This is a genomic window from Caulobacter sp. GW821-FHT10C03 (genome assembly GCF_059415485.1).
This window is the reverse complement of record NZ_JBWKNI010000002.1, coordinates 108641-198596: the sequence shown is the minus strand read 5'-3', so window position 1 is coordinate 198596 and position 89956 is coordinate 108641. Positions and strand designations below refer to the sequence as shown.

Here is an 89956-nt window from a genome sequence, read left to right as displayed (position 1 = left end):
TCGCACGCCATCGTGCGATTTTCGCGCCCGGGATGACACGTCAGACGATCGAGGCGGCTTCCTCGAAGTCGAGGCGCGGGCTGCGCGGGAACAGGTTCTCGTCGGTGCCGTAGCCGATCGAGGCGATGAAATTGCTCTTGATGTTGGTGCCTTCGAAGAAGGCCGCGTCCACGCCGGCGTTGTCGAAGCCCGACATAGCCCCGACGTCCAGGCCGAGCGCCCGGGCCGCGAGGATGAAATAGCCGCCCTGCAGCGAGCTGTTGCGGAACGCGCCCCATTCCTTGGCCACGGGGTCGCCGAACCAGTTCTTGGCGCCCGGCGCGTGCGGGAACAGCTTGTCGAGGGTTTCGGGGAAATCGAGATCGTAGCCGACGATGACGGTGACCGGGGCCTGGCGGATCTTCGGGCCGTTCGAGCCCGACGACAGGGCGGCCAGCTTTTCCTTGGCTTCCGGGCTGGTCACGAAGACGAAACGGGCCGGGGTCGAGTTGGCGGCGGTCGGGCCGAACTTCACCAGGTCGTACAGCTCACGCAGCACCGCTTCGGGCACGGGGTCGGACTTCCAGCCGTTGCGCGTGCGCGCCTCGGTGAACAGTTGGGCCAGGGCGGCGGTGTCGAGCTTGGACATCAGCAATCCTTATAGGGAGCCATAATAGCAACTTATAGAGTTACAGTATGGGGTTCCCAGCGGATCACGGCAAGGCCGGCGATGCGCGCCGGGACCGAAAATCAGAGCGTCTGCTCGACCCGGGTCACTTCCGGCACATAGTGCTTGAGCATGTTCTCGACGCCCGACTTCAGCGTCGCCGAGGACGACGGGCAGCCCGAGCAGGCGCCGCGCATGTGCAGCCACACGACGCCCGTGGCCGGCTCGAACTTGCTGAACACGATGTCGCCGCCGTCCTGGGCCACGGCCGGGCGGATGCGGGTGTCGAGCAGTTCCTTGATCTCGGAGACGATCTGGGCCGCCTCCTCGTCATAGACGCCGTCGTCGTCGTGGCCGCTCTCGACCTGGTCCAGCAGCAGCGGGCGGCCGCTGGTGAAGTGGTCCATGATGGCCGCCAGGATCGGCGCCTTCAGGTGCGGCCACTGGGCGTCCTCGCCTTTGGTGACGGTCAGAAAGTCCGGACCGAAGAACACCCGCGTCACGTCGCCCAGCCGGAACAGGGCGTCGGCCAGCGGCGAGGCCTCGCCTTCCTCCGGCGTGCGGAACTCCCGAGCGCCCTCGCCCAGCACTTCGCGGCCAGGCAGGAACTTCAGGACCTCGGGGTTGGGCGTGGTTTCGGTCTGGATGAACATGGGCGAGATGTGGCGCTTGAATGAGTGAAGAACAAGGGGGCGCGGCGCCGCGCCCCCTCCGAAGGGTCTGCGATCAGGCCCCCCAGAAGCCGACCAGCTTCTTGACCTCGGCCACCGTCGGGGCGGCGACCTCGCGGGCCTTTTCGGCGCCGGCGGCCAAGATGCGGTCGAGCTCGCCCTTGTCGGACAGCAGGCCGCGCATCTTCTCGCCCACCGGAGCCAGCTTCTCGACCGCCAGTTCGGCCAGGGCCGGCTTGAAGGCGCCGAAGCCCTTGCCGGCGTAGTCGGCCAGCACCTCGGCCTTCGAGCGGCCCGACAGGGCCGCGAAGATGCCGACCAGGTTGTCGGCCTCGGCGCGGGTCGCCAGCTCTTCCAGGGTCTCGGGAAGCGGCTCGGGGTCGGTGCGGGCCTTCTTGATCTTGCCGGCGATGGCGTCGGCGTCGTCGGTCAGGTTGATGCGGCTGTAGTCCGACGGATCGGACTTGCTCATCTTGGCCGAGCCGTCGCGCAGGCTCATGACCCGCGCGCCCGGACCCTGGATCAGCGGATCGGGCTGCGGGAAGAAGCCCGGGGCCTTGAAGTCGTGGTTGAACTTCTGGGCGATGTCGCGGGTCAGCTCCAGGTGCTGCTTCTGGTCCTCGCCGACCGGCACGTGGGTGGCCTTGTAGATCAGGATGTCGGCGGCCTGCAGCACCGGATAGGTGTAGAGGCCCACGCTCGAGCGCTCCTTGTGCTTGCCGCTCTTCTCCTTGAACTGGGTCATGCGGTCGAGCCAGCCCAGGCGCGCGACGCACTGGAAGATCCAGGACAGTTCGGCGTGCTCGGGCACGGCCGACTGCGGGAAGATGGTGGCCTTGGCCGGGTCGAGGCCGGCGGCCAGATAGGCCGCGGCGATCTCGCGGGTCTGGTCGGCCAGGGCTTCCGGCTCCTGCCAGACGGTGATGGCGTGCAGGTCGGCGACGAAGATGAAGGTGTCGATCTCGTGCTGCAGGCGGGCGAACTTCACCAGCGCGCCGAGATAGTTGCCCAGGTGCAGGGCGCCCGAGGGTTGGACGCCGGACAGCACGCGGGACGGACCCGTATATGCGACGGGAGCTTGATCGGTCATGGCTTCAGCCTTGGATGTCGGAAACGGGCGATATGGCGAGGCGCGCGGAGGCGCCGGCCGCATCCGGGGACGCGGCGATCAGGTTCAGGACAAGCCACGCCATCGCGGCGCGTTGGAACCGATGCAAGCCATGCGTGCTCGTTACCGGGCCTGAGGCCTCGGATCAAGCCTTGCCCCGCCGCAGGACCGCCTTCAGCTCGCTGGGCTTGACGCCGCCGAACAGGAACAGCAGCGGCGGATAGAGCGCCGCGCCGGCCAGGCAGGTCAGGGCCAGGGCGAACTCCTTGGCGCCAATGGCGTGGCCGGTCAGGCCGATGCCGCGCAGCGGCGCCTCGATCAGGTGGCGCCAGTGCGAGGCGGCGGCCAGCAGCAGGGCCATGCCCAGGCTGGCGGCCAGGATCCGCGCCAGGCGCGACCAGGTGTCGAGCGAGGGATTGTAGTCCTTCTTGCGCCACAGGCCGAAAGCCATCTGGCCGACATTGAGCCACGAGGCCACGGCGGTGGCGGCGGCGATGCCCTTCACCCCCATCAGCTGGAACAGCAGGAGGCCCAGGCCAATGTTGACCGCCACCGAGATCAGGGCGAAGCGCATCGGGCTCTTGGTGTCGCCGCGCGCGAAGAAGGCCCGCGAATAGAGCTGCTGCAGCACGAAGGCCGGGGTGCCCAGGCCGTAGAAGAACAGGGCCGCCGCCGTCTGGCTGGCGTCGAAGGCGGTGAACTCGCCGCGCGTGTAGAGGCCGTCCGACAGGAAGCCCGGCATGGCCGCCAGGGCCGCGGCGGCCGGCAGGGTCAGGGCCATGGCCAGAGCCACCGCCTGGTCCATCGCCCCTTGGGCGTCCTCGCGGTCGCCCGAGTGCACGGCGCGCGACAGGCGCGGCAGCAGGGCGACGCCGATGGCCACGCCCACCAGACCCAGCGGCAGCTGGTACAGGCGGTCGGCGGTGGCCAGCCAGGTGCGGCCGCCGGGGACGTGGCTGGCCAGGGCCCCGGAGATGAAGATGTTGACCTGGGTGGCGCTGGCCGCCAGGGCGCCGGGGATGGCCTTGCCGATCAGCTCACGCACTTCCGGCGTCAGGCGCGGCAGCCGCCAGTGGACCTTGGCCCCCGACTTGTTGACGCCCCAGGTCAGCAGGGCGGCCTGGGCCACGCCCGCCACCACGACGCCGACCGAGCCCCAGGTCGCCGCCGAGACCGCCGTGGTCTGGGGCAGGATGAAGGCCAGGGTGAAGATGTTCAGCAGGATCGGCGCGCCGGCCGACAGGATGAAGCGGTCGCGGGCGTTCAGCACCCCCGACAGGTGGGCCACGATCGCCATGCACGGCAGGTAGGGCATGGTGATCTGGGTCAGCAGCACCGCCAGCTTGTACTTGTCGGTGCCCCAGCCGAAGCCCGGGCTGATCAGCATCATCAGCCACGGCATCGCCAGCTGGCAGATGACGGTGATGATGATGGTCGAGGCCGCCAGGGTGGCCATGGCGTCGGCGGCCAGGATGTCGGCCTTCTCCTCGCCGTCGCGCTGCAGCGACTTGGCGTAGGCCGGCACGAAGGCGGCCGCGAAGGCGCCCTCGGCGAAGAACCGGCGGAAAAGGTTCGGGAAGGCCAGGGCGGCGTTGTAGGCGTCGGCGGCCGGGGTGGCGCTGGCGCCCATCCGGTACGACACGGCCAGGTCCCGCGCGAAACCCATGAACCGGCTGACCAGGGTCAGGCCGGAATAGATCGCCGACGACCTGAACAGTCCTCCGCCCTTCTTGGCGGCGGGAGCAGGCGTCGGTTCGGGCGCGGCGGCGGGAGTGTCGGTCACGTCCGGCTTCTGGGCGCTCGGAGAACAGGCGTCAAGCTACGGCGCGGAGGCTGCATCGAGGTTTCACCGGAACTGCATTCCAGATCCTTCTCCCCTTGCGGGAGAAGGTGGCGGCGAAGCCGACGGATGAGGGGTCGAAAGGCCTCTCCGAAAGTTCTGAGAGACCCCTCACCCGACCTCCTTCGGAGGCCACCCTCTCCCGCAAGGGGAGAGGGATCGTTGATTAGCGCGCCACGCTGGCCCGGGCCCGCTTCAGGCCCGGACGGGTGCTGGGCGCGCCGGCTTCGTTCTGTTCCAGGGCCGCCAGCAGGTCGGCCTTGAGGGTCGAGATCTTGCGGCTGTCGCCCAGCTTCCCGCCCTCGGCGGTCTGGACGTAGAAGGCGTCGACCGCCCGCTCGCCATAGCCGTCGATATGGGCCGACTGGATGGACAGGCCGTTGTCGGCCAGGGTGCGGGCCAGGGCCTGCAGCAGACCAGGCCGGTCGCGGCCCGAGGCCTCGACGACGGTGGCCTCGTTGGAGGCCTCGTTGTCGACCACCACGGTCGGGGCGATGGCGAAGGCGGCGGTGCGAGCCAGTTCCGCGCCGCGCCGGCTCTCGACGCTGACGCCCTCGCCGCGCCCGGCGGCTTCCAGGGCGTCGGCCAGACGGCGCAGGGCGCGCGGGTTCTCGCAGCCGAGCGGCGCGCCGGTGACGTCCTGCACGTAGAACACGTCGAGCGCCTGACCCTGGCGGGAGGTGAAGACCCGCGCCCCGACGACGTTGCCGCCCAGGGACGAGATGGCCAGGGCGAGGTCGGCGAACAGGCCGCGACGGTCCTTGGCGGCGATGACGATCTCGGCGGCGTTCGAGCCCGAGGCCACCCGGCCCTCGGCGGCGGCCCCGCCCTGGATGGCGGCGCGGCGGGCGAGCGCGGCGTGGTCGAGCAGGTCCTGCGAACCGAAGGCCCCGAAATAGGCGTCCTCCATGGCCGCGGCCCAGCCCTTGGCGGCCGGATCGGCGGCGACCAGGGTCTCGCGCGCCCCGGCGGCGGCGGCTTCCTGGTGGCGCTGAACGTGGATGGCCGCGTCGCTGCCGCGCCCGCCGCGGAAGACGGCCTCGGTAGCGTTGTAGAGCTCGCGCAGCAGCTGGCCCTTCCAGCCGTTCCACACCCCCGGCCCCACGGCCCGGATGTCGGCGACGGTGATGACCAGCAGCAGGCGCAGGCGCTCGGGGTTTTCGACGATGCGGGCGAAGGCCGCCACCGTGCCGGGATCCGACACGTCGCGCTTCTGGGCGAAGTCGCTCATCACGAGATGGTTCTCGACCAGCCAGGCGACCAGCTCGACCTTGCTGCGCTCGACGCCCAGGCGCTCGCAGGCGCTGCGGGCCGATCGGGCCCCGGCCTTCTCCTGACCGCCGACCCCGCCCTTGCCGGTGTCGTGCAGCAGCATGGCCAGGAACAGGGCCTCGCGGTCCTCGATCAGCGGCATGATCGACACGGCCAGCGGATGGTCTTCCGACAGGCGGCCGGCGGCCATGTCGCCGATCAGGCCGACGGCCCGCAGGGTGTGCTCGTCCACCGTGTACGAGTGGTACATGTTGAACTGCATCTGGGCCACGACCCGGCCGAACTCCGGGATGAAGCGGCCCAGCACGCCGGCGTCGTTCATCAGGGTCAGGGTGCGGTAGCTGCGCTTGCCCCGCGCCAGAAGGTCGAGGAAGGCCTGGGTGGCGTGCGGATCGCGGCGCACCTTCGAGGTGATGAGGCCCAGATTGCGGGTCACCGCCGTGAAGGCGTCGGGATGCAGATCCAGGTCTCGCTCGTCGGCGATCTTGAACAGGCGGATCAGGTTGACCGGATCGCGCTCGAAGACCTCCGGCCCCTCGATATTCAGCCGGCCGCCGTCCTCGTAGAAGCCCGGCGCGTCCAGGGCCTTGCGCTTGGGCTTGCCGCCCGGGAGGAAGCGCGAGATGCCCTTGGGCTCGTTCTTGAAGTGCTCGGCCTCCAGCTTGGCCGAGAAGGCGCGGGTCAGGGCCCCGACCTCCTTGGCGATCAGGAAGTAGCGGCGCATGAAGCGCTCGACCGCCGGGGCGTCGCCCCGGTCGCCATAGCCCATGCGGCGGGCGATCTCGGGCTGCAGGTCGAAGGTCAGCCGCTCTTCGGGGCGGCCGGTCGTGAAGTGCAGGTGGGCGCGCACCGCATGCAGGAAATCGAAGGCGCGGATGAAGGCCTTGGTCTCGCGGCTGGAGAACAGCTCCAGCTTGAAGACGTCCTCGGGCTTGTCGACCGGATGCAGGTACTCGGCGATCCACACCAGGGTGTGCAGGTCGCGAAGACCGCCCTTCCCTTCCTTGACGTTGGGCTCGACCATGTAGCGGCTGGCGCCGGCGCGGGCCTGGCGGTCGTCGCGCTCCTTGAGCTTGGCGGCAACGAACTGCTGGCCGGTGCCCTTCATGACCTCGTCGCGGAAGCGCCTCTTGAGGTCGGCCGCCAGGCGCTCGTCGCCGGTCAGCCGCCGCGCCTCGAGGATCGAGGTGCGGATCGTGAAGTCCTCCTTCGACAGGCGGACGCATTCCTCGATGGTGCGCGAGGCGTGGCCGACCTTGAAGCCCAGATCCCACAGCGCATAGAGCATGTACTCGATCACGCTCTCGACGTGCGGCGTCTGCTTGTAGGGCCGCAGGAACAGGAGATCGATGTCCGAGAACGGCGCCAGGGTGGCGCGGCCGTAGCCGCCCACGGCCAGCAGGGCCAGGCGCTCGCCCTCGGTGGGGTTGCGGGCCCGGAACACGTGCACCGTCGTGAAGTCGTAGAGGGCGGTGATCACCTCGTCGGTGACGCCGCTGAGCAGGCGGGCGGTCTCGACCCCGCTGGCGCCGTTCTCCAGCCGCTCCTTGGCGATCATCCGGCCGCGGAACAGGGCCTGCTTGAGGATCTCGATGGCCCGGGCGCGCTGGGCGGCCTCGTCGCCGATGGCGTCCAGCGCGGCGGCCGACAGGCGCGCGCGCAGGGCGTGGCCGTCGACGACATGTTCCAGGGGCGTGGGGCGAAGGCGACGGGGCATGGCGGTTATATGGTTACCCCAACGAGACGGCCAAAGCAGCCGCCGTGAGCGGCCGCCGCCATGCTCCTATGATTGATCTCAAGCCTTGAGCAGACCCTTAAGACGATAAAGCGCCTCCAGGGCCTCGCGCGGGCTCATGCCGTCGACATCGAGGTCCTTGAGGGCCGCATCGACGACACTGGGCGCCGAAACCGCAGGCGCCGCCATGACGGGGGCCGAGGCAGCGAACAGCGGCAGGTCGTCGAGCTTGGCCGGTGATTCGGTCTTGCTCTCCAGGCGGTCGAGCACCTCCTTGGCGCGGGCGACCACCTGCGGCGGCACCCCGGCCAGCTTGGCCACCTGCACGCCGTAGGAGCGGTCGGCGGGACCGTCGGCCGCCTCGTGCAGGAAGACCAGGTCGCCGTTCCACTCCTTGGCCCGGAGGCTGAGGTTGGAGACGTACGCCATCCGCTCCTCCAGCGTCGCCAGCTCGTGATAGTGCGTGGCGAACAGGGCGCGGCAGCGGTTGGTGTCGTGCAGCGACTCCGCGCAAGCCCAGGCGATGGCCAGGCCGTCATAGGTGGCGGTGCCCCGGCCGATCTCGTCGAGGATGACGAGGCTGCGCGGGGTGGCCTGGGTCAGGATGGCAGCGGTCTCGACCATCTCCATCATGAAGGTCGAGCGGCCCCGGGCCAGGTCGTCGCCCGCGCCGACGCGGCTGAACAGGCGGTCGACCACGCCCAGCCGGAAGCTCTTGGCCGGCACGTAGCAGCCCGACTGCGCCAGGATCGCCAAGAGGGCGTTCTGGCGCAGGAAGGTCGACTTACCGGCCATGTTCGGGCCGGTGACGATCGACAGGCGGGCGGCGACCTCGCCGGCGGCGTCCAGCCGGCAGTCGTTGGGGGTGTAGGGGTCGCCGGCGCGGCGCACGGCGGCCTCGACCACCGGGTGGCGGGCGGCCTTGGCCTCGAAGGCCAGCGACTTGTCGACCACCGGGCGCACGGCCCCGGCGTCCTCGGCCCATTCGGCCAGGGCGGCGGCGACGTCGAGGCGGGCCAGGGCCTCGGCGGCGGCCTGGATCGGCGCGGCCAGAGCGGCGGCCTCGGCGCGCCAGTCCTCGAAGGCGGCGACCTCCATGGCCAGGGCACGCTCGGCGGCCTGGGCGATGCGGGCGTCGAGATCGGCCAGCTCCACCGTGGTGAAGCGGACTTGGTTCGCGAGGGTCTGGCGGTGGATGAAGGTGGCGTTCAGCGGCGGCTGGAACAGCGGGTCGGCCTTGCCCGCCGTGGCCTCGACGAAATAGCCGAGCACGCCGTTGTGGCGGATCTTCAGCGGGACGCCCGCCTCTTGAATGAGGCGTTGCTCGAGCGCGGCCACGACCCGGCGGCTGTCGTCGCGCAGGGAGCGGGCCTGGTCGAGCTCCGGACGCACGCCCGGGGCCACGAAGCCGCCGTCGCGGGCCAGGGCCGGCAGGTCGGGGCCAAGGCCGGCTTCGAGGGTGCTCAGGAGCTGCGAAATCCCCTGGTGCAGAGACGGCGTCAGGGCCGAGAGCGCGCCCTCCAGCTCGACCGGCGGCGGCGACAGCGGGTCGCCCGAACCGCCGACCATGCCGGCCAGCTTCTCGCCGGTCTTCAGGCCGTCGCGCAGGCAGGCCAGGTCGCGCGGACCCCCGCGCCCCAGCGCCAGGCGGGCCAGGCCCCGGGCCATGTCGCCCGCGCCCTTCAGCTGCTCGCGCAGACGCTCACGAAGGCTGCGGTGATCGACGAACCACTCGACGGCGTCCAGGCGCTGGTCGATGGCGGCCGGATCGAGCAGCGGCCGGGCCAGGCGCGCGGCCAGCATGCGCGCGCCGCCGGCGCTGACCGTGCGGTCGATGACCGCCAGCAGCGAGCCGTTGCGGTCGCCGCCCTGGGTGCGGTCGATCTCCAGGCTGGAGCGGGTGGCCGGGTCGATCGACATGACGTCGGCCTCGGCCGCGCGGCGCGGCGCCCGCAGGGCCGGCAGCTTGCCGGCCTGGGTCATCTCCAGGTGGGCGGCGATCAGGCCCAGGGCCCCCACCTCGGCCGGCGACAGGCCGCCGAAGCCGTCCAGGGTGTCGACGCCGTAGAGGCGCTTGACCCGGGTCTCCGAGGCCTGAGGCTCCGACAGGGCCGAGGGCATGGGCTGGATCAGCCCGCCGCAGATCTTCAGGGTCTGGGCCAGGTGGTCGTCGGCCAGCAGGCGGTCGGCGACCAGGGTCTCGGACGGCGACAGCGCCGCCAGCAGCGGGCCGACCCCGTCCTTGCCGGTCGAGAAGCACTCGACCTCGCCGGTGGAAAGCTCGACGGACGCCACGGCGGCCTGGCCGGCGCGGATGGCCACGGCCGCCAGACGGTTGGCGCCCCGGGCGTCCAGCAGGCCGTCCTCGGTCAGGGTGCCCGGCGTGACCACCCGGACGATGTCGCGGCGGACCACCGACTTGGAGCCGCGCTTCTTGGCCTCGGCCGGGTCTTCCATCTGCTCGCAGACGGCGACCTTGAAGCCCATGCGGATCAACTTGGACACATAGGCCTCGGCCGCGTGGTGCGGCACGCCGGCCATCGGGATCGGCTGGCCGTTGTGGTTGCCCCGGAAGGTCTGCGAGATGCCCAGCGCCGCCGCCGCGCGGATCGCGTCGTCGAAAAACAGCTCGTAGAAATCGCCCATCCGGAAGAACAGCAGCGCGTCGGGCTGCCGGGTCTTCATGTCGAAGAACTGCTGCATCACCGGCGTGGCGCCGGTGGCGTCGAAGGTCTGAGTGGGCGGAGAAACCGGGGCGTTCATCCGACCGGAAACTACAGAGCGTCGCGGTTTTCGTTAAGGGGTGCGACGGGGGTTTTTCGGCCCAGGACGAACTTTCGGCAGGGCCTTGTCGGCCGCCTTTAACGCGGAAAGTTCGCGATCGACTTCCGCACGCCGCGAGATTTTTCGCCGCTCATCGAACAGCCTGTACTGGGCCTTAGCGCCAGCTTCGGCCTGATCGTGTCGGACACGACCGCCGTGATCCAGCACAAGGCGGTTCAGGTTCGCCAATTGCTGGTCCAGCAAGCCAGCGGCCTGCTCCATCGTCACCAGACGGCCGATCTCCAACTGGTCCTCGAAGATGCCGAGCAGAATGTCGGTGAGACGGTTCAATTCCTTGAGTTCCGCTGGGGCGAGATAGTTCTTGGCGATCAGGGCGTCAGCCTGCCGGATCTCGTCCCTTGGCCAGGACTGCAGTCCCATGTTCGGCACGGCGGCGTCGGCGCGCTCTTCCAGCACCTCGGACGGCGTGCGATTGACCACCGCGTAGAACAGCTTGGCCTGTGTGCGGCGATAGAACGTCGTCGCAGTCTGCGAGCTCGGCTCATAGTCCTGGCACATCGCGCAGATGCGCCTGAGCTCGGCGTAGAGATTGGCCTCCGAGGCTCGAATGTCGCGAACGATCTCGCGCAGTTCACGAACGCGATCGTTCTCTTCAGGATTCTTCAGACGGGCGGCGTCGATGACGAAGCCCTTGGTGGCGAAACAGACCAGGACGCCCGTGGCCCATTTCCGAAACAAGGTTGCTTGAACGGAACTGACTCGGTAGCCAACCGAGATCACCATATCGAGGCTGTAGAGGGTGCCGGGACGCCCCGCGCCAATTACTTGCATTTTTTGCAAGTTATTCGCTTCTGCCAGTTCGCCTTCGTCGAGGATGTTGGTGACGTGACGATAGATGACGGAAGGGTCCCGCCCAAACAGCTGCGCCATCTGGGCCTGGGTCATCCAGAGAGCGTCGCCGTCATGGCGCAGTTCGACGCTGACGCCGCTTTCGGTCGCGTAGATCAGGAAGCGATGACCGTTGTCATCTTCGATCAGATGAACCGGCGTTGCTTGATCCTGCTCCAAGTTCGTCGCCCTCGGTGAATAAGAACATTGATAGAACAAAAATGCCACGACCGATAGCCATCCCCTGTGGGATCCCCCGCAATAAGTGCGATTGCCCGAGCCAGTCCCCCTCCCTAAGCTTCAGCCGAACGCGGGGGCGGCATGAGCGGCGACGGGAATAGCGGGACGAGCACCTACAGGCCCGACTGGCTGCGCAAGCCGACGGCCGATCAGATGGCCGAGTACTATCCGGAGCAGGCGCAGAAGGACGAGGTCGGCGGTTCGGCCGTCATCCGCTGCAAGGTCGGGATCGCGGGACGGCTGAACAACTGCGAAGCCATCAAGGAAACACCCGAGGGCTATGGCTTCGGCCAGGCGGCGGTGCGCCTGTCGGCCGAGTTCCTGATGACCTCGCCGCCGCCCGAACTGATCGACCAGAAGGAGGTGACCATCCCGGTCACCTTCAGTGTTCCGCCGCCCTCGCCGCTGTTCGAGCCGCCCGCCGCCCTGGTGCAGGCCGGGGCCAGGATCACCCGGGCGGTGGACGACGCCGGCCGTTTCGCCCGCTCGGACGCCGGCACGGCGACGATCCTGGCCGCCGCGATCCTGATCGGCGGGCTCTTCGGCCTGATCCACGCCTTGAAGGCCGATCGCCGGACCGATCTCTAGGCCCGTTCAGACACGAAAAGGCCCGCCACGAGGGCGGGCCTGTCCCGAAACCATATCAGGGCCGTGCGGCCTCAGCTCCCCGTCACTTCTTCCCAGAAGCGCTTGGCCTTGCCGACGAAGTTGGCCGACTTGGGGTTCTGCTTGTCGTCGCACAGGCCGGCCAGCTCCTTGAGGAGCTCCTTCTGCCGGGCCGACAGGTGGGTCGGGGTTTCGACGAACAGCTCGACCACAAGGTCGCCGCGCTGGCGGTTGCGCAGCGACGGCATGCCCTTGCCCTTAAGGCGCACGGTCTTGCCGGTCTGGGCGCCTTCGGGAACCTTGACGCTGACGCGGCAGGTGCCGTCGCAGGTCTCGCCGCCCTTCAGGCACGGGGCCTCGATCTCGCCGCCGAGGGCCGCGACCGTCATCGGCACCGGCACGGTGCAGAGGAGGTCGAGACCGTCGCGCTCGAAGAGCTCGTGCGGGGTCACCGACAGGAAGAGGTAGAGGTCGCCGCGCGGGCCGCCGCGCACGCCGGCGTCGCCCTCGCCCGCCAGGCGGATGCGGGCGCCGTCGTCGACGCCGGCCGGGATGCGCACCGACAGGATGCGTTCCTTGCGGACCTGGCCGTGGCCATGGCAGCCGGCGCAGGGGTCGAGCACCAGGCGGCCCGAGCCGCCGCAGCGGGGGCAGGCGCGCTCGACCGAGAAGAACCCTTGGGTGGCGCGCACGCGGCCGCCGCCGCCGCACGAGCCGCAGACGGTGGGGCTGGTGCCGGGCTTGGCGCCCGAGCCGTCGCAGACCTCGCAGGTCATGGCCGCGGGGACGGTGATCTCGACCTCGGCGCCGGCATAGGCCTGCTCGAGGCTGATCTCCAGATCGTAGCGCAGGTCCTGGCCCCGTTGCGGGCCATTGGACTGGCGACGGCCGCCGCCGAACATCTCGCCGAAGACATCCCCGAACACGTCGCCGAAGATGTCGCTGGCGTCGAAGCCCTGGCCGCCGCCGGGGCCGCCCTGCGGGCCGTTGACGCCGGCGTGGCCGAAGCGGTCGTAGGCGGCGCGCTTCTGCGGATCGGAGAGAACCGAATAGGCCTCGTTGATCTCCTTGAACCGCCCGCTGGCGTCCTCGCAACCGCCGTTGCGGTCCGGGTGGTGCTGCATCGCCAGCTTGCGGAAGGCGGACTTCAGGCCCGCGTCGTCGCAGGTCCGGTTCACGCCGAGGATTTCGTAATAGTCGCGCATCGGCCTTACATCTCGCCGCGGAAAACGGCTCGACCGCTCCGCGTCAGGTTAACGCTGTTCCAGGCTTTCGCCGCGTCACGGCTCGGGATTTCTGCCAGGCCGCCTGGATCAGGCTCCAGGCGATGACGACGACCAGAACGAGCCAGAACGAATAGCCAAGCAGATATTGAATGGGATGGATCTGATAGGCGGGAAGCGGGTCGGGCAGAAGCCCGGCCTTCTGGGCGATGGCGATCTTTTCCGGCGTCAGGACGTAGTAGGCCTTGTCGTCCCCGGCCACGCCCAAGACGTAGCCGTCGTCCTTCAGATAGAGGCCGCCGCCCAGCCAGTAGGTGGTGATCTTGTTGCCCAGATAGAGGCGCTCGCCGCTCGGCCCGGGAAGCGAGACCGGCGCGATCCGCTGGACCTCTTCCCGCTTGCCGAAGCGCGCGGCGCTCGCCGCCGTCGGCACGAGCAGCATCAGTCCCAGCAGCAGGACGACGAGACGCTTCATGATATCCCCCAACCATAAGATTAGGGAAATCTACCGACGCAACCCTGCGATTGCAACGACGGGACGCGCTATGCGCCCCTGGGGAGCGCGGCGATGGAAGAGCTTTCGACATCGGCCTGATCGCTACTGACACCCGGATGAGGTGGGGGACGGGGAACCCCGGCGCAAGACGTTCGCGCCCGGGTTCCCCGCAACCCTTGGTCACGCGGCCGGCTTGTCGTTGCCGTCGACTTCCTCGAACTCGGCGTCGACCACGCCGTCGTCCGCGGCGGCTTGCGCGCCGTCAGCGCCCTCGCCGTCCTGCTGCGAGGCGTACATGGCTTCGCCCAGCTTCATCGAGGCCTGGATCAGCGCCTGGGTCTTGGCCTGGATGGCCTCGACGTCTTCGCTTTCCAGAGCGGCCTTCAGCTCGGTGATGCCGGTCTCGATGGCGGCCTTCTCGGGCGCGCCGACCTTGTCGCCGTGATCGGCCAGGGCCTTCTCGGTCGAGTGCAGGATCGCCTCGCCCTGGTTCTTGGCCTCGACCAGCTTCTTCTTCTGCTCGTCGGCGGCCTTGTTGGCCTCGGCTTCCTTGACCATGCGCTCGATGTCCGCGTCCGACAGGCCGCCGTTGGCCTGGATGCGGATCGAGTGCTCCTTGTTGGTCGCCTTGTCCTTGGCGTGGACCTGGACGATGCCGTTGGCGTCGATGTCGAACGTGACCTCGATCTGCGGCACGCCGCGCGGCGCCGGCGGGATGCCCACCAGGTCGAACTGGCCGAGGATCTTGTTGTCCACGGCCATCGGGCGTTCGCCCTGGAACACGCGGATGGTCACGGCCGACTGGTTGTCGTCGGCGGTCGAGAAGGTCTGCGAGCGCTTGGTCGGGATGGTGGTGTTGCGCTCGATCAGCGGGGTGAACACGCCGCCCAGGGTCTCGATGCCCAGCGTCAGCGGGGTCACGTCGAGCAGCAGCACGTCCTTGACGTCGCCTTGCAGCACGCCGGCCTGAACGGCCGCGCCCAGCGCCACGACTTCATCGGGGTTCACGCCCTTGTGGGGTTCGCGGCCGAAGAAGTCCTGTACCGCCTGTTGGACCTTGGGCATGCGGCTCATGCCGCCGACCAGGATCACTTCGTCGATGTCGCTCTTCTTCAGGCCGGCGTCCTTGAGGGCCTGTTCGCACGGACCGATGGTGCGGGCGATCAGGTCGTCGACCAGGGCTTCCAGCTTGGCGCGCGACAGCTTGATGTTCAGGTGCAGCGGGCCCGAGGCGTTCATGCTGATGAACGGCAGGTTGACCTCGTACTGAGCCGTCGAGGACAGCTCCTTCTTGGCCTTTTCCGCCTCTTCGCGCAGGCGCTGGAGAGCCAGCTTGTCCTTGCGCAGGTCGACGCCCTGCTCCTTCTTGAACTCGTCGGCCAGGTAGTCGACGATCCGAAGGTCGAAGTCCTCGCCGCCCAGGAAGGTGTCGCCGTTGGTCGACTTCACCTCGAACACGCCGTCGCCGATCTCCAGGATCGAGACGTCGAAGGTGCCGCCGCCGAGGTCATAGACGGCGATCTTCTTGCCGTCGTTCTTGTCCAGGCCGTAGGCCAGGGCAGCCGCGGTCGGCTCGTTGATGATGCGCAGCACTTCCAGGCCGGCGATCTTGCCGGCGTCCTTGGTGGCTTGGCGCTGGGCGTCGTTGAAGTAGGCCGGAACGGTGATGACGGCCTTGGAGACCGGCTCGCCGAGGTGGGCTTCGGCGGCTTCCTTCATCTTCTGCAGGATGAAGGCCGAGACTTCCTGGGGCGAGTAGTCCTTGCCGTGGGCCTTGACCCAGGCGTCGCCGGTCGGACCCTTGACGATCTCGTAGGGCACCATGCCCTTGTCCTTCTCGACCACCGGGTCGTTCGCGTTGCGGCCAATCAGGCGCTTGATCGCGAACAGGGTGTTGGTCGGGTTGGTCACGGCCTGGCGCTTGGCGGGCTGGCCGACCAGGCGCTCGCCGTCCTCAAGGAAGCCGACCACCGACGGGGTGGTGCGAGCGCCTTCGGCGTTCTCGATCACCTTCGGGTTCTTGCCGTCCATGATGGCCACGCACGAATTCGTGGTGCCAAGGTCGATACCGATAATCTTGCTCATGTGTGGTGCCTGCAGCTCCTCGAATGGCGGACGGCGGTGACAAGGGCCTCATGAAAGCGCCCCGGTTTTTCTCGGTCCGTCCCCGTTGGTCGCGTTGATCCAAAATCCTGCCGCCCGCGAACGGGCGAAAGGAGAGGGTTCAATCGAAGTTGACGAGCCCGTCAACCCCGCTTCGATGCCCGATATGGGGGATACGCAGCGACCCGCAAGCCCATTCCCGCAGGGAAAGAAGGGGAATCTGCAAGACAGAAGGCCGCAGCGTCGGGCTGTCGACGCTGCGGCGATGCTTTGAAAGGCCCGTTCAGCCGGCCTTGGCGACCCAGGCGGTGATCGCCGGCAGGCGCTCGGACCGCACCTTGGCCCGATATTCGATGGCCGCGATCGCCTTGTCGGCCTCCTTGCGCGAGCCTTCGGCCAGGTTCGCCGCCGCCCAAACCTTCAGCCTGGCGGCCGTCTCCGGCTTGCCCGAGGCGGTGGCGAGGCTGGGGATGAAGCGGGTGCGGGCGCCGTTGTCGACCTTGTCGTTGACCGCGTCCTTGTGGGCGGCGGCGAAGTCGAAGGCCAGATCCGGATGGTGGCCGGCCACGCCCGAGATCATGCTCGAGGCGTTGGTCTCGCCGGGCTCGGCGGTCAGGGCCAGGTCGAGCGCCTTGCGGGCCAGGGCCTCGTCGCGGGCCGAGGCCAGCAGGCTGTAGAGCTGGGCGCGGACCAGCGGAGTCTTCTCGGCCGCCGCCCGGGCGTGGATCGCGTCCCAGGTCGCCGCGTCGGCGTTGACCGCCACGACGCCGAGGATCGCCTTGCGCAGCGGACCGGGGATCGCCGACGGATCGGTCTTGTCGGCGGCGAAGCGCCGCTGCGCCTCGGCGACCACCGCCGGGTCGCCCAGTTCGCCCAGGGTGGCGATCAGGTCGCCGCGCAGGATGGCGACGGGATCCGGCTCGCCGGCCTTGGGCGTCCAGCCCACGCGATCCAGCATCGGCGCCAGGCGCGCGACGGCCAGCTTGCGGAAGGCGGCGCGCTCGGGCTGGCCCTGGTAGTAGCCGTCGATGGCCGACAGCACGCCGGCCACCTTGGACAGCACCTGCGGATCGGCGTCGGCCGGCGCAGCGGCGATCAGGTCCAGGGCGTCGGCCGCGCCCTGCTGGCCCGCCGTGCCCATGGCCCAGGCGTCGGACAGCAGGCCCAGCTGGTCGATGGCCGGCAGCTTGCCGAAATCGGCCGCCAGCGCCTGGAAGCGGGCCGGGGCGTAGAGGGTGCGGTAGTAGCCGCTCTGGCCGGCGTTGACGACGACCGGGCCGCAGCCCTCGACCGTCAGGCTGGCCTTGCCGCCCTCGACCACGGTCTTGGCGACGACCGAGCCGTCCAGCGCCTTGGCGTTGACCGGCACGCGCCAGGCCAGGGGCTTCTTGTTCGGGAAGTCCTTGCTGTACTCGCCCTGGGTCAGGGTCAGCACCTGCTTGCCGGCCTGGCAGGCGCCGCCCTCGACGCGGATCAGCGGCACGCCCGGCTGCAGGGTGAAGTCGTGGGCGATGGCGGTGATCGGCTTGCCGGCCGAGGCCTCGACCGCCTTCCACAGGTCGTCGCTGACCGTGTTGCCGTAGGCGTGGGCCTTGATGTAGGCGCGCACGCCGCTGCGCCAGGCGTCCTCGCCGACATAGCCCTCGAGCATGCGGATCACCGCCTCGCCCTTCTGGTAGGTGATGCCGTCGAAGGCCTGGCTGGCCTGCTCGACCGTCTCGACGTGCTGCACCACCGGGTGGGTGGAGGAAAGGCCGTCGAGGTTCATGGCGTATTCGCGCCCCGCCACCGCGCCCAACTGCGAGTTCCATTCGGGATGGAACTTCTCGGTGGCCCGGCCCTCCATCCACGAGGCGAAGCCTTCGTTGAGCCACAGGTCGTCCCACCAGGCCATGGTCACCAGGTTGCCGAACCACTGGTGGGCGGTCTCGTGGGCGATGGTGGTGTAGACGTTCTGGGCGTCGCGCTGGGTCGAGATCGCCGGATCCATCAGCAGGGCGTATTCGAAATAGAAGATCGCCCCCCAGTTCTCCATGGCGCTGAAGAACTGGCTACGGCCAGGCGCCGCGATGTGGTCGAGCACCGGCAGCGGGTAATCGACGCCGAAATAGTCGTTGTACCAGGCCACCAGCGGCCCGGCCGACTCCAGGGCGAACCTGGCCTTGGGCAGGTCGCCCTTCTTGGTGACCACGCCGATGTCGACGCCGGCGGACTTGATGCTGGCGCGGTCGAACTCGCCCAGGCCGAAGAACAGCAGGTAGGTCGACATCTTGGGCGAGGTGGCGAAGGTGACGCGGGTCTTGCCGCCGCCCAGATCCACGCTCTTGGCGACCGGCATGTTGCCCAGGGCCATCTGGCCGGTGGGAATGGTCGCCTCGACGCTGAACGTGGCCTTGTGGAACGGCTCGTCCCACGAGGGGATGAACCGGCGGGCGTCGGAGTTCTCGAACTGGGTGTAGAGGGCGCGCCTGGAGCCCTCCTCGGTGTCGTAGTCGAGGGCGAACAGGCCCGCGGCCTGGGTGTAGATCTTGCCGGCGTAGTCGGCGGTCAGCAGGTGCTTGCCCTTGGCCAGGGGCGCGGCCAGGGTGAAGGTCACGGTCTGGGCCTCGTCGTCGACCTTGATGGCCGCCGGCTTGCCGTCGATGGCGGCCTTGGCGAAGGTCAGGTCGGCCGCCTGCAGGGTCAGGGTGCGGGTCGGCTGGGTCACCTCGACGGCGATCTTCACCGAGGCGGTGAAGCTCATCTTGGCCGCGTCGGGCGTGAACGACAGGTCGTAGTGGATCGGATGGGCGTTGCGCGGCAGCTGGGTGGTGACCGTGGCGGGCGTCGCGCCCTTGGTCCCTTGAGCGCCGGCGGTCGCCGCGAGAGCGGCTTCGGAGGCGAAAAGCAACGCGACCGCCGCGGCGGTGGACAGAAGACGACGCATGTACGGCCCTGGTATGCAACGATCGTGCGGCCAACGGCCGCTTGGCGCGAAACCAACACCCATCCGGCCGCTGGGCGGCATTAATTCCGCGTAATGATGAACCCCGTCAGCCTCGTTCCCGGCTTCGATCTCTGGCCCGGCCTGCTGTCGCCGGACGCCCAGCAGGCGCTGATCGAAGCCGTGCTGGCGGCCGCCGAAAGCGCGCCGCCGGCCCACTACGCCACGCCCTACGGCAAGGCGATGAGCGTGGCCATGACCAGCCTCGGCCCCCTGGGCTGGACCAGCGACGCTGGCGGCTACCGCTATACCGACCGCCATCCGGGCACCGGCGCGCGCTGGCCGGAAATCCCCCAGACCCTGCTCGATCTCTGGGCGCGGCTGGGCGACGCCGAGGTCCCGCCCGACGCCTGCCTGGTCAACCTCTACGGCCCCGAGGCCCGCATGGGCCTGCACCAGGACCGCGACGAGGCCGACCCGCGCTTTCCGGTGCTGTCGCTCTCGCTGGGCGACACCGCCGTGTTCCGCATCGGCGGAACCTCGCGCAAGGACCCGACGCGCTCGGTGCGGCTGGCGTCCGGCGACGTCTGCCGGCTGTCGGGTCCCGCGCGCCTGGCCTTCCACGGGGTCGACCGGATCCTGCCGGGGAGCTCGCGGCTCGTGCCGGGCGGAGGGCGGATCAACCTGACGCTCAGGCGGGCGCGGCCGGCTTAGGAGATCCCTCTCCCCTTGCGGGAGAGGGTGGCCCGCGAAGCGGGTCGGGTGAGGGGTCTCTCAAAAATCAAAGCTGCGTGCGGCGGTCGAGGCGGGGCGCCAGGCCGACAGGACTATCGACCCCTCATCCGACGGCCTTCGGCCGCCACCTTCTCCCGCAAGGGGAGAAGGACCATGAAAAAAGGCCGCCCCTTGCGGAGCGGCCCCTTCACGGTCGTCTCGGAAGTCCGATCAGCCGCGCAGCTTGCGGGTGATGGTCTCCAGGTCCTGGCTGAGCACGGCGTCGTCCTGGCGCAGGGCCTCGATGCGGCGCACGGCGTGCAGGACGGTGGTGTGGTCGCGACCGCCGAAGCGACGGCCGATGTCCGGCAGCGAGCGGGTGGTCAGCTGCTTGGCCAGCCACATGGCCGCCTGGCGCGGACGGGCGATGGCGCGGTTGCGGCGCTCGCTGAGCAGGTCGGCCTGCTTCATGCCGTAGTGCTCGGACGTGGCCTTCTGGATGTCGTCGATGGTGATCCGCTTTTCGCCGCCGCGCAGGTGCGGGCGCAGGATCGCCTGGACCTCGTCCAGCGTCAGGCGCGGCAGGCGCTCGCCGGCGCGGGCCGTCAGGGTGTTCAGCGCGCCTTCCAGCTCGCGGACGCTGTCGGTGAAGCGGTCGGCCAGGAACTGCAGCACTTCGGGACGCACGGCGCCGACGAAGCCCTGGGCGCGGCCCAGCGCCTCGATCTTGCGCTCCAGGATGCCCAGGCGCAGCGAGCGGTCGGCCGGCTCCAGGCCGCAGACCAGGCCCGCCGACAGGTGCGAGCGCAGGCGGGCGTCCATCTCGGTCATGGCCGAGGGCGGCCGGTCGGCCGAGAACACCACCCGGCGGCCGTCCTCGACGAGGGCGGTCAGGGTGTGGAACAGCTCTTCCTGGCTCGACTGCTTGCCGGCGATGAAGTGCACGTCGTCGATGATCAGCAGGTCGGCGCCGCGCAGCTCGTCCTTGAACGCCGTGGTCTGGCGATCCATGACCGCGCGCACGAAGGTCGACAGGAAGCGCTCGGCGGTCAGGTACACGACGCGCTTGTTGGGCGCGTTGCGCATGGCTTCCCAGGCCAGGGCGTTCAGCAGGTGCGTCTTGCCGAAGCCGTAGGGGCCGTGGAACAGCACCGGGTTGAAGTGGCCGTCGGCCCAGCTGGCGACGCGGCGCGCCACGGCGTGGGCGAATTCGTTGGCCGGACCGGGGACGAAGGTGTCGAAGGTGAAGCGTTCCTGCAGGCCCTGGACCGGCGAGGTCTTGCCGGCGGCCGGGGCGGGCGCGGCGGGGACGTCGCTGGAGACCGGCAGCACGATCTCGATCGGCTGGGCCTTGGCTTCGACATAGACGGCGCCGGCGGTGGCCGAGGCGGCGTCGGCCGAGGCTTCGAATTCGAGGCGCGACTTCAGATCGAGGCGGCGGCCCACGGCGTCGCCGGCGGCCCACAGCTCGCCGATGCGGCGCCAGGCGCTGCGACGGATCCAGTCGCGGGCGATGCCCGTGGGGGTGACGAGGACGACGTCGCCGCCTTGCGTTTCACGCAGCACGGCGGGCGCGATCCACGAACCGAAGGCGGCGTCGCCCAGTTCGCGCTTCAGCGAGACGCAGACCTTGTTCCAGACGATGCCAGCAGGCTCGCGCGTGACAGCCGCATACGCAGCCGACAATTCCTGACTGGCCACCCCGACCTTGATCGACATCAGTTCACCGCCTCGCGCCTGCATACACACAATTACAGATTGCCGGTCGCAAGCCCCCCATGGCGCACGACCGTGCTCAAACACTACCCCCACATTTATTGAAGACACACAGGGGCTTAACCGGCGAACGCATGGTGTTCGCCGCCGCCGCTGTCGTCAAAGACTGGGAGAGCGTTGAGACGCTTAAACTAGCCACCGGCCCCCGCCGGTCAAACGGAAAACTTGCGTCCGATCGCGGATATTTCTGTTGACTCGCGAGACCTCCTCGCTCGTCAAGGGAATGCCGTTTTAGAGAGTTTCGTTCGACGACCTGAGGGGCAGGTATAGGGGTACATAGACAAAGCAAAAGCCGACCGAGTTTCCCCGATCGGCTCTTACAAGTCTTTGATTTCGCTAAACGAACGGCGTTCGTTCGCGATCTGGACTTAGGCGGCGGCCTTGTCCAGCTTCTTCAGGCGGGCGGCCAGGCGAGACACCTTCCGCGAGCCGGTGTTCGGATGGACGACGCCCTTCGAAACGGCGCGCATCAGTTCCGATTGCGCCTCGACGAAGGCGGCCTTGGCGACGGCGACGTCGCCGGCGGCCAGGGCGTCTTCGAACTTGCGCAGGAAGGTGCGCACGCGCGAACGGCGAGCGGTGTTCACTTCGGTGCGACGGGCGATCTTGCGGATCGCTTTCTTGGCGCCGGGATTATTGGCCATGAGTTGGACCTTCAAACGGACAGCCACGCGGGCGGCCGCGAAGCAGGAAAAATCAAGAGCGCGCGGATATACGGGAACCCCGGGATCGGGTCAATCCATCCACATGGGGATTCTTCGCCGCTGGGCCACGGCCCAGCTTCACGAACCCTTGAACGCCGGTTTGCGCTTCTCGACGAAGGCCGCCATTCCTTCCTTCTGGTCGTCGAAGGCGAACAGCGAGTGGAAGAGGCGGCGCTCCAGCGCCACGCCGGTGGTCAGGGTCGTCTCGTAGGCGGCGTTGACCAGCTCCTTGTTCATCGCCACGGCCAGCGGCGACTGGGCGGCGATCTTGGCCGCGACCTTCAGGGCCTCGTCGACCAGCTGGTCGGCGGGGAAGACTCGCGAGACCAGGCCTGAACGCTCGGCCTCGGCCGCGTCCATCATCCGGCCGGTCAGGATCATGTCCATGGCCTTGGACTTGCCGACGAAGCGGGTCAGGCGCTGGGTGCCGCCGATGCCGGGGGCGACGCCGAGATTGATCTCCGGCTGGCCGAACTTCGCCGTGTCGGCGGCCAGGATGAAGTCGCAGATCATCGCCAGCTCGCAGCCGCCGCCCAGGGCGTAGCCGGCCACCGCGGCGATGATCGGCTTGCGGATGGTCTCGATCGCCCGGGCCTGGGCGGTGAAGAAGTCGGCCTTGAACATCTCGGCATAGGACTTCTCCGACATCTCCTTGATGTCGGCCCCGGCGGCGAAGGCCTTGGGCGAGCCGGTCAGCACGATGCAGCCGACGCCGTCGTCGTTCTGGGCGTCCGCCAGCGCCTGGCCAAGCTCGGTCAGCAGCACGCTGTTGAGCGCGTTCAGGGCCTCGGGCCGGTTCAGGCGGATCAGCGCCACGCCGGGCGCGGTTTCGGGGCGTTCGACGATCAGGGTCTCAAAGGCCATCGGCCGTCCTTCCTCAAGTCCTGGCCGTCTATCGCGGCCCTTGTACGTCATAGCCCAGCGCGCGCAGGCGGGCGGGCAGGCCGTCGGGACCCAGCAGGTGCCCGGCGCCGACCACCACCACCGTCCGGCCGGACCCGGCCAGGCGCGCTTGCAGGGCGTCCATCCACCGTGCGTTACGCTCGACGATGAAACGGCGATAGAGGGCGGGCGAAGATTTCCGCATTCCGCCGACGACGGCGCGCTCGAGCGCCTTCTGGTCGCCCTTCGACCACGCCGCGACCAGCCGGCGATAGGCGCCGGGATCCTTTTCCAGCTGCCTGACCGTGACGTTCAGGGTCTTGACCTGGTCGGCCTGCGAGGCGCCGGCGAACAGAGCCATCTGCTGGTCGGGGGTCTCGAAGGCCTTGCGAATGACGGTCGGCGGCGCGGCCGCCTGCAGCCGCCGCTCGACCCCGTCCTCGGCCAGGCCCTGGTCCTGGGCGAAGGCGGCCGTGGTCAGCCGCACCTCGGCCATCCAGGGCTGCAGGCGCTCCAGCTCGCTCATCGGCACGGAGAGGCGATCGGCCAGCTTGCGCAGGCGGGCGGCGGCGCGGGGCTTGAGACGCGAGGTCAGGGTCTGACCGGGCGGCAGCAAGCCATAGGCGCCGGCCAGGGCCTGCATCCGCTGGTCGGCGGCGACGTCCATCGGCAGTTCGAACCACAGGTCGTCGGCCTTCGACAGCGCCGCGTCCAGGGCCGGCGGCTTCCAGTCCAGGTCCTTGGGCAGCACGTGCATCGAGCCGAACAGCACGATCTCGGAATCCGCGTCGCGCACCGTCCACATGGCGGGCTCGGCCAAGGCGGGCGTCGCCAGGAGGGCCGCCAGAGCAACGAGAAGCGAGCGGAACATCGAACCCACCGGAAAGCCGCGCCCTAGCTCAGCAAGGCGCGGTCAGGGTCATTTCTGACAAACGGGGCAGAAGAAGGTCGAACGCCCCGCCTGCACCTCGCGGGCGATCACGCCCTTGCAGCCGGGGGTCGGGCACGGCTCGCCCTCGCGGTCATAGACCCGGAAGCGATGCTGGAAATAGCCCAGCGCCCCGTCGGCGGCCGCGAAGTCCTTCAGCGACGAGCCGCCGACCTCGACGGCCTCGGCCAGCACCTCCTTGATGGCCGTGGTCAGCGGCCCCAGCCGCTTGCCGGCGATCTGACCCGACGGCTTGAACGGCGAGATCCCCGAGCGGTGCAGGGCCTCGCAGACATAGATGTTGCCCAGGCCCGCCACGGTCTTCTGGTCGAGCAGCAGGGTCTTGGGTCCCTGCTTGCGGCCGCCGAAGGCCTTCACCAGCGTCTTGGCGTCGAAGGCCTCCGACAGGGGCTCGGGCCCCATCGTGGCGAACCAGGGGTGGCGATCGACGCGGTCGGTGGCGATCAGGTCCATGAAGCCGAACCGGCGCGGATCGTAATAGGTGACGGTCGCGCCCTCTTCGGTCTCGAAGACGACGTGGGCGTGCTTGTCGTCGGGCTTGACCTCGCGGGCGAAGTCGCCGGGCCGCACGGATCCTTCAGGCGCGGCGATCTCGAACCTGCCGGTCATGCCAAGGTGCATGATGAGCGTGTCGCCGCGGTCGAGCGGGGCCAGCAGGTATTTCGCCCGCCGGTCCAGACGCAGGATTTTCGCGCCCGTCAGCCGCTGGACGAAGCCCTCGGGCAGGGGAAAGCGCAGGTCGGGACGGTTGGCGCGCACACGGATCAGGCGGGCGCCGGACAGGACGGGCTCCAGCCCCCGGCGGACGGTCTCGACTTCGGGCAGTTCGGGCAAGACGGCTCCTTAAGACGGTGACGCGACGCAAGGCGCGGTCTAATAGGCGAAGATCATATAGAGAGCCCGACCCGTAGACGTCATGAGCAAGCCCTCCGCCACTTTCGGATTCAAGGACGTCGATCCCGCCCTGAAGGCGGGTCTGGTGCGCGGGGTCTTCGACCGCGTCGCCAAGAACTACGACCTGATGAACGACCTGATGAGCGGCGGCGTGCACCGGCTCTGGAAGGACGCGGTCGCGGCCAGGCTCAATCCGCAGCCGGGCGAGATCATCATCGACTGCGCCGGCGGCACCGGCGACATGGCCCGCCGCTTCGCAAAGATGGCCCGCAACGCGCAGCAGCGCCGCGGCGGTCCGGACGCGACCATCAACATCGTCGACTACAACGCCGAAATGATCATGGCCGGGATCGAGAAGGGCGGCGAGCCCGAGATCACCTGGACCGTGGGCGACGCCCAGCGCCTGCCGCTGCCCGACGCCTATGCCGACGCCTATGTCATCTCGTTCGGCATCCGCAACGTCACCGACATCGACGCGGCCCTGCGCGAGGCGCGCCGGGTGCTCAAGCCCGGCGGCCGCTTCCTGTGCCTGGAATTCTCGCGCCCCGCGACCGAGGCCCTCGCCAAGGCCTATGACGCCTACAGCTTCAAGGTCATCCCGCAGGTCGGCGAATGGGTCGCCAAGGACCGCGACGCCTATCAGTACCTGGTCGAGAGCATCCGCCGCTTCCCCGACCAGAAGACCTTCCTGTCGATGATCGAGGCGGCCGGCTTCAAGCGGGCCACCTACACCAACTTCACCGGCGGCGTGGCGGCCCTGCACCAGGGTTGGGCGCTCTAGTCCCATGCAACGCCTGTCCGCGTTCGTCCGCCTGATCGGCGCCGGCTGGCGCCTGGTGCGCGCCGACGCCCTGGTTCCGCGCGAGGTCGAGCCGCTGCTGCCGCCGTCGGCGCGGTTGGCCGGCCGGTTCCTGCGTCTGTTCGCCGGCGGCAAGAGCCGCCAGGGTCGTCCGGGCGAGCGCTTGGCCCGCGTGCTGGAAGGCCAGGGGCCCGTCGCCATCAAGATGGGCCAGTTCCTGTCGACCCGGGCCGACATCTTCGGCGCGGTGTTCGCCGAGGACCTGTCGCACCTGAAGGATCGGCTGCCGCCGTTCCCGACGCCAATCGCCCGCGCCGAGATCGAGCGCAACCTCGGCCGCAGCATCGAAAGCCTCTACGCGACGTTCGGCGAGGCGGTCGGCGCCGCCTCGCTGGCCCAGGCCCACGAGGCGACCCTGCACGACGGCGCCAAGGTGGCCGTGAAGGTGCTGCGCCCCGGCATCGAGCGCCGCGTGGCGCAGGACAGCGAGACCCTGCGCCTGGCCGCCGACCTGTCGCACCGCCTGGTTCCCGCCGCCCGCCGCCTGCGCCCGCGCGAGTTCGTCGAGGTGGTGATCCGGGCGCTCGATCTTGAGATGGACCTGCGCTTCGAGGCGGCCGGCGCGGCCGAACTCGGCGAGGCGATGGCCCAGGACGTCCACATGCGCGCCCCGGCCGTGGTCTGGGACGGCGTCGGCAAGCGGGTGCTGACCCTGGCCTGGGCGAACGGCGTGCCGCTGTCGGACCCCAAGGCGCTCGAACAGGAAGGCCTGGACCGCAAGGCCCTGGCCGAGAACGTCACCCGCGGCTTCCTGGCCCAGGCCCTGGACCACGGCCTCTTCCACGCCGACCTGCACGAAGGCAATCTCTTCGTCAGCGCCCCGGCCGCCATCACCGCCGTCGACTACGGCATCGTCGGGCGCCTGGGTCCGGCCGAGCGCAAGTACCTGGCCGAGATCCTCTACGGCTTCCTGCGTCGCGACTACACGCGGGTGGCCAAGGTGCATTTCGACGCCGGCTACGTGCCCGCCCACCAGGACATGGACGCCTTCGCCCAGGCCCTGCGCGCCGTCGGCGAGCCGGTATTCGGCCGCGACGCCCGCGACGTGTCGATGGGCCGGCTGCTGGCCCAGCTGTTCGAGATCACCGCCCTGTTCGAAATGGCCCTGCGGCCCGAGCTCGTGCTGCTGCAGAAGACCATGGTCACGGTCGAGGGCGTGGCCCGCCGTATCGACCCGACCCACGACCTGTGGGACGCCGCCAATCCCGTCGTCAGCCGCTGGATCGCCCGCGAGCTGTCGCCGGTGGCGCGGATGAAGGAACTGGCCGACGAGGCCGTGCGCGCCCTGCGCGCCATGGCCCGCTACGCCGAACAGCCGCCGGCCCCGCCCACGGTGATCGTCGAGAAACGCCCGGCCTGGCCGTGGTTCCTGGCCGGCGCCGCCGCCACGGCGCTGGCCTTCGCGGCGGGGCTGGGCGTGGCGAGCCTCTTCTGATCCTTCTCCCCTTGCGGGAGAAGGTGGCGGCGAAGCCGACGGATGAGGGGTCGAAAGCCCTGTCCGACAGTTCTGAGAGACCCCTCACCCGACCTCCTTCAGAGGCCACCCTCTCCCGCAAGGGGAGAGGGGTCAGAGGTTGAGCGCCTCGCGCGCCGCCGCGATCGCCGCCGTCCGCACGTCCTCTGCATAACTCACCCCCGCGCTGTGCCCCCACACCGGCCCCGGCCAGGCCGGATCGCCGTCGCGGCGGCCCAGCACGTGGACGTGCAGCTGCGGGGTGACGTTGCCCAGGGCGCCGACGTTCAGCTTGTCGACCGCCACGCCCAGCACCGCCGCCACGGCCCGCACCGCCGCGCCGAGGGCGACGATCTCCTCGGTCAGGGCGATGCGGCCCTCCGGCGACAGGTCCTCGATCTCGACCAGGCCGTCAGCGCGGGGGATCAGCACCAGCCACGGATAGCGGGCGTCGTCGTGCAGGCGCACGTGGCAGAGCGGCAGCTCGCCGACGGCGTGCGAGGAGGCCGGGAAGGCCGGATGCAAATCGAAGTCAGCCACGTTTCGGAACCGCCGCCCAATAGTCGAAGTCGAGGATCACGGCCGGGTCATAGACCCCCTCGCTGTCCTTGTCGGGGAAATCCGTACAGGGCCGATCCTTGGTCGCCACCAGCCGCAGCCGCAGGGCGCCGACGCCTCCCAGATCCGCCTTGTCGAGCACCTCGCTCCAGGCGAACACCGTCGCGCCGGCGAAGAACGGCGCCACGTGCCGACCGCCGTTGATCCCCAGGATCAGGCCGGCGTTCTGCAGGCCGTTGAACGACAGGGCCTTGGCCGTCGAGATCACCACCCCGCCATAGACGAGCCGCCGGCCCGACGGGTCTTTCGATCGCTCGAACTGGTTGAAGTGCACCTTGGCCGTGTTCTGCCACAGCCGCGTGGCCATCTGGTGCTCGGCCTCCTCCACCGCCATGCCGTCGACATGGTCGATCTTCTCGCCGACCGCGTAGTCCTCGAAGGCGTGCGGGGCGCCGGCCAGCGACCAGTCGTAGCCTGAGAAATCCAGCCCCGCCGGAACGACCAGGTCCGAAGGCGCGACCGCCTTGGCCAGGTCCGGAACCGACTGGCCCTCGACCACGGCCGACGGATCGCGCTTTCGCACCATCACCCAACGCACATAGGACAGCACCGCCTCGCCGCGCTGGCTGGTCCCCGTGGTGCGGACATAGACGACCCCGGTCTTGCCGTTCGAATTTTCTTTCAGGCCGATCACTTCGGAGGTCGCCGTCAGGGTGTCGCCGGGGAAGACGGGGGCCAGGAACCGGCCTTCGGCGTAGCCCAGGTTGGCCACGGCGTTCAGGCTGATGTCGGGCACCGTCTTGCCGAACACCACGTGGAAGGCGACGAGGGGATCGACGGGGGCGGCGGCCAGGCCGCTCGCCCGGGCGAATGCGTCCGACGAGAACAGCGAAAAACGCGGGCCGTACAAGGCCGTATAGAGAGCAACGTCGCCCGCCGTCACCGTGCGCGGCGTCGCATGGACCAGCACCTGGCCCGGCTCGAAGTCCTCGAAAAACCGTCCCGGATCGGTCTTGCTCACGGCGCCTCTCCTTGTCGTTGTTGTGATCGTTTTGCCGCAGCGCAGCGAAACGGGAAAGGGGGCTTGAGACTAAGCCGCTAGGGGCGTAGACCGCGCCCCGACATTTCCTGTCCACAGCCTGATGGAGACACCATGGCTCGCGCGAAGATCGCCCTTATCGGCGCCGGCATGATCGGCGGCACCCTGGCCCACATCGCCGCTCGCGAAGAGCTGGGCGACGTGATCCTGTTCGACATCGCCGAAGGCACCCCGCAGGGCAAGGCGCTCGACATCGCCGAAGCCTCGGCCGTGTTCGGCAAGGACGTGGCCCTGAAGGGTGCCAACGACTACGCCGACATCGCCGGCGCCGACGTCTGCATCGTCACCGCCGGCGTGCCGCGCAAGCCGGGCATGAGCCGCGACGACCTGCTGGGCATCAACCTGAAGGTCATGAAGGCCGTTGGCGAAGGCATCAAGGCCCACGCCCCGAACGCCTTCGTCATCTGCATCACCAACCCGCTCGACGCGATGGTCTGGGCCCTGCAGCAGTTCTCGGGCCTGCCCAAGGAAAAGGTCATCGGCATGGCCGGCGTCCTGGACTCGGCGCGCTTCGCCTACTTCCTGGCCGAAAAGACCGGCGTGTCGGTCGAAGACATCCACGCCTGGACCCTGGGCGGCCACGGCGACGACATGGTCCCGATGGTCCGTCACTCGACCGTCGGCGGCCTGCCGCTGCCGGACGCCGTGAAGGCCGGCTTCCTGACCCAGGAAGAGCTGGACGCCATCGTCGAGCGCACCCGCAAGGGCGGCGGCGAGATCGTCGCCCTGCTGAAGACCGGTTCGGCCTTCTACGCCCCGGCTGAAAGCGCCATCGCCATGGCCACCAGCTACCTGAAGGACAAGAAGCGCGTCCTGCCGTGCGCCACCTTCCTGAACGGCGAATACGGCCTGTCGGACCTCTATGTCGGCGTGCCGGTGGTCATCGGCGCCGGCGGCGCTGAAAAGATCATCGAGTTCGAAACCAACGACGCCGAGAAGGCGATGTTCGCCAAGTCGGTCGAGTCGGTGAAGGGCCTGATGGAAGCCTGCAAGACCATCGACCCGACCCTGGTCTAATCGCTTCCGCGATCACCAAAACGACGAAGGGCGGCTCCGAAAGGAGCCGCCCTTTTTCTTTGAAAAGCTATGCCCCCCTCCCGCTGAATCATGCTCACGAGCCGCGAGGGGACGAAATCAACCAATCTGAATGATCAGACGACGACCTAACCCCCCCGGCTTCAGCAGCGCTGGAGACTGAGCGAACTTCAACGGAGGTTCGTCATGAAACGCGGAAAATGCGCGGCAATCAAAGAAGCCAAGGCTGAGATCGTCAAATACGAAAAAACCGGTGACCCCTACCACCTTGCAAGAGCTCAACGGCTTTTGGCCAAGGCGACCGAATTGATCGCCTAATGCGCCGCCTCGGCGTCCTGCGAGATCTCCTCCAGCGTCTTGCCGACCTGCTTGGCGCCGTAGTCCTTGGCCACGTCGCCCAGGGACAGAATACCGGTCAGCCGGCCGGTGTCGTTCAGCACCACCAGGCGGCGGACCTGGTTGTTGGCCATCTTGGCGGTGGCGTCGGCCAGGATGTCGTCTTCCTTGACCGACAGCACCTCGCCGTCGCTCATCACCTCGGACACAGGGCTGTCGAAGCTGCGGCCTTCGGCGACCACGCGCAGCACGATGTCGCGGTCGGTGACCAGGCCCAGCACCTTGCCATCCTCGACCACCGGCACCACGCCGCTGTCGACCTTGGCCATCACCTCGGCGACCTTGCGGATGCTGTCGCCGGGACGGGCGACCGAGACCTGGCTGGTCATGGCGTCGCTGACTTTCATCGGGTGTTCCTCCTTCAGGGGGAATGCAAATTGGACCCGCTAGAAACCCCGCGACGCCGAAGACCGTTCCGCTTGCCCGGTCGGCGACGCTTAGCCCAGGGCCGCCTTGTTGGCCGCCAGGAAGGTCGCGACCGAGGTGGGGGCCTTGCCGGTCAGGCGCTCGACCGCGTCGGTGACGATGGCGTGCTGGCCTTCTGCGGCCTGGGCGTCGAAGTCGGCCAGGACGTCGACATAGACGCTCGGCAGGCCGGCCTGGGCGAGGCCCGCGCGCAGAGCGTCGAGCGGGATGTCCTGGTGGGCGACCGGCTTGCCCGAGACCTGCGCCAGCAGGGCGGCCAGCTGGTCCTGGGTCAGGGCCTCGGGACCGGAGACGTCGAGGATCTGGCGGCCTTCCGCGCCCAGCAGGGCGGCGGCGTCGATCGCGGCGCAGTCCTCGCGGGTGACATAGGCGCGGCCCTGGCCGGCCGTGGCGGCGTAGAGCGTCCCGCCGGCGATCGCCTGGCCCGCGCCCAGCAGGATGGTCTCGGCATAGAGGTTGTGGCGCAGGATCGTCCAGTTCAGGGACGGGGCGGCGATGATCGCCTGCTCGCTCCAGAAGTGGTCGTCGATCACCCCGCCGCCGGCCTGGGGCCGCGCGCCGGGGGCCGAGGTGTAGAGCACATGGCTCACGCCCGCCTCGACCGCCGCGGCGACGGCCGCGCGGATCTGGGCGATGCGGGTTCCCCATTGGCCCAGGCTGTCGGTGCTGACCAGCAGCACCCGGTCGGCGCCGGCGAAGGCCGTCTTCAGCGAGGCCGGATCGTCGAAGTCGGCGGCGCGCACGTCGACGCCCTTGGCCGCCAGGTCGGCGAGCTTGCTCGGATCACGGGTCGTGGCGATCACGTGCGGGGCGCCGGCCTCGAGCAGCAGCTCGACGATGCGGCGGCCCAGCTGGCCTCCGGCGCCGGTCACCAGAAGGCGGTCATTGAGGAAGGGTCGAGCAGTCATCGAGGGCGTCCTTTGCTGGTCTCTTTTCGAGACCTAGTGTAAATGTGAGAGCAAGGCCCCGCCGTAAAGACGGCAGTTTTCCGGGAGATAGGCACCTTGAAGGAACCACCATCGCTTTCTCCGGAAGCGCTCTGCGACGCGCTGGACGGCTGGAAGGGCCAGGGCTTCACGGCCTCCGACTGCCCGGTGCGCGACGTCATCGACCACCTGGGCGACAAATGGAGCACGCTTTTGCTGTCGCTGCTGGCCACCGGCCCCAAGCGGTTCGGGGCGCTGCGCCGGGCCGTGCCCGACATCTCCCAGCGCATGCTGACCCAGACCCTGCGCGACCTGCAGCGCGACGGCCTGATCGAACGCCAGGTCTTCCCCACCAAGCCGCCCAGCGTCGAATACAGCCTCTCGCCCCTGGGGACGTCGCTGCAAGGCCCCCTCAACGCCCTGATCGCCTGGGCCATGGACCACCACAACGCCATCCGCGCGGCCCGGGCGCGATATGACGAGGCCGAGGCGGCCTGATCCCTCTCCCCTTGCGGGAGAGGGTGGCCTGCGAAGCAGGTCGGGTGAGGGGTCTCTCAGACCTTTCAGCGCTACTCCTCCCCCGTGCAACGGGGGAGGGGGACCACGAAGCGGTGGAGGGGGCGAGACTGGGATCGGGGCTTGATCCTTCCACCCGTAAAATCCCCGCGAAAGCGGGGACCCAGGTGTTTTATCGTCGAGCGCCGGGGGTTTCAGAAAAAGCCTGGGTCCCCGCTTTCGCGGGGATTTTACGGAGTTGGGGCGGCCTTACGCACGCTGCTCACACGGCGAATGCGGAAAAGAATTGAGCGAACTCAACGCCCTGCAACTTTATCACCCCAACTTATCCTCCCCTGCTCAACCCGCCCCATAATCATCCCCATCCCAGCCATGGGGAGGGCTCTTGGTACCGGCCCGAGTTAGCGGCTGTGGATCGCATCGAGCGGGGCCGCTTGTTGCGTCATGGGAAGGGCGGGTTTGCAGGATCGCTCAGAAGGCGTGATTGGGCCGCCAGCCGTTCCGTGACGAGACAAGCGGGTCGACAGGGCCGGGATCGTTTCAAACCGGCCTAACAGGATCAGCCGAGGCGCCGCCGGATCACCGCGGGGCTATTGATCCTGCCCGTCCGAGGGACAACCGGGTCCAGGGCTGAAAGAGGCCCGCGCCCCCGGTCCTTCGAGCCTACGATGCGGCGGAGCGGTCTGACGAAGCCGAAACGCTAAACAACATCACGGTCTCCGGGCTCCGCCCGGCCGCTCCGCGCCTCCCCGACCTAACGCGCCTTCGCGCGGGAGATCGCAAACCCATGTCCCTCTCCCCTTGCGGGAGAGGGTGGCCCTGCGGAGCAGGGTCGGGTGAGGGGTCTCTCAGAACTAAAAGCCGCGTGCGGCGGTCAGGCCGGGCGGAGGCGTCCAACGTCAGCGCGACCCCTCATCCGACGGCCTTCGGCCGCCACCTTCTCCCGCAAGGGGAGAAGGGCGCCGTCAGGGGACTGCCGCTTTCCACCAAACCGCCCTACATCCAGCGCCAAAGCCTCACCGGAGCCTCCATGACCATCACCGCCCACCGCGTCAGCGTTCCCGTCTTCGTCCAGGGGCTGAAGGGCCTCGCCGGCGTGCTGGCCAAGGCCGCCGCCCATGTGGAAGCCCACAAGCTCGATCCCGAGGCCCTGCTGAAGGCGCGGCTCTATCCCGACATGTTCCCGCTGATCCGCCAAGTGCAGATCGCCACCGACTTCGCCAAGGGCGCCAGCGCCCGCCTGGCCGGGCTCGAGGTTCCGGCCTGGGACGACGCCGAGACCAGCTTCGCCGACCTGTCGGCCCGCGTCGAACGCGCCATCGCCTATGTCGAAGGCCTGGACCCGGCCGCCTTCGACGGCGCCGAGGACCGCACCGTGGCGCTCACCCGTCGCGGCGAGACCACCGAGCACAACGCCCTCGACTACCTGACCGCTCAGGCCCTGCCGAACTTCTACTTCCACCTGGCCACCGCCTACGGGATCCTGCGCAAGAACGGCGTGGTCGTGGGCAAGCGCGACTTCCTCGGCACGGCCTGAGGAAAGAGGCGGCGGCCCTCCACCGGACTGCTTACGCAGTCCGGATTCCACAAGCAAAACACCTTCCGCATGCGGAAGGCTCAGGGCCGCCGCCGAAACGCCCACACCAGTCCGGCCAAGGCCGTCACCACGCCGGCCACCGCCGACAACACCACCGCCAACTCCTTCAGTACCTCCGGTTCCATAGCTCCACCCGTTACTCAGCCCGCATCGCGGTTACGGGTCAGAGTGGCTCAAGCCGACGTCGAGTCCGGACGTATGTTTCTGTTTTGTTCCTAGACGTGAAGCGGTGACGTCACGCCACCTCCTGCACCGACACGGCTTCCATCCCCAGGATCGCGGCCTTGCGGGCCAGACCCCAGTGGTAACCGGTGAGGCGACCGTCCTTGGCGATGGCGCGGTGGCAGGGGATCAGCAGCGAGATCGGATTGGCCCCGATCGCCCCGCCGGTGGCCTGGAAGGCCTTGGGCTTGCCGGCCCAGGCGGCGACCTGGCCGTAGGTGGCGGTCTCGCCGGCCGGGATGCGCAGCAGGGCCTTCCAGACCTGCACCTGGTAGGGCGAGCCGATCAGCACCACGGGCAGGGGCCCTTCGCCGGCCCCGAACGCCCGCAGCGCGGTCTCTTGCGCCGCCATGTCGTCGCGCACCCAGTCGGCGCCGGGCCAGCGGCGGTGCATGTCGGCGAAGGCGAAGTCGTCGTCGCCGTCCGAAAAGGCCAGGCCCGCCAGGCCCCGCTCGGCCAGCACGAACAGGCCGCGCCCGAACGGGGTCGGCGACCAGCCCCAGCGCAGGGTCATGCCGGCGCCGCGCCGGCGCACGTCGCCCGGGGTCGCCGCCTCCTGGGCGATGAACAGGTCGTGCAGCCGCGAGGGGCCCGAAAGGCCGGCGTCATAGGCCGCGTCCAGCACGCTGGCCCCCGCTTCGAGCGAGCGGCGGGCCTCGGCATGGGCGATGGCGGCGACGAAGGTCTTGGGGCTGACCCCGGCCCAGCGGGTGAAGATGCGCTGGAAGTGGAACGGCGACAGGCCCACCGCGCCGGCGGCCTCGTCCAGCGACGGCCGGTCCATCCAGCGCTGCGCCAGCCAGTCGAGGGCGACGGCCATGCGGTGATAGTCGGCCGAGCGTTCGGCCAGGCGCGCGAGGGTTTCGGAAGGCGAGACGTCGAGAGGCATCGGTTCACTCTAGCCCCGGCAGGGAAGGGCGTCCGCCCGGTTCTTGCGGCTGGAACTCACGACCACCGCTCGGCCCGCGCGCTTTTGATCGCCCGCTCCAGGGCATGCGCGAAGGCCACCCGCTCGTCCGGGCTGAGCGCTCGGGCCAACGTCAGGCGACGGCGCGACATGAAGAGGCGCACGCGGCTCTCGTGCTCGCCGGGCTGGTCGAGATCGACGCGGGTGAAGGCGGTCGGCGAGGTCCAGACCACCTTGGCGCCCTTGGCGTCCTCGCGGCTGACGGTGATCGCCTCGGCGGTGACCCGCACCCGCTCCGAGCGCGACAGGGCCCGGTTGCTGGCGCGCAAGGCGAGCCACAGGGCCAGCACGTCGAGCCCCAGGAACGGCAGCACCGGCGGCGCGCCCAGCACCAGCAGGAACACCGCCACCATCAGGTTGAAGGCGATGACGACGCCCAGCACCACGGCCATGCCGGTCTTGCCGAGCGACCGGTTGGGGCGAATGACGGCGTCCATGTAGAGGGCTGCGGCCATGACCAGGATTTACGCCGCTTGCGCCGCCTTGGCGAGCCGGCCGCATCACGGCATGGTCGCGCCGATGCCAGCGCCCTCGAAAACCGCAAAACCCCTCGTCAAGAAACGCCCCGCCGCCAAGCGGATCTCGCCCGCCGAGCGCGAACGCGTGCGCATCCTGTTCGAGCGCTTCGAGAGCCTGGAGCTGCGGCCCAAGACCGAGCTGAACTATTCCAACCCCTACGAGCTGGTCACCGCCGTCGCCCTGTCGGCCCAGGCCACCGACGTCCAGGTCAACAAGGCCACCGGCCCGCTGTTCCAGGTCGCCGACAGCGCCGAAAAGATGCTGGAGCTCGGGGAAGACGGACTGATCAAGTACATCGCCTCGATCGGCCTCTTCCGCACCAAGGCCAAGAACGTCATCGCCTCGGCCCACATCCTGATGGACCGCTATGGCGGCCAGGTGCCGCTGAACCGCGAGGCGCTGGAAAGCCTGCCCGGCGTGGGCCGCAAGACCGCCAGCGTGGTGCTCAATGAACTCGACGTCGAGCCGGCCATCGCCGTCGACACCCACGTCTTCCGCGTCTCGCACCGTCTGAAGCTGTCGGCCGGCAAGACCCCCGACGCGGTCGAGGACGACCTGATGCGGATCGTGCCCGGGCCCTACCAGACCCGCGCCCACCACTGGCTGATCCTGCACGGCCGCTATGTCTGCATCGCCCGCAAGCCCAAGTGCGAGATCTGCAAGATCGCCGACCTGTGCCCGTCGATCGGGCTGTTCTAGGTCTTAGCCGACCCGCGCGCCCGGCTTGAACCGCGCGGTCATCACCATCATCGCCACCACGCCGACCGCCATCAGCAGCCAGGCGCCCGACAGGTCCGACGAGGCGTCGCGCACCCAGCCGGCCAGGAACGGCATGACGCTGGCCATGACGTAGCCGCCGCCCTGGACGAAGGCCATCAGGTCGCCGGCCTGGTCGGGGTCGGCCGCGTGGTCGAGGGTGATGATCAGCGACAGCGGGAAGATCGCGCCGATGCCCGCGCCCAGCAGGCAGACGGCCGGCAGGACGAGCCAGTGGGCCAGCAGCAGGCAGGCGATGCCGCTGAGCAGCGAGGTCAGGGCGGCGATCAAGAGAGGACGGCGATCCGGACGGCGGGCGATGGCCGCCGAAACCGTCAGGCCCGCCAGCACCTCGCACACCGTCAGGGCGGAAAGCGCGTAGCCGGCCTGGTCGGCGGTCAGGCCCCGGCTGGCGTAGAACGGCGGGAACCAGGCCAGCACCAGGGTGTAGGCGCCGGTGCCGACGCCGAAGAAGGTCAGCAGCAGCCAGGCGCGGGGGCTCTTCCACAGGGCGTGGCGGCGAACGACGCGCGGACCGCCGGCCGGAACGGCGACGGAGCGCTTGGTCGCGCCCGTCCACAGCAACAGGGCCAGCACGGCCGGCAGGGCCCACAGGCCGAACATCGCCTGCCAGCCGGCCAGACGGGTCAGGCCCGAGGCGCCTGCAGCCGCGACGGCGGCTCCGGCCATGATGCCGGTGGTGTAGAGGCCGGTGAGGCGGGCGGCGTCATCGCCGGCGAAGCGCTGGATGAAGCCTGGCATCAGCGCCTGCACGGCGGCGACGCCGATCCCGACGATCGCGGCGCTGACGAACAGGCCCGAAAGGCTGGGCAACAGGGCGCGAAGGCCGCAGGCAACGGCGATGGCCAAGAGGCCGGCGGCCACGCCCATGCGCTCGCCCAGCATCCGCCGAAGCGGCGCTGCCAGCAGGGCGCCCAGGCCCATCAGGAAGATCGGCAGGGTGGTCAGCAGGCCCGCCGCGGCCGACGAGGCGCCAGTGGCCGCCTTCACCGTGTCGAGCACCGGACCCAACGCCGCCAGGGCGGGGCGCAGGTTCAGGGCCGCCACGACGATCGCCGCGATGGTGAGCACGGCGCCGCTTTTGGCGGCACGGGCGGCAAGAAGCGCATGTTCGCGCGACTTGGCGTCTTCTTCGTAAGCGAGGACCACGATATATCTCGAAAGTAAGTATCTTGATGGCGAGATATATCCGATGACGGCGAAAGCCAAGCGTCACGACCGCGCAGGCGCGGCTTCGGTCCAATGGCGGCGTGAGCGGCCGGACCTCGATCCGTTCCCGATGGAACTGGTCGGCCGGCTCTGCGAGGCCGCCGAGATCGTGCTCAAGGACCGCCTGGCGCCGCTGTTTTCGGCCCACGGCCTGCAGCGCGGCGAGTTCGACGTGCTGGCCACCCTGCGCCGAGCCGGCGGCGATTTCGCCCTGACCCCGACCGACCTCTACGAGACGGCCATGGTCTCGTCGGGCGGCATGACCGCCCGCATCGACAGACTGGAGAAGATGGCCCTCGTCGAGCGCCGCCCGCATCCGAGCGACCGGCGGGGCACGCTTGTGGCGCTGACGAACGAGGGATTGGCGCTGCTGGACCGGATCCTGCCGCTGCATATCGACAACGAGCGGGGCTTGTTGGCGGCGCTTGATGGCGAGGAGCAGCAGGCGCTGAACGGCCTGTTGGCCAAGCTGCTGGCGGGACTGGAGAAAGCTCACTGATCTTTCTCGGCGAGAGCGAAGCGGGAATTTTCAACCCTGAGCATTGCCCAAAGCGTTGGCATACGCTGAGATGAATGTCCGCTGGCTGGGGGGGCAGGTCGGATGCCATTCTATTTCCGCAAGAGCGTTAGTGCGGGTCCGTTCAGGTTCAATTTCTCAAAAGGTGGTATCGGCGCATCGGTCGGCGTGAAAGGGCTTCGCGTCGGCGTCGGACCACGTGGCCACTATGTTCAGGCGGGGATTGGTGGACTGCGCTATCGCTCCACAATTGGACGGCCAGGTGAACGTCGGTCACCCGCGAACACCTTCCCCAAGCCTATTTCGACAACCATCGACGGCGTGGATATGGTTGAAGTGGAGTCGGGTGACGTCCTGTTGATGCGAGAAACCAGCGTCGGCGACCTACTCGACGATATCAACATGAAGCTGGCGAAGACACCGCTCGGCAAGATTGTCGGCTGGTGCGGCATAGCCCTTGGAGGCCTTCTGCTATTCGCCGACGCGACCGTAGCCATGGTCGTTTGGGCTCTCACGCTGCCGGCTTGGCTATTTGCAAGATGGCTGGACAGCTATCAGCGACGGTCGGTTCTCTATTACGACCTCGAGCCACAGGCCCAGTCCGCCTACGAGCGACTGACCGAAACCTTCGATTCGATGACCGGATGTGCGGGGAAATGGCACATCGCCGCTGGCGGTGAGGTGCGTGATCTAACGACTTGGAAGCGAAATGCCGGCGCAAGTCACATCGTCAACAAAAAGCCGACTACGCTTACTTACGAACTACCCAACATCCTCGCCTCTAACCTCACCCCACCTTCGGCCAAGGTCGGAGTTCAGACCCTCTACTTCCTGCCCGACGTGGTTTTGGTCGTTCATGGCAAACATGTCGGTGCGGTGGGTTATGCGGATCTCACGCTTCGATGGCAGGACTCGAATTTCATTGAGGAGGGAATGGTGCCGAGGGACGCCGCAGTCATTGGTCAGACTTGGAAGCATCCCAACAAAAATGGTGGCCCAGATCGGCGCTTTAAGGACAATCGGCAAATTCCGATTTGTCGCTATGAAGTGCTGCACTTCAACAGCGCGTCCGGCCTCAACGAATTGCTGGAATTCTCAAAGACGGGTGTCAGCCCGCCCTTCATCGAGGCCGTTCACGCTCTCGCCGCCATCAATGGCCGACTGGCTGTACCGAAACTCGCGGCGGAGTAGGGGCGCCTAGAGCCCCAACCCCAGCCCGCCCCGCGCCTTGGGCGGGTTGATGTGGCCGGCCTCGCGGGCGCGGGTCCAGCTCAGCTTTTCGACGTTTTCGCGGAAGGCGAAGCGGAGGATGTGGTCGGCGACCACCTGCTCGAGCTTCTCCAGGGCCTCGAAGTCGTCAGCCTCGACGGTCATGTCGAGGCCTTCGGCGTCGGCGGTCATGCGGCAGGGCCCCAGCGGCAGCGGAAAGGCCGCCGTGGTCTCGGTCAACTCGACCTCGAACTTGTGGCCCCAGTGCTTGGCCAGCTGGGTCATGTAGCGGGCGGCCTTGTCGGTGACGAGGCGGGCGTGGCTCTGCATGGCTCTGCTCCTTGGCTCCCCGACGTCAGACAGCTTCGATCGCCGCGGCCGCGTCGTCCAGGGCCTTGGCGACAGCCGCGATCTGCTCGGCCGACAGGCTGCCGGCGTGCAGCTTCAGCCGCAGGGCGGTCTTGAGGTTCTCGCGGGCCCGCAGGATCTGCGGCGCGAAGGCGGCGCTGCGCGAGGCGGCTTCGGCCATGCGGGCGAAGAGGCCGTTCACCGGCTGGGCGTTGGCTTCCAGGAAAGCCTGGCCTTCGTCGGTGATGGTGTAGAGCTTCTTGCCGCCGCCGGCGTCGGTCGCGGCCACGTAGCCCAGCTCTTCCAGCAGGGTCAGGGTCGGGTAGATCACGCCGGGGCTGGGGCTGTAGGCGCCGCCGGCCGCGGTCTCGACCGCCTTGATCAGTTCGTAGCCGTGGCTGGGCTTCTCGGCGATCAGCTTGAGAACGACCAGGCGCAGATCGCCGTGGTCGAAGAACCGGCCGCCGCCGCGCGGACCGCCGCGGCCAAAGCCCCGACCGCCCATGCCGCCGCCGTGTTCGCGACCGTCGAAGCCGAAGGGATGGCGGCTGTGATGACCGCCGTGGCGGCCGTGGTGGGGATGATGATGACGTCCAAACATGTATGCTCTTTCGATGCAGTTTCGTTATATCGAAATGATAGATATATCGAAATCGCGGACGGTCAAGAGCTATTTAGATATATCTGATGCTATCTGTTTGCGATCGCCGCCGGAAAGGCCTGGTGGCAGACCTCCTCGCCGAAGGCGTCGCTGAGCTGCTCCTCGGCCTCGCCCATCTTGATGACGGCCAGGCGGCCGCCGACGATGGTCTTGCCGATGGCGTAGTCGCCGACCACCTTGCCGGTCCGCACGTCGACCAGCCGGGCCTTGCCACGCAGCACGTTGGCGCCGGCGACCAGGGCGGTCAGGGCCGGGTTGGCCTTGTCGAAGCGGTCGAGTTTCGCTTCTAGCCGCAACGGCCGGTCGCCCTTGGCGCAGCCGTCGAGCTTGGCCTGGACGTGCTGCTTGAACAGGGCGTCGAAGCCGTCGGTGACCTTGAGATCACCCCGCGTGAGGCGCACCTCGGAGACGCGGGCCTGGGCGCGCCAGTCGGCCGGCAGGGTCTCGACCGCCGTGCTGCGCGAAAGGCTGACGCAGCCCGAGGCCGCCATCGCAACGCCCAGCAGGGCCAAGGTCATCGCCGTCTTCATCGTGCGCTCCAGTTCCGGTCCCGGCTGCAACGCGCCGAGCGGGGGAAAGGCCGCAGACTCGAAGAACGATGGTTTTGGATGAAGACGCGACGATCACGCCGCCCGCAGGGTCTCGGCCAGCAGGCGGCCCTCGGCGGCGCGGCTGGAACCGGCCCGCCAGGCGACGACGATCTCGCGGCTGGACTGGGCCGTGTTCAGCGGTCGCACCGTCACCGGGGCGTTCTCGGCCAGGCCCGCCTGCACCGCCATGGCCGGCAGGAACGACACGCCCAGGCCCGAGCCGATCATCTGCACCAGGGTGGGCAGCGAGGTGGCCGCGAAGCTTTCGTCCTCGCCATTGGCCTTTGGCGGTTCCAGGCCGCAGGCCGACAGGGCGTGGTCGCGCAGGCAGTGGCCGTCTTCGAGCAGGATCAGCTCCTGGCCGTCGAGGCTGGAGGGGTCGACCCGCTCCTGCAGGGCCATCGGGTGATTGGCCGGCGCGGCGGCCAGCAGTTCGTCGTCCTCGACATGGGCCCAGTCCAGGCCGCTCATGTCGTAGGGCAGGGCGATCAGGGCCGCGTCCAGCGAGCCGGCCTTCAGCGAGGCGATCAGGCGCTGGGTCAGGTCCTCGCGAAGAAAGAGGCGCAGCTTGGGGAACTGGTCGCGCAGCATCGGCAGGGCGCGCGGCAGCAGGTAGGGCGCCACGGTCGGGATCACGCCCAGCCGGAAACGCCCGGCCAGCGGCTGACCCGCCCCGCGGGCGGCCTGCACCAGGTCTTCGGTCTGGGCGAGAATGGCGGTGGCCCGGCGCACGGCCTCCTGGCCGGCGGCGGTCAGGATCACCCCCGAGCGAGCCCGGTCCACCACCGGCGCGCCGAGGATCTTCTCCAGTTCCTGGATCCCGGCCGACAGGGTGGGCTGGGTGACATAGCAGGCCTCGGCGGCCCGGCTGAACGAGCCGTGCTCGGACAGGAGCTTCAGATATTGCATCTGGCGGAGGGTCGGGAGCATGGCTTCCGATATAGGCCGCCTCTATCGAAACTCCAAAAGCAATCGAACCGATTTCGGGCTCGTCGCCGGCGAACGATCGTGCGCATGTCGCTCGCGGCCCACCCAGCGCCTAAAGAATGTCCATGCCCTTCCCTGCCCTCCCCTAAAGCGCCGCTTTCACCGCCTTGGCGAACGCCGCCCCGTGGTCGTGGGCGTGCTCGAGGAAGAGATCCGGCTCGATGATCTCCAGCTCCATCAGTTGCGGGGTGTGGTCGAGGCCGCGGATCAGGTCGACGCGGGCGTAGGTCAGGGGCGCTCCGACGGCGTCCAGCACCATGCGGGCGGCGTGCAGGGCCTCGGGCTCGGGCGCGATCTCGCTGACCTTGCCGCCGTACTGCGGCTGCACCCGGAAGTCGCCGGACACGGCCACCTTGGTCACCGCATGGCTGAAGACCCCGTCGAAGAAGAACAGCGACAGCTCCCCCTCCTCGCCCACCGCCGGCAGGAACGGCTGGATCAGGGCCGGGCCGGTGGGCGCGCCGGAGAGGTCGAAGTCGCGACCCAGCTTCACCGTCTGGTGCGAGCCGCCGGAAACCTGGGGCTTGGCGACGACGACATCGACCTGGAAGCGATCGCGGGCCTCCACGACGGCTTCGGGCGTGATCTTGTCCAGCGTGATCGTCGGCACCACCGGCGCGCCCTTGGCGGCCAGTTCGGGCAGATAGGTCTTGGCCGTGTTCCAGCGCAGCAGCGACGGCGGGTTGGCCGTGCGCACGCCGCCAGCCTCCAGGGCGCCGAGCCGCGCGTACCATTCGGGCTCGCGATGGTGATAGCCCCAGCTGAGCAGCGGCAGGACGATCCCCTGCCCGTCCGCCTCGACCGGATCTGTCCAGGAGCGCGACGCGACGGTCAGGCCCAGGGCGCGTAGGGGCGTCGCCAGACGCTCGAACAGCGGCGGCCAGCTCTGGGCGAAGCGCGGTTCGTCGGCGGCGGGGACCAGGATCAGGACGTCGGGGCGGGCGGTGCTCATGCCCCCAGGGTTAGAAAGCCGCACCGTATCGGGCAAGCCCCGCGTTGCCTTGCCGGCCCCGTTCCTTTACTTGCCAACGGTTCTCTTTTCGCAGTCCCTATCGGAACCCCTCATGACCGCCCTCTACGACGTCGCCGCCATCGGCAACGCCATCGTCGACGTCATCGCCCAGTGCGACGACGCCTTCCTGGACGCGCAAGGGTTGGTCAAGGGCTCGATGGCGCTGATCGACACGACGCGCGCGACCAGCCTGTACGACGCCATGGCCGCCGGTATCGAGGCCTCGGGCGGCAGCGCCGGCAACACCGTGGCGGGCGTGGCCAGCTTCGGCGGCAAGGCCGCCTTCATCGGCAAGGTCGCCGACGACCAGCTAGGTCGCGTCTTCACCCACGACATGCGCGCCATCGGCGGCACCTTCACCACCCCGCCGCTGGCGGAAGGCCCGGCCACCGCCCAGTGCCTGATCAACGTCACCCCCGACGCCCAGCGCACCATGTCGACCTATCTGGGCGCCTGCGTCGAGCTGACCGCCGCCGACGTCGACCCGGCCATCATCGAAGCCGCCCAGTACGCCTATCTCGAAGGCTATCTGTTCGACCCGCTGGAAGCCCGCCGCGCCTTCGCCAAGGCCGCCGCGCTGAGCCACGGTTCGGGCCGGAAGATCGCCATCACGCTTTCGGACAGCTTCGTCGTGGATCGTCACCGTGAGGCCCTGCTGGGCTTCGTCGAGACCCAGTGCGACATCGTCTTCGCCAACGCCTCCGAAGTGTGCGCCCTGTTCCAGACCGACGATTTCGATGCGGCCGTGAAGGAACTGGCCAAGCGGGTCGAGATCGCCGCCGTCACCCGAAGCGAAAAGGGTTCGGTGGTCGCCCAAGGCGACAGCGTCCATGAAATCTCGGCCTTCCCCGTGGAAAAAGTCGTGGACACGACGGGCGCGGGCGACCAATACGCCGCAGGTTTCCTCTACGGCCTCTCCCAGGGCCGCTCGCTGGCCGACTGCGGCAAGCTGGGCTCCCTGGCGGCCGCCGAGGTCATCGCCCACTACGGTCCGCGTCCGCAGGTCAAGCTGCGCGACCTGGCCGCCCAGAACGGACTCTAACCACCCCAAGGTCCTCACCGACCTTCAAGGACGAAGCATGGCCCGCACCGCTGAAGTGGTCCGCGAGACGAAAGAGACCCAGATCCGGGTCTGGATCGATCTCGACGGGACCGGCGCCTCGACGATCTCCACCGGCATTGGTTTCTACGACCATATGCTGGAGAGCTTCGCGCGCCACGGCGGCTTCGACCTGAAGATCGAGACCAAGGGCGACCTGCACATCGACATGCACCACACGGTGGAAGACACCGGGATCGTGCTGGGTCAGGCGATCAACAAGGCGCTGGATGGCTTCAAGGGCATCCGGCGCTTCGGCCACGCCTACATCCCGATGGACGAGACCCTGACGCGCTGCGCCATCGATCTGTCCAACCGCGCCTATCTGATCTGGAAGGTCGAGTTCAAGCGACCCAAGGTCGGCGAGATGGACACCGAGCTCTTCAAGGAGTTCCACCACGCGTTCGCCATGAACTGCGGGGCGTGCATCCATCTGGAGACGCTGTACGGCGACAACACCCACCACGTGGCGGAGAGCGGCTTCAAGGCGCTTGCCCGGGCCCTGCGTCAGGCGGTGGAGTTCGATCCGAAGACCGGCGGCCAGGCGCCGTCGACCAAGGGCGTGCTGTAGGTTCCATGCAAACTCTCGCCCTGATCGACTACGGGTCGGGCAACCTGCGATCAGCGGAGAAGGCCTTGAACGAGGCCGCCCGCCGACGCGGCGTCGCCGCCTCCATCATCGTCACCGCCGATCCCGATCTCGTGGCCAAGGCCGACCGGGTGTTCCTGCCCGGCGTCGGCGCCTTCGCCTCGTGCCGCGCGGGCCTGGACGCCTCTGGCGTGTTCGAGGCCATGAACGAGGCCGTGCACCAGCGTGGCGCGCCGTTCATGGGCATCTGCGTCGGTCACCAGCTGCTGGCCACCGAAGGTCTCGAGTTCGGCGTCACGCCGGGCCTCGACTGGATCGGCGGCCAGGTGAAGAAGCTTCAGCCGTCCGATCCCTCGCTGACCATCCCGCACATGGGCTGGAACGCGATCGCCTTCTCGCGCGCTCACGCCCTGTTCGCGGGCATCGAGGACGGCGCCCACATGTACTACGCCAATTCCTTCGCCCTGGCGGCGGCCGATCCGGCCGACGTGGTGGCGACCAGCGACCACGGCGGCCCGTTCGTCGCGGCGGTGGCCAAGGGGAATGTCGCGGGCGTACAATTCCACCCCGAAAAATCACAAGCCGCCGGGCTCGCCCTGCTCGCCAACTTCCTGGAATGGCGCCCATGATCCTCTATCCCGCCATCGACCTGAAGGACGGCCAGTGCGTGCGCCTGCTGCACGGCGACATGGACAAGGCCACGGTCTTCAACAATAGCCCGGCCGACCAGGCCCAGCGCTTCGTCAAGGACGGCTTCTCGTGGCTGCACGTCGTTGACCTCAACGGCGCCATCGAAGGCAAGTCGGTGAACACCGCCGCCGTGCAGTCGATCCTGGAGTCGATCTCGATCCCGGTGCAGCTGGGCGGCGGCATCCGCACCCTGGAAGGCATCGAGGCCTGGATCGAGGCCGGCGTGTCGCGCGTCATCCTCGGCACCGTGGCCGTCCACGATCCGGACCTGGTCCGCAAGGCCGCCCGCCTGTGGCCCGAGCAGATCGCCGTGGCCGTCGACGTGCGTGACGGCAAGGTCGCCATCGACGGCTGGACCGGCCTGTCGGACATCGACGCCATCACCCTGGGCAAGCGCTTCGAGGACGTGGGCGTGGCCGCCCTGATCGTCACCGACATCAGCCGCGACGGCGCCCTGACCGGCGTCAACGTCGAGGGCGTGGGCGAACTGGCCGACGCCGTCTCGATCCCGGTCATCGCCTCGGGCGGCGTCGCCTCCGTGGCCGACATCGAGCGACTGAAGGCCCGCAAGGGCGTCGAGGTCGCCGGCGCCATCCTGGGCCGCTCGCTCTACGCCGGCACGATCAAGCCGTCCGAAGCCCTGGTCGCGGCGGCGCTCTGATGCTGAAGACCCGGATCATTCCTTGCCTCGACGTCAAGGACGGCCGGGTCGTCAAGGGCGTCAACTTCGTCGACCTGCGCGACGCCGGCGATCCCGTCGAGCAGGCCGCGGCCTATGACGCGGCCGGCGCCGACGAACTGATGTTCCTCGACATCACCGCGTCCAGCGAAGGCAGGGGCCTGATCCTGGACGTGATCTCGCGCACCGCCGAGGTCTGCTTCATGCCCGTCTCGGTGGGCGGGGGCGTGCGCCAGGTGGCCGACATGCGCCGCCTGCTGCTGGCCGGCGCCGACAAGGTCTCGACCAACACCGCCGCCGTCGAAAACCCCGATCTGATCGCCGCTGGCGCCGACGCCTTCGGGGCCCAGTGCGTGGTCGTGGCCATCGACGCCAAGGCCCGTCCCGACGGTTCGGGCTGGAACGTCTGGACCTATGGCGGCCGCAAGGACACCGGCCTCGACGTGGTCGACTGGGCCGCCAAGGTGGTCGAGCGCGGCGCGGGCGAGATCCTGCTGACCTCGATGGACCGCGACGGCGCCAAGATCGGCTACGACATCCCGCTGCTGAAGGCCGTGACGAGCGCCGTGAACGTGCCGGTGATCGCCTCGGGCGGCGCCGGCAAGACCGAGCACCTGGTCGAAGCCGCCCGCGACGGCCACGCCGCCGCCGTGCTGGCCGCCTCGATCTTCCACTTCGGCGAAATCTCGATCGGCGAGGCCAAGGCCGCCATGGCCGCGTCCGGTGTGCCGGTGCGCCTGGATCCTTCGAGGAACGTCGCATGAGCCGGCTGTTCGAAGTCCTGGAGCGCCTGGCCGCCACCGTCGAGAGCCGCAAGGGCGGCGACCCGAGCGCGTCCTACACCGCCAAGCTGCTGAACGATCCGGCCCTGGCCGCCAAGAAGCTGGGCGAGGAAGCCGTCGAGACGGTGATCGCCGCCGTGGCCCAGGGTCCTGACGCCCTGGCCGCCGAAAGCGCCGACCTGCTGTACCACTGGCTGGCTCTGATGGCCGCGGCCGGGGTGTCGCTGGACGCCGTGGCCGAGAAGCTGGAGGCCCGCGAGGGGACCTCCGGCCACGCCGAAAAGGCCGCCCGGCCGAAGTAGACGGTCCTCAGCCTTCGGCGGTGCGCACGATGTTGAGAAACGCGCCGTCCTTTCCGCACGACACGTACTGGCACCAGACGTCCGAAAGTCCCTCGAGCGCAGCCGGCGGAATATCCCAGGGCGGATCCAGGTCAACCAAAGCGTTTCGCGCGATCGCATAGGACACCCGGGCGATGGGGCGGTCGCGCTTGAGCATCTCCGCCCAGGCCCGCACGGTCTCGATCTCGTCGTCGGCCCGGAACTGACTGACATAGATCCCGCCACGAAACTGGCAGACCACGGTGTAGAGCGAGCCCGTCATCTAGGCCTTCCGCTTCAGCGCCACGTAGAGCGCCCCCTCGCCGCCGTGGCGCTGGTCGGCCGGCGACACCCCGGCGATCATCTCGCGCAGGACCGGAGCCGCCAGCCATTCGGGCGTGCGCTGGCGCAGGACGCCCTGGCCGACCTTGCCCTTGCCGGTGATCACCAGCACCGCCCGGTGGCCGTCGTCGAAGGCCCGGCGGATGAAGCGTTCCAGGGTCGCGCGGGCCTGGTCCTGGTCGAGGCCGTGCATGTCGAGCCGCGCGCCGATCGGGTCGTGGGCCTTGGCGATGCGGCGATGACGGTTGGGCTCGATGCGTTCGGGCGGCGGCTTGGACGCCTTGGGCTTGGGCTTGAGCGCCGGAATGTCGGCCGGATCGATGCGCAGCGGGGCGATCGAGGCCAGGCGGGTCGGCGGAGCGACCTCGGCGGCGTGACCCATCAGCTCGGCCTTGGCCGGGCGCACCTTGACCTTGGCGCGCATCTTCAGCGGCGTCTCGCCGGCCTTGGCGCGCACTGTGGAGGCCACCAGCCGCCAGAGGCGCTGGCCGTCGTCGTCGGGCGGCCGCTTGCTCATCGGATCAGGCCCCGGGGATCAGGATTGCGGCTGGGGGACCAGGCGCCACAGGCGCAGGTCGTGGCGCACGCGGCCGGCCTCGGTTCCGGCCGCCTGGCCGGTGCCCATGTAGAGGTCGGCCCGCACCGCGCCCTTGATGGCGCCGCCGGTGTCCAGCGCCATCACGGCCCGGCGATAGGTCGGGAAGGCCCCGGTCAGCTTGGGCGCGCTGGCGTCGATCCAGTAGAGGCCGCCCAGGGCGTTCTGGCTGGGATCGACGGCGATGGCCCTGCCGGCCGGCAGCGGCACATTGGCGGCGCCCGTAGCCTGGCGGCCGTCGTCGGGCAGGGTCTGGAAGAATACGTAGCGCGGGTTCAGCCGCATGATCTCGTCGGCCTTGGGACCGCGATTGGCCGCCAGCCAGCCGCGGATCGCCTCGCCCGAGGTGTCGCCGTCGGCCAGCAGGCCGCGATCGCGCATGGCCGTGGCGATGCCGGTGAAGGGCTTGCCGTTATGAGCGGCGAAGGCGGCGCGCACGCGGCGGCCGTCGGGCAGGGTCAGGACGCCCGAGCCCTGGATCTGCAGGAAGAACAGGTCCTCGGGCCGCAGCCAGGCCAGCGGCCGGTCAAGCGGTGAGGCCTCGATGGCGGCGCGGTCGTCATAGGGGGTGAAGGTCCCGCCGGCGACGCGGCCAGCCACCGTCTTGCCCTTCAGGGTCGGATCGAAGGCGCCGAGGTCGAGCATGACCAGGTCGGTCGGTCGGCCGCGCATCGGGGCGCTGAACTCGGCCGAACGCGACATCCGCGCCTCGTATTCCGGCGCGAAATAGGCGGTCAGCAGGCCCTGGCCGGCGATCGGCTCGGGACGGAAATTGGCTTCGAGGAACAGGCGCGCCCGGGCGTCGTCGACCGGCCCGGCCTGCTTGGCCTTGCGGCACACCTCGGCCGTGGGCGGATCCTTGGCGACGCCGCAGGTCTCGCGGAAGGCCTGCAGGGCGGCGGCGTGGTCTTCCTCGTTCCAGCCCTGCAGCGCCGAGAAGCCGGCCCCCGAGGAGACCGGCGGCGTGGGTTGCGGGCGAGGCGTCGGGGTCGTCGAGGGCGGAACCGGCGCCGTCGGGGTGATCGGCAGGGGCGGCGCGGCCGTCGTACAGGCGGCCAGAACCAGGGCGGCCGCCGCGGCGGTCAGGACGGAACGCAACATCAGGCCTCGGCGACCGCGACGCGCACCAGGGTCCAGTTGGGATTGCGGCTCTTGAGATCGCGCTCGAAGGTCCACATGTCGGCCGTGCGGCGATCGTCCACCGCCTCGCCGGCGGCGCTGGTCGAGCGGGTGCGCACCTCGCCGAGGATCCGCACCACGGCGCGGCCCACGTCGCCCTCGACCGAGGCGCTGTCGAGATCGACGCGCGGCAGGGTCAGCAGCTCGACGCTCTCGGTGCGGCCCTCGGCCTCGCGAGCGACGATCGCGCCCTCGAAATTGGCCATGACGTCAGGCGCCAGCAGCGGCCGGAGGGTTTCGCGATCGCCGGCGGCGAAGGCCTTGAGGATCATCTCGTAGGCCTGGCGGGCGCCCACCAGGAAGCGGCCGACGTCGAAGTCGGGCTGGCGGGCGCGCAGGGCGGCCACGCCGGTGGCGGCCACCGGGGCCACGGTCTCCGGGTTTTCGGCCGGGCGACCGGCGGCTGGAGCGGCCACGGCGGCGGGCGTGTCCTCGGGCTGACGCCCGATCCGCCGGCCAAGCACGGCGTAGAGCTGGTAAAGGACGACGGCGGCGAGCACCGCGAAGACGATCAGTTCAGTCACGACAAATTCCGCATCGGGCCGTCGATGGCGACGACAGCCTTCCTATATAGGCGAAGCGACCGCCCGCGTCAGGCGCCTGACGTTGCACGGCGTTCTCGCACATGTTAGCAGCGCCGCTCACGCCTAAGGCCGGGCGACCCGCGCCGAACACGGAAAACGTTCATGACCGACACCATCGGCGCTCCGCCCGCCGCCCAGGACGACAACGAAGCGGCCGCCGCCGGCATCCGCATCGTCGCCCAGTTCGTTCGCGACCTCTCGTTCGAAAACCCGCTGGCTCCGGACTCGCTCCGCGCCGCCGCCGACCAGCCGGCGATCGACATGGGCGTCGAGATGAACGCCCGCGGCCGCAATGACGGCCTGTTCGAAGTGGACCTGAAGCTGTCGGCCCGCGCCACGCGCGGCGAGACCGCCGTGTTCCACGTCGAGGTCGTCTACGGCGGCCTGTTCCACATCACCGGCGTGCCGGAAGAAGCCCTCGAGCAGGTCCTGCTGATCGAGTGCCCGCGCTTCCTGTTCCCGTTCGCCCGTCGCCTGATCGCCGACGTCACCAGCGAAGGCGGCTTCCCGCCCTTCCTGATCGACCCGATCGACTTCGGCGGCGTCTACGCCGCGCGCAAGGCCCAGGCCGAAGGCGCGCCGATCGGCAACGCCTGATCCAGGCGCGATCGCTGAATTGAAGAAGGCCCGGAGCGAAAGCCCCGGGCCTTTCTTTTTGCTCGCCCGTCGGCGGCGCGGCTAAGGCTGCAGCCGGTAGCCGCCCGCCTCGGTGATCAGGATCCGCGCCACGGCCGGATCGGGCTCGATCTTCTGGCGCAGGCGATAGACGTGGGTCTCCAGCGTGTGGGTGGTGACGCCGGCGTTGTAGCCCCAGACCTCGGTCAGCAGCTCCTCGCGCGACACCGGCTTGGAGCCGGCGCGGTAGAGGTACTTGAGGATGTTGGTTTCCTTCTCGGTCAGCCGCACCTTCTTCTGCTTGTCGTCGACGAGCAGCTTGGCCGAGGGCCGGAACTCGTAGGGACCGATGCGGAACAGCGCGTCCTCCGAGGCCTCGTAGCTGCGCAGCTGGGCGCGGATGCGGGCCAGCAGCACCCCGAAGCGGAAGGGCTTGGTGACGTAGTCGTTGGCGCCCGATTCCAGGCCCAGGATGGTGTCGCTGTCGCTGGCGGCGGCCGTCAGCATGATCACCGGCGCGGTGACGCCGTTCTTGCGCATCAGCCGGCAGGCCTCGCGGCCGTCCATGTCGGGCAGGTCGACGTCGAGCAGGATCAGGTCCGGCTTGATCTCGCGGGCCTGGCGCACGCCTTCGCCGGCGGTGGCGCATTCGGCCACGGCGAATTCCTCGTGCAGGGCGAGCTGTTCGGCCAAGGCGCCGCGCAGGTCGTCGTCGTCGTCGATGAGAAGCAGGGTCTTGCGTTGCGCCATGAGCCGGAACATGACCGCTGCGAGGCCCGGCGCCAAGGGGCGCGGCTTGCGGGAGCGGGGTTTGCGATGATCTTCCAGGCTTATTCGGACGGAACGATCGATCTAGGCGACGGCCGGAGCGTGCGCTGCGCCCTCGGCAAGGCCGGCGTCATCGCCGCAACCGACAAGCGCGAGGGCGACAACCGAAGCCCGCTGGGGACCTGGAGCATCCGCAAGGTGCTCTACCGCCCCGACGTCTATCCAAACGGCCCCGCGACGGCCCTGCCCGTCGCGCCGATCGCGCCGGACGACGGCTGGTGCGATGCGCCCGGCGACCCGAACTACAATCGACCGGTGAAACTGCCCTACCCGGCCAGCGCCGAGCGGATGTGGCGCGAGGATTCGGTCTACGACCTGGTCGGCGTCCTGGCCCACAACGACGATCCGCCGGTTCCGGGGATGGGCTCGGCGATCTTCCTGCACCTGGCGCGGGAGGGATATCCGGGCACGGAAGGCTGCGTGGTCCTGGCGCGGGCGGACATCGAGACGCTGCTGGCCAAGGCCCAGCCGGGGGATGCGATCGGGATCTCGGAGGCGTGACCTCAAGACGTCTGGCCCTGTGAGGTGATCCTTCTCCCCTTGCGGGAGAGGGCACGGGTCGGCGGCCTCCCGTGAAAACTCACGAAAGTTGGCGGGGAGGCGCGGAACGGCCGGGCGGAGCCCGGAGACCGTGATGTTGTTTAGCGTTTCGGCTTCGTCTGACCGCTCCGCCGCACCGTAGGCTCGAAGGACCGGGGGCGCGGGTGCTTTTTCAACCCTGGACCCGGTTGTCCCTCGGACGGGCAGGACCAATAGCCCCGCGGTGATCCGGCGGCGCCTCGGCTGATCCTGTTAGGCCGGTTTGAAACGATCCCGGCCCTGTCGACCCGCTTGTCTCGTCACGGAACGGCTGGCGGCCCAATCACGCCTTCTGAGCGATCCTGCAAACCCTCCCTTCCCATGACGCCCCAAGCGGCCCCGCTCGATGCGATCCACAGCCGCTAACTCGGGCCGGTACCAAGAGCCCTCCCCATGGCTGGGATGGGTTTGATTATGGGGCGGCTCGAGCAGGCGGGGATAAGTTGGGGTTATAAAGTTGTAGGTCTTTGAGTTGGTTGAATTCTTTTTCAATTACGCCGTGTGAGCAGCGTGCGTATCCCTCGACCCTTCTCCCCTTGCGGGAGAAGGTGGCGGCCTAAGGCCGACGGATGAGGGGTCTCTCAGACATCGGACATCGCGCCCGGCCTGACCGCCGCACGCGGTTTTCAGTTTTGAGAGACCCCTCACCCGACCTGCTTCGCAGGCCACCCTCTCCCGCAAGGGGAGAGGGATCAGCGGTCGTGGGTTGCAGAAAAAGCCTGGGTCCCCGCCTTCGCGGGGATTTTACGGGGGGAAGAAGCGATCAGGCGCTGAGGCTTCCCCCCTCAAGCGGAGAAACCTCTACCGCGTCCCGAACAGCGCCGAACCCACGCGCACCGATGTGGCTCCACAGGCGATGGCGGTTTCGAAGTCGTCGCTCATGCCCATGGAGAGCTTCGCAAGGCCGTTGCGTGCGGCGATGTCGGCGAGCAGGCGGAAATGCGGAGCGGGATCCTCGTCTGCCGGCGGGATGCACATCAGGCCTTCCACGGAGAGGCCGTAGGTCCCTCGGCAAACGGCGATGAAGGTATCAGCGTCGGCGGGGTTGATCCCGGCCTTCTGCGGCTCCTCGCCGGTGTTGACCTGGACATAGAGGCGCGGGGCCTTGCCCAGGGCCTGGACCTCGTCGGCCAGCACGCGGGCCAGCTTTTCGCGATCGAGGGTCTCGATGACGTCGAAGAAGGCCACCGCGTCGCGGGCCTTGTTGGTCTGCAGGGGGCCGATCAGGCGCAGTTCGATCTCGCCGCGACGCGCGCTCCAGCGCTCCTTGGCCTCCTGCACGCGGTTCTCGCCGAAAACCCGCTGGCCCCCGTCGAAGACCGGGGCGATATGGTCCCAGGGCTGCAGCTTCGACACCGCCACCAGTTGGACGGCGTCGGCGGCGCGGCCGGCGGCCTTCGCGGCGGCGGCGATGCGGGACTGGATGGAGATCAGGGCTTCGGACATGGCGGACCAGGAAACGGACAGTCTGGAGACCCTCTCTAGAACGGCCGCGCGGCTTCGCCCATGGGCCTGGCCCGGCGATCCCCTGCCCCGGCTGCTGTTTTTCACCGATCCGGTCCGCACGCCCGATCCGGAAGGCGTCGCCGAGCGCCTGCCGGCCGGCGCGGGCATCGTCTATCGGCCCTTCGACGCCGCCGACGCGGTCGAGCGCGGCCTGCGCCTGACGGCGATCGCCCAAAGGCGCGGCCTGCTGCTGCTGGCCGGCGCCGATGTGGCCCTGGCCGAAGCGATCGGCGCGCACGGCGTGCACCTGCCCCAGCGGCTGGCCGTGACAGCCGCGGAAATCCGCACGGCCCATCCGACCTGGCGGCTGACGGCGGCGGCGCACGATGCGACCGCGGCGCGGGCGGCCGAACTGGCCGGGGTCGAAGCGCTGGTGGTCTCTCCGGTCTTTGCCAGCAACAGCCCCTCGGCAGGGACGCCACTGGGGGTCGAGGGTCTGGCCGCGATCGCCGCGCAAACGGCCCTGCCCTTCTATGCCTTGGGGGGCGTCAACGCGCGGACCGCCGACACGCTGGTCGGCGCGGGCGTCTATGGTCTGGCGGGGATCGAAGGGTTCGGCGTCTAGGGCCGCCCCTCATTCCGTCATTCCCGCCCTTGTGGCGGGAAACCCTGGTTCCGTTCGCAGGTGAAGCGCCAGCGGACTGCTCAGCAGTCCGCCCCATCCGCCCTTGCGGCTGACCGAGGGGTTCCCGCCACAAGGGCGGGAATGACGGGAGTTTTATAGGTTGGGGATCGAGCGCGAAGCTCGGATCAGAACTTGAACGCCGTCTCGAGCTTCACGCGCGGGGCGGGCTCGCGGGTTTCGTTCTTGCGGGCTGCCACGGCGGGGTTGTTCTCGCCCAGGGCCACGGCGCCGCCGACGCGGATCGACGGGGTGACCTTGAAGTAGGCCCCGGCCTGGACGTCCTTCAGCTCCATGTCGCGGCCGACGGGCTGGTCGAGGTCGAGCTTGAGGCCCCACTTGCCCTTGCGGGCGTCGAATTCGAGGGTCTTCTTCGGGCCTTGCGGGCTGAAGGGCGCGCCCTGCGAACCGGTGAAGTCGTTCTTGACCGAGAAGTCGGCGGTGGCGGGCGCGGTGCGGGTCTTCGTCTGGGCATGCGCGATCGAGGCCGATCCCGTCAGGATCAGCGCGGCGGCGGCGCCTGCCATTACGAATTGGGTCGCGACCTTCGTCACTCGACACCTGTCCCCAAAATTACCCCTGCCCGAACCCTATATAGGCACGGACACCCTGAACGCCGAATAAAGGCCTGAATACAACGCGGTCAACAGGGCTTGGATCACGCGGATCGTCGCAGGTTACGATTCAAGCGGCGCCTGTGGCGGTCATGTCACGCGATTCCTGTTTTGACGCGGCGCGGCCATGCTATAGAGCCGTTCCGGCTGCGGGGGCGCGCCTGGGCTGCGCGCACGCGCCGGCAGACATTTGGAGCAAGGTACTATGGCGTTTGAGCGTGGGTCGGTGTTGCGCGGCGTCGCCGCTGGCGTTCTGGCGCTGTCGGTTCTCGGCGTTGGCGCTTGCAGCAGCAACAAGCCGCCCAAGACCTTCACGACCCAGAGCGAAGAGCCGGGCTTCCAGCCCTTCGGCCTCTTCAAGAAGAGCGCGCCCAAGACCGCCCCGAGCGAAGGCTCGATCGGCGTCAACGGCTTCCTGTGGCGCGCGTCGCTGGACACCCTGGCGTTCATGCCGCTGGCCTCGGCCGACCCGTACGGCGGCGTGATCGTCACCGACTGGTACGTGAACCCGGAAAAGCCGGAAGAGCGGTTCAAGGCGACCGTCTACATCCTCGACACCCGCCTGCGCGCCGATGGTCTGAACGTGACCATCTTCAAGCAGGCCAAGGACGCTTCGGGCGCCTGGGTCGACACGGCGGCCGCGGACCAGACCGCGACCGACATCGAGAACGCCATCCTGACGCGCGCGCGCCAGCTTCGCCTCTCGAACATCAAGAACTAAGGACCTTTCGTCCTTCGCACGCCTTTCGGGAGCTCCCTGGCGACAAGGGGCTCCCGTTCGCATATTTAGGCGCGCCCATATTTAAGCGCACTCTGGCCGCGAAACCGCTTATGACCATTGCGGAACGCGCCCGAGGCGCATCGACCGCAAGCATCTCTGGTTTCCATGGCCCGCTACAATCCCAAAGACACCGAGCCGAAGTGGCGTGAACGCTGGGCGCAAGCCGAGACGTTCCTGACGCCGATCACCCCGGATGCGCGGCCGAAATACTACGTGCTCGAGATGTTCCCCTATCCGTCGGGGCGCATCCACATGGGCCACGTGCGCAACTACGCCATGGGCGACGTCGTGGCCCGCTACAAGCGCGCCCAGGGCTTCAACGTGCTGCACCCGATGGGCTGGGACGCCTTCGGCATGCCGGCCGAGAACGCGGCCATGGAGCGCGGCGTCCATCCCAAGGGCTGGACCTACGACAACATCGCCGCCATGCGCGAGCAGCTGAAGGCCCTGGGCCTGTCGGTCGACTGGTCGCGCGAGTTCGCCACCTGCGACCCGGAATACTACGGCAAGCAGCAGGCCTGGTTCCTGCGCCTGCTGAAGCGCGGCCTGGTCTATCGCAAGGAAGCCTCGGTCAACTGGGACCCGGTCGACATGACCGTGCTGGCCAACGAGCAGGTCATCGACGGCAAGGGCTGGCGCTCGGGCGCGACCGTGGAGAAGCGCAAGCTGACCCAGTGGTTCCTGCGCATCACCGACTATGCCGACGCCCTGATCGACGGCCTGAAGACCCTGGATCGCTGGCCCGAGAAGGTCCGCATCATGCAGGAGAACTGGATCGGCCGGTCCAAGGGGCTGCGGTTCAAGTTCCAGTTTGATGGCGAGGCTCCCGACGGCCTGGCCGAGGGATTGGAGGTCTACACCACCCGTCCCGACACCCTGTTCGGCGCCAGCTTCGTGGGCATCGCCCCCGAGCACCCGTTGGCCGAGCAGCTGGCGGTCGAGAACCCCGACCTGCAGGCCTTCATCGCCGAATGCCGCAAGGGCGGCACTTCGGAGGCCGACATCGAGGGCGCCGAGAAGCTGGGTCGCGACACCGGCCTGCGGGTGAAGCACCCGCTGGACCCGTCGATCACCCTGCCCGTCTGGATCGCCAACTTCATCCTGATGGACTACGGCACCGGCGCGATCTTCGCCTGCCCGGCCCACGACCAGCGCGACCTGGACTTCGCCCGCAAGTACGACCTGCCGGTCAAGCCGGTGGTGCTGCCGGCGGGCGCGGATCCGGCCGAGTTCAAGGTCGGCAAGGAGGCCTATGTCGGCCCCGGCAAGATCTTCAACTCGGAATTCCTGGACGGGATGGACGTCGAGGCCGCCAAGGCCGAGGCGGTGGCCCGCATCGAGGCCGCCGGCCAGGGCCAGGGCGCGACCGTCTACCGCCTGCGCGACTGGGGCGTCTCGCGCCAGCGCTACTGGGGCTGCCCGATCCCCGTCATCCACTGCGAGGCCTGCGGCCCGGTGTCGGTGCCGGAGGACCAGCTGCCGGTGGTGCTGCCCGAGGACGTCACCTTCGATCCCAACAAGCCGGGCAACCCGCTGGTGCGGCACCCGACCTGGAAGCACGTCAATTGCCCGTCGTGCGGCGCCCCGGCCGAGCGCGAGACCGACACGCTGGACACCTTCGTCGACAGCAGCTGGTACTTCGCCCGCTTCACCGATCCGACCGCGGCCGAGCCGATCGACAAGGCCTGCGCCGACCACTGGATGCCGGTGGATCAGTATATCGGCGGCGTCGAGCACGCGGTGCTGCACCTGCTGTACGCCCGCTTCATCACCAAGGCGCTGAAAGACGAGGGCCTGCTGTCGGTGGACGAGCCGTTCGCGGGCCTGTTCACCCAGGGCATGGTCACCCACGAGGCCTACAAGAACGAGGCCGGCGAGTGGGTCGAACCGTCGGACGTGGTGATCACGGCCGAGGGCGCCAGCCGCACCGCCAAGCACGCCAAGACCGGCGCGCCGATCCTCATCGGCGACATCGAGAAGATGTCGAAGTCCAAGAAGAACGTCGTCGCCCCCGAGGACATCTTCGAGGCCTACGGCGTCGACGCCGCGCGCCTGTTCGTGATGAGCGACAGCCCGCCCGAGCGCGACGTGCAGTGGACCAACAGCGGCGTGGAGGGCTCCTGGCGCTTCACCCACCGCCTGTGGAACGAGTTCGACAGCCAGCCGGCCGGCGACTTCGCCCATGACCAGGCCGACGAAACGGCCCTGGCCCTGCGCAAGGCGGCCCACAAGCTGATCGGCTTCGTCACCGACAGCATCGAGGGCTTCCGCTTCAACAGCGGCGTGGCGCGCCTGTACGAGTTCCTGAACGCCCTGAAGGCCGCTCCGGCTGAAGGCGCCACCAACGCCGTGCTGGCGGCCCGTGCCGAGGCCCTGGACATCCTGGCCCGCCTGGTCGCCCCGTTCACCCCTCACCTGGCCGAAGAGGCCTGGGTGCGCCTGGGCCGCGAGGGCATGGTGGTCGATGCCGCCTGGCCCAAGGCCGATCCGGCCCTGGCCGCCGACGACGAGCGCGTGCTGCCGATCCAGATCAACGGCAAGCGCCGCGGCGAGATCAAGGTCAAGGCCGGCGCCCCGGACGACGAGGTGCAGAAAATCGCTCTGGCGGATCCGGGCGTCATGGCCCACCTTGAGGGGGTCACGGTCCGCAAGGTGATCGTGGTCAAAGACCGCATCGTCAACATCGTGGCGAACTGATCCATGAAGCGTCTCCTGGCGGCCGCCGCCCTCCTCTCGACCCTGGCCCTCTCGGCCTGCGGTTTCACCCCGCTCTACGCCCAGCACGGGGTCACCGGCGGGCTCGGCGCGATCGAGGTGGTGGCGGCCGAGGGCCGCGCCGGCTACCTGCTGCGCGAGCAGCTGGAAGACGCCCTGGCGCGCAATCCCAGCGTCCTGCCCTCGCACCGCCTGACCTACACGGTGAAGGAAAACCGCTACGCCCGCGGCGTGCGGGTCGACAACGTGGCCAACCGCTACGAACTCAACATGAAGGTCGACTGGAAACTGGTCGACGCCACGACCGGCTCGGAGGTCCGCAAGGGCCAGACGACCGCCGTGGTGACCTACGATTCCGCCGACCAGCCCTATGCGGCCATCGCCGCCCAGCAGGATGGCCAGGAACGGGCCGCCGCCGAGGTGGCGCGCAAGATCCAACTGGACCTCGCCGCCTGGCTGGCCGGCAAGGCGCCCGCCTGACCTCGTGGCCATTCTTTCCAAGCGGCAGGACGTCGAGCGGTTCCTGAAGGATCCGACCCCCGACGTCCGGGCCGTCGTCATCTACGGCAAGGATCGCGGCGTCGTGCGCGACCGCGCCACCCAGCTCGCCCACAAGGTGGTCGAGCGGCCTGATGATCCCTTCGACACCGCCCTGCTGACCGAGGGCGACCTCGACAGCCAGCCGGGCCGTCTGGAAGACGAACTGGCCGCCCTGTCGATGATGGGCGGCAAGCGCCTGGTGCGCCTGCGGCTGATGGGCGAGAAGGCCGGACCCGACAAGCAGGCCGCCGAGGCCCTCACCGCCCATGTCGAGGGCCGCCTGAACCCCGAGGCCTTCTTCCTGGTCGAGGCCGGGGCCCTGGGCCGCGACTCGGCCCTGCGCAAGACGGGCGAGAAGGCGAACGGCTGCTACGTCATCCCCTGCTACGAGGACGAGGTCGGCGACATGGCGCGCCTGACCCGCGATGCGCTGTCCAGGGACGGCGTCAGCCTCAACGGCGAGGCGCTGGACCTGTTCGTCAACCGCCTGCCCAAGGAGCGCGGCGTGGCCCGCGCCGAGATCGAGCGGCTGGCGTTGTATCTTGGTCCCAACAGTGGCGTGGTGGCCACGCCGGCCGACCTGACCGACTTTCTCGGCGTCGAGCCCGAGGCTTCGCTGAGCGACGCCGCCGCCGACGCCTTCGGCGGCCGTATCGGACCCGCCCAGGCCGGCCTGCGTCGCGCCGCCCAGGAGGGTGAAGGCGGCCCGGCGGCCGTGCGGGCCATGGGCTACTATCTGGGCCGTCTGCGCCGCACCCTGACCCTGCACAAGAACGGCGTGGATCTAGGGGCCGCCGCCAAGGCCTCGGGCGTGTTCTGGAAGACCGAGCGCGAGTTTCTGCGCCAGGCCCGCGCCTGGTCGCTCGAACATCTCCTGACCGTGCAGCAGGACATCCTGATCGCCGACAAGGCCTGCAAGACCTCCGGCTCGCCCGACCAGCTGATCGCCGAGCGCCTGGCCCTGCAGATCGCCGGCCGAGCGCGGCGGCTGGGACTGTAACGTCTTACGCCGAGCATCCCCGCGAAGGCGGGGACCCAGACCGAACTCCGCAAGCCGGAGGGCCGCGAGATCGAGATTCGCTCCGAACGGCAAAGCCTTTTCGTCAGGCCCGCCGTCGATCTTGTGGAAAGTCGTCTGGAAACGGACGGCCGATTTGACGGTCCGAATTCCACTTTCGCCTTGCTGAGCAAGGGTTTAGAGCGAAATCAGCGCCGCCCCGCCCTCGCCTGTGGCGAACGGCGCGGCCCAGGATACGGCCGCGCCTTCTTCCGTGCGTGACAGAAGACCCTCGAGACGCCCTGTTTCAGGCGCCCCGGGTCAGGCGGTTGCAGAGGTCGTCGAGTTGCTCGAGCGTCGCGTAGCGGACGATCAGCGAACCGGCGCCGCCGCGATGGTCGATCTCGACGTCGAGGCCGAGCACCGACGACAGGTCGGCTTCTAGGGCCTGGGTGTCGGTGTCCTTGGCGCGCGGCGCCTTGGGCGCGCCGCCGGCCTTGGCGCGCGGCGTGGCGTCGCCGGTCTGGGCGACGCGGGCCAGGGCCTCGGTCTCGCGCACCGACAGGCCGCCGTCGATGACCTGTTGGGCCAGGGCGCCGGGATCGGCCGCCGTGGCGATGGCGCGGGCATGGCCGGCCGTCAGGGCCCCGGTGACCAGGTGCTGTTGCACGGCTTCCGGCAGGGCCAGCAGGCGCAGGGTGTTGGCCACGTGGCTGCGGCTCTTGCCGATGGTCTGGGCGATCGCGTCCTGGGTGCGGCCGAACTTGTCCATCAGCACGCGGTAGCTCAGCGCCTCTTCGAGGATGTTGAGGTCCGAGCGCTGGACGTTCTCGATGATGCCGATCTCGAGCACGGCCAGGTCGTCGAGCTCGCGCACGATAATCGGCACGGTCTTGAGGCCGGCCCGCTGGGCGGCGCGCCAGCGACGCTCGCCGGCGACGATCTGGTACTCGCCCGGAGCGCCCGGCGCCGGCCGCACCAGGATCGGCTGCAGCACGCCCTTCTCGGCGATCGAGTTGGCCAGTTCTACCAGGTCATCCTCGCGGAAGGTCCGGCGGGGCTGATCAGGATTACGCTTCAGCAGCTCGATCGGCGCCTCGCGCGAGCCGCCGGTATTGTCGCCCGGCGCCTGTGCGGGGGCCGCATCGACCTCGCCCAGCAGCGCCGACAGACCGCGACCCAGACCCCGACGGCCTTCCGACATCCCCGCTTCACCGACCACGACCGTCTCCTGGAAACTTCAAATTCGATAACGACTTCGACCCGTATCCTCAGGTCGTCTTCACCCTGTGGATCAGGCCGCCTGGGCCTGACGGTCCTTCTCGCGGCTGATGACCTCGCGAGCCAGGCGCAGATAGGCCTGCGATCCGGCGCATTTGAGGTCGTACAGCAGCACCGGCTTGCCGAACGACGGCGCCTCCGACACCCGGACGTTGCGCGGTATGACCGCGTCATAGACCTTGTCGCCGAAGTGATCCCGGACATCCTTGGCCACCTGTTCGGACAGGCTGTTGCGGCGATCGTACATGGTCAGCACCACGCCCTGGATCTCCAGGCGCGGATTGAGGCTGCCCCGGACGCGCTCGATGGTGCGGATCAGCTGGGTCAGGCCTTCCAGCGCGAAGAACTCGCACTGCAGCGGCACGAACACGGCGTCGGCCGCGGTCATGGCGTTGACCGTCAGCACGTTCAGCGACGGCGGGCAGTCGATCAGCACGTAGGTATAGGGCCCGTTGGCGCGCAGCGGCTCCAGAGCGTCGCGCAGGCGGTAGGAACGGCGGGCCACCTGGCCCAGCTCCAGCTCGACGCCCGACAGGTCGGCGTCGGCCGGGATGACGTCCAGGCCCGGCAGCGAGGTCTGGACGGCGGCCTCGATCACCGGCGCCTCGCCCATCAGCACGTCGTACAGCGTCTTCTTGCGCTGCAGGCGGCCGATGCCCAGACCCGTCGAGCAGTTGCCCTGCGGATCGGCGTCGATCAGCAGCACGCGCTCGCCGCAGGCCGCCAGGGCGGTGCCCAGGTTGATGGCCGTGGTGGTCTTGCCCACCCCACCCTTCTGGTTGGCGACGGCCAGGACTCTCAGCTCAGACTTTGCGGACACGGCTCAGCCCCTTGATTTGCACGACATGGCCGCGCGGATCGCTCTTGGAGCTCCGCACGTCCGACTCGAACTTCCAGGTCTTCTCGGCTTCGGCGATCTCGGCGGCGACCTCCTGGCCCTTCAGGAGCCAGGCGACCGCGCCGCGCTTGAAATAGGGTTGGGCGAATTCCAACAGGCGCGGCATCGGCGCGCAGGCCCGGGCCGTGACCACCTGGACCTTCAGGTCCAGGCTTTCGGCGCGGGCGTTGTGGATCTCGACCGGCAGGTCGAGTTCGCGGCAGACGGCGTCGAGGAAGCGGCAGCGCTTGGCCATGCTCTCGACGAGGTGGACCTTGGCCCCCGGAACGTCCTTCAGCAGGATGGCCAGCACCACGCCGGGCAGGCCGGCGCCGGCCCCCAGGTCGGCCCAGACCTTGGCCTGGGGGGCGAAGGTCAGCAGCTGGGCGCTGTCCCAGGCGTGGCGGTTCCAATAGGCGGCCATCGAGGCCGGGCCCACCAGGTTCATCACCGCGTTCCACTCGGCCAGCAGCTCGCGATAGCGGGTCAGGTCGGCGATCTGGACGTCGCTCGCCCCCGTCAGCCGCTGGAAGGCGGCCGCATCGACGGGGTCGAGGGCTTCGATGACCAGTTCGGACGTCGCTTCGGGAAGGGCCATCAGGCGGCGCGACCCCGACGAACGTGGGCCAGCAGGGCCGTCAATGCGCCGGGGGTCACCCCCTCGATGCGGGCGGCCTGGCCCAGGGTCAGGGGCTTCACACGGATCAGCTTCTCGCGCACCTCGTTGGAGAGGCTGCCGATGTCGCGGTAGTCGAGATCGGCCGGCAGGCGCAGGTCCTCGTCCTTGCGCAGGGATTCCGCGTCGGCGCGTTGGCGGTCGAGATAGCCGGCATAGGCCGCCTCGATCTCGATCTGCTCGCGGGCCATCGGGCTCCAGTCGGCGATCTCCGGCCAGACGCGGACCAGGTCGTCGAGACCGACGTCGGGATAGGCCAGCATGGCCAGGACGTCGCGGCGCTGGCCGTCGGCATTGACCTTGAAGCCGGCTTTCACGGCCTCGGCCGGGGTCATGTTCAACGCCCGGGCGCGGGCGCGGACGGCGGCCAGTTCGGCGGCCTTGGCCTCCCAGGCGGCGGCGCGGACTTCACCCACGACGCCCAGTTCGACGCCCCGCCCGGTCAGGCGCTGGTCGGCGTTGTCGGCGCGCAGGGTCAGGCGGAACTCGGCCCGGCTGGTGAACATGCGGTAGGGCTCGGTCACGCCACGTGTGACCAGGTCGTCGATCATCACGCCGATATAGGCCTCGTCGCGGGCGAAGACGGCCGGCTCGCGGCCCAGCGCCGACAGCGCGGCGTTCATGCCGGCGACCAGGCCTTGCGCGCCGGCCTCTTCATAGCCCGTGGTGCCGTTGATCTGGCCGGCCAGATAGAGGCCCGGCAGGCGCTTGGTCTCCAGCGTGGCGTAGAGTTCGCGCGGATCGACATAGTCGTATTCGATCGCATAGCCGTAGCGGATCACCTCCACGGCCTCGAGACCGGGAATGGTGCGCAGGAACAAGAGCTGGGTCTCCGCCGAGACCGAGGTCGAGACACCGTTCGGATAGACGGTGTCGTCGTCCAGGCCTTCCGGCTCCAGGAACACCTGGTGACTGGTCTTGTCGGCGAAGCGGACGACCTTGTCCTCGATCGACGGGCAGTAGCGCGGGCCGATGCCCGTGGCGCGGCCGCCATAGACGGCGGACTCGCCCAGACGCTCGGCGATGATCTTGTGGGTCTCTTCGGTCGTATAGGTGATGCCGCAGCGGATCTGCGGCACGTCGATACGGTCGTTGAGGAACGAGAACGGCACGGGCTCTTCGTCGGCCGCCTGCATCTCCAGGCGATCCCAGGCGATGGTCTTGCCGTCCAGGCGGGCAGGCGTGCCGGTCTTCAGGCGGCCCATGTCGAAGCCCAGGCCATAGAGACGGTCGGACAGGCCGATGGACGGCTGGTCGCCCACGCGGCCGGCCGGGATGCGGGTCTCGCCTTGGTGGATCAGGCCCTTGAGGAAGGTGCCGGTGGTCAGCACCACCTTGGGGGCGCGATAGACGCTCCCCTCCCCGTCCACGGCGCCGGCCACCTGGCCGTCCTCGACGATCAGGTCTTCGGCCGCGGCGGCGATGACGTCGAGGTTCGGATAGGCGAACAGCTCGGCCTGCATGGCCTCGCGATAGAGCTTGCGGTCGATCTGCGAGCGCGGGCCACGCACGGCGGGCCCCTTGGAGCGGTTCAGCATCCGATACTGGATGCCGGCCTTGTCGGCCATGCGGCCCATCAGGCCGTCGAGGGCGTCGATCTCGCGAACCAAGTGGCCCTTGCCCAGACCGCCGATGGCCGGGTTGCACGACATCTCGCCGACGGTTTCACGTTTGTGGGTCAGCAGCAGGGTGCGCGCACCCGTGCGCGCCGCGGCGGCGGCGGCTTCGCAGCCGGCATGACCGCCGCCGATGACGATGACGTCCCAGGCCTGTTGGCCATTGGGGGGCGAGATAGTGGACAAGGGAGAAGCGCCTCAATGCGGAACGCCCCCGTCGCGGCGGGGGCGTGTCCAGACTTATAGCCGCAAGCCGCCCTGTGGGCGAGTCGAGACCGGCGCGTTTCACGTGAAACGCCGTGTGCGTATCTGTGGTCAGCCTGTGGACCGTTCAAGGTGGTGTTCCACGTGAAACATTCACTTCCCAATGCAGAAGCTTGAAAAGACACGGTCAAGCACGTCTTCCGGGTCGATCCGCCCGGTGATCCGGGAAAGCGCCCGGGCGGCCAGACGAACGTCCTCAGCAGCCAGTTCCACGTCGTCGGTTTCCGCCAAGGCGCGCTCCAGATAGGCCCTCGCCTCTCCCAGACGTTCCGCGTGACGGATCCGGGTGGCCGCCGGGAACTCCGCGCCGGACAGCGCCTCGACCACGTGATCGGTCAGGACGGCGCGGATGGGATCGGCCCCCTCCTCCCGCGCCGACAGCGCCGCCACGTGCAACCCCAGCGCCTCGGCCCCGGCGCGTATGGCCGCCACGACGCCCGGCTCTACCAGATCGGTCTTGTTGACCACCATCCAGTCGCCGCTACGGATTATTGCGTGGTGTTCGGAATGTTTCACGTGAAACTCCGCCGCGTCTACGACCCACAGACGCAGATCGGCGTCTTCGGCCCAGGCCCGCGCCCGGCGCACGCCCTCGGCCTCGATGTCGTCGGCGGTCTCGCGGATACCAGCCGTATCGGCCAGCAAGGCCTTGTAGCCGCCCAACACCAAGGGAACCTCAATGACGTCCCGCGTGGTGCCCGGGGTCGCCGTGACGATGGCGGCGTCGCGCTCGGCCAGGGCGTTCAGTAGCGTACTCTTGCCGGCGTTGGGCGCGCCGACCAGGGCGATGCGGAAGCCGTCCCGCACCCGCCTGCCACGTGCGACATCGGCCAGGGCGGCGTCGATCTCGACCTTCAGGATCTCCAGCCCCGGCCGCGCGCGAGCCGCCACGTCCTCCGGCAGTTCCTCGTCGGGGAAGTCGACAGCCGCCTCCAGCATGGCCAGGGCCTGGACCAGCAGGTCGCGCCAGGCGTCGTAGCGGCGGCCCAGGGCGCCGCCCAGCTGACCCAGCGCCTGCTTGCGCTGGCCCTCGGTCTCGGCGTCGATCAGGTCGCCCACGGCCTCAGCCTGGGCCAGGTCGAGCTTGCCGTGCTGAAAGGCGCGTCGGGTGAACTCGCCGGGCTCGGCCAGGCGCAGGCCAAGGGCCGACAGCGCCGCCAGCAGCGCTTCGACGACCGCCCGGCCGCCATGCACGTGAAACTCCGCGGCGTCCTCGCCGGTGTAGCTGGCCGGCCCCTGGAACCACAGCACCAGGGCGTCATCGAGCGCCACGCCGTCGTGGCGGAGGGTGCGCAGGGCCGCCTGACGCGGCTTGGGCAGGTTTCCCGTGAGAGCCCGAACGGCGTCGCTGCTGGCGGGACCGGAGACGCGGATCACCGCCACGGCGGCGCGACCGGCCGCGGTGGCCGGCGCGTAGATCGTATCGACCATCAGTCGCGCTTGCCGACCGCCGCTCCGGCCGCGGCCGTCATCAGCTTGCGGAAGCTGTCCTGGGCGCCGGCGCCGAACGCCATCCAGTTCTTCAGCAGCTCCTCCGGAGCCAGCATCGCCATGTTGGAGTCCATGCGCGCCTGCATCTCCTTGACGAGATGTTCGTTCAGCGGGCTCACGTCCGGCAGGCCCAGAAAGGCCCGCGCCTCGACCGGGGTGCAGTCGATCTCGATCGTCATCTTCATCGAAAAGGTTCCCTGGCGGCGGGCCACGAGATTGTGACGTCGCACCCTGCTCGCCACAGGTTAGAGCGCTTCGGTCGAAAGTCCCAATCGGCGGCCCAAGGGTGGCCCCCATGGTGGCCTTGAGTACGGAGAAAGCCCAATGAGCGAGACCCTCACGATCACCACGCCCGACGGCGACTTCACGGCCTATGTGGCCCGTCCCGCCACGGGTGACGCCGCGCCGCCGGCCATCGTCATCATCCAGGAGATCTTCGGCGTCAACCAGGTCATGCGCGACATCTGCGACAAGCTCGCCGGCGAAGGCTTCCTGGCCGTATGTCCCGACCTCTTCTGGCGGATCGAGCCCGGCATCGACATCACCGACAAGTCCGAGGCCGAGTGGAAGAAGGCCTTCGAACTGTTCAACGCGTTCGACGTGGACGCCGGGGTCGCCGACATCGACGCGACCATCGACGCCATCCGCCCGCAGTCATCGGGCAAGGTCGGCGCGGTCGGCTACTGCCTGGGCGGCCTGCTGGCCTTTCTGACCGCCACCCGCACCGACGCGGACGCCAGCGTCTCCTATTACGGCGTCGGCCTGGAGAAGCACGTCGGCGAGGCCGAGAAGCTGGAAAAGCCGCTGCTGCTGCACGTGGCCGAGGAAGACAAGTTCGTGCCCAAGGAAGCCCAGCAGGTGATCTTCGCGGCGCTGAAGGACCACCCGCAGATCACGCTTCATACCTATGCCGGCCGCGACCACGCTTTCGCGCGTGAAGGTGGTGAGCACTATGACGCCGCCGATGCGTCCCTCGCCAACGGCCGCAGCCTGGCCTTCTTCAAGAAGACCCTCGCCTGATGCTCGCCGTAGAAGCCAAGGCCGCCGGCGGCCCCGAAGTGCTGGAGGTCGTCGAGCGCGACCTGCCCTCCCCCGGCCCCGGCCAGATCCTCGTCCGCCACGCGGCCGTCGGTCTGAACTTCATCGACACCTATCACCGCTCCGGCCTCTATCCGCTGAAGTACCCGCAGGTGCTCGGCCTGGAGGCGGCCGGCCACGTGGAAGCGGTCGGCGACGGCGTCACGCGTTTCGCCATCGGTGATCGTGTCGCCTACAACGGCACGATGGGCGCCTATGCTGAAGCGTCGATCGTGCCGGCCGACCGGGCGGTGAAGGTTCCCGATGGCGTCGACCTGGAGGTCGCCGCCGCCGTGCTGCTGAAGGGCATGACGGCCGAGTTCCTGGTCCGTCGCTGCTTCCCTGTCCAGGCGGGCCAGACCGTGCTGATCCACGCCGCCGCCGGCGGGGTCGGCCAGATCCTGGTGCAGTGGGCCAAGGCCCTGGGCGCCAGCGTGATCGCCACGGTCGGCTCGGAGGCCAAGGCCCAGATCGTCCGCGACCTCGGCGCCGACCACGTGATCCTCTACGACCACGAGGACGTCGCCGCCCGGGTGGCGGAGATCACCGGCGGGGCCGGCGTGCCGGTCGTCTATGACGGCGTCGGCAAGGACACCTTCCAGGGCAGCCTGAAGAGCCTGGGCCGCCGTGGCGTGCTGGTCACCTACGGCAACGCCTCGGGACCCGTGCCGCCGTTCGCCCCGCTGGAGCTGGGCGCCAAGTCGGCCTGGATCACCCGCCCTCGCCTGTTCGACTACATCGTCACGACCGAAGAGCTCGACGAGAGCGCCGCGGCCCTGTTCGAGGTCCTGGCCTCGGGCGCGGTGAAGATCGAGATCGGCCAGCGCTTCCCGCTGGCGGAGGCGCGGGCGGCGCATGAGGCGCTGGAGGGGCGGAAGACCACCGGGGCGACGGTGCTGGTTCCCTGAGGCTGGACGTCAGATGCTCCCCCTCTGGGGGAGCTGTCGCGGAGCGACTGAGGGGGCGGCGCCCACGGTGGAAGTCCCCCTCCGGCCCTCTGGGCCACCTCCCCCCAAAGGGGAGGATCTGATCGCCACCGACCAAAAAAAGGCCCCGGATCGCTCCGGGGCCTTTCTCGTGTTTCACGTGAAACACCAAGCTTAAGTATTCATGCTCTGGAAGAAATCGCCGTTCGTCTTCGACTGGCGCAGCTTCTCGAGCAGGAACTCGATGGCGTCCGAAGCGCCCATCGGATTGAGGATCCGGCGCAGCACGTAGGTCTTCTGCAGCTGGTCGCGCGGGGTGATGAGCTCTTCCTTGCGGGTGCCCGACTTGAGCACGTCGATGGCCGGGAAGATGCGCTTGTCAGCCACCTTACGATCGAGAACGATTTCCGAGTTACCAGTGCCCTTGAACTCTTCGAAGATGACTTCGTCCATGCGGCTGCCGGTATCGATCAGGGCCGTAGCGATGATCGACAGCGAGCCGCCCTCTTCCACGTTACGCGCCGCGCCGAAGAAGCGCTTGGGACGCTGCAGGGCGTTGGCGTCGACACCGCCGGTCAGGACCTTGCCCGACGACGGCACCACGGTGTTGTAGGCGCGGCCCAGACGGGTGACCGAGTCCAGCAGGATGACGACATCGCGCTTGTGCTCGACCAGGCGCTTGGCCTTCTCGATCACCATCTCGGCGACCTGCACGTGGCGCGTGGCCGGCTCGTCGAAGGTCGAGGCGATGACCTCGCCCTTCACCGTGCGCTGCATGTCGGTGACTTCTTCCGGGCGCTCGTCGATCAGCAGGACGATCAGATAGCACTCGGGGTGGTTGGTCTCGATCGACTTGGCGATGTTCTGCAGCATCACCGTCTTACCCACGCGCGGCGGGGCGACGATCAGGCAGCGCTGGCCCTTGCCGAGCGGGGCGACGATGTCGATGACCCGGCCCGAGCGATCCTTGATGGTCGGATCGGGCAGTTCCATGTTCAGGCGCTCTTCGGGATAGAGCGGCGTCAGGTTGTCGAAGTGCACCTTGTGGCGCACGTTCTCGGGGCTTTCGAAGTTGATCTTGCTGACGCTGGTCAGGGCGAAATAACGCTCGCCTTCACGGGGCGAACGGATCGCGCCCTCGACGCTGTCGCCGGTACGCAGGCCGAACTTGCGGATCTGCGAGGGCGAAACGTAGATGTCGTCCGGACCCGGCAGGTAGTTGGCTTCCGGCGAGCGCAGGAAGCCGAAGCCGTCCTGGACCACTTCCATGGTGCCCGACCCGAAGATCTCCACGCCTTCTTCGGCGAGGGTCTTCAGGATGGCGAACATCATGTCCTGCTTGCGCATGGAGTTGGCGTTCTCGACCTCGAAGGTCTCGGCGAACGCCAGCAGGTCGGCCGGGGACTTTTCCTTCAGTTCCTGCAGCGACATGCGCGTCAGGCCCATGGCGGCGATGGCCGCGGTGATTTCGGCGTTGTCGTCCTCGTCGCCGGCGTCGCCTTCGGCGGCGTTGTCGGCGGAGGCTTCAGCAGTGGTGTCGATCGCGGCGTCTTCCGTCGTTTCGACGGTGTCGAGCGAGGTTTCCAGCTCGGCGGGGACTTGCGGGTCGGTGTCTTCAGACATGCATGGACTCACGGTGGCCCGGATACGATCCGGGCTTGGGTAGAAATTCAGCCGGCTCCACGTGGAAGCGGCGATGGGGTCGCGCCATTGACGACGGCGCGGATCGATCAGGGGAACGGATCATGAGGCGCACCAGGACGGGCGCGATCCGTGAAAGGCGGGAACGCTGCGGTATGACCGCAACGTCTGACCAAGACGGGAACCACAAGGCGGCCCCGGGGTCAAGCGCTACCGGAGCAGTCCTGTGGGCGCTCGTCATCCTGCCTGAGGATGAAGGTGGGAGAATGCGGGGGCCAGGCCCCCTTCCCGCTAGTTCAGGTACTTGGTCGTCACCGACAGCACGATGACGATCGCCGCCACGAAGGGCAGCTCGTTGGTCGCGCGCCAGAACTTTTCCGAGCGGGTGTTCTGGCCGGCCTCGAACTGGCGGCGGGCCTTCGACAGAAAGCCGTGCCAGCCGAACAGGAAGAACACCCCGGCCAGCTTGGCCAGCATCCAGGGCTTCAGCAGAAAGTCCCAGCCGCGGATGGCGCCGTCAGCCATCATCAGGCCCAGGCCGAAGATCAACGCGGCGACCATCGCCGGGTTGATGATCCCGCGCAGCAGCCGGCGCTCCATGACCTTGAAGGTCGCATCCATCTCCGAGCCCAGCGTGGCGCCGGTGTGGTAGACGTAGAGGCGCGGCAGGTAGAGCATCCCCGCCATCCAGGCGATCACGGCAAGGATGTGCAGGCCGCGGATCAGGTTGAAATGCTCGACCAGGAAGTCGGTCACGCGGCGGCTCCCGAATGGACTTTGGGGCAGGGGTGGTCTTCTTCGCAGATCAGCGACGACGGATCAGCAAGCGCCTGCGTGACCAGAGTCCCCAAACAATCGATGAACGCCGGCGTCACGCCCAGGGCCGGCGGGCGGACATAGATCGAGCCGCCGTGCTCGTAGGCCAACTCGCGATATTCGACGTCGAGTTCGACCAGGGTCTCGATGTGCTCGGAGACGAAGGCGATCGGCGCGACCACCAAAGCGAGACCCGCCTCGGCCGCGGCCTTGACCTCGTCGTCGGTGGACGGACCGATCCACTTCAACGGGCCGACCCGGCTCTGATAGCTGATCTTCCAGTCGACGCCCTCGCCGAGGATGTCGCCCAGCTTGGCGACCACGGCCGCGGCCGTGGCCTCGACCTGGCGCTGGTAGGGATCGCCGGCGATGATCACCTTCTCGGGCAGGCCATGGGCCGAGAACAGGATCCGCGTCGGCTTGGGCGCGCCGGCCTTGAGATAAGCCTGGCGGATCAGATCCGCGTGCGCCTGCACGAACCCTTCGGCCGTGGGATAGCAGCACACGGTCGTCGTCCGGCCCGGGCCTTTGCGACCCGTTACCTTGCGCCAAGCGCGCTTCCACGCTTTGAGCGACGAGGCCGTCGTCGTGGTCGAGTACTGCGGATAGAGCGGCAGCAGCACCACCTCGTCGGGCGCGAAGGCCTTCACGGCCTTGGCCGTCTCGCCGGTCAGCGGATCCCAGTAGCGCATGGCGATGAAGGTCTTGACCGTATCGCCAGGCAGCCGCTGGGCCAGCACCGCCTCGAGCGCCGCCGCCTGCTTCTGCGTTTCCGGCAGCAGCGGCGACCCCCCACCCATCAGGGCGTAGTTGGCGCGCGCCGACTTGGCCCGGGTGGTCGAGATCAGGGTCGCCACCGGATAGCGGACGAAGAACGGCGCCTGGATGATCGCCGGATCGCGGAACAGGTTGAACAGGAACGGCCGCACGGCCTCCTGACGATCGGGTCCGCCCAGGTTGAACAGGACGACGGCGATCTTGCGACCGTTCTTCTGCTGGCTCACTGGCCGGTCACCCGCTTCAGCACCTGCTCGACATGAGCGATCGGCGTGTCGGGCAGAATGCCGTGACCCAGGTTGAAGATATAGGGGCCCTGTCCCCACTGCGCGAGCATCTGGTCGACGCGTTCGTCCAGCGCCGGCCCGCCGGCCCGCAGCAGCAGTGGATCGAGGGCGCCCTGGATGGTCTTGGTCTTCTGGATAGTCTGGCCCAGCTTCGCCGAGGCCGAGGTGTCGAGCGCCACCCCGTCCACCGGTACGGCCTGCGCGTAGGCCTCGACGAGCGTTCCGGCCCCGCGGGGGAAGCCGATGAGCGGCACGGTCACGCCGCGGGCGCGCAGGCCCTCGACGATGGCGATGTGGGGCCGGGTCACCAGGCGCTCGAACAGCGGCTCTGAGAGGCCTTCAGCCCAGCTCTCGAACAGCTTCAGCGCCTGGGCGCCGGAGGCGGCCTGCATGGCCAGGTAATCCACCGTCGCGTCGACCAGGATCTGGATCAGCCGGTCCAGCTTGTCGGCGTGCTGATAGGCGAAGGTCCGCGCGCCCGAGCGATCGCTGGAGCCGCCTTCGATCATGTAGGTGGCCACCGTCCACGGCGCGCCGGCGAAGCCGATCAGGGCCTTGGACGGATCGATGTCAGCCCGGACGCGCGACAGCGTCTCGCCGACGGCCTTCAGGGCCTCGCCCGCCTGGCCCACCTTGTCGGCCATGGCGTCGAGATCAGGCAGCTCGCCGAGCTTGGGACCCTCGCCGGCCTCGAACCAGACCTTCTGGCCCAGGGCGCCGGGGATCAGCAGGATGTCGGCGAAGACGATGGCCGCGTCATACGGAAAACGACGAAGCGGCTGCAGCGTCACTTCGGCCGCCTTCTCGGGGTTCAGGCAGAAGCTGATGAAGTCCGGGGTCGTCGCGCGCACGGCGCGGTACTCGGGAAGGTACCGTCCCGCCTGGCGCATGAACCAGACCGGGGGACGCTCGGCGGTCTCGCCAGCCAGCACGGAGAGAAACTTCGGGATCGGGGCGCTCGTCATACCGGCGTTAAATCCCGGCGAGCCTTCCCACTCAAGTCCGGGAGACCCCGTACCCTCTTATTCTTCTTAAAAATAAGATTCTTAGAAAGGTAGGAGGAAGGAGGAGGGCAAGTGCAACACGGGGATAAGTCCGCCCGTGTGGAGGAGTCCAACAGGCCCTACTCGGTATGCCCAAGCTTGGTCCACATGGGGGTCATACCTTGTGAACTCCGTGGACAAGCCGCCAGGGCCCTGGAATCCCTAAGGAACCCAGATGCTGGTAAAAGCGAAATTAACCATCTGTTAGGAGTTTCCACAGGCGTGGACGAACGCTCAGGCACATGTCCTGAAGGGCAGGTTCAAGCTGGGGATTGTCCGGCGTCAATGAGGCCGTTTATCACAGGGGCGCGGCGCGTGGCCGCGGCAGGGCGTATTTGGCGCCCGCTTGTCCCCAGAGGGCGCCCAGAGTGGTAAAGCAATCTTTAACGGACGATCCACAGGAAGGCGCCTCGGCTGAGACCGATCGCCACACCGCGCGGTTCGCCACCTACTTCCACATCCACCTGGTGTCGGACTCCACGGGCGAGACGCTTAACGCCATGGCGCGCGCGGTTTGCGCCCGTTTCACCGACATCCTGCCCATCGAACACATCTACGCGCTGGTTCGTTCCACGCGTCAGCTGGATCGCGCCCTCGACGAGATCGCCGGCGCGCCGGGCGTAGTCATGCACACCATCATCGACCCGAACCTGCGCGCGGCCCTGGAAGAAGGCTGCCGCAAGCTCGAAATGCCGTGCATAGCCGCGCTGGATCCGGTGGTCAGCGCCATGTCGCGCTATCTGGGGGCCAAGATCTCCACGCGCGTGGGCGCGCAGCACGCGCTGAACAACGACTATTTCGATCGCATCGAGGCCCTGGACTACGCCATCGCCCACGACGACGGCCAGGGCGGCCAGGACCTGACCCAGGCCGACGTCATCCTGGTGGGCGTGTCGCGCACGTCGAAGACCCCGACCTGCATCTATCTGGCCCATCGCGGCGTGCGCGCGGCCAATGTGCCTCTGGTGCCGGGCCGTCCGCCGCCCGACCAGTTGTTCGAACTGAAGAACACCCTGATCGTCGGCCTGATGACTAGCCCGGAGCGGCTGATCCAGATCCGTCGCAACCGCCTGCTCTCCCTCAAGGAGAATAGAGAGAGCGACTATATCGACACCGACAGCGTGCGGGCCGAGATCATCGCCGCCCGTCGCCTGTTCGAGCGCAACGGCTGGCCGATCATCGACGTCACCCGCCGGTCGGTGGAAGAAACCGCGGCGGCGATTATCAACCTGCTGTCGGGCGGCCGCGGCCAGGTCGAGGTGCTGGGATGAGCACGCTCTTCACACCAAAAGTAGCAATCACTCTGGCCTCCACCAGCTGGACGCGTCAGACGATCCTCAAGAACGCCGGCGTGCCGTTCGAGGCGCTCGCCGCCGGTGTGGACGAAGACGCCGCCAAGGCCGGCCTGCTGGCCGAAGAGGTCTCCCCGCGCGACATCGCCGACGCCCTGGCCGAGATGAAGGCGGTCAAGGTTTCGGGCAAGCGGCCGGGCCTGGTGATCGGCTCGGACCAGACCCTGGAGCTGAAGGGCAAGCTGTTCGACAAGGTCGGCACGCTGGAAGAAGCCCGCGCGCGCCTGCTGGAGCTGCGCGGCGAGGTCCACAAGCTGCATTCGGGCGTCGTCGTCGCCCGCGACGGCCGGCCGATCTGGCGGGTGGTCGAGACGGCCAAGCTGTCGGTGCGTCCGTTCAGCGACGCCTGGCTCGACGGTTATCTGGAGCGCAACGGCGAGCAGATCCTCTCGTCGGTGGGCTGCTACATGCTGGAGAGCGAAGGCCTGCAGATGTTCGACCGCGTCGACGGCGACTATTTCACCATCCTCGGGCTGCCGATGACCGGCCTGCTCGATTTCCTGCGCCTGCATGGAGCCCTCCAGGCATGAGTTCTCAACACGGGCAGGCGATCACGGGCGCGGCCCTGGTGGCGGGCGTCTGCGGCCAGCCGATCGTCCATTCGATGAGCCCGATCCTGCACAACGCCTGGCTGGCGGCCGCGGGGATCGACGGCGCCTATGTGCCGATGGGCCCGGCCGAGGACCGGTTCGAGACTTTCGTGAACGGCTTTCGTGGCGGGGTGATCCGGGGCCTCAACGTCACCATCCCGTTCAAGGAGCGGGCCCTGGCCTGCGCCGACGAGGCCAGTGATCTCGCCCGCCTGGCCGGCGCCGCCAACCTGCTGCGTTTTCGCGATGACGGTACGATCTTCGCCGACAACACCGACGGCCCGGGCTTGCTGGGCGCCATCGCCGCCCAGGCGCCGGACTTTGACGTGACCGCGTCGCCCGTCGTGATTCTTGGGGCCGGCGGCGCGGCGCGCGGCGCGGCCGCCGCCTTGCTGCTGGCCGGCGCGCCCGCCGTGCGCATCGTCAACCGCACGCTCGCCAAGGCCCAGGCTGTCGCCGACGCGCTTGGGGACAAGGTCACGGCCGCCGGCGAGGACGCCCTCCCCGCCCTGCTGGCCGACGCCGGCCTGGTGATCAACGCCACCTCGCTGGGCTTGGGCGGCGGCGAAGGTCCGGCGGCCGACCTTTCCCTGACCCCGCAAGGCTGCGTGGTTATGGACATGGTCTACAAGCCACTGCGCACCGAGTTTCTGCAACGCGCGCAGGCCGCCGGCCGCGCGACCGTGGACGGCCTGGAAATGCTGCTGTTGCAGGCCGTGCCGTCGTTCGAGGCCTTCTTCGGCCAGGCGCCGCCGGCGCAAGTGGACGTGCGCGCCATCGCCCTGGCGCATCTGGGGATCTCAGCGAAGTGATCATCCTCGGCCTCACCGGCTCCATCGGCATGGGCAAGTCGACCACGGCCAAGATGTTCGAGGCCCAGGGCGCACCGGTCTATGATTCAGACGCCGCCGTGCACGCTCTGTATTCCGTTGGCGGGGCGGCCGTGGGGCCGGTCGAGGCGGCGTTTCCGGGCGTGGTCGTGGACGGCGCGATCGACCGGGCGCGGCTCAGCGCCCAGGTCGTCGGCGATCCCGAGGCGCTGGAGAAGCTGGAGGCCATCGTTCACCCGCTGGTCGGCGCCCATCGCATCGGCTTCTTCGAGAAGGCGCAGGCCGACGGGCATGGGATCGTCGTGCTCGACGTGCCGCTGCTCTACGAGACCGGCGGTCAGAAGAGCGTCCACAAGGTGGTGGTGGTCAGCGCTCCCGCCGATATCCAGCGCGAGCGGGTGCTGGCCAGGCCCGGCATGACGGCGGAGAAGTTCGAGGCGATCCTGGCCCGCCAGCTGCCGGACGCCGAAAAGCGCGCCCGCGCCGACTTCGTCATCGATACGGGCCGGGGCTTGCAGGCCGCCGAGGACCAGGTGCGCGACATCCTGACCCTGTTGAGAACCTCCGCCCACGCTTGATGCGCGACTCGAAGCGGCCCATTGAAAGGCCATGGCCCGGGAAATCATCCTCGACACCGAAACCACCGGCTTCGATCCGAAGACGGGCGACCGCCTGGTCGAAATCGGCTGCATCGAGGTGGTGGACTTCATGCCCACCGGCCGCTCGTTCCACGAATATTGCGATCCGCTGCGCGACATGCCGGCCGAGGCCGAGAAGGTGCACGGCCTGTCGGCCGCCTTCCTGACCGGCAAGCCGAAGTTCCACGAGATCGCCGACAAGTTCCTGGAATTCGTCGGCGACAGCGTCGTCGTGGCCCACAACGCCTCGTTCGACCGCAGCTTCGTCAATTTCGAGCTGGAGAAGTGCGGCCGCGCCCCGCTGCCGGAAGAGCGCTGGGTCGACACCCTGGCCATGGCCAAGAAGCGCTTCCCGGGCATGTACAACTCGCTCGACGCGCTCTGTAAGCGTTTCAAGATCAGCCTCGACAGCCGCGACAAGCACGGGGCGCTGATCGACTCCCACCTGCTGGCCGAGGTCTATCTCGAACTGCAGGGCGGCAAGGAGCGCGCCCTCGAGCTGACCCACGCCGTGGCGGTGAACGCCGTCAGCGCCGCCCGCGCCGGCGGCTATGGCGCCCGCCCGCGTCCCCTGCCCTTCCGCTCGACCGACGCCGAACGCGCCGTGCACGCCGACTGGGTCAAGTCGACCCTGAAGGACAAGGCCGTCTGGCTGAAGTTCGACCTGCCGGAACTGGCGCCGGCCTCCGAGTAATCCTTCTCCCATTGGGAGAAGGTGGCCTGCGAAGCAGGCCGGATGAGGGGGGAGGGACTGAAGATGGCGTGCCGGCACGCCGGCCAGCGGTGTACCCCCTCACCCTCCCACGCTTCGCGCGGGCCCCTCCTTCTCCCTATGGGAGAGGGTTAGATTTTCAAATCCGCCGTCACCGGCGCGTGGTCGCTCGGGCGTTCCCATTCGCGGACGTTGTCGTGGACGCGCGAGGAGACCTTGCCGTCGACGATCGCCGCCTCGCGCAGGCCGGGGCTGGCGAGGATGTGGTCCAGGCGCAGGCCGCGGTTGGACTTGCGGAAGTCGGCGGCGCGGTAGCTCCACCAGGAAAACAGCTTTTCAGGTTCCGGCGTCGCCAGGCGCGGCAGGTCCAGCAGGTCGATCGACTTGATGAAGGCGTCGAAGGCCTCGAGTTCGGCCGGGGTATGGCTGACCACCTTCAGCATCTGGCGGTGGCTCCAGACGTCGTTTTCGCCCGGCGCGATGTTCAGGTCGCCGGTGACGATCAGCGGCGCCTTGGGATCGCGCTTCTTCAGGGCGGCCGTCAGGGTCTCGTAGAAATCGAGCTTGTGGTCGAACTTCGGGTTGGCGACCCGGTCGGGCAGGTCGCCGCCGGCCGGGATGTAGAAGTTCTGGATCTCGACCCCGGCCACCTTCACCGCCACGCAGCGGGCGTGGCCCTCGCGGCAGTTCATCAGGGTCGGGACGTCCTCGATCGGCAGGCGCGAGGCGATGGCCACCCCGTGCCAGCCCTTCTGGCCGGCGATCTTCAGGTGCGGCAGGCCCATGGCCTCGAAGGCCTCGCGCGGGAACTCGCCCTCCTGGCACTTGATCTCCTGCATGCACAGGACATCGGGCGCGGCTTCGTCGACGAAGCGGGCGGCCTGTTCGGCGCGCAGGCGGACGGAATTGACGTTCCAGGTGGCGATACGGAGGCGCATGCCGCTCCCCTACCCTCGCCGTGGGCGGACCACAAAGAAAAACGCCCGGACGCACGAGGCGTCCGGGCGAAAGTCAGGTCTCTCATGCCGCCGCCGGGAGGGGATAGATCCGGCACGGTTTGCGAAGAGCGGGTCGGGCGCTCATCGCCATGCGTGGTAAAAGTGCCACGTCGAAATTTTTAGTTCAAGGGAAAAAGCGCTTCATACTTGCATGTTGTGAGAATGTCACAAACTCGGCCGTTCCAAAGCCTATCCGGTCGGCCCCTTACCCACCCTGCGGCGAGGATCGGTCAGGACGAACAACTTCGAGTCGATCGCGCCGACCTTCTCCAGGCCCGACAGCCGCACGCGGGTCTGGCCGCCTTTCACGTCGCTGATGGTCCAGCCGATCAGTTCGGGTTCGTTGCTGAAGTTCATCTCCAGTCGGCCGAGGGTCTGGCGGCGGGCGTCCTGGGCGACGATCGTGAAGCCGTCGGCCAGCTTGCGCACGCCGGTGATCTTCACGCCGCGATCCAGGCGAACCTCGCGCGCCAGCAGCAGGGCCAGCGGCGTGCGGCTCAGGGGATAGCTTTCGAAGGTCTTCAGCCGGCTGTCGAAGATGTTGACGTTGTTGCCGTTGCTGACCACCAGCAGACCGCCCGGACCGTCATACTCGAACCGCGCCTTGCCGGGACGTTGCAGCCACAGGGTGCCTTGCGTGGTCACGCCGCGCGGATCGGTCTGCACGAAGCGGCCCTTGGCGTTGGACAGGCCCTGGATATAGGCGGTGGCCTTGGCGATCAGCGCCTTGTCTTCGTCCGACAGCGTCTGGGCGAAAGCGGGCGCGCCGATCACGGCGGCCAGCAGGCCCGCGCCGCCGGCGGCGAGCAGGGATCGACGGTTCTGATCGGTCGTCTGGGTCATGCGAACTCCTTCAACTCCACCTTTGCCCTGTGCGCGCGTCGCGGGAAAGGCCATGGCGCGGCCGTTTTCCGGCGCTGCGATGAAGGGCCGTTCAGGTTGGGGCTGGTGAGAACGTCGGCGGGACGGTGGAGGTTTCGTTCTGATCCTTCTCCCCTTGCGGGAGAAGGTGGCGCCGATAGGCGTCGGATGAGGGGTCTCTCAAACATGAGACGCTCCACCCGGCCTGTCCGCCACACGCGGCTTTGAGTTCTGAGAGACCCCTCACCCGACCTCCTTCGGAGGCCACCCTCTCCCGCAAGGGGAGAGGGATCAAAGCGCCGGTGGCGGGGGCGCGAGGATCTCGCGCTTGCCGGCGTGGTTGGCGGCGCCGACCACGCCTTCCTTCTCCATCCGCTCCATCAGCGAGGCGGCGCGGTTGTAGCCGATCTGCAGGCGGCGCTGGATGTAGCTGGTCGAGGCCTTGCGGTCGCGGGTGACCACGGCCACGGCGTGGTCGTAGAGGTCGTTGGCCCCGCCCTCGCCGGCGAAGGCGCCCTCGATGGCCTCTTCCTGCTCCTCGTCGCCACCGGCGGTGACTTCCTCCAGGTACTGGGGGATGCCCTGGTCGCGCAGGAACTTGGCCACGGCCTCGACCTCGCCGTCCGACACGAACGGGCCGTGCAGACGGGTGATGCGGCCGCCGCCGGCCATGTAGAGCATGTCGCCCTGGCCCAGCAGCTGTTCGGCGCCCTGCTCGCCCAGGATGGTGCGGGCGTCGATCTTGGAGGTGACCTGGAAGCTGATCCGGGTCGGGAAGTTGGCCTTGATGGTGCCGGTGATGACGTCGACCGACGGGCGCTGGGTGGCCATGATCAGGTGGATGCCGGCGGCGCGGGCCATCTGGGCCAGGCGCTGGACGGCGCCTTCGATGTCCTTGCCGGCGACCATCATCAGGTCGGCGACCTCGTCGATGACCACGACCAGGTAGGGCATGGCCTCGGGGCGGATCTGCTCGGTCTCGTAGATCGGGCGGCCGGCGTCGTCGAAGCCGGTCTGCACGGTCCGCTCGAAGTGCTCGCCCTTTTCGAGGGCCTCGTTGGCCTTCTCGTTGTAGCCGCCGATGTTGCGCACGCCGATCTTGGACATCCGGCGATAGCGGTCCTCCATCTCGCGGACGGTCCACTTCAGCGCCACGACGGCCTTCTTCGGATCGGTCACGACCGGAGCCAGCAGGTGCGGGATGCCGTCATAGACCGACAGTTCCAGCATCTTCGGGTCGATCATGATGAAGCGGCACTTCTCGGGCGGCAGCTTGTAGAGGATCGACAGGATCATGGCGTTGACGCCGACCGATTTGCCCGAGCCGGTGGTGCCGGCGATCAGCAGGTGGGGCATCTTGGCCAGGTCGGCGATATAGGGCTCGCCGCCGATGGTTTCGCCCAGGGCCATGGGCAGGATCGAGCTGGCCTTGTCGTAGTCGGCGCTCGACAGCAGGTCGCGCAGATAGACGGTCTCGCGACGCGAATTGGGCATTTCGATGCCGATGGCGTTGCGGCCCTGGGCCACGGCCACGCGACACGAGATCACGCTCATCGAGCGGGCGATGTCGTCGGCGAGCGCGACGACGCGGGCGGTCTTCACGCCCGGGGCCGGCACCAGCTCGTACATGGTCACGACGGGACCCGGGCGGATCTGGTCGATCTGGCCCTTCACGCCGAACTCGGCCAGCACGCTTTCCAGCAGGCGGGCGTTCTGGCGCAGGGCGCCTTCGTCGAATTCCGAGGAGCGCGGCTTGGACTTGGCCAGCATGGCCAGTTCCGGCAGCTGGAAGCCGTCTTCGTCCTCTTCAAAGTCGAAGGTCTTCTGCTGCTCGCGCAGTTCGCGGTTGCTGGTCGCGGCCGGGGCCTTGGGCTGGCGGATGGCCAGCGGGCGGGCGTCGAAGCTGGGCGCGAAATCATCCTCGTCGTCCACCGGCGGCGGGGCCGGACGGGCGGCCTTGGCGGCGCGTGGCGCGGGCTGGGGCGGGGCGGGGATGTCGCCGGCGTCGTCTTCGACCGGCGCGGGCGCACGGGCGCCGCGGCGCTGGGTGGGCGCGGGCTGGTCGTCGATCGCCTCGATGGCGTCGCGGACGGCGCGGCGGGGCGCGGCGGCGGCCTTGGCGCGGGGCGCGCGAACGGGTTCGGGCTCGGGCTGGCGCGGGGCGTGTTCACGCGGCGCGGTCAGGCGGGCGATCAGGGCCATCAGGCTTTCGGGATCGACGCGGCGGACGCCCAGGGCGTAGCCGACGCCGACCACGGCCCCGACCAGCAGCAGCAGGGCGGCGATGATCCGCGCGCCGGGAATGTGGGCGAAGCCGAAGATCCCGCCGATCAGGTTCAAGAGGCCGTCGCCCCAGAAGCCGCCCAGGCCCTTGGCCAGTGGCCAGACGGCGGGCGGCGCCAGGATGGTCAGGAAGCCGGCCAGGGCCAGCAGGCCGGCCACGCCGACACCGGCGCGCACCCGCAGTTCCTTGCGGTGGGCGTCAGGATCGGGTTGGGCGGTGCGCGCCAGGCCGAAGACCAGCATCATGATCGCGGCGATCCAGCCGGCCAGTCCCAGCGATTGCACGACGACGTCGGCCACCATGGCGCCGGCCCCGCCCAGGGCGTTGGTCGCGGGCGCGCTGCTGACGGCGTTGAAGCTGGGATCGGCCGCGTCATAGGTGGCCAGCGACAGCAACAGGCCAGCGCCCAGCACGGCCAGCACGCCGCCCCGGAACCGGGCCGTCCAGGGTTGCGCCCAGCCGTAGCGGACCGCCTCCCAGACCAGCTCCACATTCGATCGCCGCGCCACTCGCGCCATGAACCACTCCAGAGTCCTACGGAGCGATCTTGTGGGCCGGTTTGGTTAAGAGCCGTTTACCGAGCCGGGCCGTCGGGGCGGTTTGAGAACAAAGACTTAATGTCGCAGGGGTTGTGGAACGAAAGCGCGGCCATGCGCATTTCACCCTCGTATCCCCCTAGTAAGTCCCCTCTGACTTCAGGCCCGGACGGCGACGCCCGGGCCTTTCTTCGTGGGGATTGGGACGGGATCAGGCCTCTTCGCGTCCGATCAGGTCGAGCAGGGTGTCGAAGTCGTCGGCCACCGGTTCAGCCGTTTCCGGACCCGCGACCATGTCGATGGCGATGATCGGCCAGGGCGCCGCGCCGCGGATGTCGAAGGCGAGAAGCTCGCCGCCGCCGCTGCTTGCGAAGACGATGAAGCCCTCGAAATACCCGCCGTCTCGGATCGCCTTCGCCGTCGTCGTCGCTGGGTCGAGACACAGGTTGTAGGGCTGAACGGGAAGCGGACCCTCCCCGCCGTCGCTCTGGGCCAACAGGTCGTAATAGCTCCGCGGCAGCTCCACGGGCGCGGCCTGCCGCAAGGCGTGCAGCGCCGCTTCAGTCGCCCCGGGAGCGCTGGTCCAGTCTCGATCTTCGAGCATATCTTTCCTTCGGGACCGCCGCTCTAGAGAATATACCGGCTCAGATCCGCGTTGGCCGCCAGGGCCCCGACCCGTTCCTTCACATAGGCCGCGTCGATGGTGACGGTTTCGCCGCCGCGATCCGCCGCCGAGAAGCTGATCTCTTCGACCACCTTTTCCAGGATCGTCTGCAGGCGACGGGCGCCGATGTTCTCTACCGAGCCGTTCACGGCCACGGCCGCGTCGGCCAGGGCGTCGATGGCCTCGTCGGTGAAGACCAGCGTCAGGCCCTCGGTGGCCATCAGCGCCTGGTGCTGGCGCAGCAGGTTGGCTTCCGGTTCGGTGAGGATGCGGCGCAGGTCGTCGCGGGTCAGGCCCTTCAGCTCCACGCGGATCGGCAGGCGGCCCTGCAGCTCCGGCAGCAGGTCGCTGGGCTTGGCCACGTGGAACGCGCCCGAGGCGATGAACAGGATGTGGTCGGTCTTCACCGGCCCATACTTGGTCGACACCGTCGTGCCCTCGATCAGCGGCAGCAGGTCGCGCTGCACGCCTTCGCGGGAGACGTCGGCGCCCGAGCGCTGCGAGCTGCTGGCGACCTTGTCGATCTCGTCGAGGAAGACGATGCCGTGGTTCTCGGCAAGGGACAGGGCTTCTTGCGTAAGGGCCTCCTGGTCGAGCAGCTTGTCGCTTTCCTCGGCGATCAGCGGGGCCCAGGCGCCCGAGACCGTGGTCTTGTGGGTCTTGGTGCGGCCACCGCCGAACGACTTCATCATCTCCGACAGGTTCAGCACCGAGGCGCCCGGCTGGCCGGGGATCTCGAACATGCCGCCGCCGCCGCTGTCGGCCAGCTGCAGCTCGATCTCCTTGTCGTCCAGTTCGCCGGCCCGCAGTTTCTTGCGGAAGCTGTCGCGGGCGGCGGTGGCGCCGGGACCGGTCAGGGCGTCGAGGATGCGATCCTCGGCGGCCGCTTCGGCCTTGGCCTTCACGCCAGCGCGTCGCTTGTCGCGGACCATGCCCAGGGCGCTTTCCACCAGGTCACGGACGATCTGGTCGACGTCGCGGCCGACATAGCCGACCTCGGTGAACTTGGTGGCCTCGACCTTCAGGAACGGCGCCTGAGCCAGGCGGGCGAGGCGCCGGGCGATCTCGGTCTTGCCGACGCCCGTGGGGCCGATCAGCAGGATGTTCTTGGGGGTGATCTCGTCCTGCAGGTCGGCCGGCGTGCGGCGGCGGCGCCAGCGGTTGCGCAGGGCCACGGCGACGGCGCGCTTGGCCTCGGCGTGGCCGACGATGAAGCGATCCAGTTCGGAGACGATTTCGCGGGGGGAGAACTCGGTCATGTGTCGTTGATCAGGGTCTCGAAGATCAGGCGCCAACCTTCGGCGCGCCTTTGCCAGACGTGCATATAGTGCGCCGCCACGGGTTTGTTATCCGGTCCGCTCCAACTGGCTTCGCCGTGGGTCCAGACGAGGTCGCCGGCGCCGGACGCCCCGCCGCCTTGCGGGCGCAGCGCGATCGCGGCCGGACGCAGGGCCAGGCGGGCGGAAAGATCGTTTCCGGCAAGAGCCTTGGTCTCTTTCGGGCCGAGCAGCCAGGCGTCGTCCGTCAGAACGCTCTTGTAGGCGACCGGGGCGTCGGTCGCGGCCGACGAGGCCAGGGCGGCTTCGGCGGCGCGGGCTTCCTCGAAGCCCTTGGCCTGGGATTCCGCGCCGGCGGGCGCGAGCGGACCGGCCTGGGCGGCGGCGTCGGGACCGGGGGCCTTGCCGGGATCGGCTTGCGCCCCGCCGTCGTAGACCCACTTCCACACGCCGTCCGCGCCCTTGCGCCAGATGGTGGCGTAGTAGCCGCCGCGCTTGTCGTCGATGCTCCAGGGGCCCAGCGACAGGCCAAGATCGCCCGAGCGGGCGATCACCACCTTCTGCGGCCACCAGAACAGCTTGGGCTCGTTGGTCCCCGGGCGTTTTTCGTAGAACTCGCGGGCGTTCACCGGGCCAGGGGCGAAGACGATGGCGTCGTCGGCCATGTGCCTGAGGAACGAGCCCCTTATCCCCAGCGCCAGGCCGTCGGCGGCGAAAGCGCGCTCGGCGGCCTCGACCGGGGCGGCGGAGATCTCCTGGGCGAGCACGGGGGTGGCCAGGGCGATGGCGATCAGGGCGGGCGGAAGAAGCTTGAACATGGTCGGGCCTCCTGCCGCTTCACCCTAGCGCGTCGCCGGTCGCGAGGAACCTCCCCTTTGGGGGAGGCGATCGCGCAGCGATCGGTGGGGGGAGAGGTTTCGAAATCGGCCGGCGTTTCGGAAGCTGAAAACGGCCCCCCTCCGGCCTACGGCCGCCTCCCCCAAAGGGGGAGGTTCCTTGGGGTTAGAGGCTTTCCACGGTCAGGTTGCCGTTGGTGTAGACGCAGATCTCGGCCGCGATCGCCATCGCACGCCTGGCGATCTCTTCCGCCGTCAGGTCCTGGTCGATCAGCGCCTTGGCCGCGGCCAGGGCGTAGTTGCCGCCCGAGCCGATGGCCGCCACGGCCCCGCCGCCGGGGCTTTCGCCCGGTTCCAGCACGTCGCCGACGCCGGTCACGGTGTAGATGGCGTCCTTGTCGGCCACCAGCAGCATGGCCTCCAGCCGACGCAGGTAGCGGTCGGTGCGCCAGTCCTTGGCGAGGTCGACGCAGGCCCGGGCCAGCTGGTTGGGATACTGCTCGAGCTTGGCTTCCAGCCGCTCGATCAGGGTGAAGGCGTCGGCCGTGGCCCCGGCGAAGCCGGCGACGACAGCGCCTCCGGCCAGGCGGCGCACCTTGCGGGCGTTGCCCTTGACGACGGTTGGCCCCATGGAGACCTGTCCGTCGCCGGCGATCACGGTCTGGCCGTTCTTGCGCACCGCGAGAATGGTGGTGCCGTGCCAGTCGGGGAACGAGTTCGAGCTTTGCATGGCTTCGCATGTGGCGAGGCCGGCCTGGAGGGTCAAGCGCCATGAGCTTTTCGGAACGCGAAGTCGAGCGCTACGCCCGCCACCTGGTGCTGCGCGAGATCGGCGGACCGGGGCAGCAGAAGCTGAAGGCCGCCAGGGTGCTGCTGGTCGGCGCCGGGGGCCTGGGCGCGCCCGCCGCCCTCTACCTGGCCGCCGCCGGCGTGGGCACGATCGGCCTCGCGGACGCTGACGCGGTGTCGCTGTCGAACCTGCAGCGCCAGGTGCTCTATGCCGAAAGCGACGTGGGCCGGCCCAAGGTCGAGGCCGCCGCTGCTCACCTTGCGGCTCTCAATCCGAACGTGACGGTCGTGCCCCACCCCGTCTGGCTGGACGCGGCCAACGCCCGCGAGATCGTCCGCGACTACGACATCGTGCTGGACGGCACCGACGATTTCTCCACCCGCTTCGCCATCAGCGACGCCTGTCTGGCCGAGGGCAAGACCCTGGTCAGCGGGGCTCTCGGCCGGTGGACCGGCCAGGTCGGGGTGTTCCACGGCCAACCCTGCTATCGCTGCCTGGTGCCCGAGGTTCCGCCCGACGCCGAGACCTGCGCCCTGGTCGGGGTGGTCGGGGCCCTGGCGGGCGTCATCGGTTCGATGATGGCGCTGGAGGCGGTGAAGGTCATCGCCGGTGCCGGCCAGTCGCTGTCCGGGCGCCTGTTGATCTACGACGCCCTGGCGGCCGAGACCCGCACGGTGCGGATCGGTGCGGATCCCGCCTGCCCCAGCTGCGGGCGATAGCGTCGTTCGGCGAAAACCTTGTCGTTACGGGTATTTACGTAGGTGAGGGCCTGGGACGTTTGGTCTAGGTTCGCCGCCGCCGGTCCCGGCGGACCTCCCCTCGCGCGCCGGTCGGCCGCAGGGAGAGACCGATGACCAACCCCCGCATCGCCCATCCGGGCCTGGCCGCCAGGACCATGAGCGCCCAGGACGCCGCCGCCCTGATCGAGCCGGGCTCGACCGTCGGCATGAGCGGCTTCACCGGCTCGGGCTATCCCAAGGCCGTGCCGATGGCGCTGGCCGAGCGGATGGAGGCGGCCCACGCCGCCGGCGATCCCTTCCGCGTCAAGGTCTGGACCGGCGCCTCGACCGGTCCCGAACTGGACGGCGCCCTGGCCAAGAGCGACGGCGTCGAGTTCCGCCTGCCCTACAATTCCGACCCTATCGCCCGCGAGAAGATCAATCGCGGCGAGATGGAGTATTTCGACATGCACCTTTCCCAGGTCGCCCCCATGGCCTGGCAGGGGTTCCTGGGGCCGCTCGACACCGCCGTGGTCGAGATCGCCGGGATCCGGCCCGACGGCTCGCTGATCCCCTCCTCGTCGGTGGGCAACAACAAGACCTGGCTGGACCGCGCCTCCAAGATCATCCTCGAGGTCAACGCCTGGCAGAACCCGGCGCTGGAGGGGATGCACGACATCTACTACGGCACCGCCCTGCCCCCCAGCCGCGTGCCGATCCCGCTGGTCAAGCCCGACGACCGCATCGGCGAGGCGTATTTCCGGGTCGATCCGGCCAAGGTCGTCGCCGTGGTCGAGACCGACGCGCCCGACCGTAACCTGCCCTTCGCCGCGCCCGACGCCTCGGCCCTGGCGATCGCCGGCCATCTGCTGGAATTCTTCGCCCACGAGGTCGCCAAGGGCCGCCTGCCGCCGTCGCTGCTGCCGCTGCAGTCGGGCGTCGGCAACATCGCCAACGCCGTGCTGACCGGCCTGGTCGACGCCCCGTTCGAGAACATGACCGCCTATACCGAGGTGATCCAGGACGGCATGCTCGACCTGCTGGCGGCCGGCAAGCTGCGCATGGCCTCGGCCACGGCCTTCTCGCTGAGCCCCGAGGCGGCCGCCGGCCTCAACGCCGACATGACCAGGTTCCGCGACAAGATGATCCTGCGGCCGCAGGAGATCTCCAACCATCCCGAACTGATCCGGCGCCTGGGCTGCATCGCCATGAACGGCCTGATCGAGGCCGACATCTACGGCGCGGTGAACTCGACCCACGTCATGGGCTCGCGCATCCAGAACGGCATCGGCGGCTCGGGCGACTTCGCCCGCAACGCCTATGTGTCGATCTTCATGACCCCGTCGACGGCCAAGGGCGGCAAGATCTCGGCCATCGTCCCGCAGGTCAGCCACGTCGACCACATCAACCAGGACGTCCAAGTGATCGTCACCGAACAGGGCCTGGCCGACCTGCGCGGCCTGTCGCCCAAGCAGCGGGCCCGCGTGATCATCGACAACTGCGCCCACCCCGACTTCCGCCCGGGCCTGGAGGACTATTTCCAGCGCGCCCAGGCCGGCGCCTACGGCCGCCAGACCCCGACCCTGCCGGGCGAGGCGCTGTCGTGGCACCAGCGGTTCATGGAGACGGGGTCGATGCGGTCCTAAGCGTCAGGCGAAGGCCTTGCCGATGTGGGCGATGGACTTCTCCAGGACCATCTTGAGATTTTCATCGCCCCAGTCGCGGTGACCGACGCCCTTCATCTCGATCACTTCGCAGGGCTTGCCGGCCGCCTTCAGGGCCTTGGCCATGATCCGCGACTGTTCGACGCCGACGATGGTGTCGTCGACGCCGTGGATCAGCAGCACCGGCGCCTTGATCTCGCCGGCGCGCAGGGCGGGCGAGGCCTCGGCCAGCATGGCCTTGTCGGTCTTTGGATCGCCGATGGTCCGGATCCAGTAGGCGTAGGCGTCGGAATCGTAGCCTTCCTGCTGGCGGGCGAAGGACAGGGTCTTGGAGAGTTCCGCGTCGCCGGCCACCGAGACCACGGCCTTGTAGAGGTCGGGCTTGCGCACAGCGCCCATCAGGGCGGCATAGCCGCCGTAGCTCATTCCGTAGATCGCCACCTTGTTCGGATCCGCCGCGCCCAAGGCCAGGACCTTGGCCACGCAATCCTCGACATCGGCCTGCATCAGGTCGCCCCAGTGGCGGCGGCCCTTGTCGGCGAAGGCGCGACCATAACCGCTCGAGCCGCGGAAGTTGGGCTGCAGCACCATCCAGCCCTGGGCGGCGAAGGCCTGGACGAAGATGTCGAAGGCCAGGGTGTCGCGCACTTCGGGTCCGCCGTGCGGCAACACCACCAGCGGGCGTGGCTTGTCCGACGGAACGATCGGCGTCGTCAGATAGGCGGTGATCGTCGCGCCGTCCCGGGTTTCGACCCGCAACGCCTCCATCGGCGCCAGGCGTTCGGCGGTCAGCCACGGCTGGCGGTCGGCCAGGAACTTCAGGGAGCCGCGCGTGACGTCGTACAGCCAGAAGGATCCGGGATTGCGTGGCCCGCTGACCGCGAAGACCAGCCACTTGCGGTCGCGGCTGACCTCGTAGGGGCTGACGCTTTCGGTCTTGTCGAAGGTGGCCACGACCCGCTCGTAGTGGCCCGCCAGGTCGGGGTCGACGAACCAGTCCTTGGCCCGGTCGTCGCTGACGCTGATGCTGATCGGCCGGTTCTCGTCGTCCATGAACAGGCCGGTGATAGGGCGCTTGTTGTGGTGGGCGAACACCTCGCCCATGGTCATGGTCCGGGTGTCGAACAGCCGGATCGCCGGCAGGTCGGCGGTCTCGTCATTGTCGAGCACCAGCAGCATACCGGGCTCGGCCGTGGGGGCGATGAAGCGCAGTTCCGGCGCTTCGTAGCGTTCGTCGCGGCGGATGGTGCGGTAGTGCTTCCACGCCTTTGCGCCCGGCGGCCGGACCATCACCGCGATCTTGGAACCGGTGTTGTTGGTGTCGTAGCGGATGAGGGGGGTGCCCCGTTGGGTCACCCAGCCCACGGTGTCCGAGGCGCCCTGCTCGACGCTCTGTATCGCGCCAGTTAGGACATCGACCTTTTTCAGGTTGCCACCCACCCACATCAGAATGTTCTGGGGATCGTCGATCATCATGTCGATGACTTGGCTTGCGTCGCCGAGCCATATAGGCCCGTCGTTAGGTTCGCTGAACAGCAGTATGGGGTTGGCGCCGTTCTCACCGACGGCAAGAAGCCGCCGGCCCGTAAGAGTTCCAGCGTAGGAACCGAAGGCATTGGTTCGCCCACGAGAGTACCGGATGTCGTACTCTCGCCGTAGCCAGACCAGCAGCCGCTCGTCATTGGCCCAGACGATCTTTTCGCCGGCGTAGTCGCCCAGGCTGATCGGACCCTTCGGCGCCTCGGTCTCCACGGTCCGCCGATAGACGAGCTGCAGGTCGCGCTTGTTGTCGCCGAGCCGGCGTTCGACCAGGAAGGCCAGCCGCGTGCCGTCCGGCGACAGCGCGACGTCCAGCATGACCGGCGGTTTCAGCAGGTCGTCGATGCTGTGTGGAACCGGCGCGGCCTTGGCTGTCTTGTCGTCGCCGGCCAGGGCGCGATCGATGAGCAGCGGGGCCGCCGAAGCGGCCGCCATCACGTGACGTCGAGTAAGCAAAGCGGCGGCCCCCCGGTCGCGACTGGATACAGGCGCGAACCGATACGATCCGCGCGTCGGCACACTCGCGAGTTTTCGCAAGCTTTGCAATTACAGGGTGCGGCGATCGCCGTCTTCAGGCGAAGGCCGTCTTCAGGTGGGCGATGGCGGGGTTCAGCACCGCCTTGAAGGCGGCCTCGTCCCAGTTGCGGTGGCCGATGTCGCGCAGCTCGACGTGCTGCACGGTCTTGCCGGCGTCGCGCAGCGCCTTGGCCATGATCCGCGACTGCCGGGCCGGCACGATCCAGTCGTCGGCGCCGTGGATCAGCAGCACCGGAACGGCCACCTTGGCTGCGTTGCGGGCCGGTGAGGCGGCTTCCAGCATGGCCCTGTCCTTGGCCGGATCGCCGATGGTCTCGACCCAGTACTTGTAGGACGGGGAGTCGTCGCCGTCCTCGCGCTCGTAGGAGAGCATGTCGAGCAGGTCGCTCACCCCGGCGATCGACACGGCGGCCTTGTAGAGCTCGGGCTTGCGCACCGCGCCCATCAGGGCCGCGTAGCCGCCGTAGCTGGCGCCGCAGATGGCGACCTTGCCCGGGGCGACGCCGCCGGCCTTGACCACCTGCTCGATGGCGTCCTCGATGTCCTCCTGCATGCGGTCGCCTCAGCGTCGCCGGCCGGCCTCCACGAAGGCGCGGCCATAGCCGGACGAGCCGCGGAAATTGACCTGCAGCACCATCCAGCCCTGGGCCGCGAAGCTCTGGACGAAGAGGTCGTACTCGACGCTGTCGCGGATCTCCGGCCCGCCGTGCGGCAGCACCACCAGCGGATGGGGGCCGGGCTTCAGCGGCCGGGTCAGGTAGGCGCGCAGCTTGACGCCGTCGCGGGTGGCGACGTCCAGGGTCTCCATCGGCGCCAGGCGCGCTTCGGTCAGCCACGGCTGGCGCTCGCCCAGCGCCTCGAAGCGCTTGGCCTGCTTGTCGTAGAAGAAGAACGAGCCGGGCATGCGCGGCCCGTAGACATAGGCCAGCAGGCGCTGGCCGTCGGCGCTGGCGCCGGTCAGATAGACGTTGGCCTCGTTGCCGAAGAAGCCGTTCATCGCCTTGTAGTGGGCGTTCATCTTCGGGTCGGCGAACTGATAGACGACGCGGTCGTCGGTGTAGCGCGCGCCGAAGAAGCGGCCCTTCTCGTCGACCAGCACGTCTTCCAGGTCGCGGCCGAGGCGCTCGGAGACGGTCTCGCCGAAGCTCAAGGTGCGCAGGTCGAACTTGCGCAGAATCCGGGCCTCGCCGTCCTCCAGGCGGTTGGCGACCAGCAGGACGCCCGGCTCGGGCGAGGCGCCCAGCACCTCGAAGTCCATCTTCTCCCACTCGCTGCGGCGGATCTTGCGGATGAAGGTCCACTTGTCGTCGCCGGGCGGGCGGCCGTACAGCGACAGCACCGAGCCGCGATTGTTGAAGTCGTAG

General features: G+C 68.7%; 88 protein-coding genes (1 of these 88 only partly in view). 33 read left to right on the top strand and 55 right to left on the bottom strand.

The genetic code is table 11. The features are described from left to right. Positions 1-40: 40 nt before the first annotated feature. The 7 genes from AC07NG_RS02980 to rhuM all read right to left on the bottom strand — a co-directional run bounded on the left by AC07NG_RS02980 (position 41) and on the right by rhuM (position 11124). Positions 41-628, bottom strand: coding sequence for a malonic semialdehyde reductase (locus AC07NG_RS02980; protein ID WP_487291593.1), 588 nt, complete (start codon positions 626-628; stop codon positions 41-43). A 101-nt stretch (positions 629-729) separates the two neighbouring features. After that, positions 730-1299, bottom strand: coding sequence for a NifU family protein (locus AC07NG_RS02975; RefSeq protein WP_487291594.1), 570 nt, complete (start codon positions 1297-1299; stop codon positions 730-732). Positions 1300-1372: 73 nt separating this feature from the next. After that, entirely contained in the window at positions 1373-2407 is a 1035-nt protein-coding gene (trpS, locus tag AC07NG_RS02970; protein WP_110118416.1) for a tryptophan--tRNA ligase, read from the bottom strand. 163 nt (positions 2408-2570) lie between these two features. Further along, positions 2571-4208, bottom strand: a complete 1638-nt coding sequence (murJ, locus tag AC07NG_RS02965) for a murein biosynthesis integral membrane protein MurJ (RefSeq protein WP_494592114.1) — start codon at positions 4206-4208, stop codon at positions 2571-2573. A gap of 223 nt (positions 4209-4431) precedes the next feature. Then, positions 4432-7254 carry a [protein-PII] uridylyltransferase gene (locus AC07NG_RS02960; protein WP_494592112.1) on the bottom strand — a complete coding sequence of 941 codons (2823 nt, stop codon included), beginning with the start codon at positions 7252-7254 and terminating at the stop codon, positions 4432-4434. A 78-nt stretch (positions 7255-7332) separates the two neighbouring features. Further along, positions 7333-10035, bottom strand: a complete 2703-nt coding sequence (mutS, locus tag AC07NG_RS02955) for a DNA mismatch repair protein MutS (protein WP_494592110.1) — start codon at positions 10033-10035, stop codon at positions 7333-7335. Positions 10036-10068: 33 nt separating this feature from the next. Beyond that, entirely contained in the window at positions 10069-11124 is a 1056-nt protein-coding gene (gene rhuM / locus AC07NG_RS02950) for a RhuM family protein (RefSeq protein WP_494592108.1), read from the bottom strand. 141 nt (positions 11125-11265) lie between these two features. Here rhuM and AC07NG_RS02945 point away from each other — a divergent pair, with 141 nt between their 5' ends. Next, positions 11266-11772, top strand: coding sequence for an energy transducer TonB family protein (locus tag AC07NG_RS02945; RefSeq protein ID WP_494592106.1), 507 nt, complete (start codon positions 11266-11268; stop codon positions 11770-11772). 71 nt (positions 11773-11843) lie between these two features. Here the strand turns inward: AC07NG_RS02945 and dnaJ are convergent, their stop codons facing one another. The 4 genes from dnaJ to AC07NG_RS02925 form a co-directional block, all read right to left on the bottom strand. Continuing rightward, positions 11844-12995, bottom strand: a complete 1152-nt coding sequence (gene dnaJ / locus AC07NG_RS02940; protein ID WP_494592104.1) for a molecular chaperone DnaJ — start codon at positions 12993-12995, stop codon at positions 11844-11846. A gap of 43 nt (positions 12996-13038) precedes the next feature. Next, entirely contained in the window at positions 13039-13488 is a 450-nt protein-coding gene (locus AC07NG_RS02935) for a hypothetical protein (RefSeq protein WP_494592102.1), read from the bottom strand. 201 nt (positions 13489-13689) lie between these two features. Beyond that, positions 13690-15594 carry a molecular chaperone DnaK gene (gene dnaK, locus AC07NG_RS02930; RefSeq protein WP_487291604.1) on the bottom strand — a complete coding sequence of 635 codons (1905 nt, stop codon included), beginning with the start codon at positions 15592-15594 and terminating at the stop codon, positions 13690-13692. A gap of 301 nt (positions 15595-15895) precedes the next feature. Further along, complete coding sequence (locus tag AC07NG_RS02925; protein WP_494592100.1) at positions 15896-18538, bottom strand: M1 family metallopeptidase; 2643 nt, start codon at positions 18536-18538, stop codon at positions 15896-15898. 93 nt (positions 18539-18631) lie between these two features. On the opposite strand from AC07NG_RS02925, the gene AC07NG_RS02920 reads away from it, so the two are divergent. Then, the gene (locus AC07NG_RS02920; protein ID WP_494592098.1) at positions 18632-19249 is read left to right on the top strand and encodes an alpha-ketoglutarate-dependent dioxygenase AlkB; all 618 of its coding nucleotides are present in this window, start codon (positions 18632-18634) and stop codon (positions 19247-19249) included. Between the two features lie 231 nt (positions 19250-19480). On the opposite strand, the gene dnaA is transcribed toward AC07NG_RS02920, so the two are convergent. The 5 genes from dnaA to mutM all read right to left on the bottom strand — a co-directional run bounded on the left by dnaA (position 19481) and on the right by mutM (position 24394). Then, a complete protein-coding gene (dnaA, locus tag AC07NG_RS02915; protein ID WP_487291608.1) occupies positions 19481-20968 on the bottom strand; it encodes a chromosomal replication initiator protein DnaA in 1488 nt (495 codons plus the stop codon). Positions 20969-21393: 425 nt separating this feature from the next. Continuing rightward, complete coding sequence (gene rpsT / locus AC07NG_RS02910; protein WP_110118379.1) at positions 21394-21669, bottom strand: 30S ribosomal protein S20; 276 nt, start codon at positions 21667-21669, stop codon at positions 21394-21396. Positions 21670-21807: 138 nt separating this feature from the next. Beyond that, a complete protein-coding gene (locus AC07NG_RS02905; protein WP_487291609.1) occupies positions 21808-22593 on the bottom strand; it encodes an enoyl-CoA hydratase in 786 nt (261 codons plus the stop codon). Between the two features lie 28 nt (positions 22594-22621). Further along, positions 22622-23482: a TraB/GumN family protein gene (locus AC07NG_RS02900; RefSeq protein WP_494592095.1), complete on the bottom strand. Its 861-nt coding sequence runs from the start codon at positions 23480-23482 to the stop codon at positions 22622-22624. A gap of 48 nt (positions 23483-23530) precedes the next feature. Next, the gene (gene mutM, locus AC07NG_RS02895; RefSeq protein ID WP_494592093.1) at positions 23531-24394 is read right to left on the bottom strand and encodes a bifunctional DNA-formamidopyrimidine glycosylase/DNA-(apurinic or apyrimidinic site) lyase; all 864 of its coding nucleotides are present in this window, start codon (positions 24392-24394) and stop codon (positions 23531-23533) included. Between the two features lie 82 nt (positions 24395-24476). On the opposite strand from mutM, the gene AC07NG_RS02890 reads away from it, so the two are divergent. Both AC07NG_RS02890 and ubiB read left to right on the top strand, forming a co-directional pair. Next, positions 24477-25235: a class I SAM-dependent methyltransferase gene (locus tag AC07NG_RS02890; RefSeq protein WP_110118383.1), complete on the top strand. Its 759-nt coding sequence runs from the start codon at positions 24477-24479 to the stop codon at positions 25233-25235. A gap of 4 nt (positions 25236-25239) precedes the next feature. Then, positions 25240-26748: a 2-polyprenylphenol 6-hydroxylase gene (gene ubiB / locus AC07NG_RS02885; protein WP_494592090.1), complete on the top strand. Its 1509-nt coding sequence runs from the start codon at positions 25240-25242 to the stop codon at positions 26746-26748. A gap of 132 nt (positions 26749-26880) precedes the next feature. Here ubiB and AC07NG_RS02880 read toward each other — a convergent pair whose 3' ends face one another. Both AC07NG_RS02880 and AC07NG_RS02875 read right to left on the bottom strand, forming a co-directional pair. Next, positions 26881-27306, bottom strand: a complete 426-nt coding sequence (locus AC07NG_RS02880) for an HIT domain-containing protein (protein ID WP_494592088.1) — start codon at positions 27304-27306, stop codon at positions 26881-26883. After that, the gene (locus AC07NG_RS02875) at positions 27299-28345 is read right to left on the bottom strand and encodes a MaoC family dehydratase (RefSeq protein WP_494592086.1); all 1047 of its coding nucleotides are present in this window, start codon (positions 28343-28345) and stop codon (positions 27299-27301) included. Before AC07NG_RS02875 ends, AC07NG_RS02880 begins: the two co-directional genes overlap by 8 nt. A gap of 132 nt (positions 28346-28477) precedes the next feature. Here AC07NG_RS02875 and mdh point away from each other — a divergent pair, with 132 nt between their 5' ends. Further along, positions 28478-29440, top strand: a complete 963-nt coding sequence (gene mdh / locus AC07NG_RS02870) for a malate dehydrogenase (protein WP_058347105.1) — start codon at positions 28478-28480, stop codon at positions 29438-29440. 204 nt (positions 29441-29644) lie between these two features. Then, positions 29645-29776 carry a hypothetical protein gene (locus AC07NG_RS02865; protein ID WP_494592083.1) on the top strand — a complete coding sequence of 44 codons (132 nt, stop codon included), beginning with the start codon at positions 29645-29647 and terminating at the stop codon, positions 29774-29776. On the opposite strand, the gene AC07NG_RS02860 is transcribed toward AC07NG_RS02865, so the two are convergent. Together AC07NG_RS02860 and AC07NG_RS02855 are read right to left on the bottom strand one after the other, a co-directional pair. Further along, positions 29773-30201, bottom strand: a complete 429-nt coding sequence (locus tag AC07NG_RS02860; protein ID WP_487291615.1) for a CBS domain-containing protein — start codon at positions 30199-30201, stop codon at positions 29773-29775. The two genes, AC07NG_RS02865 and AC07NG_RS02860, sit on opposite strands and share 4 nt — an antisense overlap. Positions 30202-30291: 90 nt before the next feature. Beyond that, on the bottom strand, positions 30292-31188 hold the full coding sequence (locus AC07NG_RS02855) for an NmrA family NAD(P)-binding protein (RefSeq protein WP_494592080.1): 897 nt from the start codon (positions 31186-31188) through the stop codon (positions 30292-30294). A gap of 96 nt (positions 31189-31284) precedes the next feature. Between AC07NG_RS02855 and AC07NG_RS02850 the strand changes: the two genes are divergently transcribed. Both AC07NG_RS02850 and AC07NG_RS02845 read left to right on the top strand, forming a co-directional pair. Continuing rightward, positions 31285-31704 (top strand): winged helix-turn-helix transcriptional regulator, encoded by a 420-nt coding sequence (locus AC07NG_RS02850; RefSeq protein WP_492854126.1) that lies wholly within the window; start codon positions 31285-31287, stop codon positions 31702-31704. 1048 nt (positions 31705-32752) lie between these two features. Then, positions 32753-33259: a DUF1993 domain-containing protein gene (locus AC07NG_RS02845; RefSeq protein WP_494592078.1), complete on the top strand. Its 507-nt coding sequence runs from the start codon at positions 32753-32755 to the stop codon at positions 33257-33259. Positions 33260-33554: 295 nt separating this feature from the next. Here AC07NG_RS02845 and AC07NG_RS02840 read toward each other — a convergent pair whose 3' ends face one another. Together AC07NG_RS02840 and AC07NG_RS02835 are read right to left on the bottom strand one after the other, a co-directional pair. Then, positions 33555-34430 (bottom strand): methylated-DNA--[protein]-cysteine S-methyltransferase, encoded by an 876-nt coding sequence (locus tag AC07NG_RS02840; protein WP_494592076.1) that lies wholly within the window; start codon positions 34428-34430, stop codon positions 33555-33557. 56 nt (positions 34431-34486) lie between these two features. Continuing rightward, the gene (locus AC07NG_RS02835; RefSeq protein WP_494592074.1) at positions 34487-34963 is read right to left on the bottom strand and encodes a DUF2244 domain-containing protein; all 477 of its coding nucleotides are present in this window, start codon (positions 34961-34963) and stop codon (positions 34487-34489) included. A 52-nt stretch (positions 34964-35015) separates the two neighbouring features. Here AC07NG_RS02835 and nth point away from each other — a divergent pair, with 52 nt between their 5' ends. Next, the gene (gene nth, locus AC07NG_RS02830) at positions 35016-35726 is read left to right on the top strand and encodes an endonuclease III (protein WP_494592332.1); all 711 of its coding nucleotides are present in this window, start codon (positions 35016-35018) and stop codon (positions 35724-35726) included. A 3-nt stretch (positions 35727-35729) separates the two neighbouring features. Here nth and AC07NG_RS02825 read toward each other — a convergent pair whose 3' ends face one another. After that, on the bottom strand, positions 35730-36953 hold the full coding sequence (locus tag AC07NG_RS02825) for an MFS transporter (RefSeq protein ID WP_494592072.1): 1224 nt from the start codon (positions 36951-36953) through the stop codon (positions 35730-35732). Between the two features lie 43 nt (positions 36954-36996). On the opposite strand from AC07NG_RS02825, the gene AC07NG_RS02820 reads away from it, so the two are divergent. Next, positions 36997-37512, top strand: coding sequence for a MarR family winged helix-turn-helix transcriptional regulator (locus AC07NG_RS02820; RefSeq protein WP_494592069.1), 516 nt, complete (start codon positions 36997-36999; stop codon positions 37510-37512). Between the two features lie 102 nt (positions 37513-37614). Continuing rightward, positions 37615-38721 carry a DUF4236 domain-containing protein gene (locus AC07NG_RS02815; RefSeq protein WP_494592067.1) on the top strand — a complete coding sequence of 369 codons (1107 nt, stop codon included), beginning with the start codon at positions 37615-37617 and terminating at the stop codon, positions 38719-38721. Positions 38722-38727: 6 nt separating this feature from the next. On the opposite strand, the gene AC07NG_RS02810 is transcribed toward AC07NG_RS02815, so the two are convergent. From AC07NG_RS02810 to AC07NG_RS02790, 5 genes are all read right to left on the bottom strand, one after another. Then, complete coding sequence (locus AC07NG_RS02810) at positions 38728-39069, bottom strand: DUF2218 domain-containing protein (RefSeq protein WP_110118394.1); 342 nt, start codon at positions 39067-39069, stop codon at positions 38728-38730. A gap of 25 nt (positions 39070-39094) precedes the next feature. Further along, positions 39095-39688 (bottom strand): PadR family transcriptional regulator, encoded by a 594-nt coding sequence (locus AC07NG_RS02805; RefSeq protein WP_492854120.1) that lies wholly within the window; start codon positions 39686-39688, stop codon positions 39095-39097. Between the two features lie 89 nt (positions 39689-39777). Then, a complete protein-coding gene (locus AC07NG_RS02800; RefSeq protein ID WP_494592063.1) occupies positions 39778-40278 on the bottom strand; it encodes a hypothetical protein in 501 nt (166 codons plus the stop codon). Positions 40279-40371: 93 nt separating this feature from the next. Beyond that, the gene (locus tag AC07NG_RS02795) at positions 40372-41268 is read right to left on the bottom strand and encodes a hydrogen peroxide-inducible genes activator (RefSeq protein WP_492854119.1); all 897 of its coding nucleotides are present in this window, start codon (positions 41266-41268) and stop codon (positions 40372-40374) included. Between the two features lie 142 nt (positions 41269-41410). Continuing rightward, positions 41411-42277: an ATP-grasp domain-containing protein gene (locus AC07NG_RS02790; RefSeq protein ID WP_494592061.1), complete on the bottom strand. Its 867-nt coding sequence runs from the start codon at positions 42275-42277 to the stop codon at positions 41411-41413. Between the two features lie 112 nt (positions 42278-42389). Between AC07NG_RS02790 and AC07NG_RS02785 the strand changes: the two genes are divergently transcribed. The 6 genes from AC07NG_RS02785 to AC07NG_RS02760 are packed head-to-tail and all read left to right on the top strand — an operon-like array spanning position 42390 to position 46478. Then, entirely contained in the window at positions 42390-43379 is a 990-nt protein-coding gene (locus tag AC07NG_RS02785) for an adenosine kinase (protein WP_494592059.1), read from the top strand. A 37-nt stretch (positions 43380-43416) separates the two neighbouring features. Then, on the top strand, positions 43417-44007 hold the full coding sequence (hisB, locus tag AC07NG_RS02780; protein WP_101713144.1) for an imidazoleglycerol-phosphate dehydratase HisB: 591 nt from the start codon (positions 43417-43419) through the stop codon (positions 44005-44007). Between the two features lie 5 nt (positions 44008-44012). After that, positions 44013-44654 (top strand): imidazole glycerol phosphate synthase subunit HisH, encoded by a 642-nt coding sequence (gene hisH, locus AC07NG_RS02775; RefSeq protein WP_494592056.1) that lies wholly within the window; start codon positions 44013-44015, stop codon positions 44652-44654. Next, on the top strand, positions 44642-45376 hold the full coding sequence (hisA, locus tag AC07NG_RS02770; RefSeq protein WP_199228335.1) for a 1-(5-phosphoribosyl)-5-[(5-phosphoribosylamino)methylideneamino]imidazole-4-carboxamide isomerase: 735 nt from the start codon (positions 44642-44644) through the stop codon (positions 45374-45376). Before hisH ends, hisA begins: the two co-directional genes overlap by 13 nt. Further along, the gene (gene hisF, locus AC07NG_RS02765; protein ID WP_494592053.1) at positions 45376-46158 is read left to right on the top strand and encodes an imidazole glycerol phosphate synthase subunit HisF; all 783 of its coding nucleotides are present in this window, start codon (positions 45376-45378) and stop codon (positions 46156-46158) included. Before hisA ends, hisF begins: the two co-directional genes overlap by 1 nt. Continuing rightward, complete coding sequence (locus AC07NG_RS02760; protein WP_494592051.1) at positions 46155-46478, top strand: phosphoribosyl-ATP diphosphatase; 324 nt, start codon at positions 46155-46157, stop codon at positions 46476-46478. The genes hisF and AC07NG_RS02760 overlap by 4 nt, the downstream gene beginning before the upstream one ends. 7 nt (positions 46479-46485) lie before the next feature. Here AC07NG_RS02760 and AC07NG_RS02755 read toward each other — a convergent pair whose 3' ends face one another. Genes AC07NG_RS02755 through timA form a run of 4 tightly spaced genes read right to left on the bottom strand, consistent with a single transcriptional unit; the run spans position 46486 to position 49136 of the window. After that, the gene (locus AC07NG_RS02755; protein ID WP_494592049.1) at positions 46486-46779 is read right to left on the bottom strand and encodes a hypothetical protein; all 294 of its coding nucleotides are present in this window, start codon (positions 46777-46779) and stop codon (positions 46486-46488) included. After that, positions 46780-47355, bottom strand: coding sequence for a Smr/MutS family protein (locus AC07NG_RS02750; RefSeq protein ID WP_494592046.1), 576 nt, complete (start codon positions 47353-47355; stop codon positions 46780-46782). An 18-nt stretch (positions 47356-47373) separates the two neighbouring features. Beyond that, positions 47374-48534, bottom strand: a complete 1161-nt coding sequence (gene mltA, locus AC07NG_RS02745) for a murein transglycosylase A (RefSeq protein ID WP_494592044.1) — start codon at positions 48532-48534, stop codon at positions 47374-47376. Further along, positions 48534-49136, bottom strand: coding sequence for a TIM44-related membrane protein TimA (gene timA, locus AC07NG_RS02740; protein WP_487291635.1), 603 nt, complete (start codon positions 49134-49136; stop codon positions 48534-48536). Before timA ends, mltA begins: the two co-directional genes overlap by 1 nt. A 162-nt stretch (positions 49137-49298) precedes the next feature. Between timA and secB the strand changes: the two genes are divergently transcribed. Beyond that, a complete protein-coding gene (gene secB, locus AC07NG_RS02735; protein WP_492854112.1) occupies positions 49299-49793 on the top strand; it encodes a protein-export chaperone SecB in 495 nt (164 codons plus the stop codon). Between the two features lie 81 nt (positions 49794-49874). On the opposite strand, the gene AC07NG_RS02730 is transcribed toward secB, so the two are convergent. Next, positions 49875-50561 carry a response regulator transcription factor gene (locus AC07NG_RS02730; protein ID WP_198575488.1) on the bottom strand — a complete coding sequence of 229 codons (687 nt, stop codon included), beginning with the start codon at positions 50559-50561 and terminating at the stop codon, positions 49875-49877. Positions 50562-50627: 66 nt separating this feature from the next. On the opposite strand from AC07NG_RS02730, the gene AC07NG_RS02725 reads away from it, so the two are divergent. Further along, positions 50628-51140, top strand: coding sequence for a L,D-transpeptidase family protein (locus AC07NG_RS02725; protein ID WP_494592041.1), 513 nt, complete (start codon positions 50628-50630; stop codon positions 51138-51140). Positions 51141-52019: 879 nt separating this feature from the next. On the opposite strand, the gene AC07NG_RS02720 is transcribed toward AC07NG_RS02725, so the two are convergent. Then, positions 52020-52664, bottom strand: coding sequence for a YggS family pyridoxal phosphate-dependent enzyme (locus tag AC07NG_RS02720; protein WP_494592039.1), 645 nt, complete (start codon positions 52662-52664; stop codon positions 52020-52022). Here AC07NG_RS02720 and AC07NG_RS02715 point away from each other — a divergent pair. Then, entirely contained in the window at positions 52663-53289 is a 627-nt protein-coding gene (locus AC07NG_RS02715; protein WP_494592037.1) for a thiamine phosphate synthase, read from the top strand. The two genes, AC07NG_RS02720 and AC07NG_RS02715, sit on opposite strands and share 2 nt — an antisense overlap. A gap of 185 nt (positions 53290-53474) precedes the next feature. Here the strand turns inward: AC07NG_RS02715 and AC07NG_RS02710 are convergent, their stop codons facing one another. Further along, positions 53475-53900 carry an NtrZ family periplasmic regulatory protein gene (locus tag AC07NG_RS02710; protein ID WP_487291640.1) on the bottom strand — a complete coding sequence of 142 codons (426 nt, stop codon included), beginning with the start codon at positions 53898-53900 and terminating at the stop codon, positions 53475-53477. A 250-nt stretch (positions 53901-54150) separates the two neighbouring features. On the opposite strand from AC07NG_RS02710, the gene AC07NG_RS02705 reads away from it, so the two are divergent. The 4 genes from AC07NG_RS02705 (at position 54151) to holA (ending at position 58996) form a co-directional block, all read left to right on the top strand. Next, positions 54151-54681 (top strand): DUF3576 domain-containing protein, encoded by a 531-nt coding sequence (locus AC07NG_RS02705; protein ID WP_492854107.1) that lies wholly within the window; start codon positions 54151-54153, stop codon positions 54679-54681. A 165-nt stretch (positions 54682-54846) separates the two neighbouring features. After that, positions 54847-57438, top strand: a complete 2592-nt coding sequence (leuS, locus tag AC07NG_RS02700) for a leucine--tRNA ligase (RefSeq protein ID WP_494592034.1) — start codon at positions 54847-54849, stop codon at positions 57436-57438. Positions 57439-57441: 3 nt separating this feature from the next. Then, positions 57442-57936, top strand: coding sequence for an LPS assembly lipoprotein LptE (lptE, locus tag AC07NG_RS02695; RefSeq protein ID WP_494592032.1), 495 nt, complete (start codon positions 57442-57444; stop codon positions 57934-57936). Positions 57937-57946: 10 nt separating this feature from the next. Further along, positions 57947-58996, top strand: coding sequence for a DNA polymerase III subunit delta (gene holA, locus AC07NG_RS02690; protein WP_494592330.1), 1050 nt, complete (start codon positions 57947-57949; stop codon positions 58994-58996). Between the two features lie 304 nt (positions 58997-59300). Here the strand turns inward: holA and AC07NG_RS02685 are convergent, their stop codons facing one another. The 6 genes from AC07NG_RS02685 to AC07NG_RS02660 all read right to left on the bottom strand — a co-directional run bounded on the left by AC07NG_RS02685 (position 59301) and on the right by AC07NG_RS02660 (position 65383). Beyond that, entirely contained in the window at positions 59301-60197 is an 897-nt protein-coding gene (locus tag AC07NG_RS02685) for a ParB/RepB/Spo0J family partition protein (protein WP_487291662.1), read from the bottom strand. A 90-nt stretch (positions 60198-60287) separates the two neighbouring features. Beyond that, entirely contained in the window at positions 60288-61094 is an 807-nt protein-coding gene (locus AC07NG_RS02680; protein WP_110121127.1) for a ParA family protein, read from the bottom strand. After that, on the bottom strand, positions 61078-61749 hold the full coding sequence (gene rsmG / locus AC07NG_RS02675) for a 16S rRNA (guanine(527)-N(7))-methyltransferase RsmG (RefSeq protein WP_494592029.1): 672 nt from the start codon (positions 61747-61749) through the stop codon (positions 61078-61080). The genes AC07NG_RS02680 and rsmG overlap by 17 nt, the downstream gene beginning before the upstream one ends. Beyond that, on the bottom strand, positions 61749-63620 hold the full coding sequence (gene mnmG / locus AC07NG_RS02670; RefSeq protein WP_494592327.1) for a tRNA uridine-5-carboxymethylaminomethyl(34) synthesis enzyme MnmG: 1872 nt from the start codon (positions 63618-63620) through the stop codon (positions 61749-61751). The genes rsmG and mnmG overlap by 1 nt, the downstream gene beginning before the upstream one ends. A 180-nt stretch (positions 63621-63800) precedes the next feature. Then, the gene (gene mnmE / locus AC07NG_RS02665) at positions 63801-65138 is read right to left on the bottom strand and encodes a tRNA uridine-5-carboxymethylaminomethyl(34) synthesis GTPase MnmE (protein ID WP_494592027.1); all 1338 of its coding nucleotides are present in this window, start codon (positions 65136-65138) and stop codon (positions 63801-63803) included. Further along, positions 65138-65383, bottom strand: a complete 246-nt coding sequence (locus AC07NG_RS02660; protein ID WP_110121131.1) for a DUF6489 family protein — start codon at positions 65381-65383, stop codon at positions 65138-65140. Before AC07NG_RS02660 ends, mnmE begins: the two co-directional genes overlap by 1 nt. A gap of 139 nt (positions 65384-65522) precedes the next feature. On the opposite strand from AC07NG_RS02660, the gene AC07NG_RS02655 reads away from it, so the two are divergent. Both AC07NG_RS02655 and AC07NG_RS02650 read left to right on the top strand, forming a co-directional pair. After that, on the top strand, positions 65523-66218 hold the full coding sequence (locus AC07NG_RS02655; protein ID WP_494592024.1) for a dienelactone hydrolase family protein: 696 nt from the start codon (positions 65523-65525) through the stop codon (positions 66216-66218). Beyond that, positions 66218-67183, top strand: a complete 966-nt coding sequence (locus AC07NG_RS02650) for a quinone oxidoreductase family protein (protein WP_494592022.1) — start codon at positions 66218-66220, stop codon at positions 67181-67183. Before AC07NG_RS02655 ends, AC07NG_RS02650 begins: the two co-directional genes overlap by 1 nt. A 192-nt stretch (positions 67184-67375) precedes the next feature. Here the strand turns inward: AC07NG_RS02650 and rho are convergent, their stop codons facing one another. The 4 genes from rho to hemE form a co-directional block, all read right to left on the bottom strand. Next, on the bottom strand, positions 67376-68824 hold the full coding sequence (rho, locus tag AC07NG_RS02645) for a transcription termination factor Rho (protein WP_110121134.1): 1449 nt from the start codon (positions 68822-68824) through the stop codon (positions 67376-67378). A 309-nt stretch (positions 68825-69133) separates the two neighbouring features. Further along, entirely contained in the window at positions 69134-69598 is a 465-nt protein-coding gene (locus AC07NG_RS02640) for a CopD family protein (RefSeq protein ID WP_494592020.1), read from the bottom strand. After that, the gene (gene hemH / locus AC07NG_RS02635) at positions 69595-70662 is read right to left on the bottom strand and encodes a ferrochelatase (RefSeq protein ID WP_494592018.1); all 1068 of its coding nucleotides are present in this window, start codon (positions 70660-70662) and stop codon (positions 69595-69597) included. Before hemH ends, AC07NG_RS02640 begins: the two co-directional genes overlap by 4 nt. Beyond that, a complete protein-coding gene (gene hemE, locus AC07NG_RS02630; RefSeq protein WP_494592016.1) occupies positions 70659-71687 on the bottom strand; it encodes a uroporphyrinogen decarboxylase in 1029 nt (342 codons plus the stop codon). Before hemE ends, hemH begins: the two co-directional genes overlap by 4 nt. A gap of 446 nt (positions 71688-72133) precedes the next feature. Here hemE and AC07NG_RS02625 point away from each other — a divergent pair, with 446 nt between their 5' ends. Genes AC07NG_RS02625 through dnaQ form a run of 5 tightly spaced genes read left to right on the top strand, consistent with a single transcriptional unit; the run spans position 72134 to position 75869 of the window. Then, on the top strand, positions 72134-73036 hold the full coding sequence (locus tag AC07NG_RS02625) for a pyruvate, water dikinase regulatory protein (RefSeq protein WP_487291650.1): 903 nt from the start codon (positions 72134-72136) through the stop codon (positions 73034-73036). After that, the gene (locus AC07NG_RS02620) at positions 73033-73647 is read left to right on the top strand and encodes a Maf family protein (RefSeq protein ID WP_494592013.1); all 615 of its coding nucleotides are present in this window, start codon (positions 73033-73035) and stop codon (positions 73645-73647) included. Before AC07NG_RS02625 ends, AC07NG_RS02620 begins: the two co-directional genes overlap by 4 nt. Further along, positions 73644-74519, top strand: a complete 876-nt coding sequence (aroE, locus tag AC07NG_RS02615) for a shikimate dehydrogenase (RefSeq protein WP_494592011.1) — start codon at positions 73644-73646, stop codon at positions 74517-74519. The genes AC07NG_RS02620 and aroE overlap by 4 nt, the downstream gene beginning before the upstream one ends. Further along, entirely contained in the window at positions 74516-75115 is a 600-nt protein-coding gene (gene coaE / locus AC07NG_RS02610; RefSeq protein WP_494592009.1) for a dephospho-CoA kinase, read from the top strand. The genes aroE and coaE overlap by 4 nt, the downstream gene beginning before the upstream one ends. Positions 75116-75146: 31 nt before the next feature. Beyond that, entirely contained in the window at positions 75147-75869 is a 723-nt protein-coding gene (dnaQ, locus tag AC07NG_RS02605) for a DNA polymerase III subunit epsilon (protein WP_487291654.1), read from the top strand. A gap of 149 nt (positions 75870-76018) precedes the next feature. Here the strand turns inward: dnaQ and xth are convergent, their stop codons facing one another. The 7 genes from xth to hslV all read right to left on the bottom strand — a co-directional run bounded on the left by xth (position 76019) and on the right by hslV (position 84109). Beyond that, a complete protein-coding gene (gene xth, locus AC07NG_RS02600) occupies positions 76019-76825 on the bottom strand; it encodes an exodeoxyribonuclease III (protein WP_494592007.1) in 807 nt (268 codons plus the stop codon). A gap of 249 nt (positions 76826-77074) precedes the next feature. Then, positions 77075-77728: an outer-membrane lipoprotein carrier protein LolA gene (locus tag AC07NG_RS02595; RefSeq protein WP_494592005.1), complete on the bottom strand. Its 654-nt coding sequence runs from the start codon at positions 77726-77728 to the stop codon at positions 77075-77077. 309 nt (positions 77729-78037) lie between these two features. Next, positions 78038-80548 (bottom strand): FtsK/SpoIIIE family DNA translocase, encoded by a 2511-nt coding sequence (locus tag AC07NG_RS02590; RefSeq protein WP_494592003.1) that lies wholly within the window; start codon positions 80546-80548, stop codon positions 78038-78040. Between the two features lie 229 nt (positions 80549-80777). Further along, complete coding sequence (locus AC07NG_RS02585; RefSeq protein ID WP_494592001.1) at positions 80778-81170, bottom strand: SMI1/KNR4 family protein; 393 nt, start codon at positions 81168-81170, stop codon at positions 80778-80780. Between the two features lie 23 nt (positions 81171-81193). Further along, positions 81194-82489: an ATP-dependent protease ATPase subunit HslU gene (gene hslU, locus AC07NG_RS02580; RefSeq protein ID WP_492854090.1), complete on the bottom strand. Its 1296-nt coding sequence runs from the start codon at positions 82487-82489 to the stop codon at positions 81194-81196. Continuing rightward, on the bottom strand, positions 82486-83325 hold the full coding sequence (locus AC07NG_RS02575; protein WP_494591998.1) for a DUF4440 domain-containing protein: 840 nt from the start codon (positions 83323-83325) through the stop codon (positions 82486-82488). The genes hslU and AC07NG_RS02575 overlap by 4 nt, the downstream gene beginning before the upstream one ends. A gap of 184 nt (positions 83326-83509) precedes the next feature. Further along, on the bottom strand, positions 83510-84109 hold the full coding sequence (gene hslV, locus AC07NG_RS02570; protein WP_199228459.1) for an ATP-dependent protease subunit HslV: 600 nt from the start codon (positions 84107-84109) through the stop codon (positions 83510-83512). A gap of 5 nt (positions 84110-84114) precedes the next feature. On the opposite strand from hslV, the gene AC07NG_RS02565 reads away from it, so the two are divergent. Both AC07NG_RS02565 and scpC read left to right on the top strand, forming a co-directional pair. Then, positions 84115-84852 (top strand): HesA/MoeB/ThiF family protein, encoded by a 738-nt coding sequence (locus AC07NG_RS02565; protein ID WP_494591996.1) that lies wholly within the window; start codon positions 84115-84117, stop codon positions 84850-84852. 131 nt (positions 84853-84983) lie between these two features. Next, positions 84984-86498, top strand: a complete 1515-nt coding sequence (gene scpC, locus AC07NG_RS02560; protein WP_494591994.1) for a succinyl-CoA:acetate CoA-transferase ScpC — start codon at positions 84984-84986, stop codon at positions 86496-86498. Between the two features lie 3 nt (positions 86499-86501). Here the strand turns inward: scpC and AC07NG_RS02555 are convergent, their stop codons facing one another. The 3 genes from AC07NG_RS02555 to AC07NG_RS02545 all read right to left on the bottom strand — a co-directional run. Next, on the bottom strand, positions 86502-88490 hold the full coding sequence (locus tag AC07NG_RS02555) for an alpha/beta hydrolase family protein (protein WP_494591992.1): 1989 nt from the start codon (positions 88488-88490) through the stop codon (positions 86502-86504). A gap of 136 nt (positions 88491-88626) precedes the next feature. Next, positions 88627-89145 (bottom strand): alpha/beta hydrolase family protein, encoded by a 519-nt coding sequence (locus AC07NG_RS02550; RefSeq protein WP_494591990.1) that lies wholly within the window; start codon positions 89143-89145, stop codon positions 88627-88629. Between the two features lie 9 nt (positions 89146-89154). Continuing rightward, positions 89155-89956 carry the 3' portion of an alpha/beta hydrolase family protein gene (locus AC07NG_RS02545; protein WP_494591988.1) on the bottom strand. 677 nt of this gene lie beyond the right edge of the window, so 802 of the gene's 1479 nt are visible here — the last part of the coding sequence; its start codon lies off the right edge, out of view — the gene reads right to left on this strand; it ends in the stop codon at positions 89155-89157.

What these genes read in the sequence shown, in the direction of transcription:
- hisA (WP_199228335.1), top strand. Translation starts at nt 44,642, where the DNA reads ATGGCGCCCATGATCCTCTATCCCGCCATCGACCTGAAGGACGGCCAG.
- AC07NG_RS02920 (WP_494592098.1), top strand. Translation starts at nt 18,632, where the DNA reads ATGATGAACCCCGTCAGCCTCGTTCCCGGCTTCGATCTCTGGCCCGGC.
- AC07NG_RS02820 (WP_494592069.1), top strand. Translation starts at nt 36,997, where the DNA reads ATGACGGCGAAAGCCAAGCGTCACGACCGCGCAGGCGCGGCTTCGGTC.
- leuS (WP_494592034.1), top strand. Translation starts at nt 54,847, where the DNA reads ATGGCCCGCTACAATCCCAAAGACACCGAGCCGAAGTGGCGTGAACGC.
- rsmG (WP_494592029.1), bottom strand. Translation starts at nt 61,749, where the DNA reads ATGGCCCTTCCCGAAGCGACGTCCGAACTGGTCATCGAAGCCCTCGAC.
- AC07NG_RS02655 (WP_494592024.1), top strand. Translation starts at nt 65,523, where the DNA reads ATGAGCGAGACCCTCACGATCACCACGCCCGACGGCGACTTCACGGCC.
- AC07NG_RS02815 (WP_494592067.1), top strand. Translation starts at nt 37,615, where the DNA reads ATGCCATTCTATTTCCGCAAGAGCGTTAGTGCGGGTCCGTTCAGGTTC.
- hslU (WP_492854090.1), bottom strand. Translation starts at nt 82,489, where the DNA reads ATGACCGAGTTCTCCCCCCGCGAAATCGTCTCCGAACTGGATCGCTTC.
- AC07NG_RS02725 (WP_494592041.1), top strand. Translation starts at nt 50,628, where the DNA reads ATGATCTTCCAGGCTTATTCGGACGGAACGATCGATCTAGGCGACGGC.
- dnaA (WP_487291608.1), bottom strand. Translation starts at nt 20,968, where the DNA reads ATGTCGATCAAGGTCGGGGTGGCCAGTCAGGAATTGTCGGCTGCGTAT.
- rho (WP_110121134.1), bottom strand. Translation starts at nt 68,824, where the DNA reads ATGTCTGAAGACACCGACCCGCAAGTCCCCGCCGAGCTGGAAACCTCG.
- AC07NG_RS02755 (WP_494592049.1), bottom strand. Translation starts at nt 46,779, where the DNA reads ATGACGGGCTCGCTCTACACCGTGGTCTGCCAGTTTCGTGGCGGGATC.
- mutS (WP_494592110.1), bottom strand. Translation starts at nt 10,035, where the DNA reads ATGAACGCCCCGGTTTCTCCGCCCACTCAGACCTTCGACGCCACCGGC.
- AC07NG_RS02840 (WP_494592076.1), bottom strand. Translation starts at nt 34,430, where the DNA reads ATGCCTCTCGACGTCTCGCCTTCCGAAACCCTCGCGCGCCTGGCCGAA.
- lptE (WP_494592032.1), top strand. Translation starts at nt 57,442, where the DNA reads ATGAAGCGTCTCCTGGCGGCCGCCGCCCTCCTCTCGACCCTGGCCCTC.
- AC07NG_RS02620 (WP_494592013.1), top strand. Translation starts at nt 73,033, where the DNA reads ATGAGCACGCTCTTCACACCAAAAGTAGCAATCACTCTGGCCTCCACC.
- AC07NG_RS02575 (WP_494591998.1), bottom strand. Translation starts at nt 83,325, where the DNA reads ATGTTCAAGCTTCTTCCGCCCGCCCTGATCGCCATCGCCCTGGCCACC.
- AC07NG_RS02555 (WP_494591992.1), bottom strand. Translation starts at nt 88,490, where the DNA reads ATGGCGGCCGCTTCGGCGGCCCCGCTGCTCATCGATCGCGCCCTGGCC.
- AC07NG_RS02720 (WP_494592039.1), bottom strand. Translation starts at nt 52,664, where the DNA reads ATGTCCGAAGCCCTGATCTCCATCCAGTCCCGCATCGCCGCCGCCGCG.
- AC07NG_RS02795 (WP_492854119.1), bottom strand. Translation starts at nt 41,268, where the DNA reads ATGCTCCCGACCCTCCGCCAGATGCAATATCTGAAGCTCCTGTCCGAG.
- dnaQ (WP_487291654.1), top strand. Translation starts at nt 75,147, where the DNA reads ATGGCCCGGGAAATCATCCTCGACACCGAAACCACCGGCTTCGATCCG.
- AC07NG_RS02905 (WP_487291609.1), bottom strand. Translation starts at nt 22,593, where the DNA reads ATGGCCTTTGAGACCCTGATCGTCGAACGCCCCGAAACCGCGCCCGGC.
- hisH (WP_494592056.1), top strand. Translation starts at nt 44,013, where the DNA reads ATGCAAACTCTCGCCCTGATCGACTACGGGTCGGGCAACCTGCGATCA.
- ubiB (WP_494592090.1), top strand. Translation starts at nt 25,240, where the DNA reads ATGCAACGCCTGTCCGCGTTCGTCCGCCTGATCGGCGCCGGCTGGCGC.
- AC07NG_RS02890 (WP_110118383.1), top strand. Translation starts at nt 24,477, where the DNA reads ATGAGCAAGCCCTCCGCCACTTTCGGATTCAAGGACGTCGATCCCGCC.
- rpsT (WP_110118379.1), bottom strand. Translation starts at nt 21,669, where the DNA reads ATGGCCAATAATCCCGGCGCCAAGAAAGCGATCCGCAAGATCGCCCGT.
- AC07NG_RS02685 (WP_487291662.1), bottom strand. Translation starts at nt 60,197, where the DNA reads ATGTCGGAAGGCCGTCGGGGTCTGGGTCGCGGTCTGTCGGCGCTGCTG.
- AC07NG_RS02730 (WP_198575488.1), bottom strand. Translation starts at nt 50,561, where the DNA reads ATGGCGCAACGCAAGACCCTGCTTCTCATCGACGACGACGACGACCTG.
- AC07NG_RS02835 (WP_494592074.1), bottom strand. Translation starts at nt 34,963, where the DNA reads ATGGCCGCAGCCCTCTACATGGACGCCGTCATTCGCCCCAACCGGTCG.
- AC07NG_RS02805 (WP_492854120.1), bottom strand. Translation starts at nt 39,688, where the DNA reads ATGTTTGGACGTCATCATCATCCCCACCACGGCCGCCACGGCGGTCAT.
- mnmE (WP_494592027.1), bottom strand. Translation starts at nt 65,138, where the DNA reads ATGGTCGATACGATCTACGCGCCGGCCACCGCGGCCGGTCGCGCCGCC.
- AC07NG_RS02980 (WP_487291593.1), bottom strand. Translation starts at nt 628, where the DNA reads ATGTCCAAGCTCGACACCGCCGCCCTGGCCCAACTGTTCACCGAGGCG.
- AC07NG_RS02715 (WP_494592037.1), top strand. Translation starts at nt 52,663, where the DNA reads ATGGCGGACCAGGAAACGGACAGTCTGGAGACCCTCTCTAGAACGGCC.
- AC07NG_RS02945 (WP_494592106.1), top strand. Translation starts at nt 11,266, where the DNA reads ATGAGCGGCGACGGGAATAGCGGGACGAGCACCTACAGGCCCGACTGG.
- mltA (WP_494592044.1), bottom strand. Translation starts at nt 48,534, where the DNA reads ATGTTGCGTTCCGTCCTGACCGCCGCGGCGGCCGCCCTGGTTCTGGCC.
- AC07NG_RS02550 (WP_494591990.1), bottom strand. Translation starts at nt 89,145, where the DNA reads ATGCAGGAGGACATCGAGGACGCCATCGAGCAGGTGGTCAAGGCCGGC.
- scpC (WP_494591994.1), top strand. Translation starts at nt 84,984, where the DNA reads ATGACCAACCCCCGCATCGCCCATCCGGGCCTGGCCGCCAGGACCATG.
- AC07NG_RS02855 (WP_494592080.1), bottom strand. Translation starts at nt 31,188, where the DNA reads ATGACTGCTCGACCCTTCCTCAATGACCGCCTTCTGGTGACCGGCGCC.
- AC07NG_RS02660 (WP_110121131.1), bottom strand. Translation starts at nt 65,383, where the DNA reads ATGAAGATGACGATCGAGATCGACTGCACCCCGGTCGAGGCGCGGGCC.
- hisB (WP_101713144.1), top strand. Translation starts at nt 43,417, where the DNA reads ATGGCCCGCACCGCTGAAGTGGTCCGCGAGACGAAAGAGACCCAGATC.
- AC07NG_RS02750 (WP_494592046.1), bottom strand. Translation starts at nt 47,355, where the DNA reads ATGAGCAAGCGGCCGCCCGACGACGACGGCCAGCGCCTCTGGCGGCTG.
- AC07NG_RS02785 (WP_494592059.1), top strand. Translation starts at nt 42,390, where the DNA reads ATGACCGCCCTCTACGACGTCGCCGCCATCGGCAACGCCATCGTCGAC.
- AC07NG_RS02590 (WP_494592003.1), bottom strand. Translation starts at nt 80,548, where the DNA reads ATGGCGCGAGTGGCGCGGCGATCGAATGTGGAGCTGGTCTGGGAGGCG.
- AC07NG_RS02585 (WP_494592001.1), bottom strand. Translation starts at nt 81,170, where the DNA reads ATGCTCGAAGATCGAGACTGGACCAGCGCTCCCGGGGCGACTGAAGCG.
- AC07NG_RS02860 (WP_487291615.1), bottom strand. Translation starts at nt 30,201, where the DNA reads ATGAAAGTCAGCGACGCCATGACCAGCCAGGTCTCGGTCGCCCGTCCC.
- AC07NG_RS02810 (WP_110118394.1), bottom strand. Translation starts at nt 39,069, where the DNA reads ATGCAGAGCCACGCCCGCCTCGTCACCGACAAGGCCGCCCGCTACATG.
- AC07NG_RS02800 (WP_494592063.1), bottom strand. Translation starts at nt 40,278, where the DNA reads ATGAAGACGGCGATGACCTTGGCCCTGCTGGGCGTTGCGATGGCGGCC.
- AC07NG_RS02935 (WP_494592102.1), bottom strand. Translation starts at nt 13,488, where the DNA reads ATGAAGCGTCTCGTCGTCCTGCTGCTGGGACTGATGCTGCTCGTGCCG.
- AC07NG_RS02760 (WP_494592051.1), top strand. Translation starts at nt 46,155, where the DNA reads ATGAGCCGGCTGTTCGAAGTCCTGGAGCGCCTGGCCGCCACCGTCGAG.
- mdh (WP_058347105.1), top strand. Translation starts at nt 28,478, where the DNA reads ATGGCTCGCGCGAAGATCGCCCTTATCGGCGCCGGCATGATCGGCGGC.
- aroE (WP_494592011.1), top strand. Translation starts at nt 73,644, where the DNA reads ATGAGTTCTCAACACGGGCAGGCGATCACGGGCGCGGCCCTGGTGGCG.
- AC07NG_RS02925 (WP_494592100.1), bottom strand. Translation starts at nt 18,538, where the DNA reads ATGCGTCGTCTTCTGTCCACCGCCGCGGCGGTCGCGTTGCTTTTCGCC.
- secB (WP_492854112.1), top strand. Translation starts at nt 49,299, where the DNA reads ATGACCGACACCATCGGCGCTCCGCCCGCCGCCCAGGACGACAACGAA.
- dnaK (WP_487291604.1), bottom strand. Translation starts at nt 15,594, where the DNA reads ATGAGCAAGATTATCGGTATCGACCTTGGCACCACGAATTCGTGCGTG.
- AC07NG_RS02790 (WP_494592061.1), bottom strand. Translation starts at nt 42,277, where the DNA reads ATGAGCACCGCCCGCCCCGACGTCCTGATCCTGGTCCCCGCCGCCGAC.
- AC07NG_RS02565 (WP_494591996.1), top strand. Translation starts at nt 84,115, where the DNA reads ATGAGCTTTTCGGAACGCGAAGTCGAGCGCTACGCCCGCCACCTGGTG.
- hisF (WP_494592053.1), top strand. Translation starts at nt 45,376, where the DNA reads ATGCTGAAGACCCGGATCATTCCTTGCCTCGACGTCAAGGACGGCCGG.
- AC07NG_RS02960 (WP_494592112.1), bottom strand. Translation starts at nt 7,254, where the DNA reads ATGCCCCGTCGCCTTCGCCCCACGCCCCTGGAACATGTCGTCGACGGC.
- dnaJ (WP_494592104.1), bottom strand. Translation starts at nt 12,995, where the DNA reads ATGCGCGACTATTACGAAATCCTCGGCGTGAACCGGACCTGCGACGAC.
- AC07NG_RS02865 (WP_494592083.1), top strand. Translation starts at nt 29,645, where the DNA reads ATGAAACGCGGAAAATGCGCGGCAATCAAAGAAGCCAAGGCTGAGATC.
- AC07NG_RS02595 (WP_494592005.1), bottom strand. Translation starts at nt 77,728, where the DNA reads ATGACCCAGACGACCGATCAGAACCGTCGATCCCTGCTCGCCGCCGGC.
- AC07NG_RS02975 (WP_487291594.1), bottom strand. Translation starts at nt 1,299, where the DNA reads ATGTTCATCCAGACCGAAACCACGCCCAACCCCGAGGTCCTGAAGTTC.
- nth (WP_494592332.1), top strand. Translation starts at nt 35,016, where the DNA reads ATGGTCGCGCCGATGCCAGCGCCCTCGAAAACCGCAAAACCCCTCGTC.
- xth (WP_494592007.1), bottom strand. Translation starts at nt 76,825, where the DNA reads ATGCGCCTCCGTATCGCCACCTGGAACGTCAATTCCGTCCGCCTGCGC.
- trpS (WP_110118416.1), bottom strand. Translation starts at nt 2,407, where the DNA reads ATGACCGATCAAGCTCCCGTCGCATATACGGGTCCGTCCCGCGTGCTG.
- AC07NG_RS02845 (WP_494592078.1), top strand. Translation starts at nt 32,753, where the DNA reads ATGACCATCACCGCCCACCGCGTCAGCGTTCCCGTCTTCGTCCAGGGG.
- AC07NG_RS02900 (WP_494592095.1), bottom strand. Translation starts at nt 23,482, where the DNA reads ATGTTCCGCTCGCTTCTCGTTGCTCTGGCGGCCCTCCTGGCGACGCCC.
- hemE (WP_494592016.1), bottom strand. Translation starts at nt 71,687, where the DNA reads ATGACGAGCGCCCCGATCCCGAAGTTTCTCTCCGTGCTGGCTGGCGAG.
- AC07NG_RS02650 (WP_494592022.1), top strand. Translation starts at nt 66,218, where the DNA reads ATGCTCGCCGTAGAAGCCAAGGCCGCCGGCGGCCCCGAAGTGCTGGAG.